The organism is Rhizobium sp. LARHSG275, from assembly GCF_052871115.1.
In genome coordinates, this window is the sequence record NZ_JBIXJN010000001.1 from 111,821 (window position 1) to 225,465 (window position 113,645).

The 113,645-nt window shown below is 60.8% G+C and carries 111 protein-coding genes and 2 pseudogenes (2 of these 113 running past the window's edge); 57 read left to right on the forward strand and 56 right to left on the reverse strand.

The window, feature by feature from the left end; genetic code table 11:
• Positions 1-579: the 5' portion of a CoA transferase subunit B gene (locus ACIPSK_RS00555; protein ID WP_170260508.1), read on the reverse strand. It extends 126 nt beyond the left edge of the window; the window shows 579 of its 705 coding nt (coding positions 1-579); its start codon is at positions 577-579; the stop codon falls past the left edge of the window.
• Positions 576-1,283 carry a 3-oxoacid CoA-transferase subunit A gene (locus ACIPSK_RS00560; RefSeq protein WP_017968319.1) on the reverse strand — a complete coding sequence of 236 codons (708 nt, stop codon included), beginning with the start codon at positions 1,281-1,283 and terminating at the stop codon, positions 576-578. The genes ACIPSK_RS00555 and ACIPSK_RS00560 overlap by 4 nt, the downstream gene beginning before the upstream one ends.
• Positions 1,284-1,441: 158 nt before the next feature.
• Between ACIPSK_RS00560 and ACIPSK_RS00565 the strand changes: the two genes are divergently transcribed.
• On the forward strand, positions 1,442-2,200 hold the full coding sequence (locus ACIPSK_RS00565; protein WP_162115263.1) for an IclR family transcriptional regulator domain-containing protein: 759 nt from the start codon (positions 1,442-1,444) through the stop codon (positions 2,198-2,200).
• A 54-nt stretch (positions 2,201-2,254) separates the two neighbouring features.
• Here the strand turns inward: ACIPSK_RS00565 and ACIPSK_RS00570 are convergent, their stop codons facing one another.
• The gene (locus tag ACIPSK_RS00570) at positions 2,255-3,799 is read right to left on the reverse strand and encodes an acid phosphatase (RefSeq protein WP_162115262.1); all 1,545 of its coding nucleotides are present in this window, start codon (positions 3,797-3,799) and stop codon (positions 2,255-2,257) included.
• Between the two features lie 199 nt (positions 3,800-3,998).
• Between ACIPSK_RS00570 and ACIPSK_RS00575 the strand changes: the two genes are divergently transcribed.
• From ACIPSK_RS00575 to ACIPSK_RS00625, 11 genes are all read left to right on the forward strand, one after another.
• Entirely contained in the window at positions 3,999-5,288 is a 1,290-nt protein-coding gene (locus ACIPSK_RS00575; protein ID WP_162115261.1) for a cytochrome-c peroxidase, read from the forward strand.
• A gap of 125 nt (positions 5,289-5,413) precedes the next feature.
• Positions 5,414-5,662 (forward strand): FitA-like ribbon-helix-helix domain-containing protein, encoded by a 249-nt coding sequence (locus tag ACIPSK_RS00580; protein WP_017968315.1) that lies wholly within the window; start codon positions 5,414-5,416, stop codon positions 5,660-5,662.
• Positions 5,659-6,081 carry a type II toxin-antitoxin system VapC family toxin gene (locus ACIPSK_RS00585; RefSeq protein ID WP_017968314.1) on the forward strand — a complete coding sequence of 141 codons (423 nt, stop codon included), beginning with the start codon at positions 5,659-5,661 and terminating at the stop codon, positions 6,079-6,081. Before ACIPSK_RS00580 ends, ACIPSK_RS00585 begins: the two co-directional genes overlap by 4 nt.
• A gap of 115 nt (positions 6,082-6,196) precedes the next feature.
• A complete protein-coding gene (locus tag ACIPSK_RS00590; RefSeq protein WP_170256523.1) occupies positions 6,197-7,123 on the forward strand; it encodes an ArsR/SmtB family transcription factor in 927 nt (308 codons plus the stop codon).
• Between the two features lie 210 nt (positions 7,124-7,333).
• Positions 7,334-8,842 (forward strand): arabinosylfuranosidase ArfA, encoded by a 1,509-nt coding sequence (arfA, locus tag ACIPSK_RS00595; protein WP_162115260.1) that lies wholly within the window; start codon positions 7,334-7,336, stop codon positions 8,840-8,842.
• Positions 8,843-9,153: 311 nt separating this feature from the next.
• Positions 9,154-11,058 (forward strand): ABC transporter substrate-binding protein, encoded by a 1,905-nt coding sequence (locus ACIPSK_RS00600; protein ID WP_162115259.1) that lies wholly within the window; start codon positions 9,154-9,156, stop codon positions 11,056-11,058.
• Between the two features lie 113 nt (positions 11,059-11,171).
• The gene (locus tag ACIPSK_RS00605) at positions 11,172-12,176 is read left to right on the forward strand and encodes an ABC transporter permease (protein ID WP_003554064.1); all 1,005 of its coding nucleotides are present in this window, start codon (positions 11,172-11,174) and stop codon (positions 12,174-12,176) included.
• Positions 12,177-12,179: 3 nt separating this feature from the next.
• Positions 12,180-13,037: an ABC transporter permease gene (locus tag ACIPSK_RS00610; protein ID WP_162115258.1), complete on the forward strand. Its 858-nt coding sequence runs from the start codon at positions 12,180-12,182 to the stop codon at positions 13,035-13,037.
• Position 13,038: 1 nt separating this feature from the next.
• On the forward strand, positions 13,039-14,028 hold the full coding sequence (locus ACIPSK_RS00615; protein WP_162115257.1) for an ABC transporter ATP-binding protein: 990 nt from the start codon (positions 13,039-13,041) through the stop codon (positions 14,026-14,028).
• Positions 14,025-14,837, forward strand: coding sequence for an ABC transporter ATP-binding protein (locus ACIPSK_RS00620; RefSeq protein WP_162115256.1), 813 nt, complete (start codon positions 14,025-14,027; stop codon positions 14,835-14,837). The genes ACIPSK_RS00615 and ACIPSK_RS00620 overlap by 4 nt, the downstream gene beginning before the upstream one ends.
• Before the next feature lie 148 nt (positions 14,838-14,985).
• Complete coding sequence (locus ACIPSK_RS00625; RefSeq protein ID WP_162115255.1) at positions 14,986-17,229, forward strand: bifunctional diguanylate cyclase/phosphodiesterase; 2,244 nt, start codon at positions 14,986-14,988, stop codon at positions 17,227-17,229.
• Between the two features lie 294 nt (positions 17,230-17,523).
• On the opposite strand, the gene ACIPSK_RS00630 is transcribed toward ACIPSK_RS00625, so the two are convergent.
• Positions 17,524-18,435, reverse strand: coding sequence for an HNH endonuclease (locus tag ACIPSK_RS00630; protein ID WP_162115254.1), 912 nt, complete (start codon positions 18,433-18,435; stop codon positions 17,524-17,526).
• Between the two features lie 282 nt (positions 18,436-18,717).
• On the opposite strand from ACIPSK_RS00630, the gene ACIPSK_RS00635 reads away from it, so the two are divergent.
• From ACIPSK_RS00635 to ACIPSK_RS00650, 4 genes and pseudogenes are all read left to right on the forward strand, one after another.
• Positions 18,718-19,017: a hypothetical protein gene (locus ACIPSK_RS00635; protein ID WP_162115253.1), complete on the forward strand. Its 300-nt coding sequence runs from the start codon at positions 18,718-18,720 to the stop codon at positions 19,015-19,017.
• Between the two features lie 246 nt (positions 19,018-19,263).
• Entirely contained in the window at positions 19,264-19,698 is a 435-nt protein-coding gene (locus ACIPSK_RS00640; RefSeq protein WP_162115252.1) for a hypothetical protein, read from the forward strand.
• Positions 19,699-20,314: 616 nt separating this feature from the next.
• Positions 20,315-20,460, forward strand: a pseudogene (locus ACIPSK_RS00645) (polar amino acid ABC transporter ATP-binding protein); the annotation flags it as partial.
• Between the two features lie 185 nt (positions 20,461-20,645).
• The gene (locus tag ACIPSK_RS00650) at positions 20,646-21,248 is read left to right on the forward strand and encodes a hypothetical protein (RefSeq protein ID WP_162115251.1); all 603 of its coding nucleotides are present in this window, start codon (positions 20,646-20,648) and stop codon (positions 21,246-21,248) included.
• Positions 21,249-21,474: 226 nt separating this feature from the next.
• On the opposite strand, the gene ACIPSK_RS00655 is transcribed toward ACIPSK_RS00650, so the two are convergent.
• The 7 genes from ACIPSK_RS00655 to melA (ACIPSK_RS00685) form a co-directional block, all read right to left on the reverse strand.
• Positions 21,475-22,143, reverse strand: coding sequence for a hypothetical protein (locus ACIPSK_RS00655; RefSeq protein WP_162115250.1), 669 nt, complete (start codon positions 22,141-22,143; stop codon positions 21,475-21,477).
• Between the two features lie 281 nt (positions 22,144-22,424).
• The gene (melA, locus tag ACIPSK_RS00660; RefSeq protein WP_162115249.1) at positions 22,425-23,795 is read right to left on the reverse strand and encodes an alpha-glucosidase/alpha-galactosidase; all 1,371 of its coding nucleotides are present in this window, start codon (positions 23,793-23,795) and stop codon (positions 22,425-22,427) included.
• 22 nt (positions 23,796-23,817) lie between these two features.
• Positions 23,818-25,485: an ABC transporter ATP-binding protein gene (locus ACIPSK_RS00665; RefSeq protein WP_162115248.1), complete on the reverse strand. Its 1,668-nt coding sequence runs from the start codon at positions 25,483-25,485 to the stop codon at positions 23,818-23,820.
• 10 nt (positions 25,486-25,495) lie between these two features.
• Entirely contained in the window at positions 25,496-26,632 is a 1,137-nt protein-coding gene (locus ACIPSK_RS00670) for an ABC transporter permease (RefSeq protein WP_017968293.1), read from the reverse strand.
• Position 26,633: 1 nt separating this feature from the next.
• Positions 26,634-27,641 carry an ABC transporter permease gene (locus ACIPSK_RS00675; RefSeq protein WP_446532623.1) on the reverse strand — a complete coding sequence of 336 codons (1,008 nt, stop codon included), beginning with the start codon at positions 27,639-27,641 and terminating at the stop codon, positions 26,634-26,636.
• 117 nt (positions 27,642-27,758) lie between these two features.
• Positions 27,759-29,846, reverse strand: coding sequence for an ABC transporter substrate-binding protein (locus ACIPSK_RS00680; RefSeq protein WP_446532621.1), 2,088 nt, complete (start codon positions 29,844-29,846; stop codon positions 27,759-27,761).
• 122 nt (positions 29,847-29,968) lie between these two features.
• Positions 29,969-31,435 carry an alpha-glucosidase/alpha-galactosidase gene (gene melA, locus ACIPSK_RS00685; protein WP_162115246.1) on the reverse strand — a complete coding sequence of 489 codons (1,467 nt, stop codon included), beginning with the start codon at positions 31,433-31,435 and terminating at the stop codon, positions 29,969-29,971.
• Between the two features lie 60 nt (positions 31,436-31,495).
• Here melA (ACIPSK_RS00685) and ACIPSK_RS00690 point away from each other — a divergent pair, with 60 nt between their 5' ends.
• On the forward strand, positions 31,496-32,521 hold the full coding sequence (locus ACIPSK_RS00690) for an AraC family transcriptional regulator (RefSeq protein ID WP_210254150.1): 1,026 nt from the start codon (positions 31,496-31,498) through the stop codon (positions 32,519-32,521).
• A 25-nt stretch (positions 32,522-32,546) separates the two neighbouring features.
• Here ACIPSK_RS00690 and ACIPSK_RS00695 read toward each other — a convergent pair whose 3' ends face one another.
• On the reverse strand, positions 32,547-33,608 hold the full coding sequence (locus tag ACIPSK_RS00695) for a class I SAM-dependent methyltransferase (protein ID WP_017968288.1): 1,062 nt from the start codon (positions 33,606-33,608) through the stop codon (positions 32,547-32,549).
• A 239-nt stretch (positions 33,609-33,847) separates the two neighbouring features.
• Here ACIPSK_RS00695 and ACIPSK_RS00700 point away from each other — a divergent pair, with 239 nt between their 5' ends.
• From ACIPSK_RS00700 to ACIPSK_RS00725, 6 genes are all read left to right on the forward strand, one after another.
• The gene (locus tag ACIPSK_RS00700) at positions 33,848-34,168 is read left to right on the forward strand and encodes a helix-turn-helix domain-containing protein (RefSeq protein WP_162115245.1); all 321 of its coding nucleotides are present in this window, start codon (positions 33,848-33,850) and stop codon (positions 34,166-34,168) included.
• 3 nt (positions 34,169-34,171) lie between these two features.
• Complete coding sequence (locus ACIPSK_RS00705; RefSeq protein ID WP_162115359.1) at positions 34,172-34,432, forward strand: hypothetical protein; 261 nt, start codon at positions 34,172-34,174, stop codon at positions 34,430-34,432.
• 10 nt (positions 34,433-34,442) lie between these two features.
• On the forward strand, positions 34,443-34,682 hold the full coding sequence (locus tag ACIPSK_RS00710; protein WP_162115244.1) for a hypothetical protein: 240 nt from the start codon (positions 34,443-34,445) through the stop codon (positions 34,680-34,682).
• A gap of 68 nt (positions 34,683-34,750) precedes the next feature.
• On the forward strand, positions 34,751-34,939 hold the full coding sequence (locus ACIPSK_RS00715; protein WP_432653286.1) for a hypothetical protein: 189 nt from the start codon (positions 34,751-34,753) through the stop codon (positions 34,937-34,939).
• A 101-nt stretch (positions 34,940-35,040) separates the two neighbouring features.
• Complete coding sequence (locus ACIPSK_RS00720) at positions 35,041-37,602, forward strand: GcvT family protein (RefSeq protein ID WP_162115243.1); 2,562 nt, start codon at positions 35,041-35,043, stop codon at positions 37,600-37,602.
• Between the two features lie 118 nt (positions 37,603-37,720).
• A complete protein-coding gene (locus ACIPSK_RS00725) occupies positions 37,721-39,241 on the forward strand; it encodes a mechanosensitive ion channel family protein (RefSeq protein WP_162115242.1) in 1,521 nt (506 codons plus the stop codon).
• A gap of 26 nt (positions 39,242-39,267) precedes the next feature.
• Here ACIPSK_RS00725 and ACIPSK_RS00730 read toward each other — a convergent pair whose 3' ends face one another.
• The 6 genes from ACIPSK_RS00730 to ACIPSK_RS00755 all read right to left on the reverse strand — a co-directional run bounded on the left by ACIPSK_RS00730 (position 39,268) and on the right by ACIPSK_RS00755 (position 44,267).
• Entirely contained in the window at positions 39,268-39,492 is a 225-nt protein-coding gene (locus ACIPSK_RS00730; protein WP_017968283.1) for a hypothetical protein, read from the reverse strand.
• Positions 39,489-40,241 (reverse strand): COG4280 domain-containing protein, encoded by a 753-nt coding sequence (locus ACIPSK_RS00735; protein ID WP_162115241.1) that lies wholly within the window; start codon positions 40,239-40,241, stop codon positions 39,489-39,491. Before ACIPSK_RS00735 ends, ACIPSK_RS00730 begins: the two co-directional genes overlap by 4 nt.
• Before the next feature lie 47 nt (positions 40,242-40,288).
• Positions 40,289-41,017, reverse strand: coding sequence for a phosphatase PAP2 family protein (locus ACIPSK_RS00740; protein ID WP_162115240.1), 729 nt, complete (start codon positions 41,015-41,017; stop codon positions 40,289-40,291).
• 256 nt (positions 41,018-41,273) lie between these two features.
• The gene (locus ACIPSK_RS00745; protein ID WP_017968280.1) at positions 41,274-41,645 is read right to left on the reverse strand and encodes a response regulator transcription factor; all 372 of its coding nucleotides are present in this window, start codon (positions 41,643-41,645) and stop codon (positions 41,274-41,276) included.
• A 100-nt stretch (positions 41,646-41,745) separates the two neighbouring features.
• Positions 41,746-42,378, reverse strand: a complete 633-nt coding sequence (locus ACIPSK_RS00750; protein ID WP_162115239.1) for a response regulator transcription factor — start codon at positions 42,376-42,378, stop codon at positions 41,746-41,748.
• The gene (locus tag ACIPSK_RS00755) at positions 42,375-44,267 is read right to left on the reverse strand and encodes a sensor histidine kinase (protein WP_162115238.1); all 1,893 of its coding nucleotides are present in this window, start codon (positions 44,265-44,267) and stop codon (positions 42,375-42,377) included. The genes ACIPSK_RS00750 and ACIPSK_RS00755 overlap by 4 nt, the downstream gene beginning before the upstream one ends.
• 301 nt (positions 44,268-44,568) lie before the next feature.
• On the opposite strand from ACIPSK_RS00755, the gene ACIPSK_RS00760 reads away from it, so the two are divergent.
• The 6 genes from ACIPSK_RS00760 (at position 44,569) to ACIPSK_RS00785 (ending at position 52,224) form a co-directional block, all read left to right on the forward strand.
• Positions 44,569-46,239, forward strand: a complete 1,671-nt coding sequence (locus ACIPSK_RS00760; protein WP_162115237.1) for an arylsulfatase — start codon at positions 44,569-44,571, stop codon at positions 46,237-46,239.
• Positions 46,240-46,354: 115 nt separating this feature from the next.
• On the forward strand, positions 46,355-47,326 hold the full coding sequence (locus tag ACIPSK_RS00765; RefSeq protein WP_246709569.1) for an HAD family hydrolase: 972 nt from the start codon (positions 46,355-46,357) through the stop codon (positions 47,324-47,326).
• Between the two features lie 72 nt (positions 47,327-47,398).
• Positions 47,399-49,672: a tetratricopeptide repeat protein gene (locus ACIPSK_RS00770; protein WP_162115235.1), complete on the forward strand. Its 2,274-nt coding sequence runs from the start codon at positions 47,399-47,401 to the stop codon at positions 49,670-49,672.
• 89 nt (positions 49,673-49,761) lie between these two features.
• On the forward strand, positions 49,762-50,550 hold the full coding sequence (locus tag ACIPSK_RS00775) for a hypothetical protein (protein WP_162115234.1): 789 nt from the start codon (positions 49,762-49,764) through the stop codon (positions 50,548-50,550).
• 216 nt (positions 50,551-50,766) lie between these two features.
• Positions 50,767-51,582, forward strand: a complete 816-nt coding sequence (locus ACIPSK_RS00780; protein ID WP_017968274.1) for a hypothetical protein — start codon at positions 50,767-50,769, stop codon at positions 51,580-51,582.
• Between the two features lie 96 nt (positions 51,583-51,678).
• A complete protein-coding gene (locus ACIPSK_RS00785; protein WP_026154581.1) occupies positions 51,679-52,224 on the forward strand; it encodes a hypothetical protein in 546 nt (181 codons plus the stop codon).
• Between the two features lie 14 nt (positions 52,225-52,238).
• Here the strand turns inward: ACIPSK_RS00785 and ACIPSK_RS00790 are convergent, their stop codons facing one another.
• The 5 genes from ACIPSK_RS00790 to ACIPSK_RS00810 form a co-directional block, all read right to left on the reverse strand.
• Positions 52,239-53,732, reverse strand: coding sequence for an HAL/PAL/TAL family ammonia-lyase (locus ACIPSK_RS00790; protein WP_162115233.1), 1,494 nt, complete (start codon positions 53,730-53,732; stop codon positions 52,239-52,241).
• Positions 53,729-54,505, reverse strand: a complete 777-nt coding sequence (locus ACIPSK_RS00795) for an ABC transporter ATP-binding protein (protein ID WP_017968271.1) — start codon at positions 54,503-54,505, stop codon at positions 53,729-53,731. The genes ACIPSK_RS00790 and ACIPSK_RS00795 overlap by 4 nt, the downstream gene beginning before the upstream one ends.
• Positions 54,506-54,531: 26 nt before the next feature.
• Complete coding sequence (locus ACIPSK_RS00800) at positions 54,532-55,236, reverse strand: ABC transporter permease (RefSeq protein WP_162115232.1); 705 nt, start codon at positions 55,234-55,236, stop codon at positions 54,532-54,534.
• A 10-nt stretch (positions 55,237-55,246) separates the two neighbouring features.
• The gene (locus ACIPSK_RS00805) at positions 55,247-55,972 is read right to left on the reverse strand and encodes an ABC transporter permease (protein ID WP_162115231.1); all 726 of its coding nucleotides are present in this window, start codon (positions 55,970-55,972) and stop codon (positions 55,247-55,249) included.
• A gap of 217 nt (positions 55,973-56,189) precedes the next feature.
• Positions 56,190-57,029 carry a transporter substrate-binding domain-containing protein gene (locus ACIPSK_RS00810; RefSeq protein WP_017968268.1) on the reverse strand — a complete coding sequence of 280 codons (840 nt, stop codon included), beginning with the start codon at positions 57,027-57,029 and terminating at the stop codon, positions 56,190-56,192.
• 196 nt (positions 57,030-57,225) lie between these two features.
• Here ACIPSK_RS00810 and hutC (ACIPSK_RS00815) point away from each other — a divergent pair, with 196 nt between their 5' ends.
• On the forward strand, positions 57,226-57,981 hold the full coding sequence (gene hutC / locus ACIPSK_RS00815) for a histidine utilization repressor (protein ID WP_162115230.1): 756 nt from the start codon (positions 57,226-57,228) through the stop codon (positions 57,979-57,981).
• A 35-nt stretch (positions 57,982-58,016) separates the two neighbouring features.
• On the opposite strand, the gene hutC (ACIPSK_RS00820) is transcribed toward hutC (ACIPSK_RS00815), so the two are convergent.
• Together hutC (ACIPSK_RS00820) and ACIPSK_RS00825 are read right to left on the reverse strand one after the other, a co-directional pair.
• On the reverse strand, positions 58,017-58,739 hold the full coding sequence (gene hutC / locus ACIPSK_RS00820) for a histidine utilization repressor (RefSeq protein WP_162115229.1): 723 nt from the start codon (positions 58,737-58,739) through the stop codon (positions 58,017-58,019).
• A 121-nt stretch (positions 58,740-58,860) separates the two neighbouring features.
• A complete protein-coding gene (locus ACIPSK_RS00825; protein ID WP_162115228.1) occupies positions 58,861-60,207 on the reverse strand; it encodes a formimidoylglutamate deiminase in 1,347 nt (448 codons plus the stop codon).
• Between the two features lie 123 nt (positions 60,208-60,330).
• Here ACIPSK_RS00825 and hutI point away from each other — a divergent pair, with 123 nt between their 5' ends.
• The 6 genes from hutI to ACIPSK_RS00855 all read left to right on the forward strand — a co-directional run bounded on the left by hutI (position 60,331) and on the right by ACIPSK_RS00855 (position 67,172).
• Complete coding sequence (hutI, locus tag ACIPSK_RS00830) at positions 60,331-61,593, forward strand: imidazolonepropionase (protein ID WP_162115227.1); 1,263 nt, start codon at positions 60,331-60,333, stop codon at positions 61,591-61,593.
• Positions 61,590-63,125 carry a histidine ammonia-lyase gene (gene hutH, locus ACIPSK_RS00835; protein ID WP_162115226.1) on the forward strand — a complete coding sequence of 512 codons (1,536 nt, stop codon included), beginning with the start codon at positions 61,590-61,592 and terminating at the stop codon, positions 63,123-63,125. The genes hutI and hutH overlap by 4 nt, the downstream gene beginning before the upstream one ends.
• Before the next feature lie 153 nt (positions 63,126-63,278).
• Positions 63,279-64,082: an N-formylglutamate deformylase gene (hutG, locus tag ACIPSK_RS00840; protein WP_162115225.1), complete on the forward strand. Its 804-nt coding sequence runs from the start codon at positions 63,279-63,281 to the stop codon at positions 64,080-64,082.
• A gap of 30 nt (positions 64,083-64,112) precedes the next feature.
• Positions 64,113-65,786, forward strand: coding sequence for a urocanate hydratase (gene hutU / locus ACIPSK_RS00845; RefSeq protein ID WP_018069840.1), 1,674 nt, complete (start codon positions 64,113-64,115; stop codon positions 65,784-65,786).
• Between the two features lie 5 nt (positions 65,787-65,791).
• A complete protein-coding gene (locus ACIPSK_RS00850) occupies positions 65,792-66,367 on the forward strand; it encodes a HutD/Ves family protein (RefSeq protein ID WP_162115224.1) in 576 nt (191 codons plus the stop codon).
• Between the two features lie 175 nt (positions 66,368-66,542).
• Complete coding sequence (locus ACIPSK_RS00855; RefSeq protein WP_026154580.1) at positions 66,543-67,172, forward strand: J domain-containing protein; 630 nt, start codon at positions 66,543-66,545, stop codon at positions 67,170-67,172.
• 20 nt (positions 67,173-67,192) lie between these two features.
• On the opposite strand, the gene ACIPSK_RS00860 is transcribed toward ACIPSK_RS00855, so the two are convergent.
• Genes ACIPSK_RS00860 through ACIPSK_RS00870 form a run of 3 tightly spaced genes read right to left on the reverse strand, consistent with a single transcriptional unit; the run spans position 67,193 to position 68,447 of the window.
• On the reverse strand, positions 67,193-67,894 hold the full coding sequence (locus ACIPSK_RS00860; protein WP_162115223.1) for a DUF899 family protein: 702 nt from the start codon (positions 67,892-67,894) through the stop codon (positions 67,193-67,195).
• Positions 67,887-68,129 (reverse strand): hypothetical protein, encoded by a 243-nt coding sequence (locus tag ACIPSK_RS00865; protein ID WP_210254149.1) that lies wholly within the window; start codon positions 68,127-68,129, stop codon positions 67,887-67,889. Before ACIPSK_RS00865 ends, ACIPSK_RS00860 begins: the two co-directional genes overlap by 8 nt.
• Positions 68,130-68,186: 57 nt before the next feature.
• A complete protein-coding gene (locus ACIPSK_RS00870) occupies positions 68,187-68,447 on the reverse strand; it encodes a DUF982 domain-containing protein (RefSeq protein WP_162115222.1) in 261 nt (86 codons plus the stop codon).
• Positions 68,448-68,695: 248 nt separating this feature from the next.
• Here ACIPSK_RS00870 and ACIPSK_RS00875 point away from each other — a divergent pair, with 248 nt between their 5' ends.
• The 3 genes from ACIPSK_RS00875 to ACIPSK_RS00885 are packed head-to-tail and all read left to right on the forward strand — an operon-like array spanning position 68,696 to position 70,119.
• Positions 68,696-69,040: an ArsR/SmtB family transcription factor gene (locus tag ACIPSK_RS00875; RefSeq protein ID WP_162115221.1), complete on the forward strand. Its 345-nt coding sequence runs from the start codon at positions 68,696-68,698 to the stop codon at positions 69,038-69,040.
• Complete coding sequence (locus ACIPSK_RS00880; RefSeq protein WP_017968254.1) at positions 69,021-69,506, forward strand: SRPBCC family protein; 486 nt, start codon at positions 69,021-69,023, stop codon at positions 69,504-69,506. Before ACIPSK_RS00875 ends, ACIPSK_RS00880 begins: the two co-directional genes overlap by 20 nt.
• On the forward strand, positions 69,499-70,119 hold the full coding sequence (locus ACIPSK_RS00885; RefSeq protein WP_170256493.1) for a glutathione S-transferase family protein: 621 nt from the start codon (positions 69,499-69,501) through the stop codon (positions 70,117-70,119). The genes ACIPSK_RS00880 and ACIPSK_RS00885 overlap by 8 nt, the downstream gene beginning before the upstream one ends.
• A gap of 327 nt (positions 70,120-70,446) precedes the next feature.
• On the opposite strand, the gene ACIPSK_RS00890 is transcribed toward ACIPSK_RS00885, so the two are convergent.
• Positions 70,447-70,629: a hypothetical protein gene (locus ACIPSK_RS00890; protein ID WP_018071481.1), complete on the reverse strand. Its 183-nt coding sequence runs from the start codon at positions 70,627-70,629 to the stop codon at positions 70,447-70,449.
• Positions 70,630-70,699: 70 nt separating this feature from the next.
• Here ACIPSK_RS00890 and ACIPSK_RS00895 point away from each other — a divergent pair, with 70 nt between their 5' ends.
• The gene (locus ACIPSK_RS00895) at positions 70,700-71,341 is read left to right on the forward strand and encodes an alpha/beta hydrolase family protein (RefSeq protein ID WP_162115220.1); all 642 of its coding nucleotides are present in this window, start codon (positions 70,700-70,702) and stop codon (positions 71,339-71,341) included.
• A gap of 46 nt (positions 71,342-71,387) precedes the next feature.
• Here the strand turns inward: ACIPSK_RS00895 and ACIPSK_RS00900 are convergent, their stop codons facing one another.
• The 4 genes from ACIPSK_RS00900 to pcaQ all read right to left on the reverse strand — a co-directional run bounded on the left by ACIPSK_RS00900 (position 71,388) and on the right by pcaQ (position 74,296).
• Positions 71,388-72,059 carry an RES domain-containing protein gene (locus tag ACIPSK_RS00900; RefSeq protein ID WP_162115219.1) on the reverse strand — a complete coding sequence of 224 codons (672 nt, stop codon included), beginning with the start codon at positions 72,057-72,059 and terminating at the stop codon, positions 71,388-71,390.
• Positions 72,056-72,577 carry an MbcA/ParS/Xre antitoxin family protein gene (locus tag ACIPSK_RS00905; RefSeq protein ID WP_162115218.1) on the reverse strand — a complete coding sequence of 174 codons (522 nt, stop codon included), beginning with the start codon at positions 72,575-72,577 and terminating at the stop codon, positions 72,056-72,058. The genes ACIPSK_RS00900 and ACIPSK_RS00905 overlap by 4 nt, the downstream gene beginning before the upstream one ends.
• Positions 72,578-72,669: 92 nt before the next feature.
• The gene (locus ACIPSK_RS00910; RefSeq protein ID WP_162115217.1) at positions 72,670-73,359 is read right to left on the reverse strand and encodes a methyltransferase family protein; all 690 of its coding nucleotides are present in this window, start codon (positions 73,357-73,359) and stop codon (positions 72,670-72,672) included.
• A 19-nt stretch (positions 73,360-73,378) separates the two neighbouring features.
• Complete coding sequence (pcaQ, locus tag ACIPSK_RS00915; RefSeq protein WP_162115216.1) at positions 73,379-74,296, reverse strand: pca operon transcription factor PcaQ; 918 nt, start codon at positions 74,294-74,296, stop codon at positions 73,379-73,381.
• 449 nt (positions 74,297-74,745) lie between these two features.
• Between pcaQ and pcaD the strand changes: the two genes are divergently transcribed.
• The 6 genes from pcaD to ACIPSK_RS00945 all read left to right on the forward strand — a co-directional run bounded on the left by pcaD (position 74,746) and on the right by ACIPSK_RS00945 (position 79,410).
• On the forward strand, positions 74,746-75,555 hold the full coding sequence (gene pcaD, locus ACIPSK_RS00920; RefSeq protein WP_162115215.1) for a 3-oxoadipate enol-lactonase: 810 nt from the start codon (positions 74,746-74,748) through the stop codon (positions 75,553-75,555).
• Positions 75,552-75,956 carry a 4-carboxymuconolactone decarboxylase gene (gene pcaC, locus ACIPSK_RS00925; protein WP_017968245.1) on the forward strand — a complete coding sequence of 135 codons (405 nt, stop codon included), beginning with the start codon at positions 75,552-75,554 and terminating at the stop codon, positions 75,954-75,956. The genes pcaD and pcaC overlap by 4 nt, the downstream gene beginning before the upstream one ends.
• Before the next feature lie 9 nt (positions 75,957-75,965).
• The gene (gene pcaH / locus ACIPSK_RS00930; RefSeq protein ID WP_018448819.1) at positions 75,966-76,715 is read left to right on the forward strand and encodes a protocatechuate 3,4-dioxygenase subunit beta; all 750 of its coding nucleotides are present in this window, start codon (positions 75,966-75,968) and stop codon (positions 76,713-76,715) included.
• A 2-nt stretch (positions 76,716-76,717) separates the two neighbouring features.
• A complete protein-coding gene (gene pcaG / locus ACIPSK_RS00935; RefSeq protein WP_162115214.1) occupies positions 76,718-77,329 on the forward strand; it encodes a protocatechuate 3,4-dioxygenase subunit alpha in 612 nt (203 codons plus the stop codon).
• A gap of 199 nt (positions 77,330-77,528) precedes the next feature.
• On the forward strand, positions 77,529-78,575 hold the full coding sequence (locus ACIPSK_RS00940; RefSeq protein ID WP_162115213.1) for a 3-carboxy-cis,cis-muconate cycloisomerase: 1,047 nt from the start codon (positions 77,529-77,531) through the stop codon (positions 78,573-78,575).
• Between the two features lie 67 nt (positions 78,576-78,642).
• Positions 78,643-79,410, forward strand: coding sequence for an SDR family oxidoreductase (locus ACIPSK_RS00945; RefSeq protein ID WP_162115212.1), 768 nt, complete (start codon positions 78,643-78,645; stop codon positions 79,408-79,410).
• 58 nt (positions 79,411-79,468) lie between these two features.
• Here the strand turns inward: ACIPSK_RS00945 and ACIPSK_RS00950 are convergent, their stop codons facing one another.
• The 7 genes from ACIPSK_RS00950 to ACIPSK_RS00980 all read right to left on the reverse strand — a co-directional run bounded on the left by ACIPSK_RS00950 (position 79,469) and on the right by ACIPSK_RS00980 (position 84,971).
• Complete coding sequence (locus ACIPSK_RS00950; protein ID WP_162115211.1) at positions 79,469-80,299, reverse strand: shikimate dehydrogenase family protein; 831 nt, start codon at positions 80,297-80,299, stop codon at positions 79,469-79,471.
• A gap of 4 nt (positions 80,300-80,303) precedes the next feature.
• Positions 80,304-81,371, reverse strand: a complete 1,068-nt coding sequence (locus tag ACIPSK_RS00955; RefSeq protein ID WP_162115210.1) for a Gfo/Idh/MocA family protein — start codon at positions 81,369-81,371, stop codon at positions 80,304-80,306.
• A gap of 44 nt (positions 81,372-81,415) precedes the next feature.
• Complete coding sequence (locus ACIPSK_RS00960) at positions 81,416-82,180, reverse strand: amino acid ABC transporter ATP-binding protein (protein ID WP_130671043.1); 765 nt, start codon at positions 82,178-82,180, stop codon at positions 81,416-81,418.
• 54 nt (positions 82,181-82,234) lie between these two features.
• Positions 82,235-82,876 (reverse strand): amino acid ABC transporter permease, encoded by a 642-nt coding sequence (locus tag ACIPSK_RS00965; RefSeq protein ID WP_162115209.1) that lies wholly within the window; start codon positions 82,874-82,876, stop codon positions 82,235-82,237.
• Between the two features lie 10 nt (positions 82,877-82,886).
• Complete coding sequence (locus tag ACIPSK_RS00970; RefSeq protein WP_017991876.1) at positions 82,887-83,555, reverse strand: amino acid ABC transporter permease; 669 nt, start codon at positions 83,553-83,555, stop codon at positions 82,887-82,889.
• A gap of 31 nt (positions 83,556-83,586) precedes the next feature.
• On the reverse strand, positions 83,587-84,030 hold the full coding sequence (locus ACIPSK_RS00975; RefSeq protein ID WP_018071496.1) for a type II 3-dehydroquinate dehydratase: 444 nt from the start codon (positions 84,028-84,030) through the stop codon (positions 83,587-83,589).
• 110 nt (positions 84,031-84,140) lie between these two features.
• A complete protein-coding gene (locus ACIPSK_RS00980) occupies positions 84,141-84,971 on the reverse strand; it encodes a transporter substrate-binding domain-containing protein (protein ID WP_162115208.1) in 831 nt (276 codons plus the stop codon).
• 248 nt (positions 84,972-85,219) lie between these two features.
• On the opposite strand from ACIPSK_RS00980, the gene ACIPSK_RS00985 reads away from it, so the two are divergent.
• A complete protein-coding gene (locus tag ACIPSK_RS00985; protein ID WP_446532622.1) occupies positions 85,220-87,115 on the forward strand; it encodes a bifunctional sugar phosphate isomerase/epimerase/4-hydroxyphenylpyruvate dioxygenase family protein in 1,896 nt (631 codons plus the stop codon).
• 95 nt (positions 87,116-87,210) lie between these two features.
• On the opposite strand, the gene ACIPSK_RS00990 is transcribed toward ACIPSK_RS00985, so the two are convergent.
• Positions 87,211-87,885 (reverse strand): GntR family transcriptional regulator, encoded by a 675-nt coding sequence (locus tag ACIPSK_RS00990; protein ID WP_162115206.1) that lies wholly within the window; start codon positions 87,883-87,885, stop codon positions 87,211-87,213.
• Positions 87,886-87,960: 75 nt separating this feature from the next.
• Positions 87,961-88,629, reverse strand: coding sequence for a GntR family transcriptional regulator (locus ACIPSK_RS00995; RefSeq protein ID WP_064246802.1), 669 nt, complete (start codon positions 88,627-88,629; stop codon positions 87,961-87,963).
• Between the two features lie 497 nt (positions 88,630-89,126).
• Between ACIPSK_RS00995 and ACIPSK_RS01000 the strand changes: the two genes are divergently transcribed.
• The 3 genes from ACIPSK_RS01000 to ACIPSK_RS01010 all read left to right on the forward strand — a co-directional run bounded on the left by ACIPSK_RS01000 (position 89,127) and on the right by ACIPSK_RS01010 (position 91,347).
• The gene (locus ACIPSK_RS01000) at positions 89,127-89,957 is read left to right on the forward strand and encodes an MBL fold metallo-hydrolase (RefSeq protein ID WP_017968230.1); all 831 of its coding nucleotides are present in this window, start codon (positions 89,127-89,129) and stop codon (positions 89,955-89,957) included.
• A 128-nt stretch (positions 89,958-90,085) separates the two neighbouring features.
• The gene (locus ACIPSK_RS01005; RefSeq protein ID WP_162115205.1) at positions 90,086-90,460 is read left to right on the forward strand and encodes a GFA family protein; all 375 of its coding nucleotides are present in this window, start codon (positions 90,086-90,088) and stop codon (positions 90,458-90,460) included.
• Positions 90,461-90,492: 32 nt separating this feature from the next.
• Positions 90,493-91,347, forward strand: coding sequence for an alpha/beta fold hydrolase (locus ACIPSK_RS01010; protein WP_446532624.1), 855 nt, complete (start codon positions 90,493-90,495; stop codon positions 91,345-91,347).
• Here ACIPSK_RS01010 and ACIPSK_RS01015 read toward each other — a convergent pair.
• The gene (locus ACIPSK_RS01015; RefSeq protein ID WP_162115204.1) at positions 91,344-92,084 is read right to left on the reverse strand and encodes a polysaccharide deacetylase family protein; all 741 of its coding nucleotides are present in this window, start codon (positions 92,082-92,084) and stop codon (positions 91,344-91,346) included. The two genes, ACIPSK_RS01010 and ACIPSK_RS01015, sit on opposite strands and share 4 nt — an antisense overlap.
• Positions 92,084-93,172, reverse strand: a complete 1,089-nt coding sequence (locus ACIPSK_RS01020; RefSeq protein ID WP_162115203.1) for a glycosyltransferase family 4 protein — start codon at positions 93,170-93,172, stop codon at positions 92,084-92,086. Before ACIPSK_RS01020 ends, ACIPSK_RS01015 begins: the two co-directional genes overlap by 1 nt.
• Before the next feature lie 177 nt (positions 93,173-93,349).
• On the opposite strand from ACIPSK_RS01020, the gene ACIPSK_RS01025 reads away from it, so the two are divergent.
• Both ACIPSK_RS01025 and ACIPSK_RS01030 read left to right on the forward strand, forming a co-directional pair.
• Positions 93,350-95,068, forward strand: coding sequence for an adenylate/guanylate cyclase domain-containing protein (locus ACIPSK_RS01025; protein WP_162115202.1), 1,719 nt, complete (start codon positions 93,350-93,352; stop codon positions 95,066-95,068).
• Positions 95,068-95,946 carry an FkbM family methyltransferase gene (locus ACIPSK_RS01030; RefSeq protein WP_162115201.1) on the forward strand — a complete coding sequence of 293 codons (879 nt, stop codon included), beginning with the start codon at positions 95,068-95,070 and terminating at the stop codon, positions 95,944-95,946. Before ACIPSK_RS01025 ends, ACIPSK_RS01030 begins: the two co-directional genes overlap by 1 nt.
• A gap of 323 nt (positions 95,947-96,269) precedes the next feature.
• On the opposite strand, the gene ACIPSK_RS01035 is transcribed toward ACIPSK_RS01030, so the two are convergent.
• The 8 genes from ACIPSK_RS01035 to ACIPSK_RS01070 form a co-directional block, all read right to left on the reverse strand.
• Positions 96,270-97,169 (reverse strand): RDD family protein, encoded by a 900-nt coding sequence (locus tag ACIPSK_RS01035; protein WP_162115200.1) that lies wholly within the window; start codon positions 97,167-97,169, stop codon positions 96,270-96,272.
• Positions 97,166-98,242, reverse strand: a complete 1,077-nt coding sequence (locus ACIPSK_RS01040; protein ID WP_162115356.1) for a stage II sporulation protein M — start codon at positions 98,240-98,242, stop codon at positions 97,166-97,168. Before ACIPSK_RS01040 ends, ACIPSK_RS01035 begins: the two co-directional genes overlap by 4 nt.
• Positions 98,242-99,561: a DUF58 domain-containing protein gene (locus ACIPSK_RS01045; RefSeq protein WP_162115199.1), complete on the reverse strand. Its 1,320-nt coding sequence runs from the start codon at positions 99,559-99,561 to the stop codon at positions 98,242-98,244. The genes ACIPSK_RS01040 and ACIPSK_RS01045 overlap by 1 nt, the downstream gene beginning before the upstream one ends.
• The gene (locus ACIPSK_RS01050; RefSeq protein WP_018246275.1) at positions 99,562-100,518 is read right to left on the reverse strand and encodes an AAA family ATPase; all 957 of its coding nucleotides are present in this window, start codon (positions 100,516-100,518) and stop codon (positions 99,562-99,564) included. It lies immediately after the preceding gene.
• Positions 100,519-100,606: 88 nt separating this feature from the next.
• Positions 100,607-101,893, reverse strand: a complete 1,287-nt coding sequence (locus ACIPSK_RS01055) for a DUF4350 domain-containing protein (protein WP_017968218.1) — start codon at positions 101,891-101,893, stop codon at positions 100,607-100,609.
• Positions 101,886-102,641: a hypothetical protein gene (locus tag ACIPSK_RS01060; RefSeq protein WP_162115198.1), complete on the reverse strand. Its 756-nt coding sequence runs from the start codon at positions 102,639-102,641 to the stop codon at positions 101,886-101,888. Before ACIPSK_RS01060 ends, ACIPSK_RS01055 begins: the two co-directional genes overlap by 8 nt.
• A 4-nt stretch (positions 102,642-102,645) precedes the next feature.
• Positions 102,646-103,092 carry a DUF805 domain-containing protein gene (locus tag ACIPSK_RS01065; protein WP_162115355.1) on the reverse strand — a complete coding sequence of 149 codons (447 nt, stop codon included), beginning with the start codon at positions 103,090-103,092 and terminating at the stop codon, positions 102,646-102,648.
• Between the two features lie 251 nt (positions 103,093-103,343).
• Complete coding sequence (locus tag ACIPSK_RS01070) at positions 103,344-104,249, reverse strand: NAD(P)/FAD-dependent oxidoreductase (RefSeq protein WP_162115197.1); 906 nt, start codon at positions 104,247-104,249, stop codon at positions 103,344-103,346.
• A 131-nt stretch (positions 104,250-104,380) separates the two neighbouring features.
• Between ACIPSK_RS01070 and ACIPSK_RS01075 the strand changes: the two genes are divergently transcribed.
• The gene (locus tag ACIPSK_RS01075) at positions 104,381-104,836 is read left to right on the forward strand and encodes an Rrf2 family transcriptional regulator (protein WP_162115196.1); all 456 of its coding nucleotides are present in this window, start codon (positions 104,381-104,383) and stop codon (positions 104,834-104,836) included.
• Between the two features lie 421 nt (positions 104,837-105,257).
• On the forward strand, positions 105,258-107,048 hold the full coding sequence (locus ACIPSK_RS01080) for an ABC transporter ATP-binding protein (RefSeq protein ID WP_162115195.1): 1,791 nt from the start codon (positions 105,258-105,260) through the stop codon (positions 107,046-107,048).
• 127 nt (positions 107,049-107,175) lie between these two features.
• On the opposite strand, the gene ACIPSK_RS01085 is transcribed toward ACIPSK_RS01080, so the two are convergent.
• Complete coding sequence (locus tag ACIPSK_RS01085; protein ID WP_162115194.1) at positions 107,176-107,655, reverse strand: class I SAM-dependent methyltransferase; 480 nt, start codon at positions 107,653-107,655, stop codon at positions 107,176-107,178.
• A 224-nt stretch (positions 107,656-107,879) separates the two neighbouring features.
• Between ACIPSK_RS01085 and ACIPSK_RS01090 the strand changes: the two genes are divergently transcribed.
• Positions 107,880-109,055, forward strand: a complete 1,176-nt coding sequence (locus ACIPSK_RS01090; RefSeq protein WP_162115193.1) for a DUF3095 domain-containing protein — start codon at positions 107,880-107,882, stop codon at positions 109,053-109,055.
• A gap of 54 nt (positions 109,056-109,109) precedes the next feature.
• On the opposite strand, the pseudogene ACIPSK_RS01095 reads toward ACIPSK_RS01090, so the two are convergent.
• From ACIPSK_RS01095 to ACIPSK_RS01105, 3 genes and pseudogenes are all read right to left on the reverse strand, one after another.
• Positions 109,110-109,381: pseudogene (locus tag ACIPSK_RS01095) on the reverse strand (Txe/YoeB family addiction module toxin).
• Position 109,382: 1 nt separating this feature from the next.
• Positions 109,383-109,634 carry a type II toxin-antitoxin system Phd/YefM family antitoxin gene (locus ACIPSK_RS01100; RefSeq protein WP_162115192.1) on the reverse strand — a complete coding sequence of 84 codons (252 nt, stop codon included), beginning with the start codon at positions 109,632-109,634 and terminating at the stop codon, positions 109,383-109,385.
• Positions 109,635-109,767: 133 nt separating this feature from the next.
• Positions 109,768-111,105 (reverse strand): nucleotide sugar dehydrogenase, encoded by a 1,338-nt coding sequence (locus ACIPSK_RS01105; RefSeq protein ID WP_162115191.1) that lies wholly within the window; start codon positions 111,103-111,105, stop codon positions 109,768-109,770.
• Positions 111,106-111,763: 658 nt separating this feature from the next.
• Between ACIPSK_RS01105 and ACIPSK_RS01110 the strand changes: the two genes are divergently transcribed.
• Together ACIPSK_RS01110 and ACIPSK_RS01115 are read left to right on the forward strand one after the other, a co-directional pair.
• Complete coding sequence (locus ACIPSK_RS01110) at positions 111,764-113,107, forward strand: adenylate/guanylate cyclase domain-containing protein (protein WP_026154574.1); 1,344 nt, start codon at positions 111,764-111,766, stop codon at positions 113,105-113,107.
• A gap of 154 nt (positions 113,108-113,261) precedes the next feature.
• Positions 113,262-113,645, forward strand: the 5' end (the start) of a protein-coding gene (locus ACIPSK_RS01115; RefSeq protein ID WP_162115190.1) for an ABC transporter ATP-binding protein. 1,506 nt of this gene lie beyond the right edge of the window; 384 of the gene's 1,890 nt are visible here — the first part of the coding sequence; it begins with the start codon at positions 113,262-113,264; its stop codon lies off the right edge, out of view.

The following is a 113,645-nucleotide window of genomic DNA, read 5'->3' on the forward strand; positions in this document are numbered from 1 at the left end:
GATGTCGATGACGGCATGGCTGGTATAGATCCTGGTGATGCAGGCGACGCCGGTCAGCGGGAAGGTGCATTTCTCCACCAGCTTCGGCTCGCCTGTCTTGGTGACGTGTTCGGTGATGACGCAGACCTGCTTGGCGCCGTGCACCAGGTCCATGGCACCGCCGACGGCCGGCACGCCCTTGCTGCCCACCCGCCAGTTCGCAAGGTCGCCGCTTTGGGCAACCTGATAGGCGCCGAGGATCGCGACGTCGAGATGACCGCCGCGCACCATGGCGAAGCTGTCGGCGTGATGGAAGAAGGCAGCACCCGGCTTCAGCGTCACCGCCTTCTTGCCGGCATTGATCAGATCCCAGTCTTCTTCGCCTGCCGCCGGCGGCTCGCCAAAGTTCAGGATGCCGTTTTCGGTGTGGAAAATCGCCTGACGGCCAGGCGGCTGATAACGGGCGACCATTTCCGGAAAGCCGATGCCGAGGTTCACATAGGCGCCGTCGGCGATGTCCTGCGCGGCGCGCCAGGCGATCTGCGCATTGGAAAGCTTGATGTCTTCGCGGGTGTTGATGCGGCTGATATCAATCGTCATACGTAGGCCACTCCGGCTCGAATGAGCTCTTCTTCCTGCTGGGGATGGGGAACGGCAACGACGCGGTCGACGAAGATGCCCGGCGTCACCACTTGCTCGGGATCGATGCCGCCTGCCGGTACGATGGATGAGACCTGGACGATGGTCTTCGCAGCCGCCATGCACATCAGCGGATTGAAGTTGCGGCCTGCCTTGTTGTAGGTGAGATTGCCCTGGATATCGCCGATCGCAGCCTTGACGATTGCGAAGTCGGCCTTCAGCCAGCGCTCCTGCACGTAATGGCGGCCGTCGAATTCGGCGATGACCTTGCCGTTGGCCAGTTCGGTGCCGTAGGCGGTCGGTGTATAAAAGGCCGGGATGCCGGCCCCGCCGGCGCGGATGCGCTCGGCAAGCGTTCCCTGCGGCACCAGTTCGAGTTCGATTTCGCCGGCCAGATATTTATCCGTGAAGGCGCGCGGATCCGACGAACGCGGGAAAGAGCAGATCATCTTTCTAACCATGCCGGCATCGATCATCGCCGCGATACCGATGCGCCCGTTGCCGGCATTGTTGTTGATCACGGTGAGGCCTTTGGAGCCCTTGTCGATCAACGCATGAATGAGCTCGATCGGCGCGCCCGAGCCACCAAAACCACCGATCATGACGGTCGCGCCATCACCGATCTCAGAGACAGCTTCCGCCGTGCTCCCGACTGTCTTGTCCATGCGGGATCTCTCCTTGGCTGATGCGGTCGGGAACTCTCCATCCCGTCCTCTGGCGTAGACATAAAGCGCGGCAAGCCAGCCGGCAATGTATTTGTGCGATATTTGACATTTGTTCATATATCGCACAACATAAAGCGAATCCATTGGAGACTGGACCCATGCGCGAAACGGATTTCGTCAGCGGCTTCGCCCGCGGCCTGAAGGTCATCGAAGCTTTCGGTGAAACGCGGCAGCGGCTTTCCATCGCCGAGGCCGCCAAGCTGACGGAGCTTGACCGCGCCACCGTGCGCCGCTCGCTGCTGACGCTCGCCGAACTCGGTTATGCCGATTACGACGGCAAGTTCTTCACGCTGACGCCGAAGATCCTGCGCCTTGGCCATGCCTATCTCTCAGCGACGCCGCTGCCGGCGCTGCTGCAGCCGCATCTCGATCAACTCTCGGAAAGGGCCGGCCAGAGCGCCTCGGCCTCAGTGCTGGACAGCACCGACATTGTCTATATCGCCCGCGCTTCGCAGCGCCGCGTCATGTCGATCAACTTGACCCCCGGCAGCCGCCTGCCCGCCTACTGCGCCTCGATGGGGCGCGTGCTGCTCGCAGCCCTTAGCGAAAGCGAGGCACGTGCCATCCTCGCCCGCAGCGAACTGAAGCAAAATACTGCGAATACCAGGACGGATCCGGACGAGCTGATCGCCGAATTCCGTCGGGTCCGCGCCGAGGGTTACGCCATCATCGATCAGGAGCTGGAGATCGGCCTCTGCTCCATTGCCGTGCCCATCGACAACGACCGCAGCGAAACGCTCGCGGCGATCAACATCGGCGCGCCAGCCGCCCTCGTCCCGGCGGCGGAAATGAAGGAACGCTATCTGCCGCTGCTGAAAGAAACACAGGCGGCGTTGCGCCCGCTGCTGCATCGCTGACAGCAAAATTGGGGCAGAGCAACCCCGGTCAGCGCCGGGGCCGCTCGTAATCGGTCAATGCGTCAGGTCGAGCGCAGCTGTGAGGTCACCCATCGGCGGCCGGTCGTTATTGCGCAGCGCCTTGTCGCGGGCGATGACGCCGGGCAGCACCGGCAGATCGTAGCGCGCGGTGATGAAGCGGATGATCGACGTCGTGTCGTACTGGGTGTGATCGACCATGCCGCCCTTGGCGAAGGGAGAGATGATGAAGGCGGGAATACGGTTGCCCGGACCCCAGCGGTCGGCCTTCGGCGGTGCGACGTGATCCCAGAAGCCGCCATTCTCGTCATAGGTGACGATAACGAGCATATGGGCCCATTGCGGGCTCTTCTCGAGATGGGAAACGATATCGGCAAGATGCTGGTCACCGCTCGAAACATCGGCGTAACCGCCATGTTCGTTGAGGTTGCCTTGCGGCTTGTAGAAGGAAACCGCCGGCAGCTTGCCGTCGTCGATATCCTTCAAGAAGGCTTCGCCGCCAAGGCCGCCGTCTTTCAGGTGTTCGGCACGCGCCGGCGTACCGGGCGCATGATTGGCGAAATAGTTGAACGGCTGATGATGGAACTGGAAGTTCGGCACCGGCGTGGCGTTCTTGCCATCCAGGGCTGCCTGCCAGGCGCCGCTATACCACGCCCAGCTGACACCCTTCAGCGACATGAGGTCGCCGATGGTGATTTCATGCTGCGGCGGCAGCGTCGTTGCGGCGGCCGGATCGGCAAAGGCCGGATCGCCGTCCTTGGCCGGCGGATTGGCGCTCGGCTGGTAGGGCGGCTGCATGGTGTTGACGGCGTAGAAGTCAGGCGTCAGCGTGCCGTCGGAGACGAATTTCGGTGCGCCCTCCAGCGCCGACTTCGGGGCATTCTCCGCCACCGTCAGCGATGTCCCATCCGCATCCACCTTGGCGATGGTCGGCTTGGCCGGGCTCTTGTCGGCATCCGGATAATAGGGCGCGCAGGCGCAGACCAACGCGAAGTGGTTGAGGAACGAACCGCCGAAGGCGCCCTGGAAGAAATTGTCGGCAATGACGTATTTCTTGGCGACCTGCCACATTGGCAGGATGGAGCCGTCGTAGTGACCCATGACCAGGCTGCCGGAATCGGCCCAGGCGACGAACTTGTCGTTCTTGCCGCCGTCGATCTGCATCTGCTCTTGGTAGAAGCGATGCCAGAGGTCGCGGGTGACGACCGAAGGCGCCTGCGCAAAACCCTTCGGATCGTCGATCGAGAAGGAGGCGTTGGCGAGATGGGCCGACTGCGCCTCGGTGACAGCAGGCGTCACCCCCTTGGCGGTGAGGCCGCCCCAGGCCGGCGGCAGTTCGGGCAGCGGCTGGCCGTCGCGGTCGAGCTGGCGGGCGCGATCGGCTGTCGCGTTCGAGAGCCCGTCGGCGCCGGGAAAGCTGCCGTAGAGATTATCGAAGCTGCGGTTTTCGGCATAGATGACGACGACATTGTCGATCTTGTCGTAGCCGGCGGGCGCCGCATGGGCTGCCGTCGCCATGGCAAACGGCACCATGGCCGATCCGGCGAGACAGATGGAATGGAGGAGTTTCAGTCTTTTCACGGGAAGTACCTCATGGCTAGGGGGCGTTGGCTAGAGGGAGCGGAGAACGCTCGGGGGCGCGCTGAGGCTATTCCCGCCGTCTATCAACTTTGTGACATCAGGACTTGCCGTGATGCCGCACGAGGATGGCCGTCATCAATTTGTTGCAGCGGGGTTCGATCATAGCGGAAACCGGCCCGAACTTATTGGAATCCTTATGATGACGACGAAGATCATCTGGCTTGTGCGGTCCGGCCTGGCCGTCAGCATGGGTGCCGTGGCGCTTGGTCTTGCCCTTCTTCCCCTGCGGCAAAGCAGCGCGGCAGATGCCGCCGGCGTGCATCCGGGGCCGATGTCGCGCACGGAAGCCTTCGCCCGGGCCGAAACGCTCACAGCGCTCGGCCGCAAGATATTCTCAGATACCTCGCTGTCGGCCTCGGGGCTTCAAGCCTGCGCGTCCTGCCATGATCCGGCTCACGCCTTCGGCCCGGCATCGGCCATGCCGGTTGAAATGGGCGGCGAGCATCGGGACCAGCCGGGGCTGCGCGCCGTTCCGACCCTGCGCTATTTGCAATCGGTGCCTGCTTTCACCGAGCATTATTACGATTCCGAGGACGAAGGCGACGAGAGCGTCGACAACGGCCCGACGGGCGGTTTGACCTGGGATGGCCGGGTCGATCACGGCGCCGATCAGGCAAAGATCCCGCTGCTCTCACCCTTCGAGATGGGCGACAGGGATGTGGCCGAGGTGGTGGCGAAGCTGCAGACGGCGGCCTATGCCGACGACATCAAGGCGGCATTCGGCGAGACCGTGTTCGACAATCCTAAGGACGCCTTCGATGCCGCCGCCGAGGCGCTCGCCACCTTCGAACAGAGCGGTCCAGATTTCTATCCCTATTCCAGCCGCTACGACGCCTTCCTCGCCGGCAAGGCGACGCTGACGGCGCAGGAACTGCATGGGCGCCAACTCTTCGAGGATCCGGCCAAGGGCAACTGTTCGAGCTGTCACTTGAGCGAACCCGCCAATGACGGCGAGCCGCCGCAATTTTCCGATTTCGGCTTCCTCGGGCTTGCCGCGCCGCGCAACATGGCGATCCCCGCCAACAACGATCCTAACTATCATGATCTCGGTCTTTGCGGCCCGCAGCGCACCGACTTTGCCGGACGCAGCGACTATTGCGGCCTGTTCCGCACCCCGACGCTACGCAATGTCGCGTTGAAGCAGAGCTTCTTCCACAACGGCTATTTCCATTCGCTGCGCGACGTCGTCTCCTTCTATGCGACGCGCGACAGCGATCCCGGCCGCTGGTATCCGAAAAATTCCGACGGCACGGTTCGCAAATATGACGACCTGCCGCAGGCTTATTGGGACAATCTCAACCAGGATCCGCCCTTCGGCAGGAAGCCGGGCGACGCGCCCGGGCTTACCGATCCCGAGATCGACGATATCGTCGCCTTCCTGGGAACCCTGACCGATGCCGATCTGCAGCCTGAGGCGACCGGGCACTGACCCGGGCCGGCGGACCACGCTTGTTGTGGACCTGCCAGGCTAAGGACGGAAACGCATCTCGCGACCGTTGCTTGAGAAGATGCGATCAATGATTTATATGCTGTCATTGATGAATGGAGGCAATGATGGCCAGCATGACGATCCGCAATCTCGATGATGGATTGAAGCAGCGGCTGCGCGTTCGCGCCGCCACGCATGGCCGGTCAATGGAAGACGAAGCACGCGATATTCTGCGTACGGCACTTGCGACGACCGAGCCGGTGGCGCGCAATCTCGCCGATACAATTCGCTCCCGCTTACAATCGGTCGGAGGGGTTGAGCTCGAAATTCCCCCCCGCCAGCCGATCCGGGACGCGCCGGACTTTGACGCGTGATCGTCCTCGATACCAACGTCATTTCGGAACTGCTCACGCCGGCGCCGAATGTGGCTGTAATCGAATGGCTCGGGGCACAACATCCACTATCGGTATTCACAACCGCGATTACCGAAGCGGAAATTCTATATGGCTTGCGCCTGCTTCCTCACGGTCGGCGTCGGCGTGATCTCGAGGCAGCAGTCCTGCCGATATTCAATGAGGACATGAGTGGCCGTGTCCTGCCATTCGATCGTGACGCGGCAGACGTCTATGCCATCATTGCCACCAATCGCCGCGAGGCTGGCAGGCCGATCAGCCAGTTCGATGCGCAGATCGCAGCCATCACCGTCTCGCGCGGCGCTTCAGTCGCAACGCGCAATGTGTCCGATTTCGAGGGAATCGGCTTGCAGATCATCAATCCGTGGAAGGATATCTAAGTCCCTCGCATCGCAGAATTCTAAACCATCTAAGTCAGTCACGGTCGATCTAAGCATTCCCACTTGATGTATCATAATTTCCGATATACATCATTTCATCGGAAATAGTGGGGGAATGATGGAACGCTCGTTTTTGACGATTGCCGCCGGCGAGAATAATGATGCGATTCGCGCGCTTTCGGCGCCGGCGCGGCTTGAGATGCTCAGGCTGCTCTGCGCCAGGGGACCGATGAATATCAACGATATCGCGCGTGCTCTTTCTCTTCCACAATCGACTGTCGCCACCGGGATCCAGATTTTGGAAGACGCCCGACTTGTCGATTCCCAGCTGACGAAGGCGCGCAAGGGAAACCAGAAGATCTGCTCTGCGATCTACAGCGAAATTCTGATCAGCTTTGAGGAAAGTGCCGCGCAAAGGGCCAACAATATCATCGAAGTCGAGATGCCGGTCGGGCTCTACACCAGCTGTGACGTCCATGCGCCATGTGGTCTTTGCTCCACCGAGAGCGTCATCGGCCCTCTCGATGTTCCCGACTATTTCCTCGATCCGCAGCGCATGCAGGCCGGACTCGTCTGGTTCGGCAGGGGATATGTGGAATATAAATTCCCCAACAACGCCAAGGTATTGAACAAGGATATCCGCGCCATCGAGTTTTCGATGGAGCTGTCGTCTGAGGTGCCCGGCACCAATCCGGACTGGCCCTCGGATATAACGCTCTGGGTCAACGGCATGGCGATCGGCACATGGACGTCGCCCGGCGACTACGGCGACAAGCGGGGCGCCTTCACGCCGGCATGGTGGAAGCTCGAGGGCTCGCAATATGGTATGATGAAGACCTGGCGGATCTCCACGCGCGGAACCTTCATCGACGGTATCGCCGCATCGAATGTCACGCTCAGCGATCTGGCGCTTGCCCAGCACTCTTCCATCCGGCTTCGGGTCGGCATCGCGGAGAATGCCGGCCATACCGGCGGCGTCAACATTTTCGGCCGCGGCTTCGGAAATCACGGACGCGATATCATCATGCGGCTGCATGTCTGAAAAATAAAAATCGGAAATCCTGATTTAAACATCACGCTTTTTTCCAATTTTGATGACCGATAAAATACGGCAACATACTGTAATAAAAACAATTTCTCGAAAAATAACATTAGTATGATTAAAACCGCAACTCGGTTGACAGAACAACATTCCTGATATCAAGTTAGGGGCAAGAAAACAAAAAATCTGATATATAAACGGGAGGATCCGTTGAAGACGAATGTTGTTGTCCACCGCGATTTCCGCATCGCGACCATTGACTCCAGGCTCTACAGCTCATTTCTCGAGCACCTCGGCAGGGCGATCTACGGGGGCATTTATGAGCCCGGGCATCCCACGGCCGATGAGGACGGATTCCGCCAGGACGTCCTCGATCTGGTCCGTGAGCTCGACACGCCATACTGCCGTTATCCCGGCGGCAACTTCGTCTCGGCCTATAACTGGGAAGACGGCGTCGGCCCGCGTTCGGAGCGCCCGGTGCGCCTCGACCTTGCCTGGCGCACCCGTGAAGCCAACCAGATCGGCGTGAATGAATTCGTCGACTGGTGCAAGAAGGCGAATACCAAGCCGATGCTTGCCGTCAATCTCGGATCACGCGGCCTGGATGCCGCCCGCAATTTCCTCGAATATTGCAATCATCCCGGCGGCACCTACTGGTCGGATCTGCGCCGCAAGCACGGCTGGTCCAATCCGCACGATGTGAAACTGTGGTGCCTCGGCAACGAGATGGATGGTCCCTGGCAGGTCGGCCACAAGTCGGCCTATGAATATGGCCGGCTGGCCGACGAGACGGCGAAGGCCATGCGCGGCTTCGACAAGTCGCTCGAACTCGTGGTCTGCGGCTCGTCGAATTCCGACATGAAGACCTATCCCGAGTGGGAAGCCCAGGTTCTCGAGCAGTGCTATGACAGCGCCGATCACATCTCGCTGCATATGTATTTTGCCAACCGCGAGAAAAATACCCTCAACTATCTCGCCCGCGCGACGAAGCTCGACCGCTACATCACCACGATCGGCGGCGTGATCGACTATATCAAAGCGAAAAAGCGCTCGAAGAAGACGATCGGCATTTCCTTCGATGAATGGAATGTCTGGTATCATTCCAACCAGCAGGACAAGGAGATCCTGGCGCGCGACGAATGGCCGGATGCGCCGCATCTCTTGGAAGACATCTATAATTTCGAAGACGTGCTGCAGGTCGGCGGCATATTGAACACCTTCATCCGACGTTCCGACCGGGTGCGCATCGCCTGCATCGCACAGCTCGTCAACGTCATCGCCCCGATCATGACCGAAGACGGCGGTGCGGCGTGGCGCCAGACCATCTATTACCCCTTCTATTACGCCTCCCGGTATGGCCGTGGAACGGCGCTGCAGCTGGTCGTCGATGGCCCGACCTATGACAGCGACGAGGAGAACGACGTCCCCTATCTCGACGTATCGGCAGTCCATTCCGAGGACGGCAAGACGCTGACCTTCTTTGCCGTCAACCGCCATCCGAGCTCGGCGCTCGATCTCGATGTGCGGCTGGAAGGCTTCGGAAATGCCCGCGTGGTCGAGCAGGTGGAGATGACCCACGGTGATCTGGAAGCCGTCAATACGGCTGCGCGGCCGAAGACGGTCGCCCCCGTCAATGTCGAGAGTGGAAAGATCGAGGATGGACGGCTGCGCGCGGCGCTGAAACCGTTCTCCTACAACGTCATTCGGCTGTCGGTCTGACAGTCACCGCCGGGTAGCCCGTTGGGCCGCCCGGCTAGAACGGGATGATTTTAGGCCGGATCGGCCAAAAATATGAATCCTGTTCTAAATTAAATAGTTAGAGCATGATGTCGTCCGAAAACCGCTCACACTTTTCGGCATCATGCTCTGGGATATTCGGCTCGCTGCGAGGAGGCAGGGAGCCGGAGAGATGGTTCACCGAGGTCCCGGACCTGACTGTTCAAGTCCTGAGGCTTCTGCGAACCGACAACCGCGACGTGCCCATGCGTGCCTTTTCGGCCGCCGTATCGTCGCTTTCTAGGGAGGAGTTCATGCAACAGTGGAAGAGGCTCGCATTTGGCGTCGCGCTGGCCGCACTCGGCCTGACAGCGACGGCCAAGGCCGATGACTACACCTCCTTGCCGCGCAAGGAGACGCTCATCGTCGAAAATCCGGAAGGGACGATCAAAAATCCCGGCTGGTTCAACATCTGGGTCAATGGCGGCGGCGGCGTATCGACCGGCCTGCAGCAGCTGACCATGGATACGCTCTGGTATATCGACCCCGAACAAGGACTTGGCGGCGCGACCTGGGATAATTCGCTGGCTGCCGACAAGCCGCAATATAATGCCGACTTCACCGAGATGACCGTGAAACTGCGCAAGGGGCTCTTCTGGAGCGATGGCGTCGAGTTCACGGCAGACGACGTGGTCTATACCGTCAAGACGCAGATGGATCATCCCGGCATGGTCTGGAGTGCTGCCTTCTCGGTGCAGGTGGCAAGCGTCGAGGCGACCGACCCTTCGACTGTGGTGTTCAAGCTGAAGAAGCCCAATTCGCGCTTCCACGCCATTTTCACCGTTCGCTGGAACGGCGCCTGGATCATGCCCAAGCACGTCTTCGAGAAAGTCGAAGATCCGCTTCGCTATGATTTCGCCAATCCCGTCTCGCTCGGCGCCTATAAGCTCAAGGCATTCGACCCCCAGGGCAAGTGGTATACCTGGGAGAAGCGTGACGACTGGCAGCGGACCTCGCTTGCCCGCTTCGGCGAGCCGGCCCCGAAATACGTGACCTATACCGATCCCGGCCCGCCGGATAAGCGGACGATCGCCCAGCTCGAGCACAATCTCGATATCATCCACGACAATACGCCGGAGGGCATGTTCACCCTCAAGGAGAAATCGAAGACCGTCGATACCTGGTTCCCGGGCTTCCCCTTCGCCCATCCGGATCCGACACTGCCGGCCGTGATCTTCAACACCCAGAATCCGCCCTTCGACAATGCCGATGTACGCTGGGCGCTTGCCCTGCTGATCGACATCAAGGCGGTTGATATGGCGAGCTATCGCGGCGCGGCGACACTGTCGGCGCTCGGCGTGCCGCCGACGGCGGCCACGATGAAGGACTATCAGGCGCCGATGCAGGATTGGCTGAACAATTTCGAGGTCGATACCGGCAAGAGCAAGATCAAGCCTTATGATCCGACAGTCGGGCAACAGATCGCCGATATCCTGCGCAAGCAGCCGAAGTTCAAAGACCAGATCCCGACCGATCCGGAAGCGATCAGTGGTGCCTTCGGCTACGGCTGGTGGAAACCGAACCCGAAAGCGGCCGGCGAACTTCTGGAAAAGGCCGGCTTCAAGAAATCCGGCGGCAAATGGCTGACCCCTGATGGACAGCCCTTCAAGATCCGGATGACGGTGGAAGGCGACACACGCTCGGTCTTCACCCGCGCCGGGACGCTGATCGCACAGCAATGGGCGGCCTTCGGCATCGACGCCAAAGCCGTGCCGGCCGCTAAACTTTGGCAGACGGCGCTACAGCCCGGCGATTTCCAGGTGGCGATCGCCTGGAGCGTCGAAACCTGGGGCGGCGATCCCGATCTGTCGTTCTTCCTGGATAGCTGGCATTCGCAGTTCGTGGCCAAGAAGGGTGACAATCAGCCGCCGCGCAACTGGCAGCGCTGGAGCAATCCGGAGCTCGACAAGATCATCGAAAGCATCCGCGGCATCAGCGCCGACGATCCCAAGGGCGTCGAGCTCGGCAAGGATTATCTGAAGCTGGTTGCCCGCGAAATGCCGACGATCCCGCTGATGTCGTATAACGTCTTCACCTCTATGGATACGACCTATTGGACCGGTTATCCGACGATATCCGATCCCTACACCGATCCGGTGCCGAATTGGGCCAACTCCAGGCTGATGATGGTCAAGCTGAAGCCGGCACAACCGAAATAATCCTCCCAACGCCGGCGCGAGTGTTGCGCGCCGGCCCCCTAATCGACGGGCATGTGGCATGTCCGTCGATCCTTTCCACTCGATGAAGGGAACCAGAGAGGAACCACTGCCCTATGACGTCCTATCTGATCTTTGTGCTGAAGCGGTTCGGTCAGTTTCTGCTTGTCGTATTTCTTGGCGTGACCATCACATTCTTCGTCACGCACCTGACCCCGATCGATCCGGTCGAAGAAAGCATAGGCGCCATCACCCAGATGGGTCAGTCCGATCCCAACGCGATCGAGCTCATGCGCCAGTCGCTTCGCGAGCTTTACGGCATGGAGGGTTCGATCTGGCAGCAATACCTGCATTTCTGGCTCCGGCTTGCCACAGGTGATCTCGGTCCCTCGCTGTCGGCTTTTCCCACGCCCGTTTCCACCATCATCCTGCGGTCCCTGCCCTGGACCATCGGTCTGATGACGGTGTCGACCCTCATCACCTTCGTGCTCGGCAATGCCATCGGCGCACTCGCCGGCTACTACCGCAAGGACATGGTGCTGAAGGCCGTCAGCCTCGTCTTCATCGCCCTGCTTCCCATTCCCTATTACATCCTGGCCTTCGTGCTGCTGATTGTGTTCGGCTATCTCTGGCCGGTGCTGCCGATCAACGGTGGCTACGAGATGAACGCCAATCTGGACCTCTCCTTTGCCCTGGTCTTCGATATCCTGAAACACTCGATCCTGCCGGCCTTGTCGCTGATCATGGTCGGCGCCGGCAGCTGGCTGATCGGGATGCGCGCGCTCGTTTCCAACATCATCACCGAGGATTACGTCGTCTTCGCCGAGCTTGGCGGCGTTCCGAAGCGAAAGATCCTGCGCTCCTATATCGCCCGCAACGCCATGGTGCCGCAGTTCACCGGGCTTGCCATGTCGCTCGGCGCGATCTTCAACGGCACGGTCATCACCGAAATCGTCTTCGGCTATCCGGGCATCGGCAACCTGCTGATCGAAGCGGTGCATGCCGGCGATTACAGCCTGGTGCTCGGCCTCAGCGCATTGTCGATTGTCGGCGTTGCCGCCGCCGTCTTCATCATCGACATCCTGAGCCCGCTGATCGACCCGCGCATCAAGGTGGAATAGAGCATGTTTACGATTGTCCGCGACCTCGCGCGCCAGAATATGGAATTCCTCTGCGGCCTGCTGCTCTTTGCCGTTATCGTCGGCTTCGTCATCTTGTCCTATTTCTCGCCCTACGGCGCGACCGACATCTATCTGCTGCCACCCGATATGCCGCCCGATGGCGAATATTGGCTCGGCACGACATCGCGCGGCCAGGACGTTTTCTGGCAGCTGACGACCGCCCTCAGGAACACCTTGTTTTTCGGCATCGGCGTCGCCTTCATTTCACGCATCATCTCGCTGGTCGTCGGCCTCGTCGCCGGCTATGCCGGCGGCGCGGTCGACCGGGTGCTGATGGCGATCAACGACAGCGTCATGGTCATCCCGCAATTTCCGCTGCTGATCCTTTTCTATTTCGTCCTGAAGGATAGCATGACCTGGACGGCGCTGATCCTCATCATGGCCTCGCTCGGCTGGTCCTACGATGCGCGCCTCATCCGTTCGGTCGCAATCAGCCTGAAGACGAGATCCTTCACCACCCAGAGCGTCTATTCCGGCATGAGCATGCGCAAGATCCTCGTCGAGGAGCACCTGCCCTATGTTCTGCCGATCGTCTTTGCCACCACGATGAACAACATGATCTGGTCGATCGGCATGGAGATCACCCTGTCGGTGCTCGGCTTCACCGATATCGAGACGCCGACCATGGGCATGATGATCTATTGGGCCAATGCGCATTCGGCGCTGATCTCAGGCATATGGTGGTGGGTGGCCGCCCCCGTCGCCGTCATCGTCGTCCTCTTCCTGGCGCTCTTCCTGCTGTCCATGTCGATGAACGAATACAATGATCCGCGCAGCCGGCTGAACCGGATGGGAAATTAGTATGGATCCTTTGGTCGAAATCCAGAATCTGAAAGCCTATTACCGCGCCTTCCTCTTCGGCGTCGATCGCGAAGTTCGCGCCGTCGATGATATCAGCCTGACGATCGCCCGCGGCGAGGTCTATGGCGTCGCCGGCGAATCGAGCAGCGGCAAGACCACCCTGATCAAGACCATCGCCGGCGCCATCCGGCCGCCGCTGCGGGTCGTCTCAGGCAGCGTCAAATTCCATTTCGCCGGCGGCACCCAGGACATCTACGCGATGAGCCCGGAAGAACGCATGGCGCTGCGCTGGCGGCATCTGTCCTATATCATGCAGGGCTCGATGAATGTGCTCAATCCGGTGCGCCGGATCCGCCATTCCTTCACCGATTTCGCCTTTCGCCACATGAAGGTCAGCAAGGCAATTTTTTTCGAGAAGGTCGCCATCCATCTGCAGCGGCTGAAGCTGGATCCGCAGCTGCTCGACGCCTATCCCCACGAACTCTCCGGCGGGATGCGGCAGCGCGTGACCATTGCGCTTGCCACCATCCTGACGCCGGAATTCATCATCGCCGACGAACCGACGACCGCGCTTGACGTCATCGTTCAGCGCGACGTGCTGTCGATGATCCGCGAAATCCAGCGCGAGATGGGCTCGTCCTTCCTGTTCGTCACCCATGACATGGGGGTGCATGCGACGGTCTCCGACCGCATCGGCATCGTCTATGCCGGGCGTCTTGTCGAGGAAGCGCCGACCCCCAAGCTCTTCAGCAAACCGCTCCACCCCTATACGCAGCACCTCGTCGGCAGCCTGCCGCGCATCGGCGACGCGACCGCCCGCCCTTCGCTGGAGGGGCGCCCGCCGAACCTCGCCATGCCGCCGGAAGGCTGCCGGTTTCACCCGCGCTGTCCGAAGCGCATGGACATCTGCTCGCAGAAGGTTCCGCCGCTCGTCACCGTCGAGCCGGGGCGGCGGGTGGCGTGTTTTGCCGTTACGGGAGATCAGGTTTGAGCGCTCTTCTTCGCCTCTCGCATGTCACCAAAGTCTACCGCCAGGGCGGCATGCTCGGCCGGCGCCTGATCACGGCGGTCAAGGACGTCAGCTTTGAACTCGGAGCGGAGCCGGAGATCCTCTCGATCGTCGGCGAATCCGGCTCGGGAAAATCGACGATCGCGGCGATGATCCTCGGCCAGACCGAACCAACGGAAGGCGAGCTTCAATTCAGCGGCAAGACCGTCGCCATCCATAGCCGATCCGAACGCAAGGCTTTCATGAAAGAGGTGCAGCCGGTTCTGCAGAACCCCTTCGAAGCCTTCAATCCGCTGAAGCGCGTCGATCGTTATCTCTTCGAGACCGCCCGCAATTTTTCCTTCTCGGGAAACCGGCCGGACCGCCAGCAGGCGGAGAAGATGGCGGATGCAGCCCTCGTCCATGTCGGCCTGACCCTCGAAGAAGTGAAAGGCCGGTTTCCCCACGAATTGTCAGGCGGCCAGCTCCAGCGCGTCGCCATCGCCCGCGCGCTAATCCCGCAACCCCGCCTGCTGGTGGCCGATGAACCGGTCTCCATGGTCGACGCATCGCTGCGCATGGCGATCGTCAATCTCTTCGCTCGCTTGAAAAACGAGCTCGGGCTCTCGATCGTCTACATCACCCACGACCTCGCCACCGCCTATTATATCAGCGACAACATCATCATCATGCGCAAAGGCGAAATCGTCGAGCGAGGACAGGCGCGCAGTGTCCTGGACAACCCGCAGCATCCCTATTCGCGGGCGCTCAAAGACGCGGTGCTGGCGGCGGACTTCAGCCCGGCGATATAAGCGCTGCGGGCGAGATGCGGGAACGCTACGTCTGTTACCCGGATCCAGGACGAACAGGCAGTTTTCCTTGATAGGACGCCGGCAGGTTTAGCGTTGCCTTAAAGAAACCGTGCAAGGATGAGGGCTTCTCATCCACGCCGGCAACCCGATGAAACTTCGAAGAAATCTCGCTCGCTCTGTCATAAGCCATACCAGCGCATTTGCTCCGGCAATATTTGCGGCCATTATTGCGGCAATCGTCATCTGGATGGCAACGAACTGGCGGTTGGAGCGATCGCTGGCCGATGAACGCTCGATCGTTGCCGGCGAGCTTGCCGCCATATCCTCACGGCTTCAGACGAACCTCAACAGCAATGTGAAGCTGTTGCAGGGGCTGGCGGCCGGCATCGCCGTCAATCCGGCGATGGACCAAGACGGATTTTCCAAACTTGCCGCTGAGATCCTGAAGCCCGATTCACAATTGCGAAGCTTCGCCGCCGCGCCCGGCATGGTGGTCAGGTGGGTTTATCCGGAGAAAGGAAACGAAAAGGCCATCGGGCTCGACTACCGAACCAATGAGAAGCAACGGGCTGCCGCGATGCTGGCGCGCAACACGCACAATATCGTTCTGACGGGCCCGGTGGAGCTTATCCAAGGTGGAACCGGTTTTGTCGTCAGGTACCCGATCTACATCAATGACGGAAAAAGCCAGATTTTTTGGGGCCTGCTTTCCGGCATTGTAGACATACCCAAGCTTTACCAGGAAAGTGGCCTTGCTTCGACCGAGCTCGAGATTGCTATCAGCACCGTACCGGAGCCGAATGCGCCCAAACAGGTTTTCTTCGGCAGCCTGGCAACGTTTTCCAGGAAGCCGGTCCAGGCATCCGTCGATATCACCTATGGCCGATGGACCCTCGCCGCACTGCCAACGCAGGGATGGGGCCAAAATAACGGGATCGGCATTTTTGAGTTTTACGCGAGCCTGTTGGCATTCTGTGTCGTTGCGCCGATTGTCTGGATCGGCTTTCTGACCAAATCGCGCCAAAGAACGATCGAAAAGCTTCGCCTTCACAAGAAAAAGCTCGTTCGCGCACGACAGCGACTGGAATACCTGTCATTGCATGACGCATTGACGGGGCTTCCCAACCGACGATTTGTCGACCAGTTGATCTCGCAACCGCCGAGACCCAGTCCACAAGATTGCCTGATATTCATTCATATCGACCTGGATCGATTTAAAGAGATCAACGACACCAAAGGGCATGCCGGCGGCGACGCGGTCTTGCAGGAAACGGCTTCGCGCCTTGCCGATTTGGCTGGTCCCAACGACGTAGCGGCTCGGATCGGTGGAGATGAATTCATCTTCGCCAGCTGGAGTGTCGATCCGGAGCCGAAGGCAAACGCATTGGCAGGGCAAATTGTCGATGCGCTCGAGCAACCCCTCTTCATTGACGGTGCGGCCTGTGTTGTCGGGGCAAGTGTCGGCGTCGCCTGGGAGAGTGAACATGCTCTCGGGCGCGACCTCGGCCAATTGCTTCTCAATGCCGATTTGGCTCTGTACGAGGCGAAGAAGGCGGGCCGCGGCCGCGCGGCGGTTTTTACGGAAGAGCTTCGCAGCGCCGCGGTTCATGCGAAGGAATTGGCGGACGAATTCAATCAAGCGCTCGATCGCGACGAACTCGTTGCATTCTTCCAACCGCAGTTCGATGCAGACACATTGGATATTGTCGGCGTCGAGACACTTGCCCGTTGGGATCACCCGCAAAAAGGTCTGCTCGCCCCGGACAAATTTCTGGAGGTCGCGGAAAAGCTGGGGCGCACCGGCGACATGGATAGGCTGATCCTGCAAAAGGCCCTGTTCGAGCTGACGAGATGGGACAGCTTGGGAATGCAAATTCCCCGTGTTTCGGTCAACATTTCAGCGCGTCGACTGGCGCAGGCCAATCTGCTTGCCGAACTATCCGAGCTTCCCATAGCGAAGGGTCGCCTGTGTTTCGAGCTGCTCGAAACCATCTCCTTGAATGCTCTTCAACCTGTTCTCAACGAGATCATTCCCGCCGTCAAAAAGCTTGGCATCGAAATCGAGATCGATGACTTCGGCACCGAACATGCCAGTATCGTCAGCCTGCTTCGATTTGAGCCGCGACGACTGAAGATCGATCGCGAAATTATCAAGCCGATTATCGCATCTCCATCTCAGCGCCGTCTGGTCTCCTCGATTATCGAAATCGGCCGATCGCAGAACATCGACATCGTTGCAGAGGGCGTGGAGACAATGGAGCATGCGAAGATCCTGAAAGATCTCGGTTGCCATATATTGCAAGGCTACGCTCTGGCACGACCAATGACCTCGGAGCAGTTGATTGGATTTTGCCGTGTAAGGGACAACGGAATGACGGAGGCGGGCCGATAGCCAAATCCGGCATTCAGGTTTCCCCACGAATTGTCATCGCGTAGACGTGAGGTGGAACAGATATCTCTGGTCTTGGGCGATTCAGTTATCCGTTTATGTTTCAATCGTTCCGTATATTTCGGATGTGATGCCTTGTGCTCAGGAAGCGTGTGGATCGGAGGCCTACGCAATGAGTAGAGAGCGCATCTTCCCATTTACAGGCAACGAGGAGGATTTGAGACAGCTAACTTAAGCATCAAAGCACGCGACGTAGTTGCTTGGAGAACGGCGCCATTGACGCTGCAATGCACCTACCTAGTGCTTGAAGCAATTTTCGCGATGCCACCTGAGAAAATGGGGATGTGGCCGCTCGAACGGTTTTGAGGGCACGATTGCCCTTCCAGACTTGTTGATCAGGCCTCGGATGCTCTCCGGATCGTTGGCTTGCCGCGAGATCAGGATATCAAGGTCATCCGAGAGACCGATCAGGCCGCGGTCGAACATCCAGTGTGCTGTGCCAGACAGAGAAATGCCGTTGGTGAGGATGTCGGGTCCGTTTGCTTCCACCGGGCGGATGTGCGCGGCATCGACTTCCGCACGGCCGCCACCGTTAATGAGCTTCAGACCAGTGATTGCGCACCGTTTGTCATAGGCCTGCAAAACGAGCCGGCGAAACAGCCGATCGCGAACGATCCGCGACGAGAGCTGCGTAATTCGGTCGCGCTCGTGCTCAAAAAGGAACGGCGCCTGAGCCGTGTCTTCAAATCCGTCGGCAGGCAGCGTTACTGCCGGCTCACCCAACCGAGGCAGTTCGGGTTCATGTTCGTCCAGGCCAATCGACAGGATGCGATTGAAATCCGCCGCGGATATCGGGCGCACCGCGGCCTGTGCTCTACCGGAAATTCGTCCCTCCTCGTTCAGCAAGCCTCGCTCAATGACACCGTCCGGCCCGCTGAACGGAACGGCGTTGATGAAATCGAGGTAGCTGCCCGGTTCGATGAGTGCCAGGTACATGCCCGACACCTCCGGATCCGGAATGACTTGAGCTACCTTGGCGACAGCAAAATAGCCGCGGGTCGCCGCCATCTTGCGCGGCTCATAGTAGATGATCCATTCTCCGAGGCAAGCTTGCACGCGACCGAGATACTGGCGCGGGAACTGATATTGTTCTGCCGGCCTGTCTTTGTAGATCGAATCTGAGCGGTGGATGAAAACCCCGAATCCCATGTTTGATGCGTAGCACGACCAGATCGGTTGAGAATACGGCGCTTGTATCCTCCATTCAAAGAGAATTGATCATCAACAACTGGCGAGGAACGGTTGCAGGCGTCTGGGTTTCGAAGCGTGCTCATGATCAAGCCGCAGGCCACCAACCAGTATGAAAAAGCCCAACCCGCCAATTCGGTTTGCAGATGAGCGGCGACAGACGACGGCTAGCACAAACTTTCAATTGACCGTTTCCGATGGCGAGGCGACACTCGCAACCTGTAGCGAGGCAGGAGGAAAACGATGGACGACACAGACCGCTGGCGCGACATGGGAAGCGCACCGAGAGACGGTAGCCGGATCCTCGTCACAATTCGCCCGTCCGAACAGGGGCCGGCAGAAGTTGACCTCGCCTATTGGTCGAATGGCGATCAGTTCGGTGCAGAAGGCTGGCGCGCCTCTGACTCCTCGCCCGGGCATATCATCGAATATGCCGAGCCGGAATTGAAGTGTTGGATGCCGATGCCTTCGGCCAATCGTACCTCGATGCCCTCTCCCTGGGAAGGCGACGATGACCAGGAGCTCTACGGGTCGGGGATTTAAGAGATCGCGCGCGATATTGCGATGTTGCGGTACGCTGCGGGTGGAAAATCCAGTTGAAAATGACCCGAGACCGCCGACTCAGCGACGCCTTGAAGGCAGCCGCGCGAACGGCGTGTCGTCGATTCCGGCTTCCGTTCCACTTCAACGCAGGTGCCGTTTTCAATCGTGATTGGACATCGGCTGCGACCTGAGCGACGCTATTTTCGGGAGGCGGACCATCTATTTTTCCGGAGATAGGAGGCCGAAATGGAACAGTACGCATTAGACCAGTTGAAAAGCATCGCAACTGTCAGCCCGACCTGCAAGCGCCTTGAAATGACTTGGCGCGAACGGCTTGAACGCTGGGCCGAAAGTCTCGAAGGCAGCCCCAGACCGTTTCTCAAGACACTTCACGAAACCGAGTATCAGCCGATGGCCGATCGGCTTGCTCTCAGGGCTGACGGCACGCCGATCTCTGTTGCATTCGCGGATCCCATGCTGCGGGCGGCAGGAATGGAAAATGACAGTTATGGAGAGGCCAAACGGTTCTTCGAACTCAGCGATGAGCAATTGCACGATCTTGTGTGCTTCTGCCATTTCGGTGAACGCGTCAGCGCGGCAGTCGTCGCTCGCCGTTTGCGAAAGATGGCAGGCTGCAAACCAAGCGGGTTTTTCGCGCAGCTTCGTGCGTTCTTTGGCTGATTGAAGCGAAAGGCCACCATCTGACGTGCTGGTCGGGGATGCATCGATCCCCGTCGCGGATGGCACGCGCGACGCCCGACGCCGGACTGTCGGGTCGCTGCTCCTGCGGCATCGACTATGGCTGACATTTTGAGGGGGCAGATTTCTGGAGCAGTTGGTTCCTGCTGGTCAACTGGCGGGTCCAGGTTTTCTGCGCTGGCCGACCACGCCCCCCAGGGACTTGGGTCAGCGCGTTTACCAGCAGCACCATATCTATGTCAGCGTGCTGGGGAAAGATGCCTCGCCGAACGACTATCTATCCAGTCAGGCAGACGCTTGAAGAGGCCGTATCGCTACTTACCGCCAGCCAACCACGCGCTTGCCATTGTAAGTGATTTAACGGAAAATCCTCGGCGTGGCCCTTGAGGCCCGGGCAGCCTGCCATGATCGGAGAACGCCGTGCCTCTGAAAAACATTTTGGCCGCAGCAGCAATCGTCTTCATGACCCTCTCAGGATGCGCAACTAGCGGATCGGACAACACAACCTATGCACAGCCGCAGGGGATAGGCCCAGTTCGCGGTGAGATAGGCGGTTACTAGCCCATCGAGAGTGTTTCGACCGCTTTGGAAACACGGCCTGGCTGTTTACGACGAACCAACCTCGGCGCTCGATCCGATGTCATGGTCGCTGTCGCGGAGGAAGCCATGACGATGATGATGGTGACCCCACGAATGGGCTTTGCCCGCAAGCTCGCACAACGCGTGGTGTTCATGGATGCCGGCGGCAAGATCCTGCGCCACGAATTCCGCCCGTTACGTGACTCGGTCACGGCTCCGACGAGACCTCACCGCGTTTACCACCCACGGATCACAGGTGCTGCATCGCTCTGGCAGATCGGGAGTTCTTGCTGTCGTTGTGACATCGGGTCAGGCCAAAAGCGTCACAGTCTCGATGAGGGATATCTGGAATGTCGATCTTGCTCAGAGGTTTGTCCCTATTGGTCGGACTAACATTGGCGGCGCCCGCCTCTGGCACTTGCTTGAGCGCTAAAGAAACCAAACAGGGCGTGCTGCTTACCAGAGAAGTGCCTTTCTTTTCCGCGTTCTACAAGCCGGACGGTCCGGGTCTCACAGAACAACGGCTGATGGAGCGTAACCGTTCACTGCAGCCGGTGTCGGCTGTATATTTGCACCCCTTGCTCGTCGAAAAGAGAGTTAGTGCCAGCGGGACGCATGAGCTGAAATACGCGAATGCGATTGCGTTAGACGATCTACCACAGAAGAAGAATTGGCAATCCGAGACTACGCTTTTCATCAATGGCAAAAAATCCGTTTCGGGCGCCACTATAATTAGGTTCGACGGCTGGGGAGAAGAAACGATCGCGACTTGTTCCTACAAAGTTTGGGCCATCAACAGCCGCCTCCAACTGACGGGATTGCCTCCGATTATTTTTGAACAATACTATTCCCCCGAGCTTCGTCTCGTTCTTCGTTCGGTAAGGCTGGGCCCCTCCAACCAGCCGTTGAGCGAGGTTCGATTTGATCGGTTCCAAATTGGCTGGGGCAACTGATTGATCGTGAGGTCAGACTGCCAGTACGAAAGCAGCTTCGCGTCAATTTCCTGAACGCTGAGCGACCGCCTCCGAACTAAACTGATCTTCGGGAGACGGCCATTCGAGTAGATCTGATCGACAAAGCCAACCACGTGCGGGACCAACTCCGATCTCGCACTGCCGACCTTCTTAGCACCACACGTCATTGTTAGCTCAATTTGTTCAGCAGCGCGGTTCCTTTAAATCACTCGGCTTCATCGCCTGCCTTTGGAAATAGGTACAGGACATTCGATCCGTTCGATCGCGTGACAGTCCCGGTCGTTCGACGGCCGGAGCCTCGTTCTCCCACGCTTTGGATCGCCGATACGAGGCCCTCACGCTGGCGATAGTAGTCAGGCTTGGCAGGCAGCGTCAGACCGAACTCTTCGAGCATGCGCTCAATCAGGTCCATGGCCTCGGCTGCAAGACCCGCATAACCTTCCTGGCGCTTTTCAAAGAAGCCATCGTAGCCGGGCCTAGAGAGATCGAGGCTATCCAACGCATAGTTGAGGTTCTTGACCCGGTTCGACAGCCACAGGATTTCGTCTGACAACTCGGTAGTGAAAAGCTTCCAATCGGCGTCTTTCGGAAGCGAAAGGACGGGATCAGGAACGTGAAACACGAATTCGCCTTCATCCATCGGATTGAATTCTGGGATGTCCCGGACTGCCGCATAGCTCGCTCCGGCGAAGTCGTCGAGCGCCAACACCGTCATCATTGCCAGATTTCTCGCCTCGCTTCTTGGGCGTCGATTGATCTGCTTTCTTGCGAGCTGAATGACTGTGGGGATGCAAGCGCCAGCTGTTATGCCACCGGCAGCAATCAGCGCTCCCATTACCATTATTCCTTGAGTAGTTTCGAAGAATTGCGTCAAAAGTCACCTCATTCGATTGGAGATGCGGGCTGCGTCAAAAGCACGCGCAGACGGAATCAGAGCTGGTTTCCCTGACATCACTAGGCGTCTTTGCTGAGCACCGGCGGCAGCTTGCAAGGAGCTGTCAGTTCAAAATTGAAGTCACCATATCAAGTGAGATCGAACGGTATCGCTTTCAAGGACCATTTGTTGATTGAGTAGATCGGCCCCATCCTCACGCAAAAAGCCCCGCGGTTGTTGCGACCGCGGGGCTTCTTGTCGCCTCACCCGGGAGAGGGGTGTCAGGCGGCCTGTACTTTGCGGGTCGTGCGTGCCCATTCGGGCAGCCAGTCGCCGTGGGTGGCGAGCAGATCGTCGACCAGCGACCAGATCTGGTCGAGGTCGAGTTCGGCTGCCGTATGCGGATCCATCATCGCGGCGTGGTAGATATGCTCGCGATTTTCCGTCATCAGCGCCTGCACCGTCAGCTCCTGCACGTTGATGTTGGTGCGGATCAGCGCGGTTAGCTGCGGCGGCAGGTCGCCGATGAAGGTTGGCTGGATGCCGGAGGCATCGACGAGGCAGGGCACTTCGGCGGCGCAATTCGTCGGCAGCGAGGTGATGCAGCCATTGTTGCGGACATTGCCGTAGATCACCGAGGGCTCGCCGGTCCAGACCGAGTTGATGATCGAGGAGGCATATTCCTTCGACGGCTGGACCTCGATCTTGTCGGCCGAACGATAGGCCTCCGCCTGCCCTTTCCAGCGCTCGATCTGCTCGATGCAACGCTTCGGATATTCGTCGAGCGGAATACCGAATTTCTCGATCAGGTCGTCGCGGCCCTCCTTGATGAAATAGGGCGTGTATTCGGCGAAATGCTCCGAGCTTTCGGTGACGAAATAGCCGAGCCGCGTCAGCATCTCGTAGCGCACCTTGTTCGGGCAGCGCGGGTTCCAGCCGGGCTTCGGCGCGCTGCCCTCGCGATAGGCGCGCAAGAGGTCGGGATAGAGGTTGCGGTAGGAGCCGTCCGGCTGGCGATGCTCGAATTTGAGATAGAAGGCCATGTGGTTGATGCCGGCCGCGCGGTAGCGGATTTCCTCGTAGGGAATGTCGAGGTCGTGCGCCAGTTCCATCGCCGTGCCCTGCACCGAATGGCAGAGTCCGACCTGGCGAATGGTCGGATATTTCTCCGATATCGCCCAGGTGTTGATCGCCATCGGGTTGACATATTGCAGCATGATCGCCTCGGGGCAGACGGCAAGCATGTCCTCGCAGACCTTCCAGAGATGCGGCACGGTGCGAAGCCCGCGCATGATTCCGCCGACGCCGAGCGTATCGGCGATCGTCTGGCGCAGCCCGTATTTCTTCGGCACTTCGAAATCGGTGACCGTGCAGGGCTCATACCCGCCGATCTGGAAGGCGACGACGACGAAATCGGCGCCCGAAAGCGCCTTGCGCTGGTCGGAATAGGTTTCCGCCTTCGCCTTCACGCCAAGCGTCGAGATCAGCTTGTTGACGACGACGGCGCTTTCCTCCAGCCGCTGCGGGTTGAGATCCATCAAGGCGATCGTCGCACCCGACAGCGCCGGGCGCTGCAGCACGTCGCCGACGATGTTCTTCATGAAGACGGTGGAGCCTGCTCCGATAAAGGTGATTTTGGGATTTCTTGCCATTATAGCCTCCGGCATTCGGTAATCATGCTACCTCGAAAGCGGCCTTGACGAGCCGTTCGGTGTAGGCGGTCTTGGGATGGGTGAGAACCTCGTTGACAGGACCCTCTTCGACGATCTTGCCATGCTGCATGACGATGACGCGATGGCAGAGCGCCCTGACGACCTTGAGATCGTGGGAGATGAAGAGATAGCTCAGGCCACGTTCGTCCTGCAGCTTGCGCAGGAGTTCGATGATCTGCGCCTGGACGGAAAGGTCGAGCGCCGATGTCGGCTCGTCGAGCAGGATGAATTCCGGCTCGAGCGCGATGGCGCGGGCGATTGCGATGCGCTGGCGCTGGCCGCCGGAAAATTCATGCGGGAAACGCGACAGGATATTGCCCGGCATGCCGGCGGCAATCAGCGCCTCGCGCACCCGGTCCTGGCGTTCGCCCTTGGTCGCGCCCAGCCGGTTGACGACGAGCCCCTCCTCGATGATCTGGCCGATCGTCATGCGCGGGTTGAGCGATGAGAAAGGATCCTGGAACACCACCTGCATGCGGGCGCGCAAGGGCCGCATCTCGGCCCGGGACAGGCCATGGATAGGCTGGTTGTCGAAACGGATCTCGCCGCTGTCGGGTGTGTTCAGCCGCAGGATCGCCTGGCCGAATGTCGTCTTGCCGGAGCCGGATTCGCCGACGAGACCGAGCGTCTCATGGCGTCGGAGCGTCAGGTCGAGGCTGTCGACGGCGACAAGCTCACGCATCGCCGGCTTCAGAAAAGTACCGTGACGCATCATGAAGGAGACGCGCACGCCCTTGGCATCGAGGATCACATCCGACCCTTCCGGCAGCGGATTGGCCTGGCCGCGCGGCTCGGAGGCAAGCAGATGCTTGGTATAGGCGTCCTGCGGATTGGCAAACAGCGCTTCGGTGGTGTTGTGCTCGCGCACTTCGCCGTACTGCATCACATAGACATAATCCGAGAACTGCCGCACCACGGTCAGGTCGTGGGTGATGAGGATGACGGCCATCCCCAGTTCCTTCTGCAGGTTGCGGATGAGATTCAGGATCTGCGCCTGCACGGTGACGTCGAGCGCCGTCGTCGGCTCGTCGGCAATCAAAACATCGGGATCGTTGGCAAGCGCCATGGCAATCATCACGCGCTGGCGCTGGCCGCCGGAAAGCTGATGCGGATATTGCATGAGCCGCGCAGCAGGATCGGGGATCTGCACATGTTCGAGCAGTTCGAGCGCCCGCTTTTGCGCATCCCTCTTGCTGATCCGGCGATGCACGCGGATTGCCTCGACGATCTGGCTGCCGATCGTATAGATCGGGTTCAGCGAGCTCATCGGCTCCTGGAAGATCATCGAGATGCGGTCGCCGCGCAGCTTGCGGCGCGCCCGCTCGGAAAATTTCAAAATGTTGCTGCCGTCATAGGCAACCGTCGATTTCTCGGAGACGACGGCGCGCTTCGACAACAGTCCCATCACCGTTCGCGCCGTCACCGATTTACCCGAACCGGATTCGCCGACGATCGCGATCGTCTCGCCGCGATAGAGCTGAAAGGAGACATCCTTGACGGCTTCGACCATGCCGTCTTCGACCTTGAAATTCACCGCCACATTGCGGGCGTCGATGATCGGCGTGTCCGAACGGCCATCATGGTCGTGGCGGACGGGCGGGGCGAAGGAATTGACCAATGCAAGAGCCATATCAATCACCTCAATAAGGATCGACCGCGTCGCGCAATCCGTCGCCGAGCGCATTGAATGCGAAGACGGTGACGAGCACGAAGCCGACGGGGGAGAGGATCCAGGGATAGGAGCCGATCACCGAATAGGTCGCCGTATCCTGCAGCATCAGCCCCCAGGAGATCAGCGGCGGCTTGACCGCAAAGCCGAGGAAACCGAGGAAGGATTCCAAGAGCACGACGCTCGGTATATGCAGCGTCACCGCGACGATGACGTGGCTCATCACATTCGGGAAGATATGCTGCATGATGATGCGCGTGTCGGTAGCGCCGACGGCCATGGCTGCCCGGACATAATCGATGCGGGCAAGTGCTAAGGTCTTGCCGCGCACCTCGCGCGACATCTGCGCCCAGCCGAGCGCCGACATCACGGCAATGACGAAGGCCAGGAAGACGTTGGTCGGCGCCGTCACCGGGATCAGCGAGGTCAGCGCCAGATAGAGCGGCAGCTGCGGGAAGGCGAGTACCAGTTCGACGAAACGCTGCAACCAGATATCGAAGGTGCCGCCGAAATAGCCCGATACCATGCCGACGGTCGTGCCGATGATGGTGACGATGAAGACCACCGTCAGGGCAATGGTCAGCGAAATACGCGAGCCGATGATGGCGCGCGACAGCACGTCGCGGCCGAACTTGTCGGTGCCGAGGAAATGCACCGGCTGGCCGTCGGTCGAGCCGAAGAAGTGCCGGCTGGCGGGGATCAGGCCGAAGAGTTGGTATTCCGCGCCTTTGACGAAGAAGCCGAGCAGCCGCGGGTTATCGTAGTCGATGCCGACGATCGGCTGGAAGGTGACGGGGTCGAGCTCTTCGGAATCGGAGAGCGCATAGACGCGCGGCTGGAAGACGAAATTGCCGTCCTTGTCGTGGAAGCTCATCACCTGCGGCGGCGCGAAGCCGACATCGGTCGCCTTCGGGTCCATCGGCGCAAAGAAATCGGCAAAGATCGCCATGACGATCAACAGCACGACGAGCACCAGCCCTGCCATGCCGGTCCAGGAGCGCCTCAGCCGGCGCCAGACAAGGGCGATATAGCTTTCATGCCCACGCGATGGCTTGTTGATGGAAAGTTCTGTCGTCGGCGGAGGTGGCGCGGAGTCGAAAGCCAGCATCTCAGGCTCCTCCATATTGGCGGACACGGGGATCGAGCAGGGCGAGCAGCATGTCGGCAATGATGTTGCCGACGATCAGCGTCGCTGACAGCACCATCATGAAGGTGGCGGTGACATAGACGTCACCGACCGCCATCGAGCCGACGATCGCCGGGCCGACGGTCGGTAAGGCGAAAATGATCGCGGTTTCGATCTCGCCGGTCAGCATGTAGGGCAGCACGACGCCCTGGTACATCACCAGCGGGTGCAGCGCGTTCGGCACCGCATGGCGCATCACCACGGCTGCGCCGGAAAGCCCCTTGGCCTTGGCCGTCTCGACATATTGGGCATTCAGCGTATCGAGCAGATTGCCGCGCATGACGCGCATATTGTAGGCAAGCCCGCCGAAGGTGGCGATCGCCACGACCGGCCAGACATGGTGAATCAGATCGGCGAACTTCGCCCACGACCAGGGCGCGCCGCCATATTGCGGCGAGAAGAAGCTGCCGATTTCGGAGACGTTAAGCTGGAAAACCAGGAGATAGACGATGATCAGCGCCATCAGGAAGCGCGGCACCGTCATGCCGAGGAAAGAAATTCCCGAAAGCAGGCTGTCGATCCAGCTATATTGTCGCGTCGCCGCCCAGATGCCGAAGCCGATGCCGAGCACCGAGGCAAGGAGATGGCAGACGAGCGCCAGAAGCAATGTCCGCGGCAGGCGTTCGCCGACGACATCGGCGACCGGCTTGTTGTAAAACATGCTGTAGCCGAAATCACCGCGGGTCACTATCCCGCCGATCCAGTTGACGTATTGGACGACCATCGGCTTGTCGAGGCCGTGTTCGACCCGGTAGAGCTGCGCCTGCGCTTCGGCCTGGGCATAGGACGCGCCGCCCTGGTTGATCAGCTGGGATCTTATATAATCGGCGTAGTCGCCGGGTGGTGCCTGGATGATCGCGAAGGTCACCACGCTCAGGATGAAGAGAATGGGAATCGCAGAGGCTATGCGCACGAGCAGGAATCGTAACATCGAACGGTTCGCTTCTCCTTGCCGCCAGTCGCTCCTTGTCAGCGCGGCCGGCTTGTTGGTCATGTCAGGCCGCGCGCGGCGCGCGCGGCCTGGAGCTCACTTCAGCTGGGAGGGAGCTTAGTTTATCGGGCCCTTTTCGCCGGGCTTGCCGGGCAGTTGTTCGGGGAACAGCTCGTATTTGCCCTGCTTGTCCGCAGCCACCCACAGGCGTTCGCGGATCACCGAATCTTCAGCCCAGTTGAACATCATGATCGGCGTACCCTGGGGCACGTTGGAGAACCGCTTGTTGACGATCAGGGCGCCCGGATATTCCGTCAGGCCGACGGTGTTGACGTGCTCCGTCGAGATCTTCTGATACTGCTTCATCAAATCGACGCGCTCGTCGTTGTTCTGGCTCGTCCTGAACTTGTTGACGACATCGACAAGCTCCTTTTCGAAGGGCATCAGATCGAGCTGGTCATCCTTGCCGGCGCGATGGTGCCAGCTGGTGCGCGGACCGACAGGGGCAAGCTGTTCGGTGTTCTGCACCACCGACGACAGCTCCGTCGTGTTGCGCTGGATCAGCCAGTCGAAGCGGCCGGCATAATGGGCGTCGTCACGCTTGGCACCGTCGAGCGCATTGATGACGATCTTCAGCCCGAGCTTCTCCATCTGGCCGACGACACCTTCGGCAAGGCTCTTGTCGGTCGTGTACTGATTGTTGATCAGCATGACGATTTCGACATCCTTGCCGCCCGCCGTGCCGGCCGGGAAGTTCACGATGCCATTGCCATCCGTATCCTTGAGGCCGGCTTTGGCGAGTTCCGCCTTGGCGCCCTTCAAATCAAAGGGATAGTAGACGGTCGAGTTGCGGTCGTAGAAGCTGGTGCCGGAGGAGAGCCCGCCCGGATAGATCGCCGTGAACGGCCCCTTGACCAGCGAGTCGCCGATCGCCTTGCGATCGAGCGCCATGGTGACGGCCTTGCGGAAGTCCTCGTTGCGGTTCAATTCGCGGATCGCCTCACCGCGCTCGTCCGGGTTGCCCCAGCCGTTGGCGGAGAAGTTCATGCGCAAGTTATAGCCGATCAGGCGCGGGCCGAAGGCAAGCCGGGCGGGCGCCGTTTTTTCGGCGGCGCGCTTCAGCGACGCGACGAAGTTTTCCGGCTGCTCGAGGTTGGAGAAATCGGCGGATCCTGCGACGGCCTGAACGTCACGGTCGGCCCAGGTCGAGAGCTTGTAGTGCAGCTCGTTCAGATAAGGCAGCTGATCGCCCTTCTCGTCGACCTTCCAGTAATAGGGGTTGCGGCGCATGACGATGATGTCGTCCGGGCGATATTCGACCGGTACCCAGGCGCCCATGACCGGCATGTTCATGAACTCGGGCGGGAAGGCGTTCTTGAACTGGTCGTAGGTGTTCTTCGAATATTTCGGATGCTGCGCCTTCAGGATATGCGACGGACCCGGGCAGAAATTCGGGTAGGACATCGTGTAGAGATATTGCTTCGGGAAGGCCTCCTTGAAGGTCCATTCGACAGTGTAATCGTCGACCTTCTTCAGGGTCGTCCCGGCGCCGAAAGCTTCCGGCGAGGCGCCGCCGCCGAGCGGCGAGACGTTCGGGTCGATGACTTCATCGTCCCAGTAGAACATGATGTCGTCGGCGTTGAACGGCGCGCCGTCGGACCATTTGGCGCCTTCGATCAGGTGCATGGTCAGCTTGTGGCCGTCTTGCGACCAATCCCAGCTCTTGGCAAGGTTCGGCAGCGGCTCGGTGTCGGAGGCCTGCACCTGGAACAGCGGCGCGGTGCGCGTCAGGCATTCGGAAAGGCCGATATCGATGCCGCCCCAGCCCTGCGTCTGGCCGGCGCCGTAGTTCCAGCCTTCCGGCCGGCCGCCGATGACGTGGCGCATGGTATCGCCGTAGACTCCGATACCGTCCGGCATATTGCCGGTCTTGAAGACCAGCGGTTCCTTCGGCAGCCGGTCCTTGACCGGCGGCAGCTTGCCGGTGGCGACGAAATTCTTCGTGACCCAGTCGGGCTCGTGATATTCGGGCAGCGCCTTGAACTCCAGGATGGAGTCGCGCGCGACATAATTGATCTTGCCTTCGGCCGGAAAGTCCGCCGGTTTCGGTGGAACGGTTGGCTCGGAGGCATATGCATTCAGCGCCGCGGCTGAGACGCTGAGCGCCAGTCCGGCCAGAATGCTTGCGTTACGGAAATTCATCATCGTTTCTCCCTCTTGTTCCGGAGCGCGATCACGCAGCTCCTTTCTCCTCGAACACATGAAACCGGGCCGGACGCCGCGGATTTCCCTCCCGGAAACCCCCGGCAACCCATGCTTCACGAAAATCAGACGGCCTGTTTCAGCGCCGCCTTTTCCGCGCGCAGCTCCTCGATCGAGCGAACGTTGCGGCGTGCGGCCCCCGCCCAGTCGCGGGTCTGCACCTTCGATTTCGACAGCCGCTCCTTGGCGGCCGGCACGGCATGGGCATATTGCGGCAGCCAGGGCGCCTGGGCAACGACCATCTCGTCGACCATCTGCCAGACCTCTTCAGGCGTCGAGACGGCGCCGACCAACGGATCGTGCAGCACGGCAAGCTTCAGAAGGTCGATATCGCCCGATATGGCCACATGCACCGACATGCGCTGGACGTTAATCGAGGAAATGCAGGTGGCGGCGCAGGCTTCCGGCAGGGTGACGCCGGAGACCATGTTGATGCCGAAGCGATCGACGAAGCCGGGCGATTCGATGATCGCATCCGAAGGCAGGTTGGTAATGACACCATTGTTCTTGACGTTGAAATGGCCACGATAGACCCGGTTCGTCTCCAGCGCCTCGAGGATGTGGCTCGCATGTTCGTTCGAGCGCTTGGCGGGATCGATCGGCTGCGAGGCAGATTCCAGGAATTGCGGATATTCCGTCTCGAACCAGTTGCGCGTTTCCGTCGAATGACGAAGGTAGCCGCCGGTCTCGCCGTGGATCCAGTCGGACATGTCGATCCAGCGGGTGATCTCGTCCGGCCGCTTGCGATACCACGGCAGGTATTCCGAGAGATGGCCGTTGCTTTCGGTGGAATAGACGCCGAAACGCTTCAGCACGTCGATGCGCAGTTTCTCCTGTTGCGAATAGACCGGATGCGCCTCGAAGGCGGCGATCAGCTCGTCCTTGCCGATCCTGCGGCCGTTGAGGCGCAGGTCGATGAACCAGGTCTGGTGGTTGATGCCGGAGCAGATATAGTCGAGTTCGTTCACCGACTTCGCGCCAAGCACCTCGGCGATCTGTTCGGCGCCGTGCTGGACGCCGTGGCACAGGCCGACGGTATCGACCTTGCCGTATTCGATCGCCGCCCAGGTGTTCATCGCCATCGGGTTGGCATAGTTCAGGAATTTCGCGCCGGGCTCCGCCACTTCGCGGATATCCTTGCAGAAGTCGAGGATGACGGGGATGTTGCGCTGGCCATAGAGGATGCCGCCGGCGCAGATCGTATCGCCGACGCACTGGTCGATGCCATATTTCAGCGGGATTCTGATATCATCCGCATAGGCCTCAAGCCCGCCGACCCGAACGCAGCTGATGATGTAGCGTGCGCCTTCCAACGCCTGGCGCCGGTTGGTCGTCGCCGTCACTTTCGTCGGCAGTCCGTTCGCCTCGACGACGCGATCGAGGATCGCCTTGATCATCTCAAGATTGTGTTCACTCAGATCGGTCAGCGCGAATTCGACGTCGCGAAACTCTGGAACGCACAATATGTCGGTGAACAGCTTCTTGGTGAACCCGACGCTGCCCGCACCGATGATAGCGATTTTGAAACTCATGATCTTCACCTCGACCCAATCGAATGCTAAGGAAAAGAAGGCCATGGAGGATCAGGCCGCATGCTGACGCATGTGGCTGAAAACGCCGCAAAATCTGTCTTTTTCCTCCCGGCCGCTCTGTCGGCCGTGGTCTCTTCCTCTTGTCGAGCGGGATTATGCCCGAAATCGACAGGGCGACCAGAGAAGGATTATGCTTTCGGGGGTAATTTTGTGCTGCAGGATTTGATCGCCAACGGACAGTCGATGAGGACGGTTTCGCTGCCTCGAGGCCGCCAGCGATTGCATGCCATGCCGACCAGCGCCGGTTATGAAGTGCGCGAGAACGAGAGCTATGACTGGGACGGCCGCCGGCGCGGCCAGACCCCCTTCACCGTGCTGCAGCACACGATCAGCGGCAGCGGCCAGCTCCGCTACCAGAACCGCAACTATCGCCTTCTGGGCGGCGACACGCTGCTCGTTCTGGTGCCGCACAATCATCGCTACTGGCTGGAGAAGGGCGACCGCTGGGAATATTTCTGGATCTCGATGAACGGCGAGGAAACGCTGCGCATCCACCAGATGGTGCTGTCGACCGCCGGCCCGGTGCTGAAGCTGCAGCCCTCGACCATCGATCATCTTGCCGATTGCAGCCTGCGCCTGGTCAAGGGCGCGACATCGCCGGGTGCTGCCTCGGCGATCGCCTATGAAGCGGCGATGGCGCTCTACGACGATGTCTTCGGTTCGCCGGCCTTTGCCGCCGAGCTCAGCCTCATGCAGCCGGTGATCGACCATATCAATGCCAATCTCGAAAAGCCGCTGCCGGTCAGCGAGCTTGCCGGCATCGTCGGCCTCAGCCGCGCGCATTTCTCGCGCAGCTTTGCCGAGAGCGAGGGCATGCCGCCAGCCGAATTCGTGCTGCAGCAGCGCCTGCAGCGTGCCGTCAAGCTTTTAACCAAGGCGGATTTCCTGCCGGTCAAGGAAGTCGCCATCATGTGCGGCTTCGAAGACCCCAACTATTTCTCAAAGGTCTTCCGCCGCGTCTACGGCACCAACCCCACCGAATTCCGCACGACCGGCATGTATGCCAGCATCGGAAAGCTGAGATAGCCGGCCACCCGCTAAACCAGTGGCCTCAGGCCCGCACCTCGAACACCATGTTGAACGGCGTTTCCGTGGCGCGACGGAAATGGGTGAATCCGGCGTCGAGCGCGACCTTTCGGAGTTTCATTTCTCCCGCTTGCGCGCCAAGCCCAAGCCCCACCTCCTGAGAGAGCGATGCCGGCGTGCAGATCATCGTCGACGCGCCGTAATAGACGCGTCCCACAGGATTGAGATTGTCCTTGAGATGGTCATGGGCAAAGGGCTCGACGATCAGCCATGTCCCGTTCGGCCCAAGCGTTTCCTTGACATGCCGGCCGGCGCCGACCGGATCGCCCATGTCGTGAAGGCAGTCGAACATGGCGACCATGTCATAGCCGCGCCCCGGAAATTCCGCCGCCGAGCCCTTCTCGAAGGTCACACGGTCAGAAACGCCCGCATCTTCGGCGGCCGCCTTTGCTCTTTCGATCGACGGGCCGTGATAGTCGAAGCCGGTAAAGCGGGAAGCAGGATAGGCCTGCGCCATCAGGATGGTCGAGGCGCCATGGCCGCAGCCGACATCGGCGACACTGGCGCCGGCCTTGAGCTTTTCTTCGACCCCGGCAAGAGCCGGTATCCATTCGTTGACGAGATGGCTGTTGTAGCCAGGTCGAAAGAACCGCTCGGTTCCCCGAAAGAGGCAGGTGCTGTGCTCATGCCAGCCGAGACCCTTGCCGGTGCGGAAGGCATCGGCGACCTTCGGCTCGTCCATCCACATGGATTGGACGACCTCGAAGGCGCCGACGAAAAAGGCGGGGCTGTTTTCCTCGGCAAATACCATCGCCTGTTCCGGCGTCAGGCTGAAACGATCCGTCTTTTCATCGTAAGCGACATAGTCCGCGGCCGCCTGGGCGCTTAGCCACTCCCTGAGATAACGCTCCCTTATCCCTGTCTTCTTGGCAAGATCCTGGACGCTCATCGGCGTTCCGTCGGCCATCGCCTTGAAGATTCCGACCTTATCGCCAAGCACGACCAATACACCGGAAACGGCGGCGCCGACGTCGCCAACAAGACGACCGACAAGTGCATCGAGTTTTTGCATATCTGGCTCACGCATTATAACCTCCCGAGTGCGTGATAAAGACAATCTAAATTAGACTCTAATAATATTCAGTCAATCAATCTTCCCTTTCGCCAGATGTTAAAGGTCGAAAGGATGGAATAGGCAGGTCCATTCAAAGGCTCACAACGTCCTATGCCGTCATGCACCTGCTCTCGTCATCGCTTGTATCGAGATTGCATTTTTAATATAATCTGCCCGAGGCAGAATCACACTTTTGATGCAAGGTTATTGGTTTGTATCTATCCTCCGCTCAATGCCGCGCGGCTCGGGCCCTTTTGGCATGGTCTCAGGACGATCTCTCATCGGCCTCGAAAGTCGCCAAAGCGACGATTGCTAATTTCGAGGCCGGCAAGCGCTCTCCCTATGATCGGACCCTTCAGGATGTGAAGCACGCGCTGGAAGTCGCAGGCGTTGTTTTCATCCCTGAAAATGGTGGGGGTGCGGGCGTTCGCCTTGCAAAGCGCGCGGATGCCTCGATCGACACGAATGAGATCGAGACGGTTCAATATGAAGAATATCTCAAAAACGACGCACCGCCCGGTGCAGGTGGCTGAATGATGGCGAAAAAAGAAAAGCTCGAACACTCCGAACTGGCGGGAGAATTCACCGATGACGGGATCACCGTGCTCGTCGATATCTTCCGCACATCGGGCAGCAATGAAGACTGGACGATGGAAGTGGTCACGCAAGCGGAAGACCTGATCCGCTGGGACGAGCCATTTGCGACTGACCGGGATGCCTTCGACGAATTCCTGGCCGTCGTCGCGCGCAACGGCATTCGATCGTTTCTCGAAGATGAAGAGCCGTCCGTCCATTGAGGAATATCCCGTGAAAAGTATCAATGATCTCGTCGCATCAGCGAAAACCGTCTGCGATCGATACCGGGCCGGGCGGATGGAGCGCGAGACCGTGCGGGAATGGGTCCTCGGACTCGGCGTCTATCCGCCGCCGCATGGAGAGCGAGTACGGGAAGCGGCGGAATGGTTCCGCTTGCACAATCGTGAGCCCGTTTCCGAAGACATCGTGTTGGTGGACATCGACCGGCTTGCGGCGATTTCAGCGCCTTGAACCCCCGGACAGGCTAGCCGCAAGGGCTCGCCATATCCGATCGCCGCGAGTCATTGCCAGACCGTTCGATGCGGAATGGATCGCAGCCGTGCCGGCGCTGTTTGGCGGTTGCCTCGCCGCCTCGATCCCGGACTGGCGCAATTACGCCGGTACTAGGCGGCGTAGGACCAATGACGATCATGAGCCTTATGCATAATACCCTCATCGCAGCTGCCATGCGGAGCGGTCTGGGGGTTCCGCAGCTTCGGCAAATGTGACACTCCTTACGAGGCTGGCATGGCTGCTGCATCTCGCGCGAAGCGTACGTCAAGCGCGGCTAGGGTATTTTAATTCGTGCGATAAATAGAAGGAACAGCACGTGGCAGCATTTCCGGAAAAGGCGAAGGTCGTCATCATCGGGCTCGGCGGTATCGTCGGCGCCTCCATCGCGCATCATCTCGTCGAGCGGGGATGGGACGATATCGTCGGCATCGATAAGTCGGGCATACCGACAGATATCGGCTCGACAGCCCATGCCTCGGACTTCTGTTACACCACCAGCCACGACTATCTGTCGGTCTGGACTACGCAATATTCGATCGATTTCTACGAGAAGATGGGCCATTACGCCCGCATCGGCGGCCTCGAAGTGGCGCGCACCGGCGACGATGCCTGGATGGAGGAAATCAAGCGCAAGCTATCCTCGGCACGGGCTTTCGGCACACGCGCTCATTATGTCAGCCCTTCCGAGATCAAGGAGAAGTTCCCGCTGATCGAGGAAGATCAGGTGATGGGCGGCCTTTACGATCCGGATGCCGGCCTCGTCATTCCGCGCTCGCAGACCGTTGCCGGCAAGCTGGTCGATGCCGCCGAAAAGGCCGGCAAGCTGCAGGTGTTCGGCAACACGCCGGCGAAGTCGCTGATCGTCGAAGGCGGTCGCATCAAGGGCGTCGTCACCCATCGCGGCACGATCATGGCCGACCACGTCATCGTCTGTGCCGGCCTCTGGGGCCGCCTGATCGCGGAGATGGTCGGCGAAGACCTGCCGGTCATGCCGGTCGACCACCCGCTCACCTTCTTCGGTCCGTATAACGAATTTGAAGGCACCGGCAAGGAAATCGGCTTCCCGCTGCTGCGCGACCAGGGCAACTCCGCCTATATGCGCGATACCGGCGACCCGGCGACGACGGAGGGCGGTCAGATCGAGTGGGGCTACTACGAAGCCACCAATCCGCGCATGTGCCATCCGCGCGATCTTCTCGAAAAACACGAAGCGCGCCTTTCGCCCTCGCAGCGTGATCTCGAAATGGAACAGATCATCGAGCCGCTCGAACGCGCCATGGAACTGACGCCGATCCTCGGCGAACTCGGCTATAACGAAGGTCACTCCTTCAACGGCCTGCTGCAAGTTTCCGCCGGCGGCGGCGCCTCCTGCGGCGAAAGCCAGAAGGTGCGCGGCCTCTGGTATTGCGTTGCCATCTGGGTCAAGGACGGCCCGGGCTACGGCAAGCTGATCGCCGACTGGATGACCGATGGCCGTACTGAAATCGATCACAACAGCATCGACTACGCCCGCTTCTATCCGCATCAGTTGACGGAAGAGTTCATCGAGGGCCGCTGCTTCGAAGCCGCCCAGAAGATCTATTTCCCGGCTGTTCACACCCGCGAACCCTATGCATCCGGCCGCAACGCCAAACGCTCGCCCTTCTACGAGCGCGAAAAGGAGCTTGGCGGCTACTTCATGGAACTTGGCGGCTGGGAGCGTGCGCATGGCTACGCCGCCAACGAGCACCTTCTGGAGAAATACGCCGACCGCGTCCCGGTTCGCGAGAATGAATGGGACAGCCGCCATTTCTGGCGCGTATCGAATGCCGAGCATCTGGCGATGAGCGAGGATTGCGGCATCGTCAATCTCAGCCACTTCCACATGGTCGATATCGAGGGCCCTGACCACGTCGAACTGATGGAATGGCTTTGCGCCGCCAAGATCGGCGGCGACGCAAACATCGGCAAGGGCATTTACACCCACTTCCTCGACGACGAAGGCATGGTCCGCGCTGACTTCACTGTCTTCCGCATGGCCGACCGCTGCCGTCTCGTCAACGGTGCCGATGCCGGCCCGCGCGACTTGCACTACATGAAGCGCGTCGCCGAAGACCGCGGCCTTGACGTGATCATCACCGACGTCTCGGAAAAATTCGTGACGATCGGCATCTGGGGTCCGAACGCGCGCGACACGCTGAAGAAGGCTGTGGCCGATCCGGCCGGGCTCGATCAGGAAAACTTCGCCTTTGCGGCGATCAAACCGATCGAAATCGCAGGTAGACCCGTCACTGCCTTCCGCATCTCTTATGTCGGCGAGCAGGGTTGGGAACTGCACATGAAGTACGAAGACGGCCTCGCCGTCTGGGATGCGCTGCGCGCGACCGGCGTGATGGCTTTCGGCGTCGAGACCTATGCGAACTCGCGCCGCATGGAAAAGAGCCTGCGCCTGCAGAACGCCGATCTCCTGACCCAGTACAACCTGATCGAAGCCGATCTCGCCCGTCCGAAGGTCAAGGAAGCCGATTTCCGCGGCAAGGCAAAACATCTGGAATACAAGGCGCGTGAGCACCAGCCGGCCATGCTCTGCACGCTTGTGATGACCGAGAATACCGACAAGTCGGGCGTGAAGCGTTATCCCGTCGGAAACCTGCCGGTTGTCGATCCCGCCACGGGAGAGGTTCTGGTCGACGAGCTCGGCCGCCGGTCCTACACGACCTCGATCGCCTATGGCCCGACGGTCGGCAAGAACATTGCCTTGGCCTATCTGCCCTGGTCGCATTGCCAGGTCGGACGCAAGTTGAATGTCGAGTATTTTGCCGAGAGCTATCCGGTGGAGGTCGTCGGCGTCGGCTACAAGCCGATCTATGACCCAGAAAATCTGAAGCCGCGCAGCTAACGCGTCGGCGCGAAGATCGGACTCGATTTTCGGGAAAGCCGATGCGAGGATTGAAAGTGTTACAGCGCCGCCCGTCTGAAGAGACGCGCGGCGCTGTAAGCGCTCAAGTGGGTAGACGATGCTCGATAATCTCACATGGTCCGGAGTGCTTGCCGATCCTGTCGTCCAGGCCGGGACGCTGGCCGTGGTCGGCGCGGTGATCACCCGAATAGCCCTTCGGCCCTTCCCAAGCTGGAAGCTCGCCGGCCAGGTGTTCTTCTTCGCGGCGCTGACAGTCCTGCTGCTCTATCACGACATCGTACCCTACGAAGTCGGGCCGGCGCCGGCTTCGACCTTCGAACGCGTCTTCATCGCCCTTGCCAAGGTGGTCTGGTGGATCAATGCCGCCTGGGCGTTGATCGCCTTCGTCCGCGTCTTCCTGATCTTCGAGCGTCAACCACGCGAAGGACGCCTCGTTCAGGATCTGGTCATCGGCCTGATCTACCTCGGCGCGATCCTCTCGGTGGTCGCCTATGTCTTCAGCTTTCCCGTCGGCACGCTGATCGCCACATCAGGCGTCCTTGCCGTCATCCTCGGCCTGGCGATGCAAAGCACCCTGAGCGACGTCTTTTCCGGCATCGCGCTCAATCTCGGCCGGCCCTATACGATCGGCGACTGGATCGTCCTGAATGACGGCATTGAAGGCCGTGTCGTCGAAACCAACTGGCGCTCCACCCATCTGCTGAACGGCTCCAACGACCTCGTCATCTTGCCCAACAGTTTTCTGGCCAAGGTCGGGCTGACCAATCTCAGCAGTCCCGACCGAAGTCACGGCGCGACGCTGACGGTCCGCGTCGTGCCGACGATCGGGCCGTCGGCGATCATCGACGTCATGCGCGCCGTGCTATTGAGCAGCGACTCGATCCTGACTGAGCCGAAACCCGGCGTTCAGATCAAATCACTGACATCGGATGCAGTGGAGCTGGAGCTCTCCTTCCGCGTCAGGGATATCGGCCAGACGGGACCGGCGAAGAACGAGATATTCGATCTCATTTACCGCCATATCAAGGCCGCGGGCCTCATCTTGGCACGACCGCTCGACGCCGCAGGCCCTCCGCCCGACCAGTTGCAGTCGGAAGAGGTGATGAGGCCGCACCGGCCGACGCCGCTCAAGCTTCTCGACGCCATCCCGTTGTTTTCCTCACTGACCGAGGACGAGAAGGAAACGCTCGCGGCCTCGATGACGCGGCGGACCTTCAAGAAGGATGCCATCCTCATCGAACAGGGCGATACGGTTGCATCGCTGATGATCGTGCGCAGCGGTGCGCTCATCGCGACACGGCAGGAAGGCCACAAGGAAATCGAACTCGGCCGGCTGGCGCCGGGCGATTATTTCGGCGAAAGCGGACTGCTGATCGGCGTCGGCGAGGCCGCCAGCCTGCGGGCGCTGACTTTCGTCGTTGTCTACGAGATTGCCCAGGCAAGCCTGACGCCGCTGCTGCACGACCGACCCGCCATCGCCGAAGAGCTTGCCGCCACGCTCGCACACCGGATCGAGACCGGTCAGCATTCCTTCGCGGCCGAGGGCGCGACGTTGCATGGCCGCTCGGTGAGTTCGCTGGTGACGCGTATCCGCCACCTGTTCAAAGTGCCGCAATAGCTGTCCCAGACGCGCGGCGCTGTAGACTATTTCCGCTGAAACTTCTTCCGTGCCGCGCGCGCCAGGCTCTCGGCAAGGATCAGCAGGCAGGCGAGCAGAAAAAGAACGGCAACAAGCAGCGCATCGACGTGGACGAATTTCACCAGAACGGCGACGGCGGCGATTAACAGCAGCGCCAACAGCGCCAGGGCGCCGTCGTCGATGAACATGCCGAAGAGTTCCTTGAGCGCGATGGTAAGAATATTCATCACGCGGTGACCTCGGCGCGGGTATTGAAATACTGGCGCAGCATCCGGACTGCAGCGAAGGAAAAGACGGCGAGGACGGCAAGAATCGCCAGGAGCGAAAGGTCGGCGCCCGGCCAGTCGGCGCCCACCCCCTCGCCAACCCAGAATATGCCGAAGGCGCTGAGCAGCAGGCCGACGACGAATTTCAGGCTGTTTTCCGGAACCGCAGAGAGCGGTTTGTGCACGAAGATGCCGATGACGAGTACCAGCAGGCAGGCTGCGGCCGCACCGAGGCTGGCATAGCCGATCATGCCGTGCCCGGCGCCGGTGGCGATGACGATGAACACCACTTCGATCCCCTCCAGCAGCACGGCCTTGAAAGCCGCGGTCCCCGCCAGGAAATTGGCACGGCGCTCGGCGGATTGGCGCCGCAGGCTATCGGTCTCGGCCGCGAACGCCCTCTCCTCGTCGTGCAGCGCGATGAAACCCGAAGCCCGCAGGATCGCCTTGCGCAACCAGCGCAGGCCGAAAAGAACGAGCAGCGTCCCGATCACGAACTGCATCAGCTCGATCGGAATAAGGCCGAGCAGCGGACCGAGCGCCAGCACGAGAAGGGCGAGAAGGGCAAGCGCAAGACCGGTGCCGATGAAGGCCGGACGCCAGCTCTGCGTGACGCCGACGGCGAGGATGATGGTGAAGGCTTCAACGACCTCGACGAAGGAGCCGAGAAACGCGGCCGTGACCGTCGAGGTGATCGTTGTCAAAGTCGTCATGGTGCTTGTCCGCTATGCCGGGGAATCACGTATCGGCCTTACTTTTCTTACTGTTTTCCCGCTTCCGCAACATCATCTGGCACGCGGCTCGGAACGAACCGCTTCGAAATCAGCCAGCAGCCGAGCGCCCAGAGCGCGCCGGCGCACCATCCTGCCAAGACGTCAGTGGGGTAATGGACACCGAGATAGATCCGACTCAAACCGATGATGACGGCGAGAAAGACGCCGGTGCCCATAACAAAAATTCGTGTCGACTGGTAACGCTGCGTTCGCGCCAGCAGCGCGCCCAGCGTCAGATAGGTCACTGCCGAGACCATCGCATGTCCGGAGGGAAAACTGAGATCGCTCACCTCGACCAGGTGCGGCACGATATCGGGGCGCGGCCGAGCGACGAGGATCTTCAGGAGCGTGCTCGCGAGCCAGCCGGTCAGCACGGAGGAAAAGACAAAGATCGCGATCGGCCAGCGCCGGTCGAGCAGAAGATAGACGGTAACGAGAACGGTCATTAGCGAGAGAACGGTGATGCCGCCGAGGCTGGTGATATCGTCGACGGCATGCGTCAGCCAGCCAGGACCAATCGGCACGGCAAGTTCGCCCGGCCGTCGCAAAGCCAACAGGATCGCCTCGTCGAAGCGGAATGTCTCACCCTCCAGGACTTCGCTCGTCAGCCGCTGGAGCACGAACAGTCCACCGGCGATCGATGCCACCATGATCAGTGTCAGCGGCTCATATGCATTGAGCCTCGCCAAGAATCCCCGTCGTTGAACCTCACTCATGCCTGCCGTAGAACCTCCCTTATAATAATGTCGGTCCTCGCCAGATTGGCAATGCAGAACGAGGATTCAAGGCCTTACTGCCATCAAGGCGCTCCCGAGAGGAGTTTTTCGGTTGGCGAGGCCAGCGATTATGCTTCATCAACGCCATTGGCGAGATGGTGATCGCCCTGAATCGGTCGCGGTCAGGCAAAGGACTGCTGCCGATGCAACGCCGACCGTCGTTCTTCGAGCGCGCATGGTCTTCGGCCCTATCAGGTCACAATCCCAACGCCTTGTTGATGGCCGCAATCAGCGCGGCTCCGGAAAACTGCTTCTGCAGATAAGCAACGCATCCCACCTTTTCCGCCTCTGCCTTCACGGAGGCGGTTTCCAGTGCCGTGATGAAAATCACCGGAAGGGTTGTCCCCTCGGCCTTCAGCCTGCGTTGCAGATCGATGCCGGACATGCCACCGAGGTCGATATCAAGGACAAGGCAGTCTATCGCCGTTTTGGGATCGCGAGCGAGAAAGGCCTCGGCGGATGCAAACTCCATGGCCAGAAAACCGTAGGCGTTGAGCAGCCGCCCCAGGCTGCGCCGCAGGCTTGCGTCATCGTCGACGACAGCGACCGTGCGGCGAAGGTTCTCCACCTCATGCCCCCTCTTTCGAAGATATGAGAGACTAACGGTTGCCGGTCAAATTAGGCCGCTTGGAAGTCGATAGATATTGTCCTAAGGGGAAGGTGCCCGATCACCCCACCGGCGATGCCGTATCCTGGTCGATGAGACCGATATTTGCGGCGATCGATACCGCCTCGGCCACCGAGCGTACGGCAAGCTTTTCCATGACCTGATGGCGATGCACCTTCACCGTCCGCTCCGAGATGCCGAGCGCATAAGCGATCTGTTTGTTGAGACGGCCGCGAATGAGGAGCCGGAACACTTCGGCCTCACGCGGACTGAGGCCCGCCACCAAGGCGCGCTGGGCTTGAAGGCGGTCGTGTCCGGCCCGCTGTCTTTCGTATTGGATGAGCGCCCGATCGATCGCCTCCATCAGTGTCGCCGCGGTCGATCCCTTCTCCAGAAAATCCTTGGCACCCGTCTTCATCGCCTCGACGCTTGCCTTTATGTCTCCTTCCCCTGTGAGGAACACGACCGGAAATTGCGGTGCCAGCTTGCATAGGCGGCGTTGTATCTGCAGGCCGGACTGGCCGGGCATTTGCAGGTCGAGGAGAACGCAACCCGGCTCGCAAGCGGAAAGCCGGGCGAGAAACTCGTCTCCGGATTCATAGACTTCGACCCTCAGACCATGTGCGGAAAGCAGCCTTGCGGTCGCCGTCCGATAGGATTTGTCGTCATCGACCATATGGATAACCGGTTTCATCTCGATCGCTCCTGTCGGCGGGCAAGAGGCAGGGCCACACGAAAGACCGCGCCGCCTTCCGGGCGGTTGTCGGCACGGATGGTGCCGCCATAGGTCTCGACAATGGCGCGGGCTATGGAGAGCCCGAGGCCCGTGCCTGCTTTCTTGGTGGTGTAGAATGGCTCGAAGATGTTATTCAGTCTCTCTCTGGGAATACCGTCGCCGGTATCGGAGACCCGCAGCTCCGCCTTCTCGTTCGCCAGTTCCGTTGCAAAGGTGAGCGTTCTCCCGGCCGGGACGGCGTCCACCATGGAATCCATCGCGTTGATCGCCAGGTTGAGGATGACCTGCTGCACATGAACTTTGTCGGCACGCACCGGCAGCCCGCCGGGCAGTTGGTTCGATGTCAGCTTGATTCCGCGTCGTTCCGCCTCGCCATGAATGATGTGGATCGCGCTCGACGTGACATCGTTCAGGTCGAACTCCTGCCAATCGATCTCGTCTCTCTTCTTGAGCAATCCTCTCATCCGGCTGATAATATCGCCTGCGCGCTGATCGTCCTCCTGGATGTCGAGAAGAATCTGCTGGATCAGTTCGTGATCCGGGTTCTCGTTTCGAAGCAGCACCGACGCTGCCTCGGCATTGTTGCGAATGGCCGAGAGGGGCTGGTTCAGTTCGTGAGCGATCGACGAGGACAATGCGCCGGCTGTCGCGGACTGGTTGAGATGAACGGCTTCGAGTAAATGCAGACGCGAGCTGCGCTCGGCGTCGCGGCGGCGCCTCCGCTCGAGCAGAAGCACCGAGATGATGCTGGCCTGCGCCAGCACGAGGCCACCCCCCGCTACCAACACGACCCAATGTTCCGCCCAGAGGCTCCTCTCCTTGTGCATCTGGATCGTGCCCGGTGGCAGATCCTTTTCGGCAAGCCCCCGGCGCTGGAGTTGCCGGGCATCGGCAATGTAGGTCTGCGGCGCTTCGAGATCCGACACCGGCTTGCCGGCAATCGCATCGATGACGAGGTCGCCGACGGTCCGGCCCAGCGCTTCGAATGTGACGGTGTTGCCCCCGACGACGCCATGATCGATGTAAGTCTCGTAGGGGCCGTAGACAGGCGCGCTGGCGGTCGCAGCGATCTGACCGATCGCGTCGCGCGGAACGAAATTGCGCCCTGCCCGATCCTTAAACACCGTCAATGCCAGGATGATGCTGTCGGGCGGCACTCGGGATGCCCGCTCGGCGAATTCGTCGATCGTCAAATCTTCCAGATAGGTCGTCTCGTAGGATTTCGAGAACTGCTCGAGAGCCGCGCGGGCCGTCGTCAGCCAGCCGCGGTCGAAGTCGGACGAACCGCCGACAATGTATAGGTGGCGCGCATTGGGCTGCAGGCTGCGGGCCATCTCGGCGGTCTTCAGAATGTCGAATGTCGTGAAGGCTCCGATCACGTCATCCGGCAAGCTGATCTTCTCGGCGGTGGCTGTGCCGAAACCGGCAGCGACGATCTTTGCGCCAGGCGCTATCGTGCCGCGGTTCGCGGTTACGAAGCTCGCCGATTCCTTGCCGAGGGCCACAACCACGTCCGGACGGCGCGACGCGTATTTCTCGCCAAGATACCGTGCCATGCGCGCGACGTGGTCGCCTTCCGGAAACCGCGAAAGATCCAGGAACTCTGAAAACAGGTCGATCTTGCCGTTTGTCGCCTCCAGCAAACGGCTCCGCAGCGCCTCTCCGGCAGCGGTCGTCGCCGCGATCCTCTCATCATAGGGATAGAGGACGAGCACGCGGGGAACCCGGTCGACGATGGCAATCGAGGTGTCGGAGGCTGCGACATGGCGACTGGGCACACTCAGGGCGACCACCGCCAACAAAAAGGCAGTGCAGCACAATCGACCTGACCATTCGCCCAAGCCCATCCGCTTTCCCCCCAAAGCCGTGCGACAATAACAGCTTCTCGCTGCGCCGTCATCTGCGCATCACTACTTTCGATTGCTTACTGTGAGAAGGATTCCCCAAAGTACAATATCGGGCGAAGACCGTATTGGCTAAGGTCCAGCACGCCGGGGCAGAGATGCCGTCGGCTTCGCAAACCCCACCGGAGGCAGCTCCGGCAGGATCGTCATTTTCAAAGCAGCCCGTTTGAGCTGACGCAGGCGATCGCAGGCCTTTGCCGCGAGCGACACCGTCATCAACCGGACTCCAATGGAGGGATTTGACATGAACGGCAGAATCCTTGTCCGCTGCATCGGAGCCTTGGCTTCATCCACCATTCTCTGGTGTGCGGCCTCGCCCCTGCAAGCGCAGGACTCCCAACGAAAGCCCAACATCCTGTTCATCGTGTCGGACGATACCGGCTACGGCGATCTCGGCCCCTATGGCGGCGGTGAAGGTCGCGGGATGCCGACCCCAAACATCGACAAGCTCGCCGACGAAGGCATGACCTTCTTTTCCTTTTACGCGCAGCCAAGCTGCACACCTGGGCGTGCGGCCATGCAGACCGGGCGCATTCCGAACCGCAGCGGCATGACCACGGTGGCGTTTCAGGGTCAGGGCGGCGGCCTTCCGGCGGCCGAATGGACATTGGGATCAGTGCTGAAGCGCGGCGGATATCACACCTACTTCACGGGCAAGTGGCATCTTGGCGAGGCGGACTACGCGCTGCCGACCGCACAGGGCTACGACGAGATGAAATATGCCGGTCTCTACCATCTCAACGCCTACACCTACGCCGATCCGACTTGGTTCCCGGATATGGATCCGAAGCTGCGGGAGATGTTCCAAAGGGTGACGAAGGGCGCGCTTTCCGGCAAGGCCGGGGGACCTGTCACTGAAGATTTCAAGGTCAACGGTCAATATGTCGACACCCCGATTATCGACGGCAAGGAAGGCGTCGTCGGCATCCCCTACTTCGACAGCTATGTCGAAAAGGCAGCCGTCGAATTTCTCGACGAAGCCGCAAAGAAGCCGGATGAGCCCTTCTATATCAACGTGAACTTCATGAAGGTGCACCAGCCAAATATGCCGGCGCCGGAATTCGAGCACAAGTCACTGTCGAAGAGCAAGTATGCCGACTCGATCGTGGAACTGGACACCCGTATCGGCCGGATCATGGACAAATTGCGGGAAACCGGAATGGACCGGAACACACTGGTCTTCTACACCACGGACAATGGCGCCTGGCAGGACGTCTATCCGGACGCTGGGTACACGCCGTTTCGTGGCACGAAGGGTACGTTGCGCGAGGGCGGCAATCGCGTCCCTGCGATCGCCGTCTGGCCGGGTAAGATCAAACCCCGCACCAAGAACCACGACATCGTCGGCGGTCTCGATCTGATGGCAACATTCGCTGCCGTCGGCGCGGTCCCCCTTCCGACCGAGGACCGCGAAAACAAGCCGATCATTTTCGACAGTTACGACATGTCGCCAATCCTCCTCGGCGCGGGGAAATCGGAACGGAAATCCTGGTTCTATTTCACCGAAAATGAGCTGTCGCCAGGTGCCATCAGGGTCAATAACTACAAGTTTGCGTTCAATCTTCGCGGCGACGACGGAGCGCAGACCGGCGGACTGGCAGTCGATTCCAACCTCGGCTGGAAAGGCCCGGACAAATACGTGGCAACGGTTCCCCAGGTGTTCGACCTCTGGCAGGATCCGCAGGAACGCTACGATATTTTCATGAACAACTTCACCGAACGTACATGGATGGGCGTTGTCATGGGCGAAGAACTCCAGAAAATCATGGCGACCTACGTCAAGTATCCTCCGAGAAAGATGCAAAGCGTCGGCTACACGGGTCCGATCACGCTCTCGAACTACGAGCGCTTTCAGTGGGTGCGTGATCAGCTCGCCAAGGAAGGTGTGACGCTCACCCTCCCGACCGGGAACTGATCGAAGAGCCGCGGCTCTGCGAGGGGCCGCCGCCCGTGTTCTGTTTCTCCCTGTTGCCAACCCCGGAGGATGACCGATGTCTTTTGTCCGCTCGGCGCCGCGATTGATCTGCCTGATGATCATTGCGCTCGGTGTCGCACTGGTTCATGCCACTTCTGCATTCTCTCAAAGCGATCCTTTGCCCTCCTGGAACGATACAGCTTCGAAGGTTGCCATCGTCTCTTTCGTCGAAAAGGTCACTGGCCAGGGATCGCCCGACTTCGTCCCGGAAACCGAACGGATTCCCGTATTCGACAATGACGGTACCCTGTGGGTGGAGCATCCCATGTACGTCCAATTGGCCTTCGCTTTGGACCGCGTGAAGACGCTTGCTCCGCAGCATCCAGAATGGAAGGAGACGCAGCCATTCAAGGCTGTGCTTGACGGCGACATGAAGACGCTTGCGGCGTCGGGCGAAAAGGGCCTCGTCGAGCTCATCATGACCACGCATGCCGGAATGACCAGCAGCGATTTCCAGAAGATCGTCACCGATTGGCTGGCGTCGGCCCGTGACCCAAAATTCAAGCGGCCTTACACAGAACTCGTCTATCAGCCGATGGTCGAGCTTCTCGCCTATCTCCGCGCCAACGGTTTCAAGACCTTCATCGTTTCAGGCGGAGGCATAGAGTTCATGCGGCCATGGGCGGAAAAAGTCTACGGCGTCCCGCCCGAGCAGGTAATCGGCTCGTCGATCAAGACCGAGTTCAGGATGCAGGACGACATGCCAACCCTCTACCGCCTCCCCGAAGTCAACTTCATCGACGACAAGGCCGGCAAACCCGTCGGGATCAACCAGCAGATCGGCCGGCGGCCGATTGCCGCCTTCGGCAATTCCGACGGAGATCTCCAAATGCTGCAATGGACGACCATGGCAGGCGCACCGGCCAGACTCGGCGTGCTGATCCATCACACCGATGCGGAGCGTGAATATGCCTACGACCGCGATACCGAATTCGGCCGCCTCGACAAGGCGCTCGATGCGGCCGCAATCACCGGCTGGACCGTCGTCGATATGAAGGCTGACTGGAAACAAGTTTTCAAGGATTAGGAATGCGCCTCACGCCAGAAGTTTGAACAATGGCGACCCCGACCTTCTAAAACGTCAACAGGGAGCGATTGAGTGGCAGCATCTGTTCGGTCAGCAGCAGTGGGACGAATAGCTGTCCTGCTTTTCCTGTTGCTCGCGCCTGCCGGGCGCAGCCTTGCGACTGACGACATCTCGACATCCAGGGCTGACCCGCAGATATCGATCCATGAGGGCTTCGTGGATGAAAGGACGTGCACATCCTGCCACGCCGATCAGGCCGCGGCCTTTTCGAAGTCCCACCATGCAAAGGCCATGGCATTGGCCAACGACGAAACGGTGCGCGGCAAATTCGACAATACCACGTTCGATCATGACGGCGTCGTCACGACCTTCACCCGCCGCGATGGCCACTTCTTCGTCAACACCGAAGGAGCGGACGGCGGCCAGGCCGAGTTCGAAGTCAAATATACCTTTGCCTACGAGCCCCTGCAGCAATACCTCGTCGACATCGGAGGCGGACGGCTGCAGGCGCTCGACATTGCCTGGGATACGGCCAAAGGGCAGTGGTTCTGGCTCGGCGACGGCACCCCGACCAAACCCGGATCGACCTATCATTGGACAGGTCCTTTCTATCGCTGGAACCGCACCTGCATCGATTGTCATTCGACCGATCCCCAGGCGAAGTTTCAACCGCAGACGAACGAATACAAGTCGAGCTACGTCGCCACCAGCATCGGCTGTCAGTCCTGTCACGGCCCCGGAGCCAAGCACGTCGCTTCGGCGCAATCGGGCAATCTCTCATCCTCGATACCGGATATCGGTCTGCCGAAAGTCGATGCGGGCATCTGCTTTGCCTGCCATGCCAGGCGCACCAAGCTGCTGAACGGCTACCAGCCGGGAAAGCCCTTTCTCGACTATTTCTCCCCTGCCCTGCTCCGGCAGGATCTCTATTTCCCCGACGGGCAGATCCTTGACGAGGTCTTCGAGTATGGCTCGTTTCAGCAAAGCAAGATGGCAAGGGCGGGCGTGACCTGTCTCGACTGTCATCGGCCGCACGAGGCCGGGCTCAAGGCCGAGGGCAATGCGCTGTGCACGCAATGCCACACCGAAACGAAGCCGGAGCGCTTCGTCCGGCAGGATCCAAGTGGGCTGTTCGACACTCCCGCCCATACCCGCCATCAGGCCGGTTCGACCGGAGCGCAATGCGCCAACTGCCATATGCCGGAACGCACCTACATGAAGGTCGACCCGCGCCGCGACCACTCCTTCGTCATCCCCCGGCCGGACCTGTCGACAACCCTCGGAACGCCGAATGCGTGCACGACCTGCCATGTCGGCAGAACAAATGATTGGGCAGCCGAGACAATGGACAAATGGTACGGGACGCAGTGGCGCAAACGCCCGTCGATCGCCCATGCCTTCGCCGGAGCTGCGAACGGCGATGAGGCCGCGATAGAGGCTTTGCGCACGCTTGTCAGCGACCGGAACCAGGCGGGAATTGTCAGGGGCAGCGCCATCGCCGCAATGAGTGGCATCGACGGCGTGGATGTCACCACCGACATCCGCACGGCCGCAGCCGATGCAGATCCGCTCGTCAGGCTCGGCGCTGCGGAAGCGGCGGGCAACATACCGCCTGAACGCAGGCTGGAGGCGGTCGGCAATCTGCTCGGCGATCAAACGCGTGCGGTCCGCGTTGCTGCCGCCAACGCACTCGCCGGCACTCCTCCCGATCTCTTCGGCAATCTGCGCGGCAATTTGGAAAACGCTGTCGCGGACCTGCGCGCCTACGTCGAGGCGAACGCCGACGTCGCGGAAACACAAAGCAATTACGGCTTCTTCCTGTTCGCCCGGCAGCGTACGGCCGAGGCCGAAGCCGCGTTCAGGCGGGCTATTTCGCTCGACCCGACACTGGAGGGAATGCGCGTCAATCTCGCCGAGTTCTACCGCGCTTCCGGCCAGAAGGATAGGTCGGAGCAGACCTATGCCGAAGCGATCGCCATGGCGCCCGAACGCGCGGAGCTGCGCTACGGCCATGCGTTGTCGCTGGTGCGGAAACAGGCATTGACCGATGCTATTACGGAACTCGAAGAGGCCGTGCGGCTCGATCCGCAGAACTCCCAGTACAAAACGACCTTTGCCGTCGCTCTCGATTCGGCTGGCCGGACGGGGGAGGCATTGGACAGGCTCGATGGTTGGGCAGCGGGTGAAGACGCCGACATCATAGGCCTGGCATTGCAATACAGTCTCAAGCTTCGACGCTTGCCCGAGGCGCTGAAACACGCGGAGGTCCTAGCGCGACTGAGACCTGAGGACCAGCAGATTTCAGGCCTCATCGGGCAGTTGACGCAGGCGATCAACGAAAAATAGGTATTTTAGCTTGTCGAAATCTACTTCTCGCTGCACAGTGCCGACTCGGGACAGCAGTGCCGAGGCGAAACGAGATCGGGGGGATTCTCATGAAAGCCATATACTTGCGTGCCATTCTATTGGTGACGGGCATTTGCGCGGCGTCGGCCGGCAACGCCGCCGATATTACGCCGCTCACGCCGGAAGCAAAAACAGTCGAGAGCCAGAGCGGCTGGGAATTCACCTTCGCGCCTTATTTCTGGGCTGCCGGCATATCCGGCGATATTGGGCAATTTGGGCTGCCGGAAGTTCATGTCGACGCGGATTTCGGCGATATCCTCAATAACCTCGACTTCGCTTTCATGGCCGCAGGTGAAGCAAGATACGACCGTTTCAGCATCGTTGGTGACGTGATCTACACCAAGCTCGGTGCCGACGCCGACACACCTGCCGGCATCCTTGCCGATAGCGTCGATGTGACATCGAAGACCTTCGCGGGATTACTTGGCGTCGGTTACGCCGTGCTCGAAGATCAAAATGGCCACCTCGACGTGGTCGGTGGCATGAGGGTCTGGTCGGCCAAGACCGAGATCTCCTTCAATGGCGGCATTCTGGACGGAGTGGATGTCGAAGACAGGGCCACGTGGGTCGATGCCGTCGCTGGCGTCCGAGGAAACTACTTCTTCACGCCGGAAATCTATGTCACCGGGTGGGGCCTGCTGGGCGCCGGCGGCGCCGATATCGACTGGGATGTGGCGTTGGGCCTCGGCTACAAGTTCAACGACACCATCTCAGCGGTCGCCGGATATCGTGCACTCGGCGTCAATTACGATAATGACGGGTTCGTCTTCGACGTCGTCCAGCAGGGGCCGATTATCGGAGTCGCCATCCGGTTCTAACGGGCGGACTGGCGAACTTCGTACTGTTGGCGATTATCCTTCCAGTATGCTCGCCTTTTGAAGACCTGGTGTCCTCGAGGAGCCGGAAAACGACCTCCCCAGGAAGCAAAGAGCCGCCGTGACAGCGGCTCACAGTTCGGTATCCAACAGGATCGACCGGGGGATATCGTTTCGTTTCGGAGGAAGCCTGCCTTGCGGGCTGGATTCAATCGGATCATGGAGGCATTGGTGAAGAAAGTCGCTTCTTGGGTGGTACTGGTTGTCGCGCCGCTCGGTGTCTGGACAGGGACGGCAGCCGCCCAGTCGAGCGAAGACCTGGCAAAGAAGCTGTCGAACCCGATCGCCTCGCTGATCAGCGTGCCGTTCCAGTTCAATTACGATCACGGCTATGGTCCAGACGACGGCGACAAGGCGACGCTGAACATTCAGCCGGTCATTCCCTTCAAGATAAACGAGGACTGGAACGTCATCTCGCGCACCATCCTGCCAGTCACATGGCAGAACGACATTGCCGGACCGTCGGGAACGCAGTTCGGTCTCGGCGACACCACGCAAAGCTTCTTCTTCTCGCCGTCCAAGCCGACCGAGAGCGGCATCGTCTGGGGCGTCGGCCCGGTGTTCCTGCTGCCGACGGCGACGGACGAGCTCCTCGGAAGCGGCAAGTGGGGTGCGGGTCCGACAGCGGTCGTCCTCAAGCAACAAGGCCCGTGGACTTACGGCTTTCTCGGCAACCACATCTGGTCCTTCGCCGGTCAAAGCGACCGGGAGGATGTGAGTTCGACATTCCTCCAGCCGTTCCTCTCCTACACGACCAAGGACGCCTGGACGTTCTCGCTGAATACGGAATCCACCTATAACTGGGAAACGAACGACTGGTCGGTGCCGATCAACTTCGCCGTCGCCAAGCTGATCACCATCGACAAGCAGCCAATCAGCCTGACGGCGGGCATACGATATTGGGCGGCGGCTCCAGACAATGGGCCGGAAGGACTGGGCTTTCGCGTCGCGGTCACGTTCCTCTTCCCGAAATGAATCCGCAGTCGACGACGCGCGCGGCGGCTGTAGTAGCAAAAGCTCAACCTTCTTTTGCTATCGCTAGAGCCGATTGCGTTGGAGATGATGTTGGCGATGAAAATTCTCGCGGCTATGGTTTTGATGGCGGCCGTCGTGCAGCCGGTCTGCGCCTTCGGCGAGACCGAATGGATGGGCGGGGCGAGACAATGGTCGGTCGGCTTTGCGAATGAGGGCCCACATCCCTATTGTCGCCTGCTGTGGGACAGCGAGATTGGCAAGACCATGGAATTCCGCCAGAACGCGACCGAGACGTTCTGGCTGGTTTCAAAGAACACGTGGGACATTCCGGCCAATACCAAGACCGAGGTGACGCTGACCAACCGGACAGTGACGAAAGTGGTCGCCGCCGAATACTTCGACAAGTACACGCTTCGCCTCTGGGGTCCGGCCAGCAAGGGGAGCGGCGGACTGAAGAAGATCATCAAGAATTCCTTTGCCGGAACACCTGACGTGCAGCTTACCTTTGCCGGCGACGAAGGCGACTGGACGCTTCCGCTCTCGCGGGTGGATCAACTCTACCCGACTTATCTCCAGTGCCTCAAACGTCTCGAGGCCGGCGAAAGGCCCAAGCGGAATTCCGAAACCAGCAAGCCGTTCTGACAGCGGTCTTCGGTTCAACCAATCGGCGGCGGCGCGGTATCACGGATCAGGCTGCGCACGGCTTCGATGTCGCCGTTGAGCGGACGCTCGTCGCCATAGTGGGAAACCTGTTCCCGCACTGCCTTATAGACCAGGTCCGTGCCTACCGCCCGCGGCGCCGTCGCTGCCAGGAAATCATGCGCCTGGGCAGCAGCCATCAACTCGATCGCCAATATATATTCGGCGTTGTCGATGACCGCGAGCAGCTTGCCGGCGGCAGCCGTCGGATGCGCGAGGAAATCCTCCTGCAGACCGGAGGTCAGCCCGCCGTCCATGGCCGCGGGTGAAGCAAGGCGGCGGTTCTCGTTGCTCAGTGCGGCTGCGGTATATTGAGCAATCATGAAGCCGGAATGGCTGCCGGCATCGCTCGCCAAAAATGGCGGCAGGCCGCTCACCAGCGGATTGACGAGCCGGTCCATGCGCCGCTCGCTGATCGCGCCGATCTGTGCCAGCGCAATCGCCAGGCTATCGGCCGCCTGCCCGAGTGCCGGGGCAACGGCATGGGCCTCGGAGGAGACGATCGGATGTTCCGGCGTGCCTGAGACCGCCGGATTGTCCGTCACCGAAGCAAGTTCCTGATTGACGACGCGGGCGGAATTGTCGAAAACGTCGCGGGCGGCCCCATGCGCATGCGGCACCGCACGAAGGCTGAGCGCATCCTGCGTGCGCCGGCCGAAGGCGGCGGCGACAAGACCGCTGCCTTGAAGCCGCGCGCGCAGGCTCGCTCCGACTTTCTCTATTCCCGCCGATGGGCGCAGCGCCAGCACCGCCGCGTCGAAGGCGGCAATCTGGCAGCCTGCCGCTTCCAGCGTCAGTGCTGCGATCGCATCGGCCCAGTCGAGCAGCCGCTCGGCGCGGGAAAGCGCCACAGCGGTCAGACCAGTGGCGCAGGCCGTGCCGTTGACAAGGCTCAAGCCTTCCTTGGCGCCAAGCACCAGTGGTTCGAGGCCGATCGCGGCAAGCGCCTCGCGACCGCTCATACGCCGGCCGTCCAGGTGAGCGCTGCCTTCGCCGACCAAAACAAGCGCGATATGGGCGTTGTGGACGAGGTAACCGGCAGAGCCCTTGGAGGGCACGTCGGGAATGCAATCATGTTCCAGCATGGCCGCAAGATGCTGGACGATCTCGCGCCGCACGCCGGAATGACCATGGGCGAAATTGGCAATCTGTGCGGCGATGATGGCGCGCACCTCGCGGGCGGCCAGCGATGGCCCAACGCCGCAGGCATGGCTGAGCACGATGCTGCGCGACAACAGGCTCTGCGAGGCACGATCGACCACCGTATCCGCCAGTGCCCCCACGCCGGTATTGACGCCGTAGGCGCGCACGCCTGTCTCGACGATGCGCGCAACGATGCGGCTTGCCTGCTCGACGCGGGCCGAGGTGGCCGGCGACAGCGCCAGCGCTTCCCCTGCCCCGACGCGGGCGACATCGCGCCAGGTCAACACGGACTCGATGGTGATCGTCATTGACCGCTTCCGAAATGGCCGATGAACTGGCGAAAGGCGGGTGTGGCGCCGCCGGTGAACATTTCGTCGGGCTTGCCGCTGCTTTCGATCAGCCCTTCGCGCATGAAGACGACGCGGTTCGAGACGTTGCGGGCAAAGCTCATCTCATGGGTGACGACGAGCATGGTCATCCCCTCCTCGGCCAGCGCACGCATGACGCGCAGCACTTCGCCGACAAGCTCCGGATCGAGCGCCGAGGTCGGTTCGTCGAAGAGCATCACCTTCGGCTTCATCGCCAGCGCACGGGCGATTGCGGCACGCTGCTGCTGGCCGCCGGAGAGATGGGCCGGATAGGCATGGCGCTTATCTGATATGCCGACCTTTTCGAGCAGGGCTTCGGCCTCGGCGATGCAGTCGGCGCGCGGGCGCTTCAGCACATGGATCGGCCCTTCGATGACGTTCTGCAGGATCGTCATGTGGGACCAGAGATTGAAGGACTGGAACACCATGCCGAGTTCGGAGCGGATATGGTCCACCTGCTTCTGGCTGGCCGGCTTGCTTCGCCCGCCCTTGTGCACCATGCGGACCTCCTCGCCGTCGACCCAGATCTCGCCGTCGCTGGCGGTTTCGAGCATGTTGATACAGCGCAGAAACGTCGACTTGCCGGAGCCGGAGGCCCCCAGCAGCGAGATCACATCGCCGTCTTCCGCATCGAGGGAAATGCCGCGCAAGACCTCGTGCGTACCGAAGCTCTTGCGGATATTGCGGACCGATAGTCGGGTTACGCCTGGCATGGGTGCTCCAATCGGGTCAAAAGCTACTACGCTTTCAGCGGCTGCGGGGCCGCGCGGCGATGTCGGGACAGCGAATATTCGAGCAGAGCCATGCCCTGCAGGATGATGAAGTTGAGGACGAGATAGATGATCGCCGCACAGAGAAAGACTTCCATTGTGCGGTAGGTCTGCGAGATCAGCCGCTGGGCCACGCCGGTGACCTCCCAGACGGTGACGAGGCTTGCGAGCGCCGTCGACTTCATCATCAGCACGATCTCGGTGGAATAGGCCGGCAGCGCGTGGCGGAAGGCGATCGGCGCCAGGATACGGCGCACCAGCAGGAAGCCGGACATGCCGATCGAGCGCGCCGCCTCGATCTCCTTCGGCGAGACGGCACGAATGCCGCCACGGAAGATCTCCGCCGTGTAGCCGGCCGTGCAGAGCGCCAGCGACAGCACGGCGCAGACCATCGGCTCACGCAGGAACGGCCAGAGGAAGGAATAGCGGATGAAGCCGAACTGGCCGAGGCCGTAGAATACCAGGAACATCTGGATCAAAAGCGGCGAGCCGCGGAAGACGAAGATATAGCCTTTGGCGAAGCCCGAAAGCACTCTATTGCCGCTGGTCCGCATCCAGACGATGACAAGCGCCAGCAGGCCGCCGGAGACGATCGACAGGGAAAACAGGATGAGCGTCGTCGGCACGGCCTTGAGCAGGGTGACCATGGTCGAGGCGATGAAGGTGAAATCCATTGTCGCCTCCTTACGCCTGGCCCATGGCGGATGCCGGCATGCTGCGATTGGCGCGGCGCTCCGCCCCGTTGAAGATGCGGTCCGAAAGGCTGGTCAGGATGAGATAGAGGCAGCCGCCGGCGATGAAGAACAGGAAATATTGCCGGGTCGAGCCCGCCGCCACCTGGCTGGTGCGCATCAGTTCGGCAAGACCGGTGACGGAGATCAGCGCCGAATCCTTGAGACTGAGCTGCCAGACGTTACCGAGGCCGGGAATGGCGAGGCGAAACACCTGCGGCATGATGATGCGGCGAAGGCGCATGCCGCGATGCATGCCGATCGCCGAGGCGGCCTCAAGCTCGCCCTTGGAGATGGCAAGAAAAGAGCCGCGAAACACCTCCGCCTGGTAGGCGCCGGAGATGATGCCGACGGCTAGCGCGCCGGCGACAAAGGAAGGCAAACCGAGGAATCCTTCGTAACCCAACGACTGGCCGATCGAGGTGACGGCCGACGAACCGCCGAAATAGATGAGATAGATGATCAGCAGTTCCGGCACGCCGCGAAACACGGTCGTGTAGACATTGCCGAGCGCGACAAGGACAAGATTGCCGGAGAGTTTCGCGGCCGCGACGATCGCGCCCAGCACCGCGCCGATCGCCAGTGCCGTCGCCGTGACAGCCAGCGTCATCAAGGCGGCGGCAACGAGCAGCGCGCCCCATCCGGTCGAGCCGAAGCCGAGAAGTTCCAAGCTTGCCATATCGTCCGTTCCCCGTCCGTGGCAGTGTTTTGCGGATTGACACCAGAGCATGATGCCGAAAAGTACCAGCGGTTTTCGGACGACATCATGCTCTAACTCTTTTATTTAGAACAGGATTCAGTTTTAGGCCGACCGGGCCAAAAATCATCCTGTTCGAGCATGCGGTCTCCGGCGATAAAGCCGGAGACCGGCGTTTGCGGCCGAAAGGCCGAAATGCTTATTGCGGGCTGACGTCGACCTTGAACCACTTCATCGAGAGGTTCTTGACGGTGCCGTCGGCAAGTGCGGACTTGATTGCTTCGCTGAACTTGTCGCGCAGGTCCGTATCCGCCTTGCGGACACCCAGGCCTTCGCCCTCGCCCCAGATCGAACCGGCGATCTCGGGGCCGGTGAAGTCGAGTGCGCCGTTGGCGGACGCAAAGGCATTGGCGAAATAGACGGCGTCATCGAAGCCGAGGTCGATGCGGCCGTTCTGCAGGTCGAGGTCGCGGTCGGCACCGGTCTTGTATTCGCGGATCTCGGCAATATCGCCGAAATTGTCATAGACGAACTTGGCGTAAACGGTCGCCGCCTGAATGCCGATCGTCTTTCCCTTGAAGGCCGCCTTCAGCGCGTCGATCTCCTTCACGCCGGTCTGGCCGGGCGTCATCTTGATCGTGGTGCCGGTGCCGGCGGCCTTTGCCAGCGGGCTGTCCTTGGCGGTGGCAAAGGCGGCAGGCGTGGCGGCATAGGGAATGGTGAAGTCGATGACCTGCTTGCGCTCCTCGGTGATCGACAGCGCATCCATGATGACGTCAAACTTGCCGGCGTTGAGCGCCGGGATCATGCCGTCCCAATCGGAGGCGACCAGCGTGCATTCGATCTTGGCGCGTTCGCACAGCACCTTGGCGAGTTCCGGTTCGAAGCCGCCGAGCGTGCCGTCGGCATTGGTGAGATTCCAGGGCGCATAGGCGCCTTCGAGTGTGATGGTCGCCTTCGTCCAGTCTTTGGAAAAGGCAGGCGCGGCGAAGGCGGAAAAAGCCGCCACGCCACAAAGCAGGATTGCGCTGAATTTCATTTGTGAATTCTCCTCTGGAGTTGAAACAGACCTTGCGGCACCACGGCCGATCTTCGCCGGCTTGCCCTTTCCTGTCCTATTTCTGTTTCAAGGACCGATTGGGAGGTTGTATATGGTACCATATGAGATATTTTGTGATATGCAAGGGGAAAGTCGAATTATGTGGCGAATTCCATTTGTGCAAAAGGAATAGGCAATGAAGCGTCCCGGCGAGATGAAGCGCGAACTGGCGCAGAATGATAGCACCCCGCTCTATGCCGGCGTCAAGCAGGTGATCCTCGACCGCATCCACAGCGGCGAGTGGCCGCCGAAATATCGCGTGCCCTCGGAAAACGAACTGGTCGTCGAGCTCGGCGTCAGCAAGATGACTGCCAACCGGGCGCTGCGCGAACTTGCCAACGAGGGCGAACTCATCCGCATCCAGGGCGTCGGCTCCTTCGTTGCCGAGCGCAAGGGCTATTCGGCGCTGTTCGAGGTCCGCAACATCGCCGAGGAAATTGCCGAACGCGGTCATACCCATGAGGCCTCCGTCATTGTTCTCGCCCAGGAAACCGCCTCTCCGGAGATTGCCGACGCGCTCGAACTGCCGATCGGTGCTGCGGTTTTCCACTCGCTGATCGTCCACAGCGAAAACGGTGTTCCAGTGCAGATCGAGGACCGTTTCGTCCATCCGGAGGCCGCCCCTGAATATCTCGACCAGGATTTTTCGACGCTGACGCCGAACGCTTATCTGACGGCCGCAGCCCCGCTCAGCGGCTCCGAGCACGTTGTCGAAGCGGCGATGCCACAGGCCTGGGAATGCAAGCTGCTGACCATCATGAAGACCGAACCGTGCCTGACGATCCGCCGGCGTACCTGGTCGGCAAAGCAGGTGGTCTCGACCGCTCGCCTCGTCTATCCTGGCCACCGCTACCGGCTGGAAGCGCGCAGCGGCAAGATGTTCGAGGAATGAAAACACTGCTCACGTTGTATATGGAACATGGGCGCTTATTGTGATGCTGGCGTGAAACGCGCCACCAATGCATGACGATCGCCCGGATAGGTGAAACGCACATGCGTCACCGGGCCGGCGCCGCTCCAGGTGCGGCGTTCGACGACGAGGCAGGCGGTATTGCGCGCTATGTCGAGGACGGCTGCCACTTCTGCATTGGCGGAGACGGCGTGGATCCGGTGTTCGGCCGTGCTCCACGGCACCTGGTTGAGCAACCATGGCCCCGGCGCCATCGTCAGGAAATCGGCATTGGCGGCCTCCGGCACCGTCGCAAGGCTGATCAGCCGCTCCTCCAGGCAAAAGGGCCGCATGCCGGCATTGTGGATGCAGACGACCTCGACGACAGAGGACGCCACCGGCAGTTCCAGCCTTCGGCTGTCTTCCGCCTTGGCCTTACGGCTCGTCTTCTTCGATACCGCATAGGAATAGGGCAGGTTCAGCGACTGCACCTCGGCCTTGATGTCGTGGATTTCGAGAACAGCCGATTGCGCCTTCGGCTGGGTGACGAAGCTGCCGGACTTCTTGCGGCGCTCGATCAGGCCGGCCTTTGCGAGCTGGGTCAGCACCTTGTTCACCGTCATGCGCGAGCAGTCATACTGCATGGCGAGATCGACTTCGAAGGGAATGCGGTACCCCGGCGGCCAATCGCCCGAGACGATACGGCCCTCGATGTCGCTGAGGATGCGCTGATGCAAGGTGGGATCCCTGCTTTGGTTCATCGCCACGTTCCGACTGGTCTCCCGTTATCTCTTTGTTTTTACTAAAATCCAGACGAAAGACCACTACACATTTTTGCTGGAATTGCTCTAATTCGAACGGCCGGACAGGAAAAGCTCTTTCTCAGGCGCTCAGCAATTCGCTCATGACCGCCAGGAAACGCCGGTCGATTGCATCGCGCCTGAGATGGCGTCCACCCTCCACTTGCTTGCGGCCATGCGCCCAGACGCAATCGACGGCGACGCCGCCGGCAAACACCCAATGGTCGAGGATCTGGTCGCCTGCGAGATAAGGAACGGCCGTCGTATCGAGCGAAACGATATCGGCGGAATGGCCCACGGCGAGCCCGGCCGGCGCCTTTAGCGCGGCGCCACCACCGGCCAGTGCATGTGTGAACAGCGAAAGCGCCGTCGAACCACCGGGTGCAGCCACGACGTTGCGAGCGCGAAGCGCCAGGCGCTGCGAATATTCGAGCTGGCGCAGTTCCTCCGGCACGGAGATCAGCACGTTGGAATCCGAGCCGATGCCGTAAAGCCCGCCGTCTTCGAGGAAAAACGGCGCGGCAAAGGCACCGTCGCCGAGATTGGCTTCGGTGATCGGGCAGAGGCCAGCGATCGCACCGCTTTTCGCCATCCGCCGCGTTTCGTCCTCGGTCATGTGCGTTGCATGGATCAGGCACCAGCGCTCATCCACAGGCGCATGATCGAGCAGCCATTCCACAGGCCGCGCGCCGGACCAGGCGACGCAGTCCTCGACCTCCTTCACCTGCTCGGCGACATGGATATGGATGGGACCGTCGCCGGCCATCGGCACGAGCTTTATAAGCTCGTCCGGTGTCGCCGCGCGCAGGCTGTGCGGCGCCAGCCCGAGCTCGGCGCCGTCGAGCCGGCCAGTGACTGCCCGGCATCCCTCCATCAGCCTTTCGAAGCTTTCGAGCGAATTGATGAAACGCCGCTGACCATCGATGGGGGCAGCTCCGCCGAAGCCGGAATGAGCATAGAAGACCGGCAGCAACGTCAGGCCGATACCGGTCTCTTCGCTTGCCGCGCCGATGCGTTCGGCAAGCTCGGCGATATTGGCGTAAGTGCTGCCGTCCCTGTCATGGTGAAGATAGTGGAACTCGCCGACGCGCGAAAACCCGGCCTCCAGCATTTCCGCATAAAGCTTGGCCGCGACCGCTTCGACATGCTCGGGCGTCATCGCCAGGGCAAACTTGTACATGACCGTGCGCCAGCTCCAGAAGCTGTCATTGGCCGGGCCGCGCACTTCGGCAAGGCCGGCCATCGCCCGCTGGAAGGCATGGCTGTGCAGGTTCGCCATGGCGGGAACGAGGAGAGCGTGGCATTCATCGCCCGGTCCCGGAGAAGTCCCGATTTCGACCCGCGCGATGCGCCCGGCTTCAAGCGTCAGCCGCACATCTTTCTGCCAGCCTTGCGGCGTCAGCGCCGTGCCTGCGTGAAGTGTGGTCATGGCCTTCCCTCTCCTTTTGCCGCGTCGCCGATCTTTCTTTTCCAGAAAAGCGCGCAAAATTTCTCTTGTCACCCGCCGATTATGTATATACATGTTATCGGCATAAGGAAAGGCGCAAAGCTGATGACCGGGAACAATTTTTCAGAGGAAACCTCGTCCGCAGAAGGTCGCCCAGTTCTTTGGCGCAATGCGCGGCTGGCCACGCTGGCGCCTGGCAAACAAAGACTCGGCATCGTCGAAAAGGGCGCCGTGCTGATCGAAAACGGCCGCATCGCCTTTGCCGGCGCCGAAAGCGACCTGCCGGCATCGGCCATCGAACACTCCGAAATCGTCGATCTCGAAGGCCGCTGGGTAACGCCCGGCCTCGTCGACTGCCACACCCATATCGTCCACGGCGGCAACCGCGCCCGCGAGTTCGAAATGCGGCTTGCAGGCGCCACCTATGAGGAGGTCGCACGCGCCGGCGGCGGCATCGTCTCCTCGGTAAAGGCGACCAACGCGCTGTCGGTCGAAGAGCTCGTCGCCGAGGCTCTGCCGCGGCTCGACACGCTGCTTGCCGAAGGTGTCACGACGATCGAGGTCAAGTCCGGTTACGGGCTGAACCGAACTGGCGAAGTGAAGATGCTGCAGAGTGCCCGCCTGCTCGGCCATATCAGACCGGTCCGCGTCGCCACCAGCTATCTCGGCGCCCATGCGACGCCCGTGGAATATAAGGGTCGCAACGGCGATTATCTCGATGATGTCGTCCTGCCCGGTCTCGACGACATGCACAATCTCGGTCTTGCCGATGCGGTCGACGGCTTCTGCGAGGGCATCGCCTTTTCCACGACTGAGATCGCCCGCGTCTTCGACAAGGCGAAGGCGCTCGGCCTACCGGTCAAGCTGCATGCCGAGCAGCTCTCCAATCTTGGTGGCGCCAAGCTCGCCGCGTCATACGGCGCGCTATCGGCCGATCATCTCGAATATCTCGACGAAGATGGCGTTGCGGCGATGGCTGCAGCCGGCACCGTTGCCGTGCTGCTGCCCGGCGCCTTCTACGCTATCCATGAGAAGCAGAAGCCGCCGGTAGAGGCGTTGCGGCGGGCAGGTGTGCCGATTGCGATCGCCACCGATTGCAATCCCGGCACCTCGCCGCTCACCTCGATGCTGCTCACCATGAACATGTCGGCCACGCTTTTCGGCCTCACCGTCGAGGAATGCATCGCCGGCGCCACCCGCGAAGGCGCCCGCGCCCTCGGCCTGCTCGACAAGACGGGAACGCTCGAACCCGGCAAATTCGCCGATCTCGCCATATGGAATATCGAAAGCCTCGCCGAGCTCGTCTACCGCATCGGCTTCAATCCGCTTCACACACGCGTCTTCAAGGGCGAAAGGAACGGTCGATGACCATCACGCTCCACTCGGGCTCCGTCTCGCTCAAAGATTTGGAAACCATCTACTGGACGGGCGCACCGGCAAGGCTCGATCCCGCCTTCGATGCCGGGATCACCAAAGCCGCTGCCCGCATCGCCGAGATCGCCGCCGGCAATGCGCCGGTCTACGGTATCAATACCGGCTTCGGCAAACTCGCCTCGATCAAGATCGACAGCGCCGATGTGACCACCTTGCAGCGCAATCTCATCCTGTCGCATTGCTGCGGCGTCGGCGCGCCACTGCCTGAGAATATCGTGCGGCTGATCATGGCGCTGAAACTGGTCTCGCTCGGGCGCGGCGCCTCCGGCGTGCGGCTGGAGCTGGTGCGGCTGATCGAAGGCATGCTGGATAAGGGCGTCATTCCGCTGATCCCGGAAAAGGGCTCGGTCGGCGCCTCCGGCGATCTTGCGCCCCTTGCCCATATGGCGGCGGTGATGATGGGCGAGGCCGAAGCCTTCTTCGCCGGCGAACGCCTCTCAGGCGCGCAAGCCCTCGAAAGGGCCGGCCTCAGACCGGTCGCGCTCGCCGCCAAGGAGGGCCTGGCGCTGATCAACGGCACCCAGACCTCGACGGCGCTGGCGCTTGCCGGCCTCTTCCGCGCCCATCGTGCGGCACAGGCAGCGCTCATCACCGGCGCCATGTCCACCGATGCCGCCATGGGCTCTTCGGCGCCCTTTCATCCGGATATTCACACATTGCGTGGCCATAAGGGTCAGATCGACACGGCTGCCGCGCTTCGCGCCCTGCTCGAAAACTCCATCATTCGCCAAAGCCACATCGAGGGCGACGAGCGTGTGCAGGATCCCTATTGCATTCGCTGCCAGCCGCAGGTCGACGGCGCCTGCCTCGATCTGCTGCGCTCGGTTGCCCGCACGCTTGAAATCGAGGCTAATGCGGTCACCGACAATCCGCTGGTGCTGTCGGACAATTCCGTCGTCTCCGGCGGCAATTTCCACGCCGAACCCGTGGCCTTCGCCGCCGACCAGATCGCACTTGCCGTCTGCGAGATCGGCGCGATTTCGCAGCGCCGCATCGCGCTGCTGGTCGATCCGACCCTTTCCTACGGCCTGCCGGCCTTCCTCGCCAAGAAGCCGGGCTTGAACTCCGGCCTGATGATCGCCGAGGTCACGTCTGCGGCGCTGATGTCGGAAAACAAGCAGATGTCGCACCCGGCCTCGGTCGATTCGACGCCGACATCGGCCAACCAGGAAGACCATGTCTCCATGGCCTGCCATGGTGCCCGCCGCCTGCTTGGCATGACCGAGAACCTGTTCGGCATCATCGGCATCGAGGCGCTGACCGCCGCCCAAGGCGTCGAACTGCGCGCGCCGCTATCGACCAGCCCGGAACTTTCGAAGGCGATCGCCGCAATCCGCAGCAAGGTGCCGAGCCTCGACGTCGACCGCTATATGGCCAATGACCTCGCCGCGGCGGCCGAACTGGTGGCGACGGGCGCGCTGAACGCCGCCGTTTCGGATGGCATTCTGCCGGTTTTGGAAGGTTGAGATGATGATGGAAAAAGTCCCCTCCCCAACCCCTCCCCACAAGGGGGAGGGGCTTAACCTGCGGCCCCGGCTGCATTCAATCTTGAACGCAGAGCGTGCGGCTGGCTCTAGCCCCTCCCCGTTGTGGGGAGGGGTTGGGGAGGGGTTTTTGCCATGACCGCACCATACGAAATCCATCGGGGCACCTCCCCCATCATCCTCGGTTTCCCCCATACCGGCACCAACGTGCCGGCTGAGATTGCCGACCGCCTCAACGACAACGGCAGGATGCTGGCCGACACCGACTGGCACATCCATGAGCTCTATGACGGGCTGCTCGACAATGTCACGACCGTGCGCGCCACCTTCCACCGCTATGTGATCGACGCCAATCGCGATCCGGCCGGCGTCAGCCTCTATCCCGGCCAAAACACCACCGGCCTTATTCCCCAGACGGATTTCGACGGCAAGGCGATCTGGAGGGATGGGCAGGCGCCTGACGAAGCTGACGTCGCGGCGCGGCTGCGGGACTTTCATGCCCCCTATCATGCGGCACTTGCCGCCGAGATCGAGCGCGTGAGAGCAATCCATGGCGCCGCAATTCTCTACGACTGCCACTCGATCCGCTCCCACATTCCCTTCCTCTTCGAAGGCAAGTTGCCGGATTTCAATATCGGCACCGACATGGGCAAAACGTGCGACAGCGCCATCGAGCAGGCGACGCTCACCGTCGTCGAAGCCGCCGAAGGTTACGACAGTGTGCTCAACGGTCGTTTCAAGGGCGGCTGGACGACACGCCACTATGGTCAGCCCGATACCGGTGTGCACGCGATCCAGATGGAGCTTGCGCAATCGACGCATCTCCAGACCGAGGCGGCGCCCTTCGCCTACGATGCCGCCAAAGCAGACAGACTCCGCGTCCATCTCAAAAACATTCTGGTGCGCATCGAACAGATCGCGCCCGACCTGAAACGCTGACGCCCGAAACCTGAGAACAGGGGAACCGCCATGAACAATCCACGCCACAATATCCGCGAAATCCGCGCACCCCGCGGCAACGATCTCAATGCCAAGAGCTGGATGACCGAAGCGCCGCTGCGCATGCTGATGAACAATCTCGACCCTGACGTTGCCGAAAATCCGAACGAACTCGTCGTTTATGGCGGCATCGGCCGCGCCGCCCGCACCTGGGAGGATTTCGACCGCATTGTCGCGACGCTGAAGACGCTGACGGAAGAAGAAACGCTAGTCGTGCAGTCCGGCAAGCCGGTCGGCGTCTTCCGCACCCACAAGGATGCGCCGCGGGTGCTGATCGCCAACTCCAACCTCGTGCCGCACTGGGCGACCTGGGATCATTTCAACGAACTGGATAAGAAGGGCCTTGCCATGTACGGCCAGATGACGGCCGGCTCGTGGATCTATATCGGCACGCAGGGCATCGTGCAGGGCACCTACGAGACCTTCGTCGAGGCCGGCCGCCAGCATTACGGCGGCAATCTCAAGGGCAAATGGATCCTGACCGGCGGCCTCGGCGGCATGGGCGGCGCCCAGCCGCTCGCCGCCGTCATGGCCGGCGCCTGCTGCCTGGCCGTTGAATGCAATCCCGATTCGATCGATTTCCGCCTGCGCACCCGCTATGTCGACGCCAAGGCGGAGACGCTGGATGAAGCGCTTGAGATGATCGACCGCTGGACCAAGGCCGGCGAGGCAAAGTCCGTCGGCCTCCTCGGCAATGCTGCCGAAATCCTGCCGGAGATGGTCCGTCGCGGCATCCGCCCCGATATCGTCACCGACCAGACCTCGGCCCACGACCCGATCAACGGCTACCTGCCGAAAGGCTGGACGATGGGTGAGTGGAAGGCAAAGCGCGAAAGTGATCCGAAGGCGGTGGAAAAAGCGGCGCGCGCCTCGATGCGCGAGCATGTCGAAGCGATGATCGCCTTCTGGAACGCCGGCGTGCCGACACTCGACTACGGCAACAACATCCGCCAGGTCGCCAAGGACGAAGGCCTCGAAAACGCCTTCGCCTTCCCGGGCTTCGTGCCGGCCTATATCCGCCCGCTGTTTTGCCGCGGCATCGGCCCCTTCCGCTGGGCGGCCCTTTCCGGCGATCCGGAGGATATCTACAAGACCGATGCCAAGGTGAAGGAACTGCTGCCTGACAACAAGCACCTGCACAACTGGCTCGACATGGCCAGGGAGCGCATCGCCTTCCAGGGCCTGCCGGCACGCATCTGCTGGGTAGGTCTCGGCGACCGCCACAAACTCGGCCTCGCCTTCAACGAGATGGTGAGAACAGGCGAACTCTCCGCCCCGATCGTCATCGGCCGCGACCATCTGGACTCCGGCTCCGTCGCCTCGCCGAACCGCGAGACTGAAGCGATGAAGGACGGTTCTGACGCCGTTTCCGACTGGCCGCTGCTCAATGCCCTGCTCAACACGGCATCGGGTGCCACCTGGGTGTCGCTGCATCACGGCGGCGGCGTCGGCATGGGCTTCTCGCAGCATTCCGGCATGGTCATCTGCGCCGATGGCACGGATGATGCCGCAAGACGTCTCGAGCGCGTGCTCTGGAACGATCCGGCGACCGGCGTCATGCGCCACGCCGATGCCGGTTACGAGATCGCCATCGACTGCGCCAAGGAAAAGGGCTTGCGCTTGCCCGGCATTCTCGGGAACTGAGCCCCGTGAGGATCCTGCGCGCCGGCGATCACAAACGCATGCCCTGGAAAAACGGCAAGGGAGAGACGGTGGAGATCGCCGTCTTTCCACCTGACGCGTCGATCAACGACTTCGACTGGCGCATCAGCATGGCGACGGTCGCAGAAGACGGCCCGTTTTCGATCTTTCCCGGCATCGACCGGACGCTGGCGATCCTTAATGGCAACGGCATGGTGCTCGATGTGGAAGGCAGATCTTCGGTGCTGCTGACAACGGCAAGCGATCCGCTGGCCTTCCCGGCGGATATCCCGGTCGCCGCCAGGCTCGAGGACGGAACGATCACCGATCTCAACGTGATGACGCGCCGTGACGGGTTTAGCCATACGCTGATCCGCATCGACGTCGATGGCAGCAAAACCGTGCCGCTGCCGCCCTCGACATGCCTGTTGCTTTGCCATCGCGGCGCATTGTCATTCCGCCGCGACGGCGAGACCGGCGCGCTTGCGGCCGGCGATGCGCTGCTGATCGACGACGCGGCTGCAACCGTGCTGGAAATCGATGGCGAAGCCAGATGTTATCTCGCTTCGGTCACTGCAGGCTGATCTTGGAACAACGAGTTGAAAACATTAAACAATCGAGGATTTGGCGAAGCGTGTGCATAAACCATCGTCCTCTCGGGCCATGGACGTCATTCCTCGTTTCGGTCTAAACTTCGCCCTTCTGATGCAGAAGAAGACCTAGACTGCCCGCAACGTGCCGGGGAGCAAGGGAGCAGGCGTGACGGATCCATACGATATTCTCGGCGTTGAACGCGATGCGGACGAGGCGCAGCTGAAGGCCGCCTATCGGCGCCTGGCGAAGGTCGCCCACCCCGATTCGGGTGGCGATTCGGAAGCCTTTGCCCATCTGCAGAAAGCGTATGGGCTGCTTCTCGATCCGGTCCGGCGCAAGGTCTACGACGATACCGGCTACGACGTCGAATTCGCCGATGCGGCCGAATTGCAGGCGCTGGTGATGATCGAGAAGCTCGTCACCGATGCAGTGCTCGACGAGCGCGCACCCGGAAGTTTCGATCCCGTCGCCGTCATGCAGGACAGTCTTTCCGAAGAACTGCGAAAGGCGCGTTTCAGCAAAAGCGAGCTGGAGCGCCACGCCTCGCGCATCGGCCTGCATCTGGAACGGCTGGAAAAGCAGTCGGGCCGCGATGTGCTCGCCCACATGTTCCGCGCCCGCATCGAAGCAATCTCCAAGGCGGTCGCGGAAACCGAGGCGAAGATCAAGGCGGCGGAACGCGCCGCCGACATGCTCTCCGGCTATGTCTACGACATCGATCCGCCGCCGCTGTCTGATGACGCGGTTACCAGCATCGAATGGGTCGAAGCCTCAAGAAACCGCTCCACCGGCTGACGGCGTAGACGCGGCTGATCTTAATAAGCCAGCTTCGGATACCAGTCCGGTGCCCGACCTTCGGGCGTCGCATCGAGCACGGTCCAGAGCGGCATCAGGTCGGGCGCGCCGCGCGGATCCTCACCGGGATCGGCCGTCACACCGCCCATCTCCTGGCTCCAGAAATGGCGGATGGTGCCGTCGCGCCGCGTGAATACGTTGAAGGCGGCGTCATCGCTGCCATCCCTGCCGATTGCGTGATAGTCGCGGCTGTAGTCGTCCGTCATGTCGGAATAAAGCGGTAGATGATGCCAGCCGCGCTCCTTCTTGAAGGCCAGCAGCCTTTCGATCGGCGAGCGGGCGACGACAGCAAGGGCGGCGCGCTGCTGGATGTCAGGCACTTCGCCGTCCCAGGCCGACAGCAGCGAGGTGCACATCGGGCACGGGCGCTCGCGTTGCGGGCCGAACATGTAGCTGTAGACGATCAGCGTATCCTTGTCGGCGAAGAGCTCGGCAAAGGAGATCGGCCCATCGCTGCCTTGGAAGCGGTAGTCTTTCGTCACCTCGCCGCCCGGCGGCAGCGCCCGGCGCTGTCTTGCCACGCGCTCGATGTGGCGGCGCAATTCGATCTCTTCGGCCAGCAGCGCGTCGCGGGCGCTGCGATACGCCTCGCTCTCATTGGGAAACCGGACGCCATTCTTGGCCGCAAGCACTGCGGCGGGGACCAGATGCTGATTATCCATAACGATATCCTCCTTCTATTGCCGCGCGTCTCAGACGCGCCAAGGACGTGCTGAAGCCACGACCGGGTCGCAGCACATCATTACAAGGACGATCGGCTGATGCGAAAATCGACAGAGCCGACGGAAAATATTCGCCCCGCGCTTTGGCCGGCTCGGCGCCCGGATCGCCAAAGTCCAGCCGATCACGATCGCGCGTTTCGAAATGCGGATCATCGAACCGGCTCATGATCCGCATCGCGCCATTCCTAGAGGACGCCGCCCCGTGAACTCATTTCACCGTCGGCTGCGAAACTCAGTGAACGGTGATCACCGGAATGCCAGCTTCGTCGGCGGCACGGATAAGCGCTGCTCGCGCGTCCTGAGCCGGAATTTCCCCATGAATTGCATTTCGGCACGCCCTAATCGCTATAAGATATTCTTTTCCGTCGTCGATCGGCCACCCAACTGTCAGCATTTCGGCAGCCTGGAAAAGGGTTGCGACAAGCTTGTATTTTTCCGACCCACTCACAACGAGCATCAGAGGGGCAAACTCTTCGGATGTGCGCCACTTCATGACATTAGGTCTCCCCACAGTAAACATATTAGTAACCGTGCAAGAACCGTTCCCGTGATCTTGGCTGGCATGCCGAAAGCTCGTTTCGGAGGTCGCATAATGGAAAGGGGAAACCTTTCTTAAAGGGCGCTCTAGTCGCCCTAGCATCAGCATGGGCACCTGTTGGCAGGGAAACGGTCGCGCAAGATTGCCTTGACACGTCGCGATAAGCGATATATCTATCCGGTTATATAGCCACACGGTGATATATGAAAAGCAGCCTCGATGCGATTTTCTCCGCACTTTCAGATCCAACGAGGAGAGCAATTCTTGGGCGGCTTGCTCACGGCAAGGCGACCGTGGCCGAACTCGCAGATCCCTTCGAGTTGTCTCAGCCTGCCATCTCAAAGCATCTCAAGGTCCTGGAACAGGCCGGATTGATCCGCTCCGGCCGTGAAGCGACTTCGCGTCCCCGCGAACTTCAGCCGGACGCGTTGAAGAAAATTTCTGATTGGATTGGCGATTATAGACGCTTCTGGGATCAGAGCTTCGATCGTCTCGATGGCTATTTGTCCAAGGTACAAGGATACGAAGATGACAAATCCGAAGACTGATACTGACAATGCTCGCGATCTGGTTTTTGTACGAAGGTTCAATGCCCCATGCGATCTCGTTTTCAGGGCATGGACCGACCCGAAAGCGCTAGCGCAATGGAGCGGTCCTCACGGTTTCAAGGCGGTGGGCGACCAGCTTGAAGTTTGGCCCGGCGGTAGACACCGCGCCTGTCTGATAGCGCCAGATGGAGAGGAGCACTGGGTTAGCGGAAAATACCTTGAGGTCGAGCCTCCGCACAGGCTTGTCTTCACACATGCCTGGGAAATCGGAACCGGCGAAACGAGCCCGGAAACGGTGGTCACGATTGCGCTAAAGGAAAGCGACGGAGGCACGGAAATGACGTTTCGGCAAAGTGGATTTGAAAGCGCATCGTCACTTGAGGGTCATGAAGGTGGTTGGTCGCAAAGCTTCGAGCGACTTGGCGTTTTTCTGGGGGCTGAATCCGAAAGGCCGGACCATGAATAAGGCGGCGATGAAGCTTTACTATTGCGAGACGCTCAATCCTCGGAAGGCCTGCGCCGCTGCCCGTTTTCTTAAAGCCGACGTGGAGTTCATAAGGATTGACCTGGCAAGCGGAGAACAGCGCACCACTGAATTCCTGGCTCTTAACCCGAACGGGAAAGTCCCTGTGCTGCAGGATGATGGCGGAACCTTGTGGGAAGCGAATGCCATCATGTGCCGGTTGTCTGACAGAGTCGCCTCGGATTTCTGGCCGCATGACCACCGGCAGATCGACGTCCTCCGGTGGCTGAGCTGGGACGCCAGTCATTTCACCCGGCACGGGGCAACACTGTGGTTTGAAACCTTGATCAAGCCGTTGTTCGGCGGAGAGCCTGACGTCGCCGTGATCGAAGATGCGAAGACGAGCTTCCGACTCCATGCTCGCGTGCTCGACGACCATTTGGCCACGAACATCGTCGCGGTCGGAAAGACACTGACTATCGCAGATTTTGCATTGGCCGCTGCACTTCCTTATGCGACTTCTGCTGAGATTCCACTTTCCGAGTTCAGGCATATACAGGCGTGGTACGAACGGCTTGAACAACTAGATGCGTGGCGAAACCCCTTCCCGGCCTAAAAAGGTGCGGCCGTCTCCGCTTGGCTGGCGTGTCTGCTTCGCCGGTATTTTCTAACTAATCCGCTTCACGGGGCCTCGCTTCTCCGCCGCTGGAATCCCTTCCCCCGTCAAACGACGAGACGAAAGCGGCGGTATGCGCAAGGGCTGCAAAGCAAAAAGGGCGCTCGACCCTTGCGGGGAGCGCCCTTATCCTGTCGGACAACGAACAATTCGACGACGTCGATACCGCGCGCGTCCATTTTTCAGGCAGGACGGGTATATGGACCCTTCCCGCCGGGGTTTCAAGAGGCTGTTCAGCGGTTCTACACTATAATCGACCGTAGTCGATCAGGAGGCGACCCCGGTGATCGGATTGACCACAGGTCGTTCGCTTTTGTCCCTGACCCCAGCCGGCTGCACCGCCGGCGGCGCCATCGATTCTGCGTCTGCGGGCTCCGGCTTCTCGGGAACGGCGCCGACATCTTTTGGGCGCCGCTGCTCGGGCTTTACGTTTTGATCATTCGTCGACATTGTCGGTCTCCTTTCCAGGAAGAAGTCACGGCCGTCGACATGGTTCCGGCGACGGGATGGAGGATTACCGATGCTTGACAGGTTTTTGCTGCTGGGGCCTGAGGATGCGCGCTTCACGATCCTTCTGGCGCATGGCGCCGGCGCACCGATGGATTCCGCATCGATGACAGCAGCGGCAAATGCACTCGCCGGCGTTGGCTTCCGTGTGGCCCGCTTCGAATTCGCCTATATGGCCGCCCGCCGCAGCTCGGAAGGCCGCAAGCCGCCGCCGCGCGCCGAAACGCTCAATCCCGAATATGAGGCGGCCATCGCCGAGCTTGGCGCCAGCAGCCCACTGATCATCGGTGGCAAGTCGATGGGCGGCCGGGTCGCCAGCATGGTCGCCGACGATCTCTATCGTCGGGGGAAGATCGCCGGCCTGCTCTGCCTCGGTTATCCCTTCCATCCGCCCGGCCAGCCGGAGAAGCTGCGCACCCGCCATCTCACAGGGCTGACGACGCCCGCCCTGATCTGCCAGGGAACGCGCGACGAATTCGGCACGCGTGACGAGGTGCCGGGCTACGATCTCTCCGACAGGATCGAGATCCTCTGGCTGGAGGATGGCGACCACGACCTCAAGCCGCGCAAGGCGATCTCCGGTTTCTCCAGTGCCGATCACCTCGCCACGATGGCGACGGCGGTGAAGGCATGGGCCGAACGACTGCCGCTTTGAGAATCACCCATATCCCCAGCGCGGCAGACACCTGCGGCTGCCATTGTCAGGCTGCGAGCTTCCTGACATCGATGCGTCGGTCGGTGGCGGAAACGGTGATTTCGAAGTGGTCGGCCTGCACCACGCCCTGAATATTGCGCGGCCGGTGGGCGACGATGGCCACTCCGCCTTTCAGCCGGACACTATCATAGAGGATACCGGCGCCGCCGCTCGATCGGACCTCTTCCCCCAGCACCTGCGACGCCGCATAGCTGGTGCCATCATAGATATCGGGCCGCAGCCTCTCTTCACCGCGAATGTCGAGGTAATCACCAATCAGATCGGCCGCGTAGCTTCGATAGGTGCGCGCCATCGTCGCCACGCTGCGCGCGACAGCTTCGCGCCTGAGATGATGGCCAACCTCCGCGGCGGCGGTTCTGAGATCGTCAGCGGCATACCAGGCGCCGAGATCAGGGCCGTTGAAGCGCATTCCTCCCGGCGCGACATGCAGGAATGCCGCCATGACGATGCTGGCATTGGCAACGCCATAAACCCATTGGTCTTCGGGAAGCCGTTGGATGCGGTCTGCGACGAGACGGTCGTTGGTCCAGCCGACGAGCTCCATGACGGCTTCGAGATCGGCCGCCCGCGTCACCGTCTCAAAAAGCCCGATTGGCGGAAATTGCGACGGGATCAGCCGGTACGATGGACGCGGCGCCTGGGCAAAACGATCCCTCACCGGAAGACGATGTCCGCGTCTTCGTAAGGCGTGAACGCTTCGTCGAGCATATTCGGCTGCATGTAGAGACCGCCGCGGGCGCCGTCGAGAAACCGGCGGACGGTCATCAGCCCGTCCTGGGTCCCGTTCGTCACGATATCAAGCGGCGGATGGCCGCCGAAAACCGGGGCCTGATGCGGCGTCCGCAGCCAGGCGACGCCGGCGTGTTCATCGGAAAACAGCACGCCGAGCGCCTGATGGATGCCGAGCACAGCCGAGATGCGGGTTAGCGTATCGACATCGAGCGTGAACGCGCCGTGCTCGCGCGCCTGTTTGGCCCAATTGTGGTAGGTCGACCGAGAGGGATAACCGAGCACGAGCAGACGCTGCTCTTCCGTCAGTCCCCAGAGATCGGCGATCGCCAGAAAGGTTCGCAATGCCGGGGCGCTGAGCCTCCTGCGATTTGCCGGAGCAAACCGCTCCATTTCCAGCCGCTGTGGCCCCTGGCCCTCCCGTTGCTCCCGTCGTGCATGCTGCATAAAGGCCTCCTGTCTTGAATTAGATATAGTCCAAATCTGGGCATGCATCAAGCAAATTTAAAGAGCTGGCCCTGCGACCGCCGGCTTAGCCGTCACCATAGTCCCGGCAGCAGCCGGTAGCGGACCTTGCGGCGGTATTCGGCGTAACCCGGCAGGTCTCTGGTCAGATGTTTCTCCTCATCCAGCAGCCGCGCAGCAAGTCCGCCAAAAGCAGGAGGGATGGCAAGCAGGCCCCAATAGGAGCCGAGCGATAGCGGCATGCCCGAGAAGAGCACCAGCGCCGCCGCATACATCGGATGGCGCACGATGCTGTAGAGCCCGCTGGAAATGACCCGTTGATCCCTCTGGATCTCGACTGCCGCCGAGGCGAAGCTGTTCTGACGCAGGACGAGGAAGCAGCCGTAAAAACCGGCCGCGACCAGGAGATTGCCGAATATCACCATCGACACCGGAACGGCCGACCAGCCGAACCGATGATCGAGGGCCGAGCCGATGAAGAGCGCAATCAGCGCGACACTGTTGAAAAGCTGAATACGCTTTTGCGCCGGTAGCCGCTCCGCGCCCGGCCCGACATGCAACCGCTGTTCCAGCAAAGCGCGGTCATACTTCAGGAAATAGGCTGTCGTCGCGATGATCCAGCCGCAAAAATTGAGAAGGAACAGCCAGCCCTGCCAATAAGTCAGCGAGCCCGCCGCAACGAAGATCATCACCGCCAGCACCACGACGAATTTCACCGACGCTTCCGTCGCCCGCCTGCCCAGATCCTTGTTCTGACTCTCCATCGGTCCGACCTCCGTTACCTCAGGAAACCTCGCCTGCCGCCTCGCGGATCGTCTGCATCAGGATCGATTGCGGCAGAGACTGAACCGCATCGGCGCGCATCGTCAACCCGACCGGCCCCCTGGTCTCGCCGGTATCGACCGGCAGAAGCGCCAGCCGCCCGTCGGCGACATCGGAGGCCACCACGCCGTTGGAAATGATCCAGATCGCATCGCTCGCTCGCAGGAAAGCGCGGCCGAAGGAATCCGACACCGTCTCGATCTGGTTCGGCAGGCTGGAGACGCCGTTGGCGATGAGGAAATTTTCAACTACGGGCCGGATGATCGAACCCCGCGTCGGCATCAGCACCGTATAGTTACCGAAGCTGGCAAAGAGCGATTGCCTGCCGTCGAGCAGCGGATGGCCGGCGCGCACGGCAAACACCACCTGTTCGGAATAAAGATGCTCAAAGGAAAAACCCGCCATCTTCTCGGCGCCTGCTAAGCGCCCGACGACGATATCGAGATCGCCGACGCGAAGCTGCTCCAGGAGCACTGCGTTCTCGCCGGTGACGATCTTCACCCGGCTCCAGGTCTTCTCCTTGAGGAAGAGTTCCATCGCCCGCGGCATGATGCGCGATGAAACCGTCGGCAGCGCACCGATCCGGATCGGCGGCGCATCGGAAAACTGCTCCTGCGAGACGGAATCGAGACCCTGTCGAAGCGCCGTCAGCGCAGCGCCAGCGTGCCGCAGGAAGACCTCGCCGTAGCGGGTGATCTTGATGCCGCGGCCGTCGCGCTCGAAAACATCGACGCCCAGCACCTGTTCCAGTTCGCGGATCGTTTTGGTGATTGCCGGCTGGCTGACATGCAGCAATTCGGCGGCCTTCATGACGCTCTTCTGCCGCGCCACCTCGACAAAGGTTTGCAGATGGCGGAACTTGACCCGGCTGTCGATCATCGTTCGCATAACTCCAGGGTTATTGAAAAGCCAATAAATATCATTTTACTTAACCGGATCAACCAGTCTATTCCAGCCGGAAGCTACCTGTCCCGTTGGAGGGCGGCGAGAACTCTAAAATTTTGAAGCGCGCATCATTCTTTGTGAAATCCTCTATAATCCAGGGAGGCTCAGTGAAGCACCGGATGCGGTGTGCCTCGATAGGCCGGGCAAGTTTGGCAAGAGGGCTAACCCCACTCTCCGTCATCCTCGGGCTTGACCCGAGGATCCATGCCCGCTGCTGCTGGTGGATGCGTTGTGGATGCTCGGGTCAAGCCCGAGCATGACGGAGGGTGAGGCAGGCGGGAGGAGCCATTCATGGCGCAGACGCCTGAGTCAGGAATGCCGTCCGTCAGTTAAACCAAATGCCGGTCCTCCGGCTGAACTGATTTGATGAGGAGGAGAGTGACGTGCAGTTCGCCCGCATAAACGACGTGACGATCCATTATCAGGTCATCGGTGCCCCTGCCGACAGGCCGGTTATCGTCTTCACCAATTCGCTGGGCACGGATTTCCGCATCTGGCGCGACGTCGTGGTGCGGCTCGCCGGCGAATTCGCCATCGTGCTTTACGACAAGCGCGGCCACGGCCTTTCCGATGTCGGCCAGCTCCCCTCATCGATTGAGGACCATGCGACGGATCTCGCCGGCCTGCTCGATCTGCTGTCGGTCAAGGATGCCGTCATCTGCGGCCTCTCAGTCGGCGGCCTCATCACCCAGTCACTCTATCACCGCCGGCCGGATCTGGTCCGCGCGCTGATCCTCTGCGACACCGCCCACAAGATCGGCACGGCGGAGAGCTGGAACGCCCGAATCGCCGCCGTCGAGCAAAACGGCATCGGCAGCATCGTCGACGCCATCATGGAACGCTGGTTCACGCCCGCCTTCCGGCGGCCCGAGAGCACCGCCTATGCCGGCTATTGCAACATGCTGACGCGCCAGTCCGTCGAGGGCTATCTCGCCGCCTGCGCCGCGATCCGCGATGCCGATTTCACCGAAATCGCAAGGACGATCACTGTCCCGACGATCTGCATCGTCGGCGACCAGGATGGCTCGACGCCGCCCGATCTTGTGCTTTCGACTGCGAAGCTGATATCAGGCGCGCGTTACGAGGTTATCCCTGATTGCGCGCACATTCCCTGCGTCGAGCAGCCGGAGGCGCTGACGGCGATCATCCGCGCCTTCCTCACATCCATTCCGTCTGGAGAAGTCAGCCCATGAATGAGACCGCGTCCTCCTCCGAGCGCTATCGGCAGGGCATGGCGACCCGCCGCGCCGTGCTCGGCGACGCCCATGTCGACCGCGCCGCCACCGCGTCGACGGAGTTCGACCGCCCTTTCCAGGAGTTGATCACCGAAGCCGCCTGGGGCCATGTCTGGTCGCGCCCGGCGCTGACCAAGCGCGAGCGCTCGATCGTCACGATCGCTCTGCTTGCCGCGCTTGGCCAGGACGACGAGGTTGCCATGCATGTGCGCGCCACCGCCAATACGGGGGCGACCCGCGAGGATATCTGCGAGGCGCTGCTGCATGTGGCGATCTATGCCGGCGTTCCCGCCGCCAATCACGCGATCAAGATCGCAAAACAGGCTTTTGAACAGATGGACGCCGAAAAGGCGGCCTGAGGGAGGAACATGTCCGAACGACCGAACCGCAAGCCCGAGACCGGCGGCTTCTTCGCCCGCGACCGCGCCTGGCATGCGCCGGCGCTGACCCCCGGCTACAAGACCTCCGTGCTGCGCGCGCCACAGCGCGCACTGCTGTCGCTCGACGGCACGATTTCCGAAACCACCGGTCCGGTCTTCGGCCATTCGATGATCGGCGAACTCGACAACGACCTGATCCTGAACTACGCGCAGCCCGGCGAAAGCGCCATCGGCGAACGCATCATCGTCCATGGCCGCGTGCTCGACGAGCGCGCCAGGCCGGTTGCCGGCGCCTTGGTCGAGTTCTGGCAGGCCAATGCCGGCGGCCGCTATCGCCACAAGAAGGAGACCTATCTGGCGGCGATCGACCCGAATTTCGGCGGCTGCGGTCGCGCCATCACCGACGAGGACGGCCGCTACCATTTCCGCACCATCCGTCCCGGCGCCTATCCGTGGCCGAACGGCATCAACGACTGGCGTCCTGCCCATATCCATTTTTCGATCTTCGGCCATGGCTTTGCCCAACGCCTGATCACCCAGATGTATTTCGAGGGCGACCCGATGATCTGGAAATGTCCGATCGTCGGCACGATCCCCGACAAGGCGGCGATCGAGCAGCTGATCGCGCCGCTCGACTGGGGCAACACCATCCCGATGGATTCACGCGCCTATAAGTTCGATATCGTGCTGCGCGGCCGCCGCTCGACGATGTTCGAAAACAGACTGGAGGGTAACTGACCATGCAGCAGCTCGGCTACCTCAAGGAAACCCCGTCGCAAACGGCCGGCCCCTATGTGCATATCGGCCTGACGCCGAATTTCTGCGACATAACGGGCGTCTACGACACCGATCTCGGCACCGAGATGGTCAACGACAAGACGCTCGGCGAGCGTATCACCGTCACCGGCCGGATCTTCGACGGTGCCGGCGCACTGGTGCGCGATGCGGTCATCGAGATCTGGCAAGCCGACAGCTCCGGCCTCTACAACAGCCCGTCGGAAATGCGCGGCGCCGCCGATCCCAATTTCACCGGCTGGGGCCGCTGCCCGACCCGTGCTGAAGACGGCGTCTACAGCTTCGAGAGCGTCAAGCCCGGCCGCGTTCCCTTCAAGGACGGCCGCAGACAAGCCCCGCACATCACTTTCTGGATCGTCGCCCGCGGCATCAATATCGGCCTGCATACGCGCATGTATTTTCCGGAGGAGACGGAGGCCAATGCCGCCGACCCGCTGCTTTCCCGCATCGAACATCGCGAGCGCGTCGCAACGATGGTCGCCACCCGCGACGGCGCGACCTGTCATTTCGACATCCACCTGCAGGGCCCGAAGGAAACGCTGTTTCTCGATATCTGAGGGCATGGTGGCGGCTTGTTTGCCGCCCACTGTGCAAGTAGCCTCCCTTCACCCTGCCCTCTCACCAAGGGGAGAGGGACGTGCCCACGCGAGATCACCTGTCCATAAATCGCGGACGCCGCCTCGAGTCCCTTCTCCCCAGTGGGGAGAAGGTGGCGGCAGCCGGATGAGGGGGCCGCCACCACAAACCGAGACGATCATGACCGCATCGCCCTTCGACCACCCCTTCCTTTCCAGCCTGCTCGGCGACGATGAAATCGCGCCCTATGTCTCCGCCGAGGCGGATATACGGGCCATGCTCTCCTTCGAGGCCGCGCTCGCCAAGGCTGAAGCCGCTCACGGCCTCATTCCTGCCGAAGCCGCAAGGCGCATCGCTGACACCTGCGCCGCCTTCTCGTCGGATATGTCCAGTCTTCGATCGGCAACGGCAAGGGACGGTGTCGTCGTTCCCGATCTCATCAAGCAGCTCCGCGCCGATGTCGGCGAGGAAGCGGCAAAAAGCCTGCATCTCGGCGCCACCAGCCAGGATGTCATCGATACCAGCCTGATGATCCGCCTGAAGACCGTCGTCTTCCTGTTTGCCGGTCGGCTTTCCACCATTGCCGCACGGCTCGATGCGCTGGACCGCCAGTTCGGCCGGAACCGGCTGATGGGTCACACACGTATGCAGGCGGCGATCCCGATTACTGTTGCTGATCGCCTCAACGCGTGGCTCGCACCGTTGACGACCTATCGCGATCGCCTGACCGAGCAGAGTTTTCCCGTCCAGTTCGGTGGTGCGGCCGGCACCCTGGACAAGCTCGGATCGCAGGCCGCAGCCATCCGCGCTTCGCTCGCCCAGGAACTCGGCCTCACCGATGCATCGCAATGGCAGAGCGGGCGTCTGCCGATCGCCGATATTGCCGGCCTGTTTGCGTCGATATCGGGCAGTCTCGGCAAGATGGGGCAGGATATCGCACTGCTTGCCCAGGCCGGTGACGAGATCGAAATTTCAGGCGGCGGCACCTCGTCGGCCATGGCACACAAGCAAAACCCCGTTTCCGCCGAAGTCCTCGTCTCGCTCGCCCGCTTCAACGCCACGGCGCTCTCGGGCATCCATCATTCCTTCGTCCATGAACAGGAACGCTCCGGCGCTGCCTGGACGCTCGAATGGCTGCTGCTGCCGCAAATGACGATGGCGACCGCCGCCAGCCTGCGGCTCGCTGGGGAGCTTGCAGGAAATATCCAGAGGCTTGGAACGGCCTGATCCGGCACCTTTGCATGTAATGCCGGAAACCGGCTATGCACAGTGCAATGAAATCAGGAGCAGCCCCGTGACCTTTCCCCTCTTCGATCTCTCGGGCCGTCGTGCCCTCGTCACCGGCTCCAGTCAGGGCATCGGCCGCGCATTGGCGGTCGGGCTTGCCGAGCATGGCGCTTCGATCATCATCAACGGCCGCAACGCGCAGAAGGCGGAGGCCACCGCCGAGGATATTCGTCGCAGCCATCGCCATGCGGTCAGCGCCGCCTTCGACGTCACCGATGCGGAGGCCAGCCGCACCGCCATCGCCTATATCGAGGCGGAGATCGGCCCGATCGACATCCTCGTCAACAATGCCGGCATGCAGTTTCGCACACCGTTGGAGAACTTCCCGGTCGACAAGTGGGACGAGATCTTCAAGACCAATGTCTCCAGCCTGTTCTATGTCAGCCAGCCGGTCGCCCAGGCGATGATATCGCGCGGCTGCGACAAGATCATCAACATCGCCTCCGTCCAGGCCGAACTCGCCCGTCCCGGTATCGCGCCCTATACCGCGACCAAAGGCGCGGTGAAGAACCTCACGCGCGGCATGGCCACCGACTGGGCGAAATACGGCCTGCAGGTCAATGCGATCGCGCCCGGCTATTTCCGCACGCCGCTCAACCAGGCGCTTGTCGACGATCCGAAATTTTCTGGCTGGCTGGAAACCCGCACGCCGGCGGGCCGCTGGGGCGAGGTCAAGGAGCTCGTCGGCGCCGCCGTCTTCCTCGCCTCGGATGCCTCTTCCTTCGTCAACGGCCATATGCTGACGGTCGATGGCGGCATCACCGCCTCGCTCTAGAACAGGATGTCGTCCGAAAAACCGCTCACACTTTTCGGCATCATGCTCTGAATTCGGATCATCCGAGTTTGGCGATGGCACGGAGATTGTCGGCCGTCGTCGTCGGGAATTCGAAGAATTCGAGATAGGCGGGGATCTGTTCGAACAACATGTCCGTCCCCACCTGAAATGCGCAGCCGCGCGCCCGCACGGCCTCAAGAAAAGGGGTTATCTCCTTCGTCAACACGACTTCGCCGACGAAGGTCGATGGCGAGATGCGGTCGATATCGATCGGCAGCGGGTCACCTCGCCGCATGCCGAGAGGCGTCGCATTGACGACAATGTCGAAACCTTCAGGATCGGCGGAGCCGACCGTCACTTCAAGATGCGGATAATATTTCTTCAGCCTGTCCAGCAGCGCGGTCGCGGTCGTCTGGTTGGCATCGAAGATGGCGAGGTGGTCCACACCCGCCTGTGCCAATGACGCGGCGATCGCCGAGCCGACGCCGCCGGCGCCCGCAATGAGCGCATGGGCTCCTTCAACCTTTTTACCCTTGCGCAACACGCCGCGAACGAAGCCCTCGCCATCGAACATGTCACCGATCAGCCTGCCGTCCGAACCGAGACGCACTGCATTGCACGAGCCGGCGACTTTTGCGTTGGTCGATGTTTCGTCGAGCAGTGCCATTGTCGAAACCTTGTGCGGCATCGTGATCAGAGCACCGTGGATGTTGGACAACCGGAACAGAAGCTTCAGAAATGCCGGATAATCCTCCGGCCTGCAGCCCATCGGCACGACGACGGCATCAATTCCGTTCTTCTGAAAGTACGGATTGTAGATCAGCGGGGCCTTGAAGGACTCCGTGGGATAGCCGAGGTGAGCGATGAGTTTGGTCGTCCCGGTGATCATGTGGTCAGACTTTCTGGGGATCGGAAGAGGCGCTGCCATTGGAGAGGTGGATCATCTGCCCTAAGCGTGCCGATCTCTTGATCGCTTCGACGACCCTGAGCGTAGCAAGGCCCTCCCGGCCACTCACCAGAGGCGTGGCACCGCCACGAATGACGTCGCAAAAGTGTCTGAGCTGAACGCAAAGGGGATCGGCGGCTTGGTAAGGCACGCGCTCCTGGGCAAGCGGCTCCAGCCAATCGGGCTTCGAAGGGCTCGTCCAAAGCGTCAGATCGGGAATTCCGAGCGAACCCTTGGTGCCGCCGATCTGGTAGCAGAATTGATCGTAACGGGGAAAAGCGGGGTTTTCGCCGGTGGTCGTCTCCCAGCTCCAGGGCGCGGCCACGGCATCGCTGCCGTTGAGGGTTGCAAGCACCCCGCTTGCGAAACGCAGCGTGACGACAGCCGTATCCTCGACGGCATGGTTCCGCACGGCGTGTGATTCCATCGCATGGACGGCTTCGACCTCGCCGAAGAAATATCGGAAGAGATCGACATCGTGGATCAGGTTGACGAAGACCGGGCCGGCGCCCGCCTCGCGCCGCCAGGGGATGTCGAAATAGTCGTCGGGCTTGGCGACCCAGAACGTGCCGTGCACCGTGAGGATCCGGCCAAGCCTTCCGCCGTCGACGATCTGTTTGACCGCCTGGATCATCGGATTGTGGCGTCTGTGATGGCCAACCAGCAGCGGTATGCCTGCCTTCTCGCCGGCGGCAACCAGTGCTGCGGCAGCATCGACATCATCGGCGATCGGTTTCTCGATGAGGACAGGAATGCCGGCAGCGACGATCTCCATTCCGTTCTCAACGTGGAGCTGGTTCGGCGTTGCCACGATGACGCCGTCAGGCCTGTCCTCGACGCGGATGCCTGAGAAGCTCCGGTACCATCGGGCGCCGACAGTCTCGGCAAAGTCGCGACCGGCGGCAGAAGGATCGATCACCGCCGAGAGAACGGTTCCGGGCTCGGACATAACACGCTCGACGTGGCGCCTGCCGATGAGGCCAGCTCCCATGACTGCAATCTCCAGCTGTTTCATTGCCTGCTCCCATAATTTGCCAGAGGCATCGACCTTGAGATGCCTTACTTCCGCAGGATCTCTCCGAGGAATTTCCTGGTTCGCTCATGCTGTGGGTTGGTGAAGAACTCGGCCGGCGGGGCTTCCTCGACGATCGCGCCGCTGGCCATGAAGATCACGCGATCGGCGACCTGACGGGCAAAGCCCATTTCGTGGGTGACGCAGATCATCGTCATGCCCTCGTCGGCGAGCGCAATCATCGTATCCAGCACCTCCTTGACCATCTCCGGATCAAGCGCCGACGTCGGCTCGTCGAACAGCATCACCTTCGGCCGCATGCAAAGCGCGCGGGCAATGGCCACGCGCTGCTGCTGGCCACCCGAAAGCTGCACCGGATATTTGTCGGCCTGCTCCAGGATCTTGACCCGCTCGAGCAGCCCGCGTGCCCGTTCCTCGGCCTCCGCCTTGCCGACGCCGGCAGCCTTCATCGGCGCCAGCATGCAGTTCTGCAGCACCGTCAGATGCGGAAACAGATTGAACTGCTGGAAGACCATGCCGACCTCACGACGGATCGCATCGATGGTCTTGGCCTGATTGCCTAGAAGAATTCCGCCGACGCGGATTTCACCTTTCTCGTAGGTCTCGAGATGGTTGATGCAGCGGATGAGCGTCGACTTCCCACTGCCGGAAGGCCCGCACAACACGATCCTCTCGCCGCTGCGAACCGATATGTTGATGTCGTGCAGGGCTTGAAAAGCGCCATACCACTTCTCCACCCGCTCCATGGTGATCATGGTCTCTGCGCCTTGAGCAGGACTGGGACTGGTCATCAGTAGAACTCCACGTTGGCGGGCTGGACCGCGTCGAAGAATGGGCGATGCGGATCAGCGCGCAGAGGCGGCAAACTTTCGTTCGAGGCGCGCGCCAAGGATCGTCAGTGGGCAGCACATCAGGAAGTAGAGAGCGCCGACGATGCCGAAGACCGTCAGCGGTTGGAAGATCTGGTTGGAGATGATGTTGCCGGCCCGCGTCAGCTCGGTGAAGCCGACGATCGATGCAAGCGAGGTGCCTTTGATCAGCTGCACGAGGAAACCGACCGTGGCTGGCAGCGAGATGCGCAGCGCCTGCGGCAGGATGACATCCCTCATACGCGAGACGTATCTGAGGCTGAGAGCCTTGGCCGCTTCCGTCTGGCCGCGCGGCACCGCTTCGATCGATCCGCGCCAGATCTCGCCCAGATAGGCGCTGGCATGCAGGGTCAGGCCGATGGCAACGGCCACCCAGGCGTCGAGCATCAGCCCGACCAAAGCGAGGCCGTAGTAGACGACGAAAAGCTGCATGAGCAGCGGGGTTCCCTGGAAGACGGCGATATAGCCGGCCGTGACGCGTTCCAGCAGCGGTATGCCCGAGGCACGGGCAAGGGCGACGCCGAGCCCTGCAATGCCGCCGCAGACGAAGCCGACGGCGGACAGGACCACGGTCCACTTCAGGCCGATGAGGAGGAAAACGAATTCGTCGTGACCCATGGAATTCCTCCTACTTGACCGGATATTTGAAGTAGCGCGCCGAAAACAGCGCGAAGATTCGCATCATCAGCCAGGAGATCACGAAATAGAAAACCGTGACCGTGAAGTAGACCTCGAAGCTGCGGAAGCTCTCCGACTCGATGCGCTGCGATACGGAGGTCAGCTCGTAGGCCGAAATCGCCGATGCAATGCTGGTGGTCAGCGTCAGGAGGACGAACTGGCTGGTCAGGGACGGGTAGATCGCCCGCAATGCCGGCTTGAGAATGATCAGCCGGAAGACCTGAGCCTTGTGCAGACCAAGGGCCAGCCCCGCTTCCATCTGTCCCTTAGGGATCGACTGAACGCCGCCGCGAATGATCTCGATGGCGTAGGCGCCACCGTTGATGCCGAGCGCGATAATCGCCGTCGGCGTCGGATCCAGCCTGATGCCCGTCAGCGGAAGGGCAAAATAGATGAAGAAGATCTGGACCAGGAACGGCGTGTTGCGGATCAATTCGACGAAGGCGATGACCAGCCATCGCGCCGGCTTGAGCGCAGAGTCGCGCAGCGCAACACCGCCAATTCCGATGATGATCGCCAGCAGCATCCCACAAATGGCAAGCAGGAATGTCCCGAGGCAGCCGAGCAGAAGGCTCGGCAGGCCATCTATGACCGGGGTGAAATCCAACTTATAATTCATGGCGATCCTTCCGGTTCGTCTTCCTGAAAGTTCAGTCCCGCTTGACCATTCCAGCCATCGCCTGGATAGCCAGTTCGTAGCCGTCGGCTCCAAAGCCGATCATGATGGCGGTGGCAACGCGTGAGATCAGCGAATTGTGGTAGATGCTCTCGCGCGCATGAACATTCGAAATGTGCAGCTCGATCTTCGGCGGGTCGAACATCTTCAACGCATCCAGAAGAGCGATCGATGTGAAGGTATAACCGGCAGGATTGATGATGATGCCACAGGCGTCGGTCCTGGCCTGATGCACGCTCTCGACCAGTTCGCCCTCGAAATTGGTCTGCCGAAACTCGACGTCGAATCCCAGGGCCTTTGCCTTGGTCACGCACCGTTTCCTGATATCGGCAAGCGTCGTGGTCCCATAGATTGCCGGCTCGCGCTGACCGAGAAGATTGAGGTTCGGCCCGTTGAGCACAAAGATTGGCTTGTTCATGATCGCGCTCCCGGACGCGGGCCGAAGCCGGTCTCGAAACATGATGGTGACGTTGGCGGGCATCACCAGGAATGCCCACCTCCTCGACTAAATGCTCGATTTATGAGCTTTCAGTTCGCCGCGAACGGAATGCCTTCCAGCTTTTCCGGGAATTCCGGGACCGGAACCTTCATCCACTTGTCATAGATGGCCTTGAGATCGCCGTTGGCCTTGATCTTGTCGATAAAGGTGTTCAGCGCCGCATTGATTTCCTTTTCGCCGAGACGCGTGCAAGCACCATTGTAAAGCTTCTGGAACTCAAGCTTGTTTTCGAATTCGCCTGGACGGGCCTTCTCCACCCGGTCCATGTAGAAGATGTTGCCACCAAGCGTCTCGACCTGGCCCGACACTAGAGCCTGGACGCTCGCGGCGTCGCCATCATAGCGGCGGATGGTGGTGCTCGGCGGTGCGTTCTTGGTGACCTGGGTGTCCTGAGCCGCACCCTTGGCGACGCCGACCGTGAACTTGGCCATGTCGGCATTCGTCTTGATCTCAGCCGATTTCGGACCAATCAGAACGATCGCGTTGGCAACATAGGGCTTGCTGAACTGCACGGCCTTTGCGCGATCCGGCAGCATCGCCATCGTTGCGAAGAGAACGTCGACACGGCCGGCCGTCAGTGCGGGAATGCGATTGTTGACTTCAAGCGGCACGAACTCGACGGATACACCCAGTTCCTTGGCAAACAGCGTTGCGATGTCGGCGTCGAGGCCGTCCTGTTTGCCGCCGCTGGTCACAAAGCCCCAGGGCGGGTTGTCACCCTGAATTCCGACGATGATCTTGCCGCGAGCCTTGATTTCATCAGGCGTGATGGCGGCTGCCGGTTGCGCCAGGATGACGGCAGCCACCAGGGCCGCGGCTCCGAGCATCGCGTTTCGGCGCGTTAGCAAAGACTTGAACATGTAACTCCTCCTCCTTTGGCGGTCATTCGACCGGACAGCCACCTCACCTTTTGACTGTGTGAGGAATGATTGCCAGAGAAGAGCACTGAAATCAACAGAGTGTTTTAAAATCATATGAGAGTTTATAATAAGACACGCTATTTGAATTCCTCACGACATTTGCCATAATAGTAACGAGCGGTTTTCTGGAATGCATCTTTGTGTTCGGCGCTCGTTCAATCCCGCACGGATATCGGAAGGGCTTTGACATGAGGACCTCGATTGCGACTGTAACGATCAGCGGCGAACTGCCGGAGAAGCTCGAGGCGATCGCCCGAGCGGGCTTCGACGGCGTCGAGATCTTTGAGAATGACTTCCTCGCCTTCGACGGCAGCCCGGCCGATGTCGGAAAACTCGTCCGCGACCACGGCCTGGAGATTACCCTGTTTCAGCCATTTCGTGATTTCGAGGGCATGCCGGAGCCGCTGCGGAGCCGCACGTTTGACCGCGCGGAACGGAAGTTCGACGTCATGCAGCAGCTGGGAACGGACCTGGTGCTCGTCTGTTCAAACGTCTCGCCGGCCGCGATCGGCGGCATCGACCGGGCGGCAGAGGACTTTCATGAACTCGGCGAGCGTGCCGCCAGGCGAGGACTGAGGGTGGGCTACGAGGCGCTTGCCTGGGGTCGCCATATCAGCGACCACCGCGACGCCTGGGAGATCGTCCGTCGCGCCGATCATCCGAATGTCGGTCTTACCCTCGACAGCTTCCACACTTTGTCGCGCAAGATCGACGTCAATTCCATCCGCTCGATTCCTAAGGAGAAGATCTTCATCGTCCAGCTTGCCGATGCGCCGCTGATTGACATGGACCTGCTCTATTGGAGCCGCCACTTCCGAAACATGCCGGGGGAAGGCGACCTTCCCGTCACGGCGTTCACCGAAGCCGTCGCGGCAACAGGTTATGACGGGTATTTCTCCCTGGAGATCTTCAACGACCAGTTTCGAGGCGGTTTATCGCGGGCGATTGCCGCCGATGGCCACCGCTCGCTAATCTATCTTGGCGATCAGGTCCGACGCCATCTCGGCATCGGCAGCATGACCGGGGCGGCGATGCCGGAAAGGCCTTCCGTCAAGGGCGTCGGCTTCGTCGAGTTTGCCACGGACGAGGAAGACGAAGTCGAACTGGTTGCATTGCTGCGCACTCTCGGGTTCAAAAAGACGGCGGTCCACCGCACGAAAAAGGTCTCCCTCTTCGAGCAGGGCGAGATCCGGATCCTCGTCAATGTCGATCAGGCAGGATTTGCGAATGCGGCCTACGCCGTTCACGGTACTTTTGCCTATGCCATGGCCCTGATCGTGGACGATGCGACAAAGGCCTATGAGCGGGCGCTCGCCTTGGATGCAGAGCCGTTCACCCAGCCTGTCGCAGACGGTGAGCTCGAGCTGCCTGCCATTCGGGGCGTGGGAGGCGGGATCATCTATCTCATCGACGACAAGAGCGCATTGGGTCGCTTCTCCGAAATCGACTTTCAGCCGGTCACGGACGACAGCGACGCGCCGTCTGCTGGTCTTTTGCGCATTGATCACGTCGCCCAGACGGTCGGCTACGATGAAATGCTCACCTGGCTTTTGTTCTACACCTCCATTTTCGAGACGCGGAAGACCCCGATGGTCGATATCATCGATCCGGCCGGGGTGGTCCGCAGTCAAGTCGTCGAGAACGACACCGGGGCGCTGCGCATCACCATGAACGGCGCCGAGAACCGCCGCACCTTGGCGGGACATTTCATGGCCGAGAAATTCGGGGCCGGCATCCAGCACCTGGCGTTCCTGACCGACGACATCTTTGCAACCGCCGAAAACCTTCGCGCCTGTGGTTTCAGATCGCTGCACATTTCGCCGAACTACTACGATGACGTCGAAGCACGCTTCGGCCTCGATCCTGCCCTGACCGAGCGGCTGAAGGCGGAGAACATCCTCTATGATCGGGACGAGCATGGCGAATATTTCCAGCTCTATAGCGGAACCTATGGAGAGGGTTTCTTTTTCGAGATCGTCGAGCGCCGCGGCTACCGCGGCTACGGCGCGCCGAACGCAATTTTCCGGATCGCCGCCCTGAAGAAACAGATGCGTCCGGAAGGAATTCCGAAAGACGCCTCTTGAGGCCCTGGTTTAGAGCGGTTCAGTTTTTCATCGAGAGCAGAGCCACTCTAAGCTTTTGTTTTGAAAAACTGCTTCGCACTTTTCCCGGAATTGCTCTAGCGAATCCGGCCGCTCTTCAGCACATGCTCCACGCCGCTTTGAACGTGCCTTCTGACGACGTCGGTCGCGCCAGCGACGTCGCGCTGAATGGAAAGTTCAAACAAAAGCCTGTGGTCATCGACGACTGGCTTGCCGCGAAAACTCTCAGCCAGCATATGGTAACGAAGAAAGCGGTCGAAGACCGACGACAATGTCGCCATCAGCGTCGCTGAATTGCAGGCCGAGACGATCGCCTGATGGAACTCCCAGTCGTATCGAACCCAGTCGACGGTCCGCGAGACGTCACCCGCAAGCAGCTTGCGTTCGGCGGCAGCCAGCCTGTGATGGGCAGCGACGATGCGCCCCTCCCATTCAAGATTTCCCGCAGCGAAGGCAAGGCCGATCGCATGCGTTTCAAGAACAATCCGGAGGTCGGCGAGCTCCAGAAGTTCGCGGCGCGAAGCAGGGCTGACTTCAAAGCCGCGCTGCCCCTCGGCGACAACGAGGTTTTCCGTCGTCAGGCGGCTTAGAATTTCACGCAGCGATGAAATGCCGATGGAGTAGCGCTCCTTTGCCTGCTCCAGCTTGATCTTGGCCCCCGGCGGCAATGTCCCAGATATAATATCCTGGCGGATCTGCCGGAAGACGACATCGCTTACTGTTTCAGCCGGGTCATGGATTTGCTTGAGCATGGCTTTTCCTGGTTTTGCCGAAATGTCACCTATGTTGGTGGACCTAAAGCTCGAAGAGCAACATCCGGATCATTTCTATTTCAGCGTCCCTCTTGCCAGCGCATGTTCGACCCCGCCTTGGATATGCAGCACAAGCACGCGCTTGGCCGTCTCCGCATCACGTCGCAGCGCCGCATCCAAAAGCTGCTGGTGTTCATTGGCGGCGACATCGCCTCGATAGGACAAGGCAACCATCTGATATCTGAGATATCTGTCGAAGATCACCGAATGCGTCTCCATCAGCAGCTTCGACCCGCAGGCGGATATCAGGGCCTGGTGGAACTCCCAGTCGTAGCGCTTCCAGTCCTCGGCCCTGCTGGTGTCGCCGGATGCCATCACCCGTTCCATCCGCGCCAATTTGTAATGCGCCGATACGAGGGGAGCCTCCCACTCTACGTCGCCATGCACGAACGACTGTTCCAGCGCATGTGTTTCCAGCAGAAGCCTCAGCGCCGCTGTCTCCTTGAGGTCCGAAACGGATACCGGAGACACTTCGAAACCCTTTTGTCCCTCGGCAACGACAAGCCCCTCGGAGGACAGCCGGTTCAGCACCTCCCGAAGTGTACTGATGCTGGTCTCGTAGGACTCCTTCAGGCTTTCCAACTTCAATTTTTGTCCTGGAGCCAGCCGGCCAAAAATGATGTCGGCCCGAATGCGCCTGTAGCTGCTCTCGGCAATGGTCTCGTTGATAACCGGCTGCAACATGGCGATTCTCTTATATTTTCTGTATCGTCGGATATATCTCTTTCTGGCATTCTCAATCAAGAAAACATTCGCAGAACAGGAACTAGAATTTTCTCATATGATGCTGCCGAAGAACGTGGAAGCGGCCGGCAGGGCCTGACCATAACACCGTGCCCCATGCGTGTTGGGCGAAGCCCTTTCACGGGGCTTTCGTGCTGCTATTAAAACTGGATTTTTCGGCTCAACAGGGCGGCAATTGTTTTTTCAATCGCGCGCAACCATCTAATAGGCATGACGTACGGGAAAATGTCCCGCCCTCAGCAGCCCGTTTACCGAAAACCAACCATACTGGGTTGCTTTCCGAAGCGAAAGCCGATTGCTTAGGAAAATCTACTTCTTCTTCCGCTAGCGGTTAGGAGAATGAAAGGGGCCGCAGGCAAACCCGTGGAATTCTACTGCTTCGCATCGGGATGAACAATGACTACGATGGCGATGCGGGAAGGCCGGTTTGAAGAACGATGACGACAGATTTATTTCAGGTAAAATTTTGGGGCGTCCGCGGCAGTATTCCCGTGTCGGGCCCCGAGTTCGATCGCTACGGCGGTAACACTTCCTGCATCGAAATTCGCTGCGGAGAACATCGGATGATCTTCGACGCGGGCTCCGGCCTGCGCGAGGCTGGGCTCTCGCTGCTCGCCGACAGCGTCAGCGACGTCGATCTGTTCTTCAGCCACTGCCACTACGACCACATCATCGGCCTGCCCTTCTTCAAGGCGATCTATTATCCCTCGATCAACGTCAACATCTGGTCCGGCCATCTCCATGGCAAGATGAGCACGCGGGAAATGGTCGAGCAGTTCATCAGCCCGCCCTGGTTTCCGGTTAAGACCGACATCTGCCAGGCGACGATGAACTTCCGCGATTTCCATGCCGGTCAGGTGCTGACGCCCCATGCGGGCATCGAGATCAAGACCTTCATGCTGAACCATCCGGGCGGCGCCATCGGCTACCGCATCGAATGGCAGGGCCGTTCGGTCGCTCTCGTCTATGACATCGAGCATATTCCAGGCAGCTACGATCCGGTTTCGCTGGAGATGATGCAGGGCGCCGATCTCGTCGTCTACGACTGTACTTACAATGAAGACGAGATGCAGCGTTTCAAGGGCTTCGGCCATTCGACCTGGCAGCACGGCACCGAGCTTGCGAAAATGGCCGGCGCGAAGCGCTTCGCCTTGTTCCACCACGCGCCCTCCCGCACGGACGAACAGCTGGCGCAGATGGAAGCGCAGGCGCAGGACGCTTTCCCCGGCGCCTTCGCCGCCCGCGACAACCAGACTATGGTGGTCTAGAACCGACAAGTCTCCTGCACCCGCCGCGCAAGTAGGCGCGCCCGGCAGCTTGCGCCTTGCTGACGGAACAGATGCCGGGTCCGACCGTTTTCCCGGCAGCGCAAGATCGATGAAACGGGGTATCAGCCATGACCGTGCTTTCCGGACAATGCCTTTGCGGGCAGGTGCAGCTTTCTGTGCGGGGCGAACCGCTGCGCGTCGGCATCTGTCATTGTACCGACTGCAGAAAAGAAAGCGGTTCGGCCTTCACCTTCTACGGGGTCTGGCCCGCCGGCCAGTTTGAACATTCCGGCGAAACCGGCGAATTCCACGGCCGACGCTTCTGCACCGGCTGCGGCGCGCGCCTGTTTTCCGCCGATGACCAGGAGGCGGAAATCAAGCTCGGCATCCTCTCGCAGGCGCCGACGCCACTGGTGCCACGCTACGAACTCTGGATCAAGCGCCGCGAAGCGTGGCTGCGACCGGTGGAGGGCGCCGAGCAGTATGAGGAGGACCGAACGTGAATGTGGCCACGCTCGTCCGACATCACTTCGTTATGGTTGCAGGCGTCGAGACTTTTTACCGCGAGGCCGGCCGAGAAGATGCTCCGGTCTTGTTGCTGCCGCACGGATATCCCTGCTCATCCTATGAATTTCGCAATCTCATGCCACGCCTTGCCGACCATTGGCGCCTGATTGCGCCGGATTTCCCGGGTGCGGGCTACAGCGGCACGCCTGATGATTTCGACTACAGCTTCGACGGATACGCTGCCTGGCTGGAGGCCTTCGTCAGCGCGATGAATGTCGACCGGTTTGTCCTCTACCTCCACGACTTCGGGTCGCCTATCGGTGCGCGGTTGGCGATCAAGGACCCCCAGCGCATCTTGGCGCTGATCATCCAGAACGGCGACATCCCCTATGATGATGCCCTCGGGCCGAAGTATGCGGAGATCGAGGCGACATGGACGCTTCCGAGATCCGAGATGAAGAAGGTGCTGGCGGAGGCAGTCAGCGAGGAGACCTTCAAGGAGGAATTCCTCAACGATCTGCCGCCGCTTCTGGCCGACACGGTCCCGCCGGATCTCTGGAAGCTGCACTGGTCGCTGATCACGCCGCGGCGCAAGGAAATCGCCATCGACCTGATCGCCGGACTGAAGGAGAACCGGGCGTGGTTCCCGGAACACCGCAAATATCTGCGCGAATATCGGCCTCCGACTTTAATCGTCTGGGGTCCGAATGATCACTACATGCCGGAAAAATCGGCGCGAGCCTACATGCGCGATCTGCCGGATCCCGAACTGCATCTGCTCGGCGGCGGCCACTGGCTGCTCGAGACGCATCTCGATGACGTCGTAGCACTCATGCGAGAGTTTCTCGGGCGAGTTTCACGCCGCCTGATCGGCAATGTCTAAGGCTCTAGCAATTCCGACGCCGATGACCAGCGGACGGCGGGATGCCGGCCCGTCGCTGCAAACAAGGCGGACAGAAAATCCCAGGCGGCCGCATCATGAACCAGATGGTGAGTGAGCACGCCGATCGGCTCGTCGGTGCCGGCAAGCCGGTCGCGGAGTTCAGCGATCAGTTCGGCCACCAGTTCCCCCTCGCTGCGGCCGCCGCGCGTGCCGTGCCAGTCAATAATGTCGACGTGGGTGTTGAGCAGCGGGATTGGTCCGCCCTCTCTTGCCCGCCCGTAAGTCGAAAGCGCGGCAAAGCCGAGTTCGGGCAATGCAGGAATCAGGGCGGCATCGATCCGGTTCCACGGCGGCACCAGCACCGGCAGGAAGCGAGCCGGATGGAGCCGCTTCAGGCGCTGTAATCCCTCACGCAACTCGCCGAGCACCACCTCGGACGCCCGTTCGCCGCCGAGTTCCTGCTTCTTGCGCTCAGGTCCGGCGTGATTGGTGTGGGACCAGCCGTGCACGGCGACAGCGACGCCTGCTCCCCCCGCCAGCCGCGCGGCCAATGCCTCACCCGTCAGGGCGGGAATGACGGCAAGCGTCAGCGGAATTCCGTTGTCGCCGGTCAGCGACAGCAGCTTTTCCAGATCAGGCGTCGGCTCGACGGCGTCGTCGTCCCTGAGCCAGAACCGCACCACGCGGCCGGCGGCACGCCAGCGTTCAAGCTCGCGGCCCAACGGTTCCCAGTTCATCACCTCACTCCTGTTCCTGCGCTTCTGCGCAAAATCCCGTCCAAGACACGGGCAGCCCTCGCAAGCGAACGCTCCTCGAGCACGAAGCATCGTGCCGCCTGCCCCATCGCGTCACGCTTTTGACCGTCGCCGAGCAGGGTTGCGATCGCCCTTGCATAGGCAGCGACATCACCCTCCGGCGTCAGCAGGCCGGTCACGCCAGCCTCGACCACCGCTGGCACGCCTGCCGTTGCCTGCGCCACGACAGGAAGACCGGCTGCCTGGGCCTCGAGATAGGCGAGACCGTAGGCTTCGCCGCAGCCGGGCCAGACATAGATGCCGCCATGTCCGAGCAATTCGGCGATCTCGACGACATTCCGCTCGCCCAGCCATTCGATGCGGCCGGGAAAGCCGGCAAACAGCGCCTCCACCTCTTGCCGCAACGGACCATCGCCGATGACGGCCAGCGTCCAGAGCCGGTCTTCGATCAGCCGCAACGCTTTTGCAAGCATGACATAACTGTCCATCTTGTCGCCGGCCCGCATCATCGCGACCGTCATCAGCCGGCGCTGATCGGGCGCTGGCGACACCGTCTCGAACAACGCCGTGTCGATGAAGGGGTTGAGCCTGGCAAGGCGCGCCTGCGCAAAGGCGGCGGCAAGTCCGGCCTGGTCGCGCCCGGTGAAGCTGATATTGACCGCCGCCCGCATGATCGCCTCGCCCACCAGCTTCTGTGAAGCTGCCCAGCCGGTTCGATCGCGTTTTGCCGCATAGGAGGATTCGGCGGTGACGTAGGGAATTGCGAATTCGGCTGATATCGCCGGCCCGAAGGGATCGGGCGATTTGTAATAGGGGTGGTAGCAGAACCAGAGTTCCGGCCGCGGCGCGGATTTCCATCTTAGCCGCAGCCGCTCCAGTTCGGCGCCGATGGCGGGTTCAAGCGCCGCTGCGGCTTGCGGTGTCGAGGCATAGGTACGGAATTCGGAGGCGACGTCGACCTGATGCCCGCCAAGCTCCAGTGCCCGGATCAGCAGTCGCGCCATCAGCCGGTCGCCCGACGGCACCGGATGGTTCGGCGATTTCATCGGCGCGTAGAAAGCCACCCGCATTGACACCTCACGTGAGACAGACTGTTTACAACTTTCGCGCCCGTCGGAAAAATTCCGCTCTTGTCCCTTTGCCGGAAACTTGCGCATAAGCATATGGAATGTGATCGCGATCGAAGCAATTCCGCCTCTTTCTCAATCTCTATGGGCCTGCGGTTACATCGACAAGAACGGGAATGAATGACGACGGTCTCGGCCACAGGGATTTTTTCGGAGCGTACGATCAGAAGGGCGAGGCTCGGTTCCGGCCTCGTCATTTTCATCTTCGTCCTCTTGCATTTGTCGAACCATGCGATTGGCCTGATTTCCGTCGCTGCCGCCGATAAAGCCGCCCACCTCTTCCTGGCGATCTGGCGCAATCCTCTGGGGACCGCCATCTTCTATTCGTCGGTCCTCATCCATATCGCGCTGGTGCTGCGCGCCATCTACATGCGCCGCAGCCTCGTCATGCCGAAGGGGGAAATGGCGCAGATCGTGCTCGGCTTGATGATCCCGCTGCTGCTCCTCGATCATGTCATCGGTACGCGCATCGCCCACGAATTCTACGGCTACATCGATGACTACGAGACGGTCGTCGGAATGCTCTGGATCAGGAACCCGACAAACGGCGTTCGGCAGGTGTTCGCCGTTGTCGCCGTCTGGATCCACGGCTGCATCGGCATCCATTTCTGGCTGCGCTACCGCTCCTGGTATCCGGACTTCGCTCCGCTAATGCTGGCGCTTGCTATCCTCGTGCCGGTGCTCGCGCTGCTGGGCTTCGTCGAAATGGGCCGGGCGCTCGCCGACCCTTCCTACCAGCAGTCAATGACGGTCAGCGCCTACAAGGAGGGGGTCAACACCCGTTACGCCTCGAACCCGGACGTTCACCGTCAGGTCGCCGTGATCCGCGCCGGGCTCTACGGCGCCTTCTCGGCCTCGCTGCTCATCGTCGTCGTCGCCCGCGCCCGGCGCAAGCTGAAGGAGCGGCTCGATCAGGTCGCCGTGAATTATCCGGGCGGCGAGGTGATCCGGGTGCCGCGCGGCTTCTCGGTGCTGGAAGCGAGCCGGCTCGGTGGCCTGCCGCATTATGCCGTCTGCGGCGGCAAGGGCCAGTGCTCCACCTGCCGCGTGCAGATCTTTGGCGATTACGAAAGCCTGCCGGCCCCCGACAAGATGGAGCAGACGACGCTGAAGCGCATCAATGCCGGCCCGGATGTCCGGCTCGCCTGCCAGCTTCGTCCGAACCGCGACGTTGCGGTCGCGCCGCTTCTCGTCCCGGCGGTCGAGGCAGCCCTTCCTGCCAACAGCCAGGAAACGAGCCCCGGCCGCGAGCGTGAAATCGCCGTGCTCTTCGTCGATATCCGCCATTTCACCACGCTGACGGAAACCCGCCTGCCCTTCGACGTCGTATTCCTGCTGAACCGCTATTTCGCCATCATCGGCAAGGCGGTGGAGCAGGCGGGCGGGCGGCTCGACAAGTTCATCGGCGACGGCGCCATGGCGCTCTTCGGCCTCAATACCGCGCCGGAGGAAGCCTGCCGCCAGGCGCTCAACGCAGCAGCCGCGATCGTCGCCGAGGTCGAGAAACTCGCTGCCGAGTTGGCCGATGAACTGGCGCTGCCGCTGCGCATCGCCATCGGAATTCACACCGGTCCCGCCGTCGTCGGCACGATGGGATACGGCCGGGTGCGCAGCATGACGGCGATCGGCGATACCGTCAATGTCGCGAGCCGGTTGGAAAGCGCTGCAAAAGAGTTCGAAGCGGCGATCGTCATCTCCGAACCGGTGGCGAGCCTTTCGGGTGCTGATCTTTCCGGCATCGAAAGCCGTGAAATCAGTGTGCGCGGCCGGGCCCTGCCCTTGAAAGTCTACGTCATTCCGAGAGAGAAAGCGGCGGAACCGCTCGAAGGAAAAGCCTGATGCCCGGCAAGCCCTGGCTGACCACCAAATACTGGAGCCGCCGGCTGCGCAAGGCGCGCAATAGAGCCGCTTCGCGCTTCTTCGACACCCGCTTCGGCCGCCGCTTGCTGATCGAAAATATCGGCCCGCGCGTCGTCTCGATGACGATCGACGCCGGCGACCACCTGATGACCTTCTCGCCCGCCGACTATATCGGCCGCAAGGTCTTCCGAAAGGGCCATTTCGAGCGCGAGGCCGTCGACCGGCTGATCGCCATCCTGCGCGAGCGCGGCCTCTTGCGAAAGGACGCGACGCTGCTGGAGATCGGCGGCAATATCGGCACCCAGACCGTCTATTTCGCCCTCAGCGACACCTACGCCCATGTTGTCAGCATCGAGCCCGATCCGCGGAATTTCCCGCTGCTTGCCCTCAATATTCGCCAGAATCGGCTGGAGGAGAAAGTCCGCCTCGTCAACTGCGCCGCCGGCGAGAGCGAAGGCGAGATCGACTTTTTCCTCAACCTCAACAATCACGGCAAGAGCAGCGCCATCCGTCAAAGCCCGACAGACAGGAAGATCAGCGTGCCGGTGAAACCGGTTTCCGAGATCCTTGCCGGTCTTTCGGTCGATCCGGCCGCAATCGGCCTCGTCTGGATGGATATCGAAGGCTACGAGCCGGTCGCCTGCCGCTCGATGCGGCCGCTGCTTGCCCGCCGCGTGCCGCTCTATATGGAATTCACGCCGCTCTTCTACGGGCGTGAGGGAACGAAAGACTTCATATCCATGCTGTCCGGCTTCTACGAGGATTGCCTCGTGCTGTTCGAGGACAGCGAAGAGGAAATGAAAGTCCGCGACCTGCCGGGCGAATTCGATCAGTACAACGTGCTGTTTTTGCCGTAGAGGTGGGCCTTGTGCAGTGCAGCCCCCTCATCCGACCCTTCGGGCCACCTTCTCCCCGAGGGGAGAAGGGAGAACAAGGCGAGCCGGCACTGCCCAAACGAACCCTCCTGCGCAAGGCACTCCATCCAATGGGGTCGATGACGAAGCCGCATTCTCCCTCTTCTCCCCAGCGGGGAGAAGGTGGCCCGAAGGGTCGGATGAGGGGGCCGCGGGCACGCCACGCCCTTCATTGTCAGGGCAGCGGCGCCGGCGTGTCGGCGAACGTTCTGAGATAGGCCGGCCTTTTTCATTCCCAAGACGGGGCAAGTGCCATCGAAATCATCTCAAACAAGTTTCTTCGCCTCTGATCGCGAATGCTCATGATATTTGTTTTCGCGAAGCGTGCCGAAAAGCTTCAAGCTCTCGAGATGCTCGCGTTGGGCGCGATAGAACTCATTCAGGAAAACCAGTCCCCGGCCGGGCTTCACCGTGTCTTCATACCGGATCCTCCGGGTAATGGTTCGCACGATCTGTTCGATCTCTTTATGGTTGGCTGTCTTCGTCGAGTCGCGAAGCACGTCCTCCAGCGTCTGCAGCTCATATTTGCCGTAGATATCGAGATGTTCCGGCAGGAATTCGAATTCCGCCTGCGACGAGACGGCGGCAGGAGCAGACAGCGCAAGGTCGGACAAGAGCACGGAACGCGGAGTGTCGACCACCAGGGTGCCGGCAATGATGTCGCCAAGCCTTTGCCGGCGTCGGTTGGTGAAGGGGACGACGACCACCGCTAGAAGCCAGAGGCTCGTCAGACCGTTTTCCCAGACCGACTGCGTGCCGACCGAAGCCAAAAGGCCCATGGGGGCGAAAATCTCCACCTGTTTCATCAGGTTGCGTGCGGTCACCTGGTGCGGCGTGAGCCGCCGTCCGTCCATGTTGATGACGCGGATGCCCGTGATTCTCTTTCCGAGCGTGCGTCCGTTCCAGATGAGCTCCGAGAGAATGTAATAGGGGGTCTGCACCAAAAAACCGAGCATCACCATGAGCATCCCCTCCGCCGTCGTAGGCAGTACGCCTGTGAAGATGATGGCCACAGCGCAGATGAATATGATGATCGAGGTGAAGACGATGTCGAGGAATTGCGCGCCGAAACGGGTTCCGATCGAGGCAATGGCGAAGGTGATCGGGACGCCCTCCGGCGGAATGAACTGCTCGACCCGCTTGCCGTCCGTGTCTGTCCGGTTCATCGCACGGCCTCACGCGACGCTATGCTTTCACGGCCTCCAAGCAGCAGCCAGCCTACCCAGAAGAGGCCCATCCCCCAACCGATGACGATGCGCCAGAGCGGATCCTGGATCAGCTGACGCAGGAAGCCTTCGATGAAGGCTGCCGCGACAAGCATCAGCGCCGCCAGGATGGCGAGCTTGACGGCATCATGCGCCTGGTGGCGCAAGGCTTCCTTTCGCGTTCTGGCACCGGGAAGGAGAACGGCAAGTCCGAGCCTTGCCCCACCCGCGCAGGCAATGGCGATGGCCGCAAGCTCGGTCACGCCGTGGATCGAGAGCCAGGCGAAGACGTCGTAGCCGAGCCCTCTGCGATAAAACATCGCGAAGAACGCGCCGAGGATCAGACCGTTGTAAAAGGTCAGGATGAAGCTTGGCACCGACAGGAAAACACCAAGGGTGAAGATCAGGATGACGATGGTGGTGTTGTGGGAAAAGAGAAAGGTGGAAAATGCGGCCAGCCGGTCGCTGTCATGCCCTTCATTACCATAGATGGTCGAGCGGAGGTAATCGGTCGAGGCATCAGGCGTGCGCTGATCGGCCATCTCGGGCGGCACCAAGGTATAGAACCAACTCGGATCGTTGGTGCAGAGCCTGTATCCGGCAGCCGCCCCCAGAATGAGCGCCAGGAAGCCAATGAACAAAGGCAGGGCCGAGCGCCGCACGGCCTGGGGAATGCCGTGCAACAGCAGGCGCCTCATTAGGCCGCCCAGGCTTTCCTGTGGAGCGTAGACGACGAGATAGGCCCGGGCGCAGAGGCTTTCCAGATAGGCGATCAGGGCGCGATCGAGTGAAATATCGCGCGCCACGCTCAGCGAGTTCATCGCCTGCCTGTATCCGGTGGCGAGATTGCGGACTTCATCATAGCCGAGCGCGGCTGCGCCCCCTTTCTCGGCACGCGTCACGAGTTCGTCCAGTTGGCGCCAGTGTGCCTCGCGCTCCAGCCGGAAGCGGGCCGAACGAAGCGTATCGTTCTGGACGGCGCCGAGATTGACTGTCGCGCCCCTATCCATCCTGCCGTCGATGCCGATATCCATCATATCATCTCACGGGATTTGATTTCGATGTAGCGAGCAATGAGATCCGAAGTCAGTGCCTCCGGCGTGCTGTCGAGGCAAAGCACCCCGAGACGCGCCAGCTTTTCCATGACGGCGCGCCTCTCCTGAAGGATCTGGCGCACCGCAACCGAGCGAGCGACGGCATCGAGCGTCGTTTCCTGAGGCTCGATGAGCTTGGCCAGCATCGGATCGCGCAAGGCGACATAGACGACGAAGTGATGCCGGGCGAGCACCTGCATGTTCTCGATCATCAGCTCCGCGGTGATGGTGTCGACGAAATCGGAGAATATCACAATCAGCGAACGTCGCTTCAGGCGTCCCGACAGGTGGGTCAGTCCCAAGGTATGGTTGGTCTCCTGGGTTTCGTAGCGCAGCCCGGCGCACACCGTCCGCAGCCGCGGAAAGGCCGCTCGTCCGGGCAGGGCCGGCACGAATAGACGCGGGCGGCTGTCGAAGCTGTAGAAGCCGACGAGATCGCCGGCAAGGCCTGCACCCCAGCACATGGCGAGCGCCGCATTGATGGCGCGATCGAGCTTCGTGAAGCCGGCAAGCTGCTCGGCCATCAGCCGTCCGGAATCGACGCAGAGGATGATCTGGTGGTTTCGTTCGGCCCTCATCTCGCGCACGACGAGACTGCGCATGCGCGCCGAGCGCTTCCAATCGATGCTGCGCGGATCCATGCCGCTTACAAATTCACGCAGCTGGTGGAATTCCGATCCCTCGCCGCGCAACCGCAAATCCTTCTGGCCGGCCTCCAGCGGCAGGATCTGGGTCTTGATCGCTCCAGACAGCACCGGCGATATGTCGGGCTGGACAGCGATCTCTTGCCCAACGGGCATCTTCGCGATCATCTCGAGCAGCTTCAATCGCGATGGCCACTTCAGCCACAGCTCGTTGACCGTGTGCCGTCCTCGCCGGGTCAGATGAAGGTCCAGAGAGGCCTTGACCTCTCCTTCTCCGGCACCCGATGCCGGGTCGAGCCATCTGATTTCGTCGACGATAAGCTCGGAAGCGAGATCGAGCCGGATTTCGATTTTCCGGGACAGCGGGCCCTTCTGCGGCCGGATGCCGACTGTGAACGCGGCGGTGTGGCCGACAAAGCCCTGCGGCGGCAGATCGAAATCGATCGTCATCCTGCCCGCTAGGTTGGAGATGACCAGATCGGCGACTGTCAGGGCTGCAAGTGCAAGCCACATGAGGAGCAAGAGGTAGCTCATGTCGCGCCACCACACGCTGGCGAAGACCGTCACCGCGGCTGATATCAGAACGAGCGCGATCAGAGTGGAGGATGGCCGCATTTAACGGGGTGCATCCACGCGGTTCATGATATTGCGCAGCACCTCGTCCGGCGTGCGCCCATCAATTTCCGCCGAGGGCGAAAGCACGATGCGATGGCGCAAGGCAGGCACCAGCAACGCCTGAACATCGTCCGGCAAGCCGTAATCCCTTCCCTCGAAGGCCGCGCGCACGCGCACCGCCGATGCAACAGCGTCGGCGGCGCGGGTGGACGCGCCATAGAGAATGTCGGGATCGGAGCGCGTGGCGCGCACCAAGTCGACGATATAGGTCAGGATCGTGTTGTCCAGATGGATCGCATCGATCAGCGCCCGCCCTGTAGCGAGTGCCGCACTCGTGACCAGCGGACGGATGCCTGCATTGCGCAGGTCTGATTTCAGCGCCTGCGTCGCATGTTTGGAGAGAATGGCAATTTCCGTATCGCGGCTGGGAAAATCGACGACGAGCTTGAACAGAAAGCGATCGAGCTGTGCTTCGGGCAAGGGATAGGTGCCCTGCTGCTCGATCGGGTTTTGCGTGGCAAGCACGAAGAAATCCGGTCCCAGGGAATAATCGGTTCCGTCAAGCGTGACCATCCGCTCGTTCATCGCCTGCAGCAGGGCGGATTGCGTCTTCGGGGGGGCGCGATTGATCTCATCGGCGAGAAGGATGTCGGTAAAGACCGGGCCCTTGGTCAGGTGGAACTGATTTGTCTGGAAATTGAAGAGATTGACGCCCAGAACGTCGCCGGGCATCAGGTCTGGCGTGAATTGGATGCGACGATATTGCAGCGCCATGGCGGCGGAGACCGACCGGGCAAGCAAGGTTTTGGCTGTGCCGGGCGGACCTTCGACCAGGCAGTGCCCGCCGGCAAAAATCGAGATCAGGACGAGATCGATGATCGCATCCTGCCCCTGCACGGCTTTGCCGATTTCGCCACGAACCGCAGCGATAAGATTGCGAAATTCACCTAGATCCAAGGTCAATGCTCCCTCGAGCATGATGCCGAAAAGTGTAAGCGGTTTTCGGACGACATCATGCTCTAACTGTTTAATTTAGAAACAGGATTCAGATTTTAGGCCGACCCGGCCTGAAATCATCCTGTTCTAGCGACTTTCTAAATATTTCGAGATTGCGGTGCAGATCCGCCCGCGTCATCCGATGCCCACGATCGATCAGCGCTTGCGCTGACGAGTGCAATGCCTTCGCCGCCGCCTGATCGCGGCGCGCCAGGCGTTGAAACAGCCGCTCTACGCCTGCCTCGTTTCCGGCTCCGGGGCCGAAGACCAGTTGCGCCTTGTCCGCAAGCAGATGGAGCACGAACTGTCCGGTCATCCGGCCATCATTGCCTGACAGGCGCAGCAGACGCGCCGTCGCGTCGATCGCGGCCGTCTTCGACATCTCGGTGTTTGCGGATGCCTCGGGCAAAGCAGGCCCGAAGCGATAGGCGCCGCGCCAGAAACAAATAGCGGCGACGACAAACAGCACTCCCCAGATGACGGACAGCGGATAAGCGAAAAACCGCTTGAAATCGGAGGCAGAGCGCTCGTAGGTCCGGCCTTCATCCGCCGGTTTCTTTTTATCCAGCGGCACGCCGGCTGTATCCAGATAGACCGGCCGTTTCTCGCCCGCGCCGCGCAACATCGTGACGAGCGACACGGCAAAGGAGGCGTTATCGGCCAGAGCCAGTCCGTGATTGTTCAACAGGTCCGGATCCGACAGCAGATAGACGTTGGGGTCGTCCTCGCCATGCAGGAGCAGCGCGCCCGACGGCGTGCCCGCCAGCTCCTCCCAACCGCCCGGCAGGCTCGAACGTTCGAACGTTTGCGCCTGATAGAGGGCGATGTTGATGGGCTGGCCCGGTTTCGGCTGCGGCTGCGCCTCTTCAAAATCGGTGCTGCTACGGGCAAAGCCAAAATCTGAATAACCGAGCTTGTCGAGTTCGCCGCCGATATCGGCGAGATCGATCAGTCCCGATGTGCTGGCAACACCATCCGTTGAGACGCTGCCGCGCCATTTCGGCAATATGATCAGCGTCGGCAACGCATAGCGGTTTGACTCCCGGATCGGGCTTTCCGGGCCCGCGTCATCCGCTTCCTCGTTTGCCTGAGGTGCGACAACCATGGCTTGGCGTATCGACAGGGGAATGATGCGCAGCGAGATTTCCGAACGCGCCCGAGCGACATGAGGGTCGGATCGTACGACAGGGATACCCTTGGCTTGCAGCCACGTTTCCAACCCCTTGTTGCCAAGCGGCGAGCGGTCGAAATCGCTGCCGCGCGAAAGCGCGAAGACTGCCAGCGCCGCCAGCGCAAGCAACAGCCCCAGCAACAGAAGAGGCCCCGCGTTACGCATTGGCTACTCTGCCCGATGACAGCAAACCGCGCGCTGTCGTCAGAAGGACGCCGAAATGGCTTTCGGCGAGCGTGCGGCCGCCGTAATGAACGAGTTCCACCGCGGTCAGAAAATTTTCAAGGCGATCGCGGTCGGGCATATTGTCCGGCAGACGGGCGAAAACGGCCCGTTCCGTATCCGAGCGGAAAAGCCGTGTTCCCGTCACATCTGCCGCGTGCAGCAGGCAATGTCTGAGCAGCAGGACAAGCGCCTGCCTGCGATCCGCCATGGCGGCAATGCGCTGCAGAAAGTCGCTCGGCTTTTCCTCGGCCTCGGCTGCTGACGTGCGCCAGCTTTCCGGCGCCTCCCCCTGCCGCTTCATGTCGCGTGGCGCAGATGAAAGCAAGACGCCGCCATTACCGAAGCGTATCCACAAACCGATGACCACGATGAGACCGACAAGCACGACGGCAACCGCCAGAGGACCGTTGACGACCGGCTCCCGCGGGCTCATCAACGGCTTGCGTTGAGGCGACGATTTTGTCGTATTCGATGCCGGTTCGACCTTTGCAGAGGCATCGGCATAGACGAGCGTGCAGCGCAATCCGTTCTGCTGACACTGCGCGGCATATTCGGCTCCGACGGCGCTCTTTTGATGATCACCGCCCACAACCTGCCGAGTGTCGCTGTCCTGCGCCCACGCAGACGAAATCTGAGCCGAAGCGGCGAGCAACAGAGCCACCAGCAGGCTGACAGTGCGGATGGTCATGCTGCTAGGCAAAGACCTCTGCTCTTGCTTCGGGACGCAGCGGATCCGGCCCGAACCTGTTCGGACCATCCGTGCCCCTCATTACGGAAATAACCGTGATCGCGAGACCCGTAATGGTACCGATATAGGGAACCATGCCCAGGACGATCAGCGCCAAATACCACCAACCGGAAATGTCGCGATCGTGAAAACGGCGAACCTGAAGGGATAATATTGGTATAAAGATTGCAAGCCCAAACAATCCGCCGATCACCATGATGGCGACCACCGCTGACGAAACTCCACCCTGTTGGTCGGAAAAAGCGCCTACCGCCAAAGCGAAGATTACAAGCGCGAGCCCAACCAAGGTATAGAACAGCACGAACCACCAATATTCCGAGCGGGAGGCCCTGCCGGAAAAGGTTGCGTATTTCTGCGTCAGAACGGTCCGAACAGCATCAGTAAACCCCATATGAAATGCCCCCATTTCAGCTTGCTGCAAGCGCGGTGATCCACGGTCTCACCATCATCTTGTTTGTTAGTCATTCAGATGAAAACAGCTACAATTCAAACGTAGAAATTGCAATAAGTCGGTTGCATTGGGATCATTATTTTAAAAGCAATGATTAACGCGTTGAGATTTTCACCTTGGTCACGAGGTGGACGTAAAGGTCCCTGACCTGCTGGGGGAAGAATTCAGCCCGTTTAACCTGCTGTTTTGCCTCATGCCGCCGACTGCATCACCAGCGATTGATGGCAGTGCACGCCGGCGAGCACGCCTGAGGCGGAGGCGAGCGTGGCATTGTGCATGGCGCTTGCCGCATCGCCGGCGGCAAAAACACCCTTGATGGTGGTTTCCTTATTATCGGCGATCCGGATGATTGGCCCGAACGGTCCGTCGTCGAAGGCGCAGCCGAGCTGTTCGGCAACCGGGCTTGCCATCGTCGTTTTCGGCGCGACGAAGACGGCATCGATCGGCAAGACGCGGCCATCGGCGAGGCGAACGGCCTCAAGCTTCGGATCGTCACCCAACAATCCCACGATGGGGCTGCGTTCGATCCGGACACCACGGCCGGTCAGCTTCACCAATTGCTCTTCGTCGGGCTCGAACAGCGCCTGGGTGAAAAAGGTCGTTGCGCCCCAGTCCGGGATCATCATGGCGGAATGGGCCGAATGCGGATGGTTTGCGAGAACGCCGAGCTTGCCGCCGCTGACCTCAAAACCGTGGCAATAGGGGCAGTGCAGCGCGGAGCGGCCCCATCGCTCCTTGAGGCCGGGGATTTCGGGCAGCGTGTCGCTGACACCGGTTGCGAGAACGATGCGCGCGGCTCGTTCTTCGCTGCCGTCTTCGGTTACGATGAAAAACGCGTCACCATCGCTGTGCGCCCGCACGACCTTCCCCTGGCGGATGGTGATAGTCGGATAAAGCGAAAGCTGCCGTTTTCCCTCCCGCATGATTATCGCCGGCGTCTGGCCGTCCTGGCCGAGAAAACCGTGCGACGCTTCAGAAAACCGATTGCGCGGCGCGCCGGCGTCAACGAGCAGCACGCGCCGCCGCGCCCTGGCCAACTGCATGGCGGCCGACAGGCCGGCGAAGTTTCCGCCGATGACGATGGCTTCGAAGGACATGGAACTCTCCGTTGATATCGAATTCATGACTCAACATAAGTTACATGATATGACGCCGTCAAGCATCATGTTACTTGTCTTGTTACGATCCGCTTGCGATAATATCCGCGCGATCGACAGGAAAGAGAGCCATGCGCAATGACAGCCGCCTTTCACGCATGCTGCACGTGCTGATCCACATGGATAAGCACCAGCATTCGGCGACCTCCGAGATGATTGCCAAGATGCTGAACACCAATCCGGTCGTCGTCCGCCGCACCATGGCCGGCCTTCGCGAAAAGGGCTACGTCCGCTCCGAGAAAGGCCATGGCGGCGGCTGGACACTGGTGCGTCCGCTGTCTGAGATCACCCTGCTCGACGTCTACCGCGCCATCGGCGAGCCGCATCTCTTCGCCATCGGCCCAGCCGACGATCAGCCACAGTGTCTTGTGGAACAGGCGGTGAATGTCGCTCTCGGCGACGCGATGAAGGAAGCCCAGGCCCTGCTGCTGCAACGGTTGGACAGTGTGACGCTGGACAAAATCGCCGCCGACTTCGAGGCAAAACTGACCGCCCGCCCGGCGATATCCTATTCCTGCGCTTCATGAGCGGTGATTACATCTCTCGGTAGAGAAAGTAACGACCTTCCTTGACGTCGTTGTGAAGCGAGCACGCCGGCCCGAACCGTCACTCGCAAGCGCACAAGGTGTGTCGTTTCCGCATCACTTCCTGTAAGGTTGCAAATATCCGCTTGGCAATGGCGAATTGCTTCGGTACAAAACGCTCACCGCTTTAGTTCAAACATAAGGGAGGCGTTGCATGCCAGCAATCATCGAAACCTTCCCGTGCGGAATGTCCCGACGCTAGGTCATTTCCATTCGCGGCCCGCCTCAAGCGCGCCCGACATGCGGTTTTCCCTTAATTCATAGCCCGATGATCTGACGGGATTATTTCGTCTCCCGCTTGGGCTGTGCCTTCCAACTCTCTATTTTGAGGACCGGTTGCCGAACACGGCGCCGAGCGATTAAAATGACTCGCAAGAAGCTCGATTTCCGCGCCGATGCCTATCGCCATGTGCTCGGCTTTGTTTTCCATCATTGGCGCCATCGGCCTGTATTAGTGGGCATAATCATCGTGTTGGTGATAGCAAGCACGCTGGCCGAAGTCATGGTGCCGGTGTTTTCCGGCCAGATCGTCGATGCCATTGCCGGCAGCAATGCGGCTGACCGGGCGCTGCGCGCCTTCGTCATCGTCGTGGCACTGGGCCTGACCAGCGTGGCATTGCGCTGGTTCATCTTCAACGGCATTATCCGGCTGACGCTCCGCACCATGGCGGATGTGACGAACAACGGTTTCCACAAGGTGCAGCGGTTCTCGACCGACTGGCACGCCAACAGCTTTGCCGGTTCGACGGTGCGCAAGATCACCCGCGGCATGTGGGCGCTCGACTCGCTCAACGACCTGCTGCTGGTCGCCTTGCTGCCGTCCATCGTCATGCTGGTCGGCGCCAGTATCGTGCTTGGCAGCTACTGGCCGATCATGGGCCTGATCGTGGCTGCGGGGTCGCTGATCTATATCGGGGTGACCGTGGCGCTTTCCATGGGCTTCGTATCGCCGGCGGCAAGGCTTGCCAACGCCTGGGACACCAAGCTGGGTGGTGCGCTGGCAGATGCCATCAGCTGCAATTCGGTGGTCAAGGCCTTCGGCGCTGAAAGCCGCGAAGAGACGCGACTGGGCCAGGTGCTCGCCAGATGGGATAGCCGCACGCGGCGGACATGGAAGCGCGGCACATTGAGCGGCACGATCCAAGGCTTCATGATGGTTTCGATGCAGGCAGGTATTCTGGGAACGGGCCTGGTGATGTGGCGGCAGGGGCTGGCGACGCCTGGCGACATCACCTTCGTGCTGGCCATGTTCTTCGTTCTGCAAGGCTATCTGCGCAATGTCGGCCAGGACATCCGCAACCTTCAGCGTGCCGTCAACGACATGGAAGAACTGGTGCTGCTCGACAAGATGCCGCTTGATATCGAGGACAAGCTTAGCGCCAAGCCGATCAAGATCAGCGAGGGCGAGATCGTCTTCGATCGCATCACCTTCCAGTACGGCGCTCATCCCACTCCGCTTTACGAGGATTTTTCGGTCACCATCAAGCCGGGTGAGCGCGTCGGCCTGGTGGGGCATTCGGGTTCCGGCAAGACAACCTTCGTCAAGCTCATCCAACGCCTCTATGATGTGAACTCGGGCGAAATCCGCATCGACGGGCAGGATATCGCAGGGTTCAAGCAATCAAGCCTGCGCGGCCAGATCGCCATCGTGCAGCAGGAGCCGATCCTGTTCCACCGCACGCTGGCGGAAAACATCGCCTATAGCAGGCCTAACGCCTCGCGGCGCGAGATCGAGCAGGCGGCGAAACAGGCGAGTGCCCACGACTTCATCATGGACCTTCCCAAGGGCTATGAGACGATGGTGGGGGAACGCGGCGTCAAGCTGTCGGGCGGCGAGCGGCAGCGTGTCGCCATTGCCCGTGCCTTCCTGGCGGATGCGCCGGTGCTGATCCTGGACGAGGCGACGTCGAGCCTCGACAGCGAGAGCGAGGTACAGATCCAGCAGGCCATGGAACGCCTGATGAACGGCCGCACGACTCTGGTCATCGCCCACCGGCTGTCCACGGTGCGGGCGCTGGACCGGCTGCTGGTCTTCGACAAGGGAAAGATCGTTGAAGAAGGCGATCACCAGGCGCTGATCCGGCTCAATAACGGTATCTATCGCCGGCTGTTCGAACGGCAGGCGCTGGAGCTGACCAAGGGTCTGGTGGCGTGAACCGAAACGCTACAGCACCGCGCGTCTTTCGAGAGCCGCGGCGCTGTAGCACTTTGAATGGCTGCATAATTTTATCCTTAAATCGATTCCGATTTCAGGAATTATGCAGCAGGGCCGACGCTATCCTCTACGTCCGTCGGTAGAGGAAATAACGGCCTTCCTTGATGCCATCTGGCAGCGGCAGCGCCACCAGCTCGGGATGCTCAAGCGGCAGCCCGCTGACGGCGATGCCGTTATGGGCGAGCACGCCGGCCATCAGCCGCGGCAGCCAGGTCAGCGTCACCGCGTCGATCTCGTCATGGCCGGTGCCGATATCGGCATGGGCGAGGGCTGCGCCGATGCCGACGAAGGCCTGGCCCGATTCGCGGATATTGCCGGTCACCATGTCTTCTGCCTGCGGTGTCGAGGCCGAATAGGAGCGCGCTTCCCAGTCGAAGGCGACGATGCGCCGGCCGGGAAAAATCTCGCGCAGATGATCATAGGTGCGGCCGTTGCCGAGGCCGAACTCCAGCACCGGGCCTTCAATTTCCCCCACCAGATCGACGATCGAGTTCAAAATGTCGCGTTGAGCCGTCAACCGGCGAATGAAGCTGTCGAGGCGGCTCATCTAATCTCTATCCGTCATGAAATCGTCGGCGGTCCTGGAGGAATTCCAGCAAAAGTGCGAGAGCGGTTTTGCATCCGGAATTGCGTAAAAACAAAAAGATAGAGCATTTCCGTGCGTCCGAAAAAGCAGGAAATGCTCTAACACATGAAACCTTGGCAAGTCGATTGCCGTAAATGGGAATTGGCGTTGCAGTGGCAACATGGGTCTGTGCTAAGCTTGATGACATGAAAACCGTGACCGACGAAGATTTTTTTGCCGAAGTGCCGCTCTTCAGCGAATTCGAGGGCGTGACCGACGCCGCCAACTACCGGCCGCTGCCGGACGGATGGGTGCTGGCGCTCGCCGACATCGTCGGCTCGACGCAGGCAATCGGCGCCGGCCGTTACAAGGACGTCAACATGGCGGGCGCCAGCGTCATTTCAGCGGTGTTGAATGCCGTCGGCAAGGGCGATTATCCCTTCGTCTTCGGCGGTGACGGCGCACTGATCGCGCTTCCGGGTTCGCTGGAGGCGGCGGCACGCGGCGCCCTTGCCGCCGTGCAGATCTGGGTCGAAGAGGATCTGGGCCTGATGCTGCGCGTCGCCATCGTGCCGGTCGCCGACACCCGCGCCGAGGGCCTCGACGTCCGTGTCGCGCGTTACTCCGCAAGCCCCTATGTGACTTATGCGATGTTCTGGGGCGGCGGCACCAGTTGGGCCGAAAGACAGATGAAGCTCGGCCGTTACGGCATCGCCCGCGCGCCCGCTGGAACTCGCCCGGATCTCACCGGTCTCTCCTGCCGCTGGAGCCCGATCGATGCGAGAAACGGCGAGATCGTCTCGATTATCGCCGTGCCCGGCGAAGGTCGGCCAGGCCGGGAATTTCAAGAGCTCGTCGGCGGCATTGTCGCCATCACCACCGAGCAGAACCGCGACAGCCATCCGGTACCGGCCGATGGTCCGGACCTTGCCTTCTCGTTGCATGGCATCAATCGCGAGGCCAAAGCCACCGCCCCACCGCGCCGGCGGTTGTGGCAAAAGCTCTTCATCTTCCTGCAGCTCGCCATCACGGTTGTGTGCTACAGGCTCGGCATTCCGCTCGGCCGCTTCGATGCACGCCGCTACAAGCGCGACGTCGCCGACAATTCCGATTTCCGCAAGTTCGACGACGGGCTGAAAATGACAATCGACGTCGACGCCGAACACCTGAAGCGCATCGAGACGCTGCTGCAACAGGCACAGGCCAAGGGTGTGGCGCGCTACGGCCTGCATCGACAATCCTCAGCGCTGATGACCTGCTTCGTGCCGACGCCGATCGCGCGCGATCACATCCATTTCATCGATGGCGCCGCCGGCGGTTATGCGGTGGCCGCTAGCCAGATCACCGGCAAATCACTTTCTACAGCGCCGAGCGTGATCTAACGCTGTAACCCCGCAATCCTTCGGACGCCGCAATCACCTGCACCACGCATGAACCTACTTTTCGTAATGAAATCGGCACTGAATGATTTCCAACTGCTGGTCGGAACCTTGCCAGTCACGCAGTAGACGAGCCGATGCTCTCCGAGGATGCGCCTTGACCAAAATCCGGATAGATCGCCCTTCAATGGCTCTGGCTTGCCAAGAACTTTAAAGGCTGACCTTTTCGTATCTTTCAGGAGCTCGTTGATTTTCTCGACCATCTTCTGGTCGCTTTTCTGCCAGTATTCGTACTCTTTCCAGGAATTCGGCGTCCATAGCAACTTCATGTCAGAGAGTAGGATCGCTCTCTAACACCTGCCCATTGCGAAGCTGTCCGATACTTTCGCGTAGCCGGGCAGAATTAGCAGGCGTCGAAAGCAGGTGTAACGTCTCTTGCATACTCTCGTACTCGCCTTCGGCAACCAAGACCATTGCTTCCGAACCTTGACGGGTCACGAGCAGAGGCGCCCGAGAAGAGATGACTTGATCAAAATAGGCTGCAATGTTTTGCCGGAACTCCGTCAAACGAACGTGGGCCATCGACATCCTTTCCCAACTTCCAAGCGTACGGATATATGTACAGATTGCCGGAAAGTCAGTACGGAACATTAGCTCGCCCGCCATCTCGATGGGAGTCGCTGCCGAATAGCAGACTTATGCGGTGACGTTTCCGTCACGCCTTGACGACATGATCGCCCGAGAGGCCGAGCCGGTTGAAGACGTTGCGCGTGTCGATAATCAGCGCCGCACTTTTCGACAGCCCCGCATAATCCACCTTGTCGTGGTCGGTCGCCACCAGCACCGCATCGTAGCCGGCAATGGTATCAGGCGTCAGCGTCACCGATTTGCGGCCCTTCAGCGCCTGGTATTCGCGCGTCGGCGGGATCTCGGCGACGAAGGGATCGTGATAATCTGCGTGTCCGCCACGCTCCTCGATGATCTCGATCAGCCGCAGCGACGGGCTTTCTCTTATATCGGCGACGTTCTTCTTGTAGGCGAGCCCAAGCACGAGCACCCGGCTGCGGCTCAGCGCCTTGCCGGCGCGGATGTCGAGCGCTTCGGCGAGCTTGCCGACGATATAACGCGGCATTGCCGAATTGATCTCGCCGGCGAGTTCGATGAAACGGGTCGGCAGCTCGTATTCGCGCGATTTCCAGGTGAGGTAGAAGGGATCGATCGGGATGCAATGGCCGCCAAGGCCGGGGCCGGGATAGAAGGGCATGTAGCCGAAGGGCTTGGTCTTGGCCGCGTCGATGACCTCCCAGACGTCGATACCCATCGCCGCATAGACGGTCTTCAGCTCGTTGACGAGGGCAATATTGACCGAGCGGAAGATGTTTTCGGTGAGCTTCACGGCCTCGGCCGTCGCATTCGAAGAGACCGGAACGACGGATGATACCGCCGCCCCATAGAAGGCCTTCATCAGCGCCAGCGCCTCAGGCCCGTCGCCGGCGACGACCTTGGGGATGGTGGCGGTATGATAGTGCTGGTTGCCGGGATCCTCACGCTCCGGGGAGAAGCCGACGAAGAAGTCCGAGCCGGATTTCAGCCCGGTGCCTTCGAGAATGACCTTCACCACGTCATCGGTCGTGCCGGGATAGGTGGTCGATTCCAGCACGACGAGCTGACCGGGGCGCAAATGCGCGGCAATCGACCGCGACGTCGCCTCGACGAAGGAAAGGTCGGGATCGCGATGTTTGGTGAGCGGCGTCGGCACGCAGATGATGACGACGTCGCACTCGGCAAGGCGGGCGAAATCGGTCGTCGCCTTGAAGCGGCCCGCATCGATCTCGACAGAAAGCGCCTCATCGCTCACCGCGTCGATATAGGAGCGGCGGGCATCGAGCGCCACCATCTTGCCTGGATCGATGTCGAAGCCGGTCACCGCAAAGCCGCTACGCGCCACCGCCATCGCCAGCGGCAGGCCGACATAACCAAGCCCGATGATGCCGGCACGGGCCGCGCGGGTTTCGATCTTCTGCAAAAGCGTATCGAAGGTGGAGGTGGCCAAGGCGCGATCTTTCAAACGGGGAACAGGGAAAGCTGATCTAATGCATGATCGCGTGGAATTAAACCCGAGGCCCTCTTCTCCCCGGCGGCAATATCGTCGGTTGGCGACCCAAGACCCCTCCCCAACCCCTCCCCACAAGGGGGAGGGGCTACCGTGCCACACCGCTACGCATGACCTCCATCTAACGATCCGGAGAACGGCAACAGCCAGTAAGACCTCTCATTTAGATCACAGCCGGCGACCGCAGCTTAGCCCCTCCCCTTGTGGGGAGGGGTTGGGGAGGGATAAGCGGCAGCCGGATGACAGCTGGTCTCGCCAATCTCCTACATTGAAAATCCCTTAGCCGGGTGTGGCGAAAATGACTCAGGCCGCGACGTTTGCTGCAACTTGAGCGCACAAAAAATTACAGCTCCCATTGTTTCGCACTTGCAGCATCCCTATTTTGACTTTTGATAACGAACCAGCTGGAAAGGACAACCCGTCCGATCCCCGGATATGGGGAGCTGAGGGGCGCCACTGCCGGGCTTTCGGCAGATCCGTTGACACTATATTACCGCTCGTACATCCTGATTTCCCTGTGACCTGCGCATGAAAATGCGGCGGCCGAGGGAATTTTTGGCTCTTAGGGATGGCGTGCCTTATGAGGATCATACCGAGAATGAGCACGATCGAAACCAGCGTCTCCTCCATCCTGTTGGACCGGGTCGCTGAATGGCTGACGAACTCTTCGCTGGCCGGAGACGAGCTTGAAAACATCGTCCGCGGCTTCTGCGAAAGGCTTGCGGCCGCCGGCCTGCCGATCGCGCGCGTGCACCTGACCTTTTCGATGCTGCATCCGCTCTACGATGCGCTGAGCTTCACCTGGCGGCGCGCCAGCGGCGTCACCATCGAAGGTTTTCGCATGCCGGCCGGGCAGAAGCCGGACCGCTTCCTGCAGAGCCCCTATTATTACCTGCTCGACAACAACCTGCAGCACATCCGCCGCCGGCTGACCCAAGAAGGCCCGGCCGAATTCCCGATCTTCGAGGACCTGCGCAAGGACGGCATCACCGACTACCTCGCCTTCGTGCAGCCCTTTGGCGACGGCTCGGTGCAGGGCATGATGGGTTCCTGGTCGACGGACCATAAATCCGGCTTTTCCGACGACATGATCGATGCGCTGCTCAGGATGCAGAACCATCTGGCGGTCGCTGCCAAGATGGCGGTGCTCGGCAAACTCGCCAACAACATGCTGACCACCTATCTCGGCGGCGACGCCGGCAAGCGGGTGCTGAACGGCCAGATCCGCCGCGGCGACGGAGAGACGATCCGCGCAGCCCTCGTCATGGGCGATATGCGCGAATCCACCATATATGCCGAAAAGGAAGGCCGGCAGGCTTATATCGACACGCTGAACCAGTTCTTCGACGCGATTGCCGCCCCCTTCAACCGCAATGGCGGCGAGATCCTGAGCTTCCTCGGCGATGGCTTCCTCGCCGTCTATCCTTGCGGGCGCCATAAGGACCCATCGAAAATTGCCTGCGAGGCGGCGCTTTCGGCCGTGCATCAGGCGCAGGCGCGGGTCGCCGAGCTCAACAGGGACCGCGAGCAGAAGGGCCTGACCAGGGTCGGCTACGGCATCGGCCTGCATGTCGGCAACGTCATGTTCGGCAATGTCGGCCTCAAGGACCGCCTGACCTTCTCCGCCTTCGGCTCAGCCGTCAACGAGGTCCAACGTTTGCAGATCCTGACCAAGAAATACGGCCGCGAGGTCGTCGCCAGCCAGGCCTTCGCCGGTTATTGCGGCGGCGAATGGACAACGCTCGGCGAGGAGAAGTTGCGCGGCGTCCGCCAGAAGGTGACGGTGCTGCAGCCGCGCGCGCCGGCACCCACAATCAATGTCGACGAGAGCTTCCGCGAGGCCGTACAGAACGGACTTTCGGAAGCCGAGCAGGTCATTCTTCTGCATCGCGACGCCAAGAAACAGGTCAAGCGCACCAGCATGGAGAAATTCATCCAGTAAGAGCTTAGAACCCCTGCCATAATCTTCGCATCTCGCCCGGGGGAACTTCGGCGGGGGCGGCGGTTTTTCTATGATTGTCATCAGCTAGACACCCCGTTTGCGGTACGATAGTGTGCCTTAACGGGAACATAGAAGACTGGGGAATTTCTTTGGTATGGCGTCTGCAGCCGATCTGTTGCGTATTGAAAATCTCGACGTCTCCTTCTCGGTTTTCGGTGACCGGTTACGCGTCGTAAAAGAAGCCAATCTTCGCATCCTTCCGGGCAAGGTCACCGCCCTCGTCGGTGAATCCGGCTCCGGCAAATCGGTGATCAGCCAGTCGGTGATGGGCATATTGCCCAATCCGGCCAAGGCCTCCGGCCGCATCCTCTTCACCGATCCGCTCGATGGCAGCACGACCGATATCCTATCCTTTCCGCGCGACAGCGAGGAAATGCGCGACCTGCGTGGCCGGCGCATGGCGACGATCTTCCAGGAGCCGATGACCTCGCTCTCGCCGCTGCATACGATCGGCAATCAGATCAGTGAAGTGCTGCTG

Coding starts and splice junctions, on each gene's coding strand:
- ACIPSK_RS00560 (WP_017968319.1), bottom strand. CDS start 1,283: ATGGACAAGACAGTCGGGAGCACGGCGGAAGCTGTCTCTGAGATCGGT.
- ACIPSK_RS00565 (WP_162115263.1), top strand. CDS start 1,442: ATGCGCGAAACGGATTTCGTCAGCGGCTTCGCCCGCGGCCTGAAGGTC.
- ACIPSK_RS00575 (WP_162115261.1), top strand. CDS start 3,999: ATGACGACGAAGATCATCTGGCTTGTGCGGTCCGGCCTGGCCGTCAGC.
- ACIPSK_RS00580 (WP_017968315.1), top strand. CDS start 5,414: ATGGCCAGCATGACGATCCGCAATCTCGATGATGGATTGAAGCAGCGG.
- ACIPSK_RS00590 (WP_170256523.1), top strand. CDS start 6,197: ATGATGGAACGCTCGTTTTTGACGATTGCCGCCGGCGAGAATAATGAT.
- ACIPSK_RS00600 (WP_162115259.1), top strand. CDS start 9,154: ATGCAACAGTGGAAGAGGCTCGCATTTGGCGTCGCGCTGGCCGCACTC.
- ACIPSK_RS00605 (WP_003554064.1), top strand. CDS start 11,172: ATGACGTCCTATCTGATCTTTGTGCTGAAGCGGTTCGGTCAGTTTCTG.
- ACIPSK_RS00610 (WP_162115258.1), top strand. CDS start 12,180: ATGTTTACGATTGTCCGCGACCTCGCGCGCCAGAATATGGAATTCCTC.
- ACIPSK_RS00615 (WP_162115257.1), top strand. CDS start 13,039: ATGGATCCTTTGGTCGAAATCCAGAATCTGAAAGCCTATTACCGCGCC.
- ACIPSK_RS00625 (WP_162115255.1), top strand. CDS start 14,986: ATGAAACTTCGAAGAAATCTCGCTCGCTCTGTCATAAGCCATACCAGC.
- ACIPSK_RS00630 (WP_162115254.1), bottom strand. CDS start 18,435: ATGGGATTCGGGGTTTTCATCCACCGCTCAGATTCGATCTACAAAGAC.
- ACIPSK_RS00635 (WP_162115253.1), top strand. CDS start 18,718: ATGGACGACACAGACCGCTGGCGCGACATGGGAAGCGCACCGAGAGAC.
- ACIPSK_RS00640 (WP_162115252.1), top strand. CDS start 19,264: ATGGAACAGTACGCATTAGACCAGTTGAAAAGCATCGCAACTGTCAGC.
- ACIPSK_RS00650 (WP_162115251.1), top strand. CDS start 20,646: ATGTCGATCTTGCTCAGAGGTTTGTCCCTATTGGTCGGACTAACATTG.
- melA (WP_162115249.1), bottom strand. CDS start 23,795: ATGGCAAGAAATCCCAAAATCACCTTTATCGGAGCAGGCTCCACCGTC.
- ACIPSK_RS00665 (WP_162115248.1), bottom strand. CDS start 25,485: ATGGCTCTTGCATTGGTCAATTCCTTCGCCCCGCCCGTCCGCCACGAC.
- ACIPSK_RS00670 (WP_017968293.1), bottom strand. CDS start 26,632: ATGCTGGCTTTCGACTCCGCGCCACCTCCGCCGACGACAGAACTTTCC.
- ACIPSK_RS00675 (WP_446532623.1), bottom strand. CDS start 27,641: ATGTTACGATTCCTGCTCGTGCGCATAGCCTCTGCGATTCCCATTCTC.
- ACIPSK_RS00680 (WP_446532621.1), bottom strand. CDS start 29,846: ATGATGAATTTCCGTAACGCAAGCATTCTGGCCGGACTGGCGCTCAGC.
- melA (WP_162115246.1), bottom strand. CDS start 31,435: ATGAGTTTCAAAATCGCTATCATCGGTGCGGGCAGCGTCGGGTTCACC.
- ACIPSK_RS00690 (WP_210254150.1), top strand. CDS start 31,496: ATGCTGACGCATGTGGCTGAAAACGCCGCAAAATCTGTCTTTTTCCTC.
- ACIPSK_RS00695 (WP_017968288.1), bottom strand. CDS start 33,608: ATGCGTGAGCCAGATATGCAAAAACTCGATGCACTTGTCGGTCGTCTT.
- ACIPSK_RS00705 (WP_162115359.1), top strand. CDS start 34,172: ATGGCGAAAAAAGAAAAGCTCGAACACTCCGAACTGGCGGGAGAATTC.
- ACIPSK_RS00715 (WP_432653286.1), top strand. CDS start 34,751: ATGCGGAATGGATCGCAGCCGTGCCGGCGCTGTTTGGCGGTTGCCTCG.
- ACIPSK_RS00725 (WP_162115242.1), top strand. CDS start 37,721: ATGCTCGATAATCTCACATGGTCCGGAGTGCTTGCCGATCCTGTCGTC.
- ACIPSK_RS00735 (WP_162115241.1), bottom strand. CDS start 40,241: ATGACGACTTTGACAACGATCACCTCGACGGTCACGGCCGCGTTTCTC.
- ACIPSK_RS00740 (WP_162115240.1), bottom strand. CDS start 41,017: ATGAGTGAGGTTCAACGACGGGGATTCTTGGCGAGGCTCAATGCATAT.
- ACIPSK_RS00750 (WP_162115239.1), bottom strand. CDS start 42,378: ATGAAACCGGTTATCCATATGGTCGATGACGACAAATCCTATCGGACG.
- ACIPSK_RS00755 (WP_162115238.1), bottom strand. CDS start 44,267: ATGGGCTTGGGCGAATGGTCAGGTCGATTGTGCTGCACTGCCTTTTTG.
- ACIPSK_RS00760 (WP_162115237.1), top strand. CDS start 44,569: ATGAACGGCAGAATCCTTGTCCGCTGCATCGGAGCCTTGGCTTCATCC.
- ACIPSK_RS00765 (WP_246709569.1), top strand. CDS start 46,355: ATGATCATTGCGCTCGGTGTCGCACTGGTTCATGCCACTTCTGCATTC.
- ACIPSK_RS00775 (WP_162115234.1), top strand. CDS start 49,762: ATGAAAGCCATATACTTGCGTGCCATTCTATTGGTGACGGGCATTTGC.
- ACIPSK_RS00780 (WP_017968274.1), top strand. CDS start 50,767: ATGGAGGCATTGGTGAAGAAAGTCGCTTCTTGGGTGGTACTGGTTGTC.
- ACIPSK_RS00785 (WP_026154581.1), top strand. CDS start 51,679: ATGAAAATTCTCGCGGCTATGGTTTTGATGGCGGCCGTCGTGCAGCCG.
- ACIPSK_RS00790 (WP_162115233.1), bottom strand. CDS start 53,732: ATGACGATCACCATCGAGTCCGTGTTGACCTGGCGCGATGTCGCCCGC.
- ACIPSK_RS00795 (WP_017968271.1), bottom strand. CDS start 54,505: ATGCCAGGCGTAACCCGACTATCGGTCCGCAATATCCGCAAGAGCTTC.
- ACIPSK_RS00800 (WP_162115232.1), bottom strand. CDS start 55,236: ATGGATTTCACCTTCATCGCCTCGACCATGGTCACCCTGCTCAAGGCC.
- ACIPSK_RS00805 (WP_162115231.1), bottom strand. CDS start 55,972: ATGGCAAGCTTGGAACTTCTCGGCTTCGGCTCGACCGGATGGGGCGCG.
- ACIPSK_RS00810 (WP_017968268.1), bottom strand. CDS start 57,029: ATGAAATTCAGCGCAATCCTGCTTTGTGGCGTGGCGGCTTTTTCCGCC.
- hutC (WP_162115230.1), top strand. CDS start 57,226: ATGAAGCGTCCCGGCGAGATGAAGCGCGAACTGGCGCAGAATGATAGC.
- hutC (WP_162115229.1), bottom strand. CDS start 58,739: ATGAACCAAAGCAGGGATCCCACCTTGCATCAGCGCATCCTCAGCGAC.
- ACIPSK_RS00825 (WP_162115228.1), bottom strand. CDS start 60,207: ATGACCACACTTCACGCAGGCACGGCGCTGACGCCGCAAGGCTGGCAG.
- hutI (WP_162115227.1), top strand. CDS start 60,331: ATGACCGGGAACAATTTTTCAGAGGAAACCTCGTCCGCAGAAGGTCGC.
- hutH (WP_162115226.1), top strand. CDS start 61,590: ATGACCATCACGCTCCACTCGGGCTCCGTCTCGCTCAAAGATTTGGAA.
- hutG (WP_162115225.1), top strand. CDS start 63,279: ATGACCGCACCATACGAAATCCATCGGGGCACCTCCCCCATCATCCTC.
- hutU (WP_018069840.1), top strand. CDS start 64,113: ATGAACAATCCACGCCACAATATCCGCGAAATCCGCGCACCCCGCGGC.
- ACIPSK_RS00860 (WP_162115223.1), bottom strand. CDS start 67,894: ATGGATAATCAGCATCTGGTCCCCGCCGCAGTGCTTGCGGCCAAGAAT.
- ACIPSK_RS00865 (WP_210254149.1), bottom strand. CDS start 68,129: ATGCGGATCATGAGCCGGTTCGATGATCCGCATTTCGAAACGCGCGAT.
- ACIPSK_RS00870 (WP_162115222.1), bottom strand. CDS start 68,447: ATGAAGTGGCGCACATCCGAAGAGTTTGCCCCTCTGATGCTCGTTGTG.
- ACIPSK_RS00875 (WP_162115221.1), top strand. CDS start 68,696: ATGAAAAGCAGCCTCGATGCGATTTTCTCCGCACTTTCAGATCCAACG.
- ACIPSK_RS00880 (WP_017968254.1), top strand. CDS start 69,021: ATGACAAATCCGAAGACTGATACTGACAATGCTCGCGATCTGGTTTTT.
- ACIPSK_RS00885 (WP_170256493.1), top strand. CDS start 69,499: ATGAATAAGGCGGCGATGAAGCTTTACTATTGCGAGACGCTCAATCCT.
- ACIPSK_RS00890 (WP_018071481.1), bottom strand. CDS start 70,629: ATGTCGACGAATGATCAAAACGTAAAGCCCGAGCAGCGGCGCCCAAAA.
- ACIPSK_RS00895 (WP_162115220.1), top strand. CDS start 70,700: ATGCTTGACAGGTTTTTGCTGCTGGGGCCTGAGGATGCGCGCTTCACG.
- ACIPSK_RS00905 (WP_162115218.1), bottom strand. CDS start 72,577: ATGCAGCATGCACGACGGGAGCAACGGGAGGGCCAGGGGCCACAGCGG.
- ACIPSK_RS00910 (WP_162115217.1), bottom strand. CDS start 73,359: ATGGAGAGTCAGAACAAGGATCTGGGCAGGCGGGCGACGGAAGCGTCG.
- pcaQ (WP_162115216.1), bottom strand. CDS start 74,296: ATGATCGACAGCCGGGTCAAGTTCCGCCATCTGCAAACCTTTGTCGAG.
- pcaC (WP_017968245.1), top strand. CDS start 75,552: ATGAATGAGACCGCGTCCTCCTCCGAGCGCTATCGGCAGGGCATGGCG.
- pcaH (WP_018448819.1), top strand. CDS start 75,966: ATGTCCGAACGACCGAACCGCAAGCCCGAGACCGGCGGCTTCTTCGCC.
- pcaG (WP_162115214.1), top strand. CDS start 76,718: ATGCAGCAGCTCGGCTACCTCAAGGAAACCCCGTCGCAAACGGCCGGC.
- ACIPSK_RS00940 (WP_162115213.1), top strand. CDS start 77,529: ATGACCGCATCGCCCTTCGACCACCCCTTCCTTTCCAGCCTGCTCGGC.
- ACIPSK_RS00950 (WP_162115211.1), bottom strand. CDS start 80,299: ATGATCACCGGGACGACCAAACTCATCGCTCACCTCGGCTATCCCACG.
- ACIPSK_RS00955 (WP_162115210.1), bottom strand. CDS start 81,371: ATGAAACAGCTGGAGATTGCAGTCATGGGAGCTGGCCTCATCGGCAGG.
- ACIPSK_RS00960 (WP_130671043.1), bottom strand. CDS start 82,180: ATGACCAGTCCCAGTCCTGCTCAAGGCGCAGAGACCATGATCACCATG.
- ACIPSK_RS00965 (WP_162115209.1), bottom strand. CDS start 82,876: ATGGGTCACGACGAATTCGTTTTCCTCCTCATCGGCCTGAAGTGGACC.
- ACIPSK_RS00970 (WP_017991876.1), bottom strand. CDS start 83,555: ATGAATTATAAGTTGGATTTCACCCCGGTCATAGATGGCCTGCCGAGC.
- ACIPSK_RS00975 (WP_018071496.1), bottom strand. CDS start 84,030: ATGAACAAGCCAATCTTTGTGCTCAACGGGCCGAACCTCAATCTTCTC.
- ACIPSK_RS00980 (WP_162115208.1), bottom strand. CDS start 84,971: ATGTTCAAGTCTTTGCTAACGCGCCGAAACGCGATGCTCGGAGCCGCG.
- ACIPSK_RS00985 (WP_446532622.1), top strand. CDS start 85,220: ATGAGGACCTCGATTGCGACTGTAACGATCAGCGGCGAACTGCCGGAG.
- ACIPSK_RS00990 (WP_162115206.1), bottom strand. CDS start 87,885: ATGCTCAAGCAAATCCATGACCCGGCTGAAACAGTAAGCGATGTCGTC.
- ACIPSK_RS00995 (WP_064246802.1), bottom strand. CDS start 88,629: ATGTTGCAGCCGGTTATCAACGAGACCATTGCCGAGAGCAGCTACAGG.
- ACIPSK_RS01000 (WP_017968230.1), top strand. CDS start 89,127: ATGACGACAGATTTATTTCAGGTAAAATTTTGGGGCGTCCGCGGCAGT.
- ACIPSK_RS01005 (WP_162115205.1), top strand. CDS start 90,086: ATGACCGTGCTTTCCGGACAATGCCTTTGCGGGCAGGTGCAGCTTTCT.
- ACIPSK_RS01010 (WP_446532624.1), top strand. CDS start 90,493: ATGGTTGCAGGCGTCGAGACTTTTTACCGCGAGGCCGGCCGAGAAGAT.
- ACIPSK_RS01015 (WP_162115204.1), bottom strand. CDS start 92,084: ATGAACTGGGAACCGTTGGGCCGCGAGCTTGAACGCTGGCGTGCCGCC.
- ACIPSK_RS01020 (WP_162115203.1), bottom strand. CDS start 93,172: ATGCGGGTGGCTTTCTACGCGCCGATGAAATCGCCGAACCATCCGGTG.
- ACIPSK_RS01025 (WP_162115202.1), top strand. CDS start 93,350: ATGACGACGGTCTCGGCCACAGGGATTTTTTCGGAGCGTACGATCAGA.
- ACIPSK_RS01030 (WP_162115201.1), top strand. CDS start 95,068: ATGCCCGGCAAGCCCTGGCTGACCACCAAATACTGGAGCCGCCGGCTG.
- ACIPSK_RS01035 (WP_162115200.1), bottom strand. CDS start 97,169: ATGAACCGGACAGACACGGACGGCAAGCGGGTCGAGCAGTTCATTCCG.
- ACIPSK_RS01040 (WP_162115356.1), bottom strand. CDS start 98,242: ATGGATATCGGCATCGACGGCAGGATGGATAGGGGCGCGACAGTCAAT.
- ACIPSK_RS01045 (WP_162115199.1), bottom strand. CDS start 99,561: ATGCGGCCATCCTCCACTCTGATCGCGCTCGTTCTGATATCAGCCGCG.
- ACIPSK_RS01055 (WP_017968218.1), bottom strand. CDS start 101,893: ATGCGTAACGCGGGGCCTCTTCTGTTGCTGGGGCTGTTGCTTGCGCTG.
- ACIPSK_RS01060 (WP_162115198.1), bottom strand. CDS start 102,641: ATGACCATCCGCACTGTCAGCCTGCTGGTGGCTCTGTTGCTCGCCGCT.
- ACIPSK_RS01065 (WP_162115355.1), bottom strand. CDS start 103,092: ATGGGGTTTACTGATGCTGTTCGGACCGTTCTGACGCAGAAATACGCA.
- ACIPSK_RS01070 (WP_162115197.1), bottom strand. CDS start 104,249: ATGTCCTTCGAAGCCATCGTCATCGGCGGAAACTTCGCCGGCCTGTCG.
- ACIPSK_RS01075 (WP_162115196.1), top strand. CDS start 104,381: ATGCGCAATGACAGCCGCCTTTCACGCATGCTGCACGTGCTGATCCAC.
- ACIPSK_RS01080 (WP_162115195.1), top strand. CDS start 105,258: ATGACTCGCAAGAAGCTCGATTTCCGCGCCGATGCCTATCGCCATGTG.
- ACIPSK_RS01085 (WP_162115194.1), bottom strand. CDS start 107,655: ATGAGCCGCCTCGACAGCTTCATTCGCCGGTTGACGGCTCAACGCGAC.
- ACIPSK_RS01090 (WP_162115193.1), top strand. CDS start 107,880: ATGAAAACCGTGACCGACGAAGATTTTTTTGCCGAAGTGCCGCTCTTC.
- ACIPSK_RS01100 (WP_162115192.1), bottom strand. CDS start 109,634: ATGGCCCACGTTCGTTTGACGGAGTTCCGGCAAAACATTGCAGCCTAT.
- ACIPSK_RS01110 (WP_026154574.1), top strand. CDS start 111,764: ATGAGCACGATCGAAACCAGCGTCTCCTCCATCCTGTTGGACCGGGTC.